At 69.2% G+C, this 114,129-nt stretch carries 99 protein-coding genes (1 of these 99 cut by a window edge); 27 read left to right on the top strand and 72 right to left on the bottom strand.

What is annotated here, in order from left to right; genetic code table 11:
- Positions 1-1,670, top strand: partial view of a valine--tRNA ligase gene (locus LGM56_RS19575; protein ID WP_226206485.1) — the 3' portion only. It extends 1,198 nt beyond the left edge of the window; the window shows 1,670 of its 2,868 coding nt (coding positions 1,199-2,868); its start codon lies beyond the left edge, outside the window; the stop codon is at positions 1,668-1,670.
- 87 nt (positions 1,671-1,757) lie between these two features.
- Positions 1,758-2,642, top strand: a complete 885-nt coding sequence (gene galU, locus LGM56_RS19580) for a UTP--glucose-1-phosphate uridylyltransferase GalU (protein ID WP_089425179.1) — start codon at positions 1,758-1,760, stop codon at positions 2,640-2,642.
- Positions 2,643-2,700: 58 nt separating this feature from the next.
- Here galU and LGM56_RS19585 read toward each other — a convergent pair whose 3' ends face one another.
- The 7 genes from LGM56_RS19585 to LGM56_RS19615 form a co-directional block, all read right to left on the bottom strand.
- Entirely contained in the window at positions 2,701-3,315 is a 615-nt protein-coding gene (locus tag LGM56_RS19585) for a DUF4136 domain-containing protein (RefSeq protein WP_226206487.1), read from the bottom strand.
- A gap of 37 nt (positions 3,316-3,352) precedes the next feature.
- Positions 3,353-5,740: a CHASE2 domain-containing protein gene (locus tag LGM56_RS19590; RefSeq protein WP_226206489.1), complete on the bottom strand. Its 2,388-nt coding sequence runs from the start codon at positions 5,738-5,740 to the stop codon at positions 3,353-3,355.
- Positions 5,741-5,750: 10 nt separating this feature from the next.
- On the bottom strand, positions 5,751-7,112 hold the full coding sequence (locus tag LGM56_RS19595; RefSeq protein WP_226206491.1) for a FecR domain-containing protein: 1,362 nt from the start codon (positions 7,110-7,112) through the stop codon (positions 5,751-5,753).
- Positions 7,109-7,813 (bottom strand): response regulator transcription factor, encoded by a 705-nt coding sequence (locus LGM56_RS19600; protein WP_006490421.1) that lies wholly within the window; start codon positions 7,811-7,813, stop codon positions 7,109-7,111. The genes LGM56_RS19595 and LGM56_RS19600 overlap by 4 nt, the downstream gene beginning before the upstream one ends.
- 266 nt (positions 7,814-8,079) lie before the next feature.
- A complete protein-coding gene (locus tag LGM56_RS19605; protein WP_089494681.1) occupies positions 8,080-8,502 on the bottom strand; it encodes a peptidase in 423 nt (140 codons plus the stop codon).
- Positions 8,503-8,697: 195 nt separating this feature from the next.
- Entirely contained in the window at positions 8,698-8,925 is a 228-nt protein-coding gene (locus tag LGM56_RS19610) for a sulfurtransferase TusA family protein (RefSeq protein ID WP_006402122.1), read from the bottom strand.
- 117 nt (positions 8,926-9,042) lie between these two features.
- On the bottom strand, positions 9,043-9,978 hold the full coding sequence (locus LGM56_RS19615) for a LysR family transcriptional regulator (RefSeq protein WP_089439849.1): 936 nt from the start codon (positions 9,976-9,978) through the stop codon (positions 9,043-9,045).
- A 114-nt stretch (positions 9,979-10,092) separates the two neighbouring features.
- Between LGM56_RS19615 and LGM56_RS19620 the strand changes: the two genes are divergently transcribed.
- The gene (locus LGM56_RS19620; RefSeq protein ID WP_089494680.1) at positions 10,093-11,613 is read left to right on the top strand and encodes a CoA-acylating methylmalonate-semialdehyde dehydrogenase; all 1,521 of its coding nucleotides are present in this window, start codon (positions 10,093-10,095) and stop codon (positions 11,611-11,613) included.
- A 68-nt stretch (positions 11,614-11,681) separates the two neighbouring features.
- Here the strand turns inward: LGM56_RS19620 and LGM56_RS19625 are convergent, their stop codons facing one another.
- The 8 genes from LGM56_RS19625 to LGM56_RS19660 all read right to left on the bottom strand — a co-directional run bounded on the left by LGM56_RS19625 (position 11,682) and on the right by LGM56_RS19660 (position 20,740).
- Positions 11,682-12,566: a MurR/RpiR family transcriptional regulator gene (locus LGM56_RS19625; protein ID WP_089495281.1), complete on the bottom strand. Its 885-nt coding sequence runs from the start codon at positions 12,564-12,566 to the stop codon at positions 11,682-11,684.
- A 290-nt stretch (positions 12,567-12,856) separates the two neighbouring features.
- Complete coding sequence (locus LGM56_RS19630) at positions 12,857-14,029, bottom strand: Gfo/Idh/MocA family protein (RefSeq protein ID WP_226206493.1); 1,173 nt, start codon at positions 14,027-14,029, stop codon at positions 12,857-12,859.
- Between the two features lie 53 nt (positions 14,030-14,082).
- Positions 14,083-15,009, bottom strand: a complete 927-nt coding sequence (locus tag LGM56_RS19635; RefSeq protein ID WP_226206495.1) for a TIM barrel protein — start codon at positions 15,007-15,009, stop codon at positions 14,083-14,085.
- Positions 15,010-15,041: 32 nt separating this feature from the next.
- Positions 15,042-16,055 carry a Gfo/Idh/MocA family protein gene (locus LGM56_RS19640; protein ID WP_089494677.1) on the bottom strand — a complete coding sequence of 338 codons (1,014 nt, stop codon included), beginning with the start codon at positions 16,053-16,055 and terminating at the stop codon, positions 15,042-15,044.
- A gap of 59 nt (positions 16,056-16,114) precedes the next feature.
- On the bottom strand, positions 16,115-17,026 hold the full coding sequence (locus LGM56_RS19645) for a sugar phosphate isomerase/epimerase family protein (protein WP_089439844.1): 912 nt from the start codon (positions 17,024-17,026) through the stop codon (positions 16,115-16,117).
- 83 nt (positions 17,027-17,109) lie between these two features.
- The gene (locus LGM56_RS19650) at positions 17,110-18,135 is read right to left on the bottom strand and encodes an ABC transporter permease (RefSeq protein ID WP_089425167.1); all 1,026 of its coding nucleotides are present in this window, start codon (positions 18,133-18,135) and stop codon (positions 17,110-17,112) included.
- A gap of 26 nt (positions 18,136-18,161) precedes the next feature.
- Positions 18,162-19,745 (bottom strand): sugar ABC transporter ATP-binding protein, encoded by a 1,584-nt coding sequence (locus LGM56_RS19655; protein WP_206148909.1) that lies wholly within the window; start codon positions 19,743-19,745, stop codon positions 18,162-18,164.
- A 68-nt stretch (positions 19,746-19,813) separates the two neighbouring features.
- Positions 19,814-20,740 (bottom strand): sugar ABC transporter substrate-binding protein, encoded by a 927-nt coding sequence (locus tag LGM56_RS19660; protein WP_124575749.1) that lies wholly within the window; start codon positions 20,738-20,740, stop codon positions 19,814-19,816.
- A gap of 317 nt (positions 20,741-21,057) precedes the next feature.
- Here LGM56_RS19660 and LGM56_RS19665 point away from each other — a divergent pair, with 317 nt between their 5' ends.
- The 5 genes from LGM56_RS19665 (at position 21,058) to LGM56_RS19685 (ending at position 27,376) form a co-directional block, all read left to right on the top strand.
- Positions 21,058-23,016 carry a bifunctional 5-dehydro-2-deoxygluconokinase/5-dehydro-2-deoxyphosphogluconate aldolase gene (locus LGM56_RS19665; RefSeq protein WP_226206497.1) on the top strand — a complete coding sequence of 653 codons (1,959 nt, stop codon included), beginning with the start codon at positions 21,058-21,060 and terminating at the stop codon, positions 23,014-23,016.
- 40 nt (positions 23,017-23,056) lie between these two features.
- Positions 23,057-24,940 (top strand): 3D-(3,5/4)-trihydroxycyclohexane-1,2-dione acylhydrolase (decyclizing), encoded by a 1,884-nt coding sequence (gene iolD / locus LGM56_RS19670; RefSeq protein ID WP_226206499.1) that lies wholly within the window; start codon positions 23,057-23,059, stop codon positions 24,938-24,940.
- A gap of 61 nt (positions 24,941-25,001) precedes the next feature.
- Positions 25,002-25,931: a myo-inosose-2 dehydratase gene (gene iolE / locus LGM56_RS19675; RefSeq protein ID WP_226206501.1), complete on the top strand. Its 930-nt coding sequence runs from the start codon at positions 25,002-25,004 to the stop codon at positions 25,929-25,931.
- A 52-nt stretch (positions 25,932-25,983) separates the two neighbouring features.
- A complete protein-coding gene (gene iolB / locus LGM56_RS19680; protein ID WP_226206503.1) occupies positions 25,984-26,799 on the top strand; it encodes a 5-deoxy-glucuronate isomerase in 816 nt (271 codons plus the stop codon).
- Between the two features lie 82 nt (positions 26,800-26,881).
- Positions 26,882-27,376 (top strand): heme-degrading domain-containing protein, encoded by a 495-nt coding sequence (locus LGM56_RS19685; RefSeq protein WP_089494670.1) that lies wholly within the window; start codon positions 26,882-26,884, stop codon positions 27,374-27,376.
- 29 nt (positions 27,377-27,405) lie between these two features.
- Here LGM56_RS19685 and LGM56_RS19690 read toward each other — a convergent pair whose 3' ends face one another.
- The 4 genes from LGM56_RS19690 to LGM56_RS19705 all read right to left on the bottom strand — a co-directional run bounded on the left by LGM56_RS19690 (position 27,406) and on the right by LGM56_RS19705 (position 32,114).
- Positions 27,406-28,857 carry an MFS transporter gene (locus LGM56_RS19690; RefSeq protein WP_226206505.1) on the bottom strand — a complete coding sequence of 484 codons (1,452 nt, stop codon included), beginning with the start codon at positions 28,855-28,857 and terminating at the stop codon, positions 27,406-27,408.
- A 76-nt stretch (positions 28,858-28,933) separates the two neighbouring features.
- A complete protein-coding gene (locus LGM56_RS19695) occupies positions 28,934-29,953 on the bottom strand; it encodes a cyclase family protein (RefSeq protein WP_089494668.1) in 1,020 nt (339 codons plus the stop codon).
- Between the two features lie 56 nt (positions 29,954-30,009).
- On the bottom strand, positions 30,010-31,290 hold the full coding sequence (locus tag LGM56_RS19700) for a CaiB/BaiF CoA transferase family protein (protein WP_226206507.1): 1,281 nt from the start codon (positions 31,288-31,290) through the stop codon (positions 30,010-30,012).
- A 59-nt stretch (positions 31,291-31,349) separates the two neighbouring features.
- Positions 31,350-32,114, bottom strand: coding sequence for an IclR family transcriptional regulator (locus LGM56_RS19705; protein WP_124575758.1), 765 nt, complete (start codon positions 32,112-32,114; stop codon positions 31,350-31,352).
- A gap of 229 nt (positions 32,115-32,343) precedes the next feature.
- Between LGM56_RS19705 and LGM56_RS19710 the strand changes: the two genes are divergently transcribed.
- The 3 genes from LGM56_RS19710 (at position 32,344) to LGM56_RS19720 (ending at position 36,043) form a co-directional block, all read left to right on the top strand.
- Entirely contained in the window at positions 32,344-33,234 is an 891-nt protein-coding gene (locus LGM56_RS19710) for an HpcH/HpaI aldolase/citrate lyase family protein (protein WP_226206509.1), read from the top strand.
- Positions 33,235-33,435: 201 nt separating this feature from the next.
- Positions 33,436-34,518: a porin gene (locus tag LGM56_RS19715; RefSeq protein ID WP_226206511.1), complete on the top strand. Its 1,083-nt coding sequence runs from the start codon at positions 33,436-33,438 to the stop codon at positions 34,516-34,518.
- Positions 34,519-34,552: 34 nt separating this feature from the next.
- Entirely contained in the window at positions 34,553-36,043 is a 1,491-nt protein-coding gene (locus tag LGM56_RS19720; protein ID WP_226206513.1) for an MmgE/PrpD family protein, read from the top strand.
- 33 nt (positions 36,044-36,076) lie between these two features.
- Here the strand turns inward: LGM56_RS19720 and LGM56_RS19725 are convergent, their stop codons facing one another.
- The 16 genes from LGM56_RS19725 to LGM56_RS19800 all read right to left on the bottom strand — a co-directional run bounded on the left by LGM56_RS19725 (position 36,077) and on the right by LGM56_RS19800 (position 52,791).
- Positions 36,077-37,015 carry a LysR family transcriptional regulator gene (locus LGM56_RS19725; RefSeq protein ID WP_089494664.1) on the bottom strand — a complete coding sequence of 313 codons (939 nt, stop codon included), beginning with the start codon at positions 37,013-37,015 and terminating at the stop codon, positions 36,077-36,079.
- A gap of 272 nt (positions 37,016-37,287) precedes the next feature.
- The gene (locus LGM56_RS19730) at positions 37,288-38,307 is read right to left on the bottom strand and encodes a cyclase family protein (RefSeq protein ID WP_089494663.1); all 1,020 of its coding nucleotides are present in this window, start codon (positions 38,305-38,307) and stop codon (positions 37,288-37,290) included.
- Positions 38,304-39,791, bottom strand: a complete 1,488-nt coding sequence (locus LGM56_RS19735; RefSeq protein WP_089494662.1) for an MmgE/PrpD family protein — start codon at positions 39,789-39,791, stop codon at positions 38,304-38,306. The genes LGM56_RS19730 and LGM56_RS19735 overlap by 4 nt, the downstream gene beginning before the upstream one ends.
- The gene (locus tag LGM56_RS19740) at positions 39,788-40,651 is read right to left on the bottom strand and encodes an HpcH/HpaI aldolase/citrate lyase family protein (RefSeq protein WP_089494661.1); all 864 of its coding nucleotides are present in this window, start codon (positions 40,649-40,651) and stop codon (positions 39,788-39,790) included. The genes LGM56_RS19735 and LGM56_RS19740 overlap by 4 nt, the downstream gene beginning before the upstream one ends.
- The gene (locus LGM56_RS19745; RefSeq protein WP_089495278.1) at positions 40,648-41,886 is read right to left on the bottom strand and encodes a CaiB/BaiF CoA transferase family protein; all 1,239 of its coding nucleotides are present in this window, start codon (positions 41,884-41,886) and stop codon (positions 40,648-40,650) included. The genes LGM56_RS19740 and LGM56_RS19745 overlap by 4 nt, the downstream gene beginning before the upstream one ends.
- Positions 41,887-41,988: 102 nt before the next feature.
- The gene (locus LGM56_RS19750; protein WP_089495277.1) at positions 41,989-43,152 is read right to left on the bottom strand and encodes a quinone oxidoreductase family protein; all 1,164 of its coding nucleotides are present in this window, start codon (positions 43,150-43,152) and stop codon (positions 41,989-41,991) included.
- 58 nt (positions 43,153-43,210) lie between these two features.
- The gene (locus LGM56_RS19755) at positions 43,211-43,798 is read right to left on the bottom strand and encodes a hydrolase (RefSeq protein ID WP_175953022.1); all 588 of its coding nucleotides are present in this window, start codon (positions 43,796-43,798) and stop codon (positions 43,211-43,213) included.
- 9 nt (positions 43,799-43,807) lie between these two features.
- Positions 43,808-45,298 (bottom strand): MFS transporter, encoded by a 1,491-nt coding sequence (locus LGM56_RS19760; protein WP_089494659.1) that lies wholly within the window; start codon positions 45,296-45,298, stop codon positions 43,808-43,810.
- A 478-nt stretch (positions 45,299-45,776) separates the two neighbouring features.
- Entirely contained in the window at positions 45,777-46,523 is a 747-nt protein-coding gene (locus tag LGM56_RS19765) for a glucose 1-dehydrogenase (protein ID WP_226206515.1), read from the bottom strand.
- Positions 46,524-46,696: 173 nt separating this feature from the next.
- Complete coding sequence (locus tag LGM56_RS19770) at positions 46,697-47,401, bottom strand: ABC transporter ATP-binding protein (protein WP_226206518.1); 705 nt, start codon at positions 47,399-47,401, stop codon at positions 46,697-46,699.
- The gene (locus tag LGM56_RS19775) at positions 47,398-48,150 is read right to left on the bottom strand and encodes an ABC transporter ATP-binding protein (protein WP_226206521.1); all 753 of its coding nucleotides are present in this window, start codon (positions 48,148-48,150) and stop codon (positions 47,398-47,400) included. Before LGM56_RS19775 ends, LGM56_RS19770 begins: the two co-directional genes overlap by 4 nt.
- Positions 48,147-49,376, bottom strand: a complete 1,230-nt coding sequence (locus LGM56_RS19780; RefSeq protein ID WP_226206523.1) for a branched-chain amino acid ABC transporter permease — start codon at positions 49,374-49,376, stop codon at positions 48,147-48,149. The genes LGM56_RS19775 and LGM56_RS19780 overlap by 4 nt, the downstream gene beginning before the upstream one ends.
- Positions 49,369-50,304, bottom strand: coding sequence for a branched-chain amino acid ABC transporter permease (locus LGM56_RS19785; RefSeq protein ID WP_226206525.1), 936 nt, complete (start codon positions 50,302-50,304; stop codon positions 49,369-49,371). Before LGM56_RS19785 ends, LGM56_RS19780 begins: the two co-directional genes overlap by 8 nt.
- 7 nt (positions 50,305-50,311) lie before the next feature.
- Positions 50,312-50,749 carry an acyl-CoA thioesterase gene (locus LGM56_RS19790; protein ID WP_069249274.1) on the bottom strand — a complete coding sequence of 146 codons (438 nt, stop codon included), beginning with the start codon at positions 50,747-50,749 and terminating at the stop codon, positions 50,312-50,314.
- A 139-nt stretch (positions 50,750-50,888) separates the two neighbouring features.
- Positions 50,889-51,425 (bottom strand): NUDIX domain-containing protein, encoded by a 537-nt coding sequence (locus LGM56_RS19795; protein ID WP_089456050.1) that lies wholly within the window; start codon positions 51,423-51,425, stop codon positions 50,889-50,891.
- Between the two features lie 121 nt (positions 51,426-51,546).
- Positions 51,547-52,791, bottom strand: a complete 1,245-nt coding sequence (locus tag LGM56_RS19800; protein WP_226206527.1) for a YbfB/YjiJ family MFS transporter — start codon at positions 52,789-52,791, stop codon at positions 51,547-51,549.
- Between the two features lie 123 nt (positions 52,792-52,914).
- Here LGM56_RS19800 and LGM56_RS19805 point away from each other — a divergent pair, with 123 nt between their 5' ends.
- On the top strand, positions 52,915-53,829 hold the full coding sequence (locus LGM56_RS19805; protein ID WP_226206529.1) for a LysR family transcriptional regulator: 915 nt from the start codon (positions 52,915-52,917) through the stop codon (positions 53,827-53,829).
- A gap of 129 nt (positions 53,830-53,958) precedes the next feature.
- Here the strand turns inward: LGM56_RS19805 and alaS are convergent, their stop codons facing one another.
- The gene (gene alaS / locus LGM56_RS19810) at positions 53,959-56,583 is read right to left on the bottom strand and encodes an alanine--tRNA ligase (RefSeq protein ID WP_226206531.1); all 2,625 of its coding nucleotides are present in this window, start codon (positions 56,581-56,583) and stop codon (positions 53,959-53,961) included.
- 249 nt (positions 56,584-56,832) lie between these two features.
- Between alaS and LGM56_RS19815 the strand changes: the two genes are divergently transcribed.
- Entirely contained in the window at positions 56,833-58,053 is a 1,221-nt protein-coding gene (locus tag LGM56_RS19815) for a CaiB/BaiF CoA transferase family protein (protein ID WP_226206533.1), read from the top strand.
- An 88-nt stretch (positions 58,054-58,141) separates the two neighbouring features.
- On the opposite strand, the gene LGM56_RS19820 is transcribed toward LGM56_RS19815, so the two are convergent.
- Both LGM56_RS19820 and LGM56_RS19825 read right to left on the bottom strand, forming a co-directional pair.
- Entirely contained in the window at positions 58,142-58,696 is a 555-nt protein-coding gene (locus LGM56_RS19820; RefSeq protein ID WP_226206535.1) for an RBBP9/YdeN family alpha/beta hydrolase, read from the bottom strand.
- Positions 58,697-58,878: 182 nt separating this feature from the next.
- A complete protein-coding gene (locus LGM56_RS19825; protein ID WP_011351716.1) occupies positions 58,879-59,088 on the bottom strand; it encodes an ornithine acetyltransferase in 210 nt (69 codons plus the stop codon).
- 243 nt (positions 59,089-59,331) lie between these two features.
- Here LGM56_RS19825 and LGM56_RS19830 point away from each other — a divergent pair, with 243 nt between their 5' ends.
- A complete protein-coding gene (locus LGM56_RS19830; RefSeq protein ID WP_089425149.1) occupies positions 59,332-61,041 on the top strand; it encodes a glutamine--tRNA ligase/YqeY domain fusion protein in 1,710 nt (569 codons plus the stop codon).
- Between the two features lie 138 nt (positions 61,042-61,179).
- Here the strand turns inward: LGM56_RS19830 and LGM56_RS19835 are convergent, their stop codons facing one another.
- The 3 genes from LGM56_RS19835 to LGM56_RS19845 form a co-directional block, all read right to left on the bottom strand.
- Complete coding sequence (locus LGM56_RS19835; RefSeq protein WP_089494647.1) at positions 61,180-61,650, bottom strand: NUDIX hydrolase; 471 nt, start codon at positions 61,648-61,650, stop codon at positions 61,180-61,182.
- Positions 61,651-61,661: 11 nt separating this feature from the next.
- Positions 61,662-62,048, bottom strand: coding sequence for a hypothetical protein (locus tag LGM56_RS19840; protein WP_226206537.1), 387 nt, complete (start codon positions 62,046-62,048; stop codon positions 61,662-61,664).
- Between the two features lie 124 nt (positions 62,049-62,172).
- On the bottom strand, positions 62,173-63,522 hold the full coding sequence (locus LGM56_RS19845; RefSeq protein ID WP_226206539.1) for a cytochrome-c peroxidase: 1,350 nt from the start codon (positions 63,520-63,522) through the stop codon (positions 62,173-62,175).
- 221 nt (positions 63,523-63,743) lie between these two features.
- On the opposite strand from LGM56_RS19845, the gene LGM56_RS19850 reads away from it, so the two are divergent.
- Positions 63,744-65,330 (top strand): acid phosphatase, encoded by a 1,587-nt coding sequence (locus LGM56_RS19850; RefSeq protein ID WP_226206541.1) that lies wholly within the window; start codon positions 63,744-63,746, stop codon positions 65,328-65,330.
- 113 nt (positions 65,331-65,443) lie between these two features.
- Here LGM56_RS19850 and LGM56_RS19855 read toward each other — a convergent pair whose 3' ends face one another.
- From LGM56_RS19855 to LGM56_RS19880, 6 genes are read right to left on the bottom strand one after another with little or no spacing between them, the layout of a single operon-like run.
- On the bottom strand, positions 65,444-66,988 hold the full coding sequence (locus LGM56_RS19855; protein WP_226206542.1) for an alginate export family protein: 1,545 nt from the start codon (positions 66,986-66,988) through the stop codon (positions 65,444-65,446).
- On the bottom strand, positions 66,985-67,683 hold the full coding sequence (locus LGM56_RS19860) for a YoaK family protein (protein WP_089425142.1): 699 nt from the start codon (positions 67,681-67,683) through the stop codon (positions 66,985-66,987). The genes LGM56_RS19855 and LGM56_RS19860 overlap by 4 nt, the downstream gene beginning before the upstream one ends.
- Positions 67,680-68,594 (bottom strand): VOC family protein, encoded by a 915-nt coding sequence (locus LGM56_RS19865; RefSeq protein ID WP_226206544.1) that lies wholly within the window; start codon positions 68,592-68,594, stop codon positions 67,680-67,682. The genes LGM56_RS19860 and LGM56_RS19865 overlap by 4 nt, the downstream gene beginning before the upstream one ends.
- A 40-nt stretch (positions 68,595-68,634) precedes the next feature.
- Positions 68,635-69,090 (bottom strand): DoxX family protein, encoded by a 456-nt coding sequence (locus LGM56_RS19870; RefSeq protein ID WP_226206546.1) that lies wholly within the window; start codon positions 69,088-69,090, stop codon positions 68,635-68,637.
- Between the two features lies 1 nt (position 69,091).
- Positions 69,092-70,984: an amidohydrolase gene (locus LGM56_RS19875; protein WP_226206549.1), complete on the bottom strand. Its 1,893-nt coding sequence runs from the start codon at positions 70,982-70,984 to the stop codon at positions 69,092-69,094.
- Positions 70,985-71,003: 19 nt separating this feature from the next.
- A complete protein-coding gene (locus tag LGM56_RS19880) occupies positions 71,004-71,171 on the bottom strand; it encodes a DUF1427 family protein (RefSeq protein WP_089456038.1) in 168 nt (55 codons plus the stop codon).
- A gap of 98 nt (positions 71,172-71,269) precedes the next feature.
- On the opposite strand from LGM56_RS19880, the gene LGM56_RS19885 reads away from it, so the two are divergent.
- Positions 71,270-72,193, top strand: a complete 924-nt coding sequence (locus LGM56_RS19885; RefSeq protein ID WP_226206551.1) for a LysR family transcriptional regulator — start codon at positions 71,270-71,272, stop codon at positions 72,191-72,193.
- A gap of 67 nt (positions 72,194-72,260) precedes the next feature.
- Here LGM56_RS19885 and LGM56_RS19890 read toward each other — a convergent pair whose 3' ends face one another.
- Entirely contained in the window at positions 72,261-72,947 is a 687-nt protein-coding gene (locus LGM56_RS19890) for a hydrolase (RefSeq protein ID WP_046545426.1), read from the bottom strand.
- Between the two features lie 288 nt (positions 72,948-73,235).
- Here LGM56_RS19890 and LGM56_RS19895 point away from each other — a divergent pair, with 288 nt between their 5' ends.
- Genes LGM56_RS19895 through LGM56_RS19910 form a run of 4 tightly spaced genes read left to right on the top strand, consistent with a single transcriptional unit; the run spans position 73,236 to position 76,457 of the window.
- Positions 73,236-73,496 carry a XapX domain-containing protein gene (locus LGM56_RS19895; protein ID WP_226206552.1) on the top strand — a complete coding sequence of 87 codons (261 nt, stop codon included), beginning with the start codon at positions 73,236-73,238 and terminating at the stop codon, positions 73,494-73,496.
- A 25-nt stretch (positions 73,497-73,521) separates the two neighbouring features.
- A complete protein-coding gene (locus LGM56_RS19900) occupies positions 73,522-75,102 on the top strand; it encodes a Na+/H+ antiporter (protein ID WP_226206554.1) in 1,581 nt (526 codons plus the stop codon).
- Positions 75,103-75,148: 46 nt separating this feature from the next.
- Positions 75,149-75,541, top strand: coding sequence for an OsmC family protein (locus tag LGM56_RS19905; protein ID WP_226206556.1), 393 nt, complete (start codon positions 75,149-75,151; stop codon positions 75,539-75,541).
- Between the two features lie 31 nt (positions 75,542-75,572).
- Positions 75,573-76,457, top strand: a complete 885-nt coding sequence (locus tag LGM56_RS19910; protein ID WP_226206558.1) for a pirin family protein — start codon at positions 75,573-75,575, stop codon at positions 76,455-76,457.
- A gap of 77 nt (positions 76,458-76,534) precedes the next feature.
- Here the strand turns inward: LGM56_RS19910 and LGM56_RS19915 are convergent, their stop codons facing one another.
- Genes LGM56_RS19915 through bcsB form a run of 9 tightly spaced genes read right to left on the bottom strand, consistent with a single transcriptional unit; the run spans position 76,535 to position 91,222 of the window.
- Entirely contained in the window at positions 76,535-76,732 is a 198-nt protein-coding gene (locus LGM56_RS19915; protein WP_089456034.1) for a hypothetical protein, read from the bottom strand.
- On the bottom strand, positions 76,714-78,270 hold the full coding sequence (bcsG, locus tag LGM56_RS19920) for a cellulose biosynthesis protein BcsG (protein WP_226206560.1): 1,557 nt from the start codon (positions 78,268-78,270) through the stop codon (positions 76,714-76,716). The genes LGM56_RS19915 and bcsG overlap by 19 nt, the downstream gene beginning before the upstream one ends.
- A gap of 27 nt (positions 78,271-78,297) precedes the next feature.
- Positions 78,298-80,835 (bottom strand): UDP-forming cellulose synthase catalytic subunit, encoded by a 2,538-nt coding sequence (gene bcsA, locus LGM56_RS19925; protein WP_226206562.1) that lies wholly within the window; start codon positions 80,833-80,835, stop codon positions 78,298-78,300.
- Positions 80,832-81,611 (bottom strand): cellulose biosynthesis protein BcsQ, encoded by a 780-nt coding sequence (gene bcsQ, locus LGM56_RS19930; protein WP_089494632.1) that lies wholly within the window; start codon positions 81,609-81,611, stop codon positions 80,832-80,834. The genes bcsA and bcsQ overlap by 4 nt, the downstream gene beginning before the upstream one ends.
- Positions 81,608-81,826, bottom strand: coding sequence for a hypothetical protein (locus LGM56_RS19935; protein WP_089439809.1), 219 nt, complete (start codon positions 81,824-81,826; stop codon positions 81,608-81,610). Before LGM56_RS19935 ends, bcsQ begins: the two co-directional genes overlap by 4 nt.
- A complete protein-coding gene (gene bcsE / locus LGM56_RS19940; RefSeq protein ID WP_226206564.1) occupies positions 81,823-83,796 on the bottom strand; it encodes a cellulose biosynthesis protein BcsE in 1,974 nt (657 codons plus the stop codon). Before bcsE ends, LGM56_RS19935 begins: the two co-directional genes overlap by 4 nt.
- Before the next feature lie 11 nt (positions 83,797-83,807).
- On the bottom strand, positions 83,808-87,695 hold the full coding sequence (locus LGM56_RS19945; protein ID WP_226206566.1) for a cellulose synthase subunit BcsC-related outer membrane protein: 3,888 nt from the start codon (positions 87,693-87,695) through the stop codon (positions 83,808-83,810).
- Positions 87,680-88,900 (bottom strand): cellulose synthase complex periplasmic endoglucanase BcsZ, encoded by a 1,221-nt coding sequence (gene bcsZ / locus LGM56_RS19950; protein ID WP_226206568.1) that lies wholly within the window; start codon positions 88,898-88,900, stop codon positions 87,680-87,682. Before bcsZ ends, LGM56_RS19945 begins: the two co-directional genes overlap by 16 nt.
- 3 nt (positions 88,901-88,903) lie before the next feature.
- A complete protein-coding gene (gene bcsB, locus LGM56_RS19955; protein ID WP_226206570.1) occupies positions 88,904-91,222 on the bottom strand; it encodes a cellulose biosynthesis cyclic di-GMP-binding regulatory protein BcsB in 2,319 nt (772 codons plus the stop codon).
- A gap of 480 nt (positions 91,223-91,702) precedes the next feature.
- On the opposite strand from bcsB, the gene LGM56_RS19960 reads away from it, so the two are divergent.
- On the top strand, positions 91,703-92,725 hold the full coding sequence (locus LGM56_RS19960; RefSeq protein ID WP_413226789.1) for a diguanylate cyclase domain-containing protein: 1,023 nt from the start codon (positions 91,703-91,705) through the stop codon (positions 92,723-92,725).
- 40 nt (positions 92,726-92,765) lie between these two features.
- Here the strand turns inward: LGM56_RS19960 and LGM56_RS19965 are convergent, their stop codons facing one another.
- The 4 genes from LGM56_RS19965 to LGM56_RS19980 form a co-directional block, all read right to left on the bottom strand.
- Positions 92,766-93,218: a hypothetical protein gene (locus tag LGM56_RS19965; protein WP_089472586.1), complete on the bottom strand. Its 453-nt coding sequence runs from the start codon at positions 93,216-93,218 to the stop codon at positions 92,766-92,768.
- Positions 93,218-94,630, bottom strand: coding sequence for a phosphatase PAP2/dual specificity phosphatase family protein (locus LGM56_RS19970; protein ID WP_226206572.1), 1,413 nt, complete (start codon positions 94,628-94,630; stop codon positions 93,218-93,220). The genes LGM56_RS19965 and LGM56_RS19970 overlap by 1 nt, the downstream gene beginning before the upstream one ends.
- Positions 94,627-96,396 carry a bifunctional alpha/beta hydrolase/class I SAM-dependent methyltransferase gene (locus tag LGM56_RS19975; RefSeq protein ID WP_226206573.1) on the bottom strand — a complete coding sequence of 590 codons (1,770 nt, stop codon included), beginning with the start codon at positions 96,394-96,396 and terminating at the stop codon, positions 94,627-94,629. Before LGM56_RS19975 ends, LGM56_RS19970 begins: the two co-directional genes overlap by 4 nt.
- A 93-nt stretch (positions 96,397-96,489) precedes the next feature.
- Positions 96,490-97,095 (bottom strand): CDP-alcohol phosphatidyltransferase family protein, encoded by a 606-nt coding sequence (locus LGM56_RS19980; protein ID WP_226206574.1) that lies wholly within the window; start codon positions 97,093-97,095, stop codon positions 96,490-96,492.
- 456 nt (positions 97,096-97,551) lie between these two features.
- On the opposite strand from LGM56_RS19980, the gene LGM56_RS19985 reads away from it, so the two are divergent.
- Both LGM56_RS19985 and LGM56_RS19990 read left to right on the top strand, forming a co-directional pair.
- Positions 97,552-98,184 carry a lysophospholipid acyltransferase family protein gene (locus tag LGM56_RS19985; RefSeq protein WP_124575800.1) on the top strand — a complete coding sequence of 211 codons (633 nt, stop codon included), beginning with the start codon at positions 97,552-97,554 and terminating at the stop codon, positions 98,182-98,184.
- Positions 98,185-98,221: 37 nt separating this feature from the next.
- Entirely contained in the window at positions 98,222-99,151 is a 930-nt protein-coding gene (locus LGM56_RS19990) for a phosphatidate cytidylyltransferase (RefSeq protein WP_226206575.1), read from the top strand.
- 42 nt (positions 99,152-99,193) lie between these two features.
- Here LGM56_RS19990 and LGM56_RS19995 read toward each other — a convergent pair whose 3' ends face one another.
- Positions 99,194-100,018 (bottom strand): topoisomerase IV, encoded by an 825-nt coding sequence (locus tag LGM56_RS19995; protein ID WP_226206576.1) that lies wholly within the window; start codon positions 100,016-100,018, stop codon positions 99,194-99,196.
- Positions 100,019-100,074: 56 nt separating this feature from the next.
- Positions 100,075-100,851: a hypothetical protein gene (locus LGM56_RS20000; protein ID WP_226206577.1), complete on the bottom strand. Its 777-nt coding sequence runs from the start codon at positions 100,849-100,851 to the stop codon at positions 100,075-100,077.
- Between the two features lie 106 nt (positions 100,852-100,957).
- Between LGM56_RS20000 and LGM56_RS20005 the strand changes: the two genes are divergently transcribed.
- Positions 100,958-101,755, top strand: a complete 798-nt coding sequence (locus LGM56_RS20005; protein ID WP_226206578.1) for a response regulator transcription factor — start codon at positions 100,958-100,960, stop codon at positions 101,753-101,755.
- 178 nt (positions 101,756-101,933) lie between these two features.
- Complete coding sequence (locus LGM56_RS20010; RefSeq protein ID WP_226206579.1) at positions 101,934-102,755, top strand: carbon-nitrogen hydrolase family protein; 822 nt, start codon at positions 101,934-101,936, stop codon at positions 102,753-102,755.
- A 30-nt stretch (positions 102,756-102,785) separates the two neighbouring features.
- Here the strand turns inward: LGM56_RS20010 and LGM56_RS20015 are convergent, their stop codons facing one another.
- From LGM56_RS20015 to LGM56_RS20025, 3 genes are read right to left on the bottom strand one after another with little or no spacing between them, the layout of a single operon-like run.
- The gene (locus LGM56_RS20015) at positions 102,786-103,097 is read right to left on the bottom strand and encodes a hypothetical protein (protein ID WP_226206580.1); all 312 of its coding nucleotides are present in this window, start codon (positions 103,095-103,097) and stop codon (positions 102,786-102,788) included.
- Complete coding sequence (locus LGM56_RS20020) at positions 103,097-104,455, bottom strand: acyclic terpene utilization AtuA family protein (RefSeq protein WP_226206581.1); 1,359 nt, start codon at positions 104,453-104,455, stop codon at positions 103,097-103,099. Before LGM56_RS20020 ends, LGM56_RS20015 begins: the two co-directional genes overlap by 1 nt.
- A gap of 40 nt (positions 104,456-104,495) precedes the next feature.
- Positions 104,496-105,794, bottom strand: a complete 1,299-nt coding sequence (locus LGM56_RS20025) for a CitMHS family transporter (RefSeq protein WP_226206582.1) — start codon at positions 105,792-105,794, stop codon at positions 104,496-104,498.
- Positions 105,795-105,891: 97 nt separating this feature from the next.
- On the opposite strand from LGM56_RS20025, the gene LGM56_RS20030 reads away from it, so the two are divergent.
- Entirely contained in the window at positions 105,892-106,788 is an 897-nt protein-coding gene (locus LGM56_RS20030; protein ID WP_226206583.1) for a LysR family transcriptional regulator, read from the top strand.
- 21 nt (positions 106,789-106,809) lie between these two features.
- Here LGM56_RS20030 and LGM56_RS20035 read toward each other — a convergent pair whose 3' ends face one another.
- Together LGM56_RS20035 and LGM56_RS20040 are read right to left on the bottom strand one after the other, a co-directional pair.
- The gene (locus tag LGM56_RS20035) at positions 106,810-107,394 is read right to left on the bottom strand and encodes a flavin reductase family protein (RefSeq protein WP_089472574.1); all 585 of its coding nucleotides are present in this window, start codon (positions 107,392-107,394) and stop codon (positions 106,810-106,812) included.
- Positions 107,395-107,526: 132 nt separating this feature from the next.
- Positions 107,527-107,952 carry a VOC family protein gene (locus tag LGM56_RS20040; RefSeq protein ID WP_011351673.1) on the bottom strand — a complete coding sequence of 142 codons (426 nt, stop codon included), beginning with the start codon at positions 107,950-107,952 and terminating at the stop codon, positions 107,527-107,529.
- A 112-nt stretch (positions 107,953-108,064) separates the two neighbouring features.
- Between LGM56_RS20040 and LGM56_RS20045 the strand changes: the two genes are divergently transcribed.
- A complete protein-coding gene (locus tag LGM56_RS20045) occupies positions 108,065-108,940 on the top strand; it encodes a LysR family transcriptional regulator (RefSeq protein WP_206150130.1) in 876 nt (291 codons plus the stop codon).
- 15 nt (positions 108,941-108,955) lie between these two features.
- Here the strand turns inward: LGM56_RS20045 and LGM56_RS20050 are convergent, their stop codons facing one another.
- Genes LGM56_RS20050 through LGM56_RS20065 form a run of 4 tightly spaced genes read right to left on the bottom strand, consistent with a single transcriptional unit; the run spans position 108,956 to position 113,930 of the window.
- Entirely contained in the window at positions 108,956-109,735 is a 780-nt protein-coding gene (locus LGM56_RS20050; protein WP_226206584.1) for a hypothetical protein, read from the bottom strand.
- A 55-nt stretch (positions 109,736-109,790) separates the two neighbouring features.
- Positions 109,791-112,376 carry a TonB-dependent siderophore receptor gene (locus LGM56_RS20055; RefSeq protein WP_226206585.1) on the bottom strand — a complete coding sequence of 862 codons (2,586 nt, stop codon included), beginning with the start codon at positions 112,374-112,376 and terminating at the stop codon, positions 109,791-109,793.
- A gap of 54 nt (positions 112,377-112,430) precedes the next feature.
- A complete protein-coding gene (locus tag LGM56_RS20060) occupies positions 112,431-113,417 on the bottom strand; it encodes a FecR domain-containing protein (protein WP_226206586.1) in 987 nt (328 codons plus the stop codon).
- Between the two features lie 3 nt (positions 113,418-113,420).
- On the bottom strand, positions 113,421-113,930 hold the full coding sequence (locus LGM56_RS20065) for a sigma-70 family RNA polymerase sigma factor (protein ID WP_089425105.1): 510 nt from the start codon (positions 113,928-113,930) through the stop codon (positions 113,421-113,423).
- Positions 113,931-114,129: the final 199 nt, after the last annotated feature.

A 114,129-nucleotide genomic window follows, 5' to 3' on the forward strand; every position in this document is an offset into this window, starting at 1 on the left:
AAAACTGGACGACCACCTACTACCAGTGGCTCGAGAACATCCAGGACTGGTGCATCTCGCGCCAGCTGTGGTGGGGCCACCAGATTCCCGCGTGGTACGGCGAGAACGGCGAGGTGTTCGTCGCGCGCAACGAGGAAGAAGCGCGCGCGCAGGCTGCCGCGAAGGGTTACACGGGTGCGCTGAAGCGCGACGAAGACGTGCTCGACACGTGGTTCTCGTCGGCGCTCGTGCCGTTCTCGTCGCTCGGCTGGCCGAACGAAACGCCTGAACTGAAGCACTTCCTGCCGTCGTCGGTGCTCGTCACGGGCTTCGACATCATCTTCTTCTGGGTCGCCCGGATGGTGATGATGACCACGCACTTCACGGGCAAGGTGCCGTTCCACACCGTCTACGTGCACGGCCTCGTGCGCGACGCGGAAGGCCAGAAGATGTCGAAGAGCAAGGGCAACACGCTCGACCCGATCGACATCGTCGACGGCATCGACCTCGACACGCTGGTCGCGAAGCGCACGACGGGCCTGATGAACCCGAAGCAGGCCGCGACGATCGAGAAGAAGACGCGCAAGGAATTCCCGGACGGCATCGCCGCGTTCGGCACCGACGCGCTGCGCTTCACGATGGCGTCGATGGCGACGCTCGGCCGCAACGTGAACTTCGACCTCGCGCGCTGCGAAGGCTATCGCAACTTCTGCAACAAGCTGTGGAACGCCACGCGCTTCGTGCTGATGAACTGCGAAGGCCACGACTGCGGCAGCGACAAGCCGGAAGTCTGCGGCGCGGGCGATTGCGGCCCGGGCGGCTACCTCGACTTCTCGGCGGCCGACCGCTGGATCGTGTCGCTGCTGCAACGCACGGAGGCCGACATCGCGAAGGGCTTCGCCGATTACCGCTTCGACAACATCGCCAGCGGCATCTACAAGTTCGTGTGGGACGAGTACTGCGACTGGTATCTCGAACTCGCGAAAGTGCAGATCCAGAACGGCACGCCGGAACAGCAGCGCGCGACGCGCCGCACGCTGCTGCGCGTGCTCGAGACGGTGCTGCGCCTCGCGCATCCGATCATCCCGTTCATCACCGAAGCGCTCTGGCAGAAGGTCGCGCCGCTGGCGGGCCGTTATCCGCAAGGCAAGGCCGAAGGCGAAGCGTCGCTGATGACGCAGGCGTACCCGGTCGCGAACCTGCAGAAGATCGACGAGGTGTCCGAACAGTGGGCGGCCGACCTGAAGGCGATCGTCGACGCGTGCCGCAACCTGCGCGGCGAGATGAACCTGTCGCCGGCCACCAAGGTGCCGCTGCTCGCAGCCGGCGATGCCGAGCGCCTGCGCTCGTTCGCGCCGTACGTCCAGGCGCTCGCGCGCCTGTCGGAGGTGCAGATCCTCGCGGACGAAGCGACGCTCGACAAGGAAGCGCACGGCGCGCCGATCGCGATCGTCGGGCCGAACAAGCTGGTGCTGAAGGTCGAGATCGACGTCGCGGCCGAACGCGAGCGCCTGTCGAAGGAAATCACGCGCCTGACGAACGAGCTCACGAAGTGCAATGCCAAGCTCGGCAACGAGGCGTTCGTCGCGAAAGCGCCGCCGGCCGTGGTCGAACAGGAGCAGAAGCGCGTCGCGGAATTCCAGAGCACGCTGGACAAACTGCGCGCGCAGCTCGATCGGTTGCCTGCGTAACAAAGGGTAAGGTCGTTTGCGTTCACTATAATGGGGACGTGAACATAGACTATCTGACAAGTCGATTACAGGAATAAAGGTTCGATCATGTTGAAAGTTACCAAGGCAGTGTTCCCCGTTGCTGGTCTCGGCACGCGGTTCCTCCCGGCAACGAAAGCGAGCCCCAAGGAAATGCTGCCGGTCGTCGACAAGCCGCTGATCCAGTACGCGGTCGAAGAAGCGATCGCCGCCGGCATCACCGAGATGATCTTCGTCACCGGGCGCAGCAAGCGCGCGATCGAGGACCACTTCGACAAGTCGTACGAGGTCGAGGCCGAACTCGAGGCGCGCGGCAAGGAAAAGCTGCTCGAACTGGTGCGCAGCATCAAGCCGAGCCATGTCGACTGCTTCTACGTGCGCCAGCCGGAAGCGCTCGGCCTCGGTCATGCGGTGCTGTGCGCGGAAAAGCTGGTGGCCGACAACCCGTTCGCGGTGATCCTCGCGGACGACCTGCTCGACGGCAACCCGCCCGTGATGAAACAGATGGTCGACGTGTTCGACCACTATCACAGCTCGGTGATCGGCGTCGAAGAGATCCCGCCGTCGGAGACGAAGTCGTACGGGATCGTCGACGGCAAGGAGTGGGAAGAGTCGATCGTCAAGATGTCGGCGATCGTCGAGAAGCCGGCGCCGGAAGTCGCGCCGTCGAACCTCGGCGTGGTCGGCCGCTACATCCTGAAGCCGCGGATCTTCGAGCACCTGCGTGCGCTGAAGCCCGGCGCGGGCGGCGAGCTGCAGCTCACCGACGCGATCCAGGCGCTGCTCGCCGACGAGCAAGTGCTGGCCTACAAGTACCAGGGCACGCGCTACGACTGCGGCAGCAAGCTCGGCTACCTGAAGGCGACGGTCGAATTCGCGCTGCGCCACGCGGAAGTCGGCGCGGAGTTCGACGCGTACCTGCGCACGCGCGACGGCGCACACCCGGCCGCCTGAACGCGGCAAGGGCAAGGGCCCGCTCCGGCGAGCCCGCCCTCACCTCACCGGCCGACGCTCAGCGCGCTTCGGCCGGCTTCACCGAGACGACGCCCGGCATCCCGCCCGCGTCGTCTTTTTTCGTCTTGACGAGCCAGCCGCCGCCGTCGCCGAACGGCACCTTCGCGAGTGCGCTCTTCACGAGCGCCGGCGCGGCCTGCTGCGTGCCGGGATCGCGATCGCGCAGCGCGGCCGAAACCCGGTAGACGTCGGCGCCCGATTTCGCGTCGACGAAGCGCAACGTCAGCACATGGCGATACACGCGGCCCATGAACGGCAGCGCGAACGGCGCCGGCCCGTCGACCGTCACGCATGCGCTGCTCGCGGCCCCGCACCCGTCGGCGCGCGCCGCGACCGAGGCCGGCTGCGTCGCATACGCGATCGACAGCCGGTAGCGCGCGGCCGCGAGCGGCTTCGCATCGAAGCCGCGGTGCGCGAGTTCGTCACGCACGAGCGTCTCGATCTGCCGGTATTCGGCATCATCGGCCTGCGCGGCCGTCCGCACGAAATCGTAGCCGTGCGCACCGGATGCGAACGCGTTCGGCTGCCCGACCGCACTGACGCCGCTCGTCACGCCGGCGCAACCCGTCAACAGCGACGCCGCCAGCGCGGTCGCTGCCCATTCCTTTCTCATGGCTTTCCCCAAATGCCTGCCGTCGCGCCCGGCCCTGTCAGGCGGACGGCTCGTCGATCGCGGGCAGCGACACCGTCACCGCGGTGCCGACACCCACCTCGCTGTCGACCGACACGCTGCCCCCATGGCGCGTGACGACCGTCTTCACGAATGCCATGCCGAGCCCGGAGCCCGAGATTTCGGGCCGCTCGCCGGCATGGAATCGCTTGAAACGCTCGAACAGATGCCGCTGATCTTCCGGCGCAATGCCGTATCCCTGATCGCGAATCGTACAGAACATCCGTTTCGACGCGTGCTCGACCGCCAGCGTACACGTGATCACGGTATCGGACGGACTGTATTTGACTGCATTGTTCAGCAGGTTCACGAACGCGCGCGTGATCAGCGAGCGGTCCGCGCGCACCCAGCACATCTCGGTGCCGACGTCGGTATCGACGCGAATGTGCTTCGCCTGCGCCTGCGGCCACACCTCGTCGCTCGCATCGATCAGCACGTCGACGAGGCTCGTCACCTCGAGCTGGTACACCTGCGACTCCGCGCGCGCCAGCTGCACGAACTCGTCGGCCAGCGACAGCGCGCGGTGCGCATAGCGCTCGATCCGCGCGAGCAGCCCGCGCATCGCGTCGGTCTCGGCACGGTCACGCTCGATCTCGACGAGCGCGAGAATCGACGACTGCGGCGAGCGCATGTCGTGCGACAGCAAGTGCAGCGCTTCCTCGCGCTGCCGCTCGGCCGCGTGCAGTTCGGTCACGTCGACGAGGCCGGCGATCCAGCCCGTCACGCGGCCCTGCGCGTTCGTACACGCCGCGTAGCGTAGCAGATGGTCGAGCCCGTCACGATCGCGCACCTCGATGCCGCGCGCCATCGCGTCGTGCTCGGCCTCGAGCGTCGGGTCGAGTGCGGCCGGCCAGTGTTCGCGGATCGCCGCGTCGTGTTCGGCGTTGCCGTCGACGGTCTTCATGAAGGTCAGCTCGCCGAGCGCGGTGCGCAGCGGCCGGCCTTCCGGCAGCGGCAGCGACAGGCGCGACCCGTAGCGCTTGGCCGCATGGTTCGCGATCAGCACGGTGCCGGCCAGGTCGGTCACGAAGATCGGCTCGGGCATGCTGTCGAGGCTGTCCCACACGAAGCGCTTCATGTCCTGCACGCGCTGCGCGGCTTGCGCCATCAGCGCCATCTGCCGCTCGAGCACGTCGCCGCCGACGCTGCGCGTGCGCGGCGCCTCGGGCAGCAGGTGCGGCTCGTCGGCGAGCCGCTGCAGCTCGCGGCGCAGATACGACATCGTCATTTCCAGACGCCGCCAGTTCCAGATCGGGTAGACGGCGATCAGCCCGAAGATCGCGGGCGCCGGCGACAGCCAGATGCGCGCCTCGAACAGCAGCGCCATGCTCGCGACGACGGCCAGCGCGGCCAGGCTCAGCGTCAGCAGCAGCGCGCGCCACGGCGACAGCATCAGGAAGCCGCCCAGCAGCACGGCGAGCGGCAGCAGCGACGCGACGAACAGCCCGGCGCGCGACGCCGGCGAGATCGCGCTGCCGGTCGCCAGCATGTCGAGCACGTTGGCATGGATATACACGCCGGCGAGCGGCCCGAACTCGCCGGATACGGGCGTGGCGAAGCGGTCGTACAGCCCCGACGCCGTCACGCCGACGACGACGATCTTGCCGCGCAGCGCGTCGGGTTTCACGCGCCCTTCGAGGACGTCGTCGAACGACAGCGTCGGATACGCGGGCGTGTTGCGGCTGAACGGGATCAGGTAGCGGCCCTCGCTGGTCGCGTCGCGCGACAGGTCGTGCGCATGCGCGCCGGGCGCACCGCCGACCGGATGCAGCTGGCCGCCCAGGATCGCGCGGTAGACGGGCACCATCAGCTGCGGCCAGCGCACGCGGCCGTCGCTTTCGTACAGCGCCACGCTGCGTACGATGCCGTCGCGGTCGACTTCGAGGTTGATGTGGCCAAGCCCGACCGCGCGCGCCGCGAGCGCGGCCACCGGCGGATCGACCGCGCGCGTGCCGTCCGCCTGCTCGGGGCTCAGCAGCACCGGCAGGAAGATCGGCACGTGGGTCATGGCGTCCGCGAACGCGCGATCTTCCGGCGACGGTTCGGTAAACAGCACGTCGTAGACGACGGCGGCCGGCTGCGCGCGCGCCAGCGTGTCGAGCAGCCGTGCATGCACGTCGCGCGACCACGGCCAGCGGCCGAGCGCGGACACGCTCTGGTTGTCGATGTCGACGACGACCACGTCGGGTGACAGCGGCAGGCTGCGCAGCATCAGCAGCCGGTCGTAGATCAGGCCGTCGACGCTCGCCGACAGCCGGCCGAGCGTGCACGCGAGGATCACCGCGATCCCGAGGCAGCCGATCGCGATCCATTCGATCAGGAAACGGCGGCCGAGGTGCCGCCGCGGAGAAACGGAATCGGGTTTCATGCGCCGCGGATCAGCGCGACAGCGTGAACGCGCTGACCGGACTGGTCTTCTCGTAGAACTTGCCGCCCTCGAACTCCTCGACGGTCACGGCCCAGAAATAGTCGCCCGGCGGCAGGTGCGCGACGGTGATCTGGCGCGTATGCAGGCCGACCTGGTCGACGACCGGCGCGCTCAGGTCCTTCGAGCGCGACAGCACGAACCGGTAGCGCGCATTCTTGCCCGACCCGTTCGGCGACCAGCGGAACTCGTAGCCGCCGGCGCCGGGCGACGCGCTTGCGTCGAGCCCCATCACGCGGCGTTCGAACGCGTACGTTCGGGGCCGGCCCTCGAGACCGTTCGCGTCGATCGCGGCGACCCGCACGAAGTAGTTCCCGTTCGGGACGTCGCGGAAAACCGCGCGCGGCGAATCGGTGCGCGTTTCGCGGAACAGGTCGAGCAGCCCGGCGTCGTGCGCGAGTTGCACGCGGTACGCATGCGCGTCGGCGAGCGGCGCGACGTCGAAGGCGACCTCGGGCTCGTCCTGCACCTTGTCGGGATGCGCGAGCGCCGGCGCGGGCAGCAGCTCGACGGGCGCGCCGACCGCGCCGGACGACGTCGCGACGCTGCCGAAATTCGCATGCACGAGCGTCGGATCGGCGGGCTTCCGGCCGCCCGCGACGCCGACGGTGCCGTCGAGCACTTCGACGCGCGTCGACGCATTGCCGACCGCGTCGTAGTTCACGCGAAAGTGCGTGCCGCGCACGCCGGCCACGACCGACGGCGACCGGATCTGGAAGCGGTCGTCGCGTTTCTTCAGATGGGTGACCTCGCTGTCGACCGAGCCGCGCGTGAGTTCGAACTCACGATCGAGCGTGCCGGTCAGCACCGTGCGGCGCAGCGCCTTCAGGTCGAGCTGGCTGTCGGGCGGCAGGCTCATGTGCGTGCCGTCGGCGAGCTCGAGCGTCACGAAGCCGTTCGGGCCCGTGCGCACGCGATCGCCCTCGGCGAGCGTCGCGTCGTTCGCGAGCGGCGCAAATGCATCGCCGGACGCGCGTTCGGCCGTGCCCTGCACCGCGATGACGCGCGCGGTCAGCTTTTCCTTGCGCAGGCGCGCCACCGGCAGCTTCAGCGCGATGCCGGGCTGCAGGTGCTTCGGCGCGGGCACGCCGTTGATCTGTTGCAGCAGTTGCCAGTCGTCCGCGCCCTGCAGATAGCGCGCGGCGACGTCGTACAGCGTGTCGCCCGCCTGCGTGCGGTAGACGACCATCTTGCCCGCCGCCGCGGGCGGCTGGGCCGCCGCATGCTGCGCGGCGAACGCAAACGCGACCGCGCAGGCTGCGCGCCGCGCGACCGTGCGCAGGTTCGCCGTGCGCTGCGTGATTCCCGTGGTCACTCCGGTTCTCCCTGCCCGACCCGTTCGAGCCGGTAGCCGTAGCCGTAGATCGGCGCGAGGCGATAACCGTTTTCGGGCCGCAGCCCGAGCTTGGTGCGCAGCATCGAGATGTGCGTATCCATCGTGCGCGACGGGATGTCGGTCGCCTGCTTCCACACGAGATCGAGAATGTGCGCGCGCGACAGCGGCCGGTCGAGGTGCTGGAACAGCAGCAGCGCGAGTTCGAATTCCTTCTGCGTGAGGCTCACGGCCTTGTCGCCGACGTAGGCCTGCTTCAGGTTCACGTCGAAACGGAATTGATCGAATTCGCGAACGGTGGCCTCGGCGTTGACCGGATACGCGCGACGCAGCAGCGAGCCGATGCGCGCGCGCAGGATCGGGCCCGACACCGGCTTGACCACGTAGTCGTCGGCGCCGGCGTTGAGGATCTGCGTGATCCCCGCCTCGTCGTCACGGCTCGTCATGAAGATGATCGGCAGGCTGTGCTCGGTCTGATTGGCGCGCACCCACTTCAGCACTTCCTCGCCGGACATGTCGGGCACGTTCCAGTCGAGCACCAGCAGATCGAACGTCTCGCGCTGCAGGCGCTTCTTCAGGGCCTTGCCTTCCTTGAACGCGTAGCACGTATGGCCAACGGCCGTCAGCGTTTGACTGACGAAATCCGTCTGGGCCGGATCGTCATCCAGTACAGCAATTCTCATAGCACCCCGCAAATCGAAATCGATTCGTCCTGTTCAGCTCCCCGCCCCACCCGGCCGCGCAGCACGTGCGCGGCTTCCGGATACCGGCCGGCGGGCCGTCGTTCGCCGCTCGCGTCACCTGCGCAAACCGGCGACCCCGGCAAATATCTCAAAAACGGGGCACGGACGAACCGGCGATTTCATCATAGTAGTATGAAATTCGCCAATAAATTGCGCGGACTACCGTCTTTTCTTCGAATAATCCTTCCTGCCGCGCAATCGAGCGTCTAATCGGCGCCCGCGATGCCCGCCACCGGCTCGGCGACGTCGTCGGCCGGTACGCGATGCGACAGCGGCTCCGGACGCGCCGGTTTTACAAGCATCCGCTGCAGCTGGCCGCGCACGCGCTCCCACGCGGCGGCCGCGTAGTCCGGCTGGCTCGCCGCCCACGCCTGCGCCAGATCGAACACGCGCTCGATCGTCGCACCGCAGTAGGTCAGGCCCGAGCCGTCGTCCTGCGCGGCATCGCGCAGGCGTTCGTCGAGCCACTCGGCCAGCCACGGCATCTCGGCCGCGGCGGAATCAGCGTAGGCCTCCAGCGCGGCACGCGCGTGGCGATCCTGTTGCGGGTCGAGCTCGATACGGCTCAGTCCCGATACGCTGCGTTCCGCTCCGGACGGACTTCGAATGGTCCCTGGTCTGAAGGACATGTCCTCTCCCCGTTGTACGACGGTAGCATCAGGCATGGCCCCCGTGCCCGCCGTACGACGTACCGTGGCCGGCGCATCCGCTGGGAGCGGACGACCGGCCGGGTCAGTATACGCAGCCGATCACGCAGCGAGGTTTAAGAATTGTCAGAAAAGTGTGACCGGCGCCAGGCGCTGCCGGCACCGCGATATGGGCCGTCAGCGGCGGCGCATCAGGAACACGAAGGTCTTGTCCTGCGTCGTCGATTCGACGATCTCGTTGCCCGTCTGCTTCGCGAACGCGGCGAAATCGCGCTGCGAGCCGGGATCGGTCGCGAGCACCTTGAGGATCTGCCCGCTTTCCATATCGGCGAGCGCTTTCTTGGCACGCAGGATCGGCAACGGGCAATTGAGCCCGCGCGCGTCCACTTCCTTGTGAATCTGCATCGGCTGTCGACCTTCGAATGACGCGCCATTCAAGGCGCGGAGAGAAGCCGTGATTTTACCGCAGCGCCGCCGCGCCTGCCCGGGCCGCCAGCAGCCCGACGCCCGCGGACACCGGGCTCAGGTGCCCGAAAAGCCGCCCGCGAGCCGTTCGCGCAGGTGCCGCACGAGCGCGCGCACCGCGCTCGGCACGACCGGGCTGTACGGACGGATCGCGAAGATGTGGTCGCCGAACGCGCCCGACGGCCGCCAGCCGTCGAGCAGCGCGACCAGCCGGCCGGCGTCGAGATCGCGCTGCGCGCTGAAATCCGGCAGCAGCGCGATGCCGAGCCCGCCGAGCGCGGCCTCGCGCATCGCCTCGCTGTTGTTCGCCGCGAAGCTGCCGCGCACCGGCACGCTCACGCGCTCGCGCCGCCGGCCGTGCGGCTCGAAGCTCCAGGCGGCCGGCTCGTTGTCGCGCAGGTAGCACAGGCAGCTGTGCTCGACGAGTTCGCTCGGGTGCCGCGGCGCGCCGCGCGCGTCGAGATAGTCGCGGCTCGCGACGAGCAGCGAGCGCGTGTCGCACAGCTTCCACGCAACGTGGGTCTGCGGCGCGGTGGTCGTATGGCGGATCGCGAGGTCGAAACCCTCCTGCGTCAGCGAATGCAGCCGGTCCGACAGGTCGAGCTCGATCTGCACGCCCGGATGCTGCCGCAGGAAATCGGGCAGGTGCGGCACGACCTGCTGGCGCCCGAGCGCGACCGGCACCGTCAGGCGCAGCAGGCCGCGCGGCTCGCCGGCCAGGTCCTTCACGCGCGCGAAGTGCTGCCCGATCGACTCGAACGCATCGCGCGTGCTGTCGACGAGCGTCTGGCCCGCGTCGGTGAGCCGCACGCTGCGCGTCGTGCGCCGCACGAGCGGCACGCCGGCCGCCTTTTCGAGATCGGCGATGCGCTGGCTCATCGCGGCCTTGCTGATGCCGAGCCGCTGCGCGGCGGCCGTGAAACTGCCGGCCGCGGCCAGCACCGTCAGCGAATGGATATGCGGCCAGAGCGCCTGGACATTTTGCTGATTCATCCGGCGATTATTCAGAATTCTGAACAGTGAATCAAGCTGCGCGGCCTTCTCCCGCCCTGCCCGTTTGCCTAGACTGGGTGCTGTCCACCCTCACCCGATCCCCCAGGAGACACGATGAATCCGGTTCCCGCGTACACCTCCGACGCCGACGTCGGCCACTATGTCGACGGCGCGCCCGTCGCCGGCCGCAGCGGCCGCTTCCAGGACGTCCTCAACCCGGCGCTCGGCCGCGCGGTGCGCCGCGTGGCGCTCGCCGGCAACGACGAAGTCGAGCAGGCCGTCGCGTCCGCCCACGCCGCGTTCCCGGACTGGGCCGCGACGCCGCCGATCCGCCGCGCGCGCGTGCTGCACCGCTTCCTGCAACTGATGAACGAGCACCGCGACACCCTCGCGGCGATCATCACGGCCGAGCACGGCAAGGTGTTCTCCGATGCGCAAGGCGAAGTCGCCCGCGGCATCGACATCATCGAATTCGCGTGCGGCGTGCCGCAACTGCTGAAGGGCGACTTCACCGACCAGGTCAGCACCGGCATCGACAACTGGACGATGCGCCAGCCGCTCGGCGTCGTCGCGGGCATCACGCCGTTCAACTTCCCGTGCATGGTGCCGTGCTGGATGTTCCCGGTCGCGATCGCGACGGGCAACACGTTCGTGCTGAAGCCGAGCGAGCGCGACCCGTCGGCGGCCCTGTTCATCGCCGACCTGCTCACGCAGGCAGGTCTCCCGGCCGGCGTGTTCAACGTCGTGCAGGGCGACAAGGGCGCGGTCGACGCGCTGCTCGACCACCCCGACGTGCAGGCCGTCAGCTTCGTCGGCTCGACGCCGATCGCGGCCTACGTGCAGCAGCGCGCCGTGCAATCCGGCAAGCGCGTGCAGGCGCTCGGCGGCGCGAAGAACCACCTCGTCGTGATGCCCGACGCGAACCTCGAGCAGGCCGTCGACGCGCTGATCGGCGCCGCGTACGGCTCGGCCGGCGAACGCTGCATGGCGATCAGCGTCGCGGTGCTGGTGGGCGACATCGCGGACCAGATCGTGCCGCTGGTGGCCGAGCGCGCGCGCAAGCTGGTGATCGGCGACGGCATGTCGCCGGAAGTCGAGATGGGTCCGATCGTCACCGGCGAAGCACTCAAGCGCATCGAAGGCTATATCGAGCAAGGCGTGAACGAAGGCGCGCAACTGGTCGTCGACGGCCGCGGGCTGCGTGTGCCGGGCCGCGAGGCCGGCTTCTTCACCGGCGGCACGCTGTTCGATCACGTGACGCCCGACATGCGCATCTACAAGGAAGAAATCTTCGGGCCCGTGCTCGGCTGCGTGCGCGTGAAGGATTTCGGCGAAGCGGTCGACCTGATCAACGCGCATGAATTCGGCAACGGCGTGTCGTGCTTCACGAGCGATGGCGGCATCGCGCGCGAGTTCGCGCGGCGCATCCAGGTCGGGATGGTCGGCATCAACGTGCCGATTCCAGTGCCGATGGCGTGGCATGGCTTCGGCGGCTGGAAGAAGAGCCTGTTCGGCGACATGCACGCGTACGGCGAGGAAGGCGTGCGCTTCTACACGCGCCAGAAGTCGGTGATGCAGCGCTGGTCGTCGAGCATCGGCAAGGGCGCCGAATTCGCGATGCCGACCGCGAAGTAACCGCCTGACGGTACACCGCCCGCTGCGCTGTCGCGCGGGCGGCACACCAGCAACACCGGCAGGAGGCGTCAGCCGGCCTGCGTGCCGTGCGCGCCGTCGGCGGTCGGCAGGTACGACAGTTCGAGCCGGTACGCGAGCGCGACGAACAGGCTCTGCGCAAGGCCCATCGTGGCCGTCAACGCGCGGAAGCCGAACGTCGCGCTGTCCTGCACCATCAGCGTCACCTCGGCCTCCCGCGCCAGCGGGCTCATCCGGCTGTCGGTGATCGCGATCAGCCGCGCGCCGCGCTGCACGGCCTGCTGCGCGACCTGCACGGTTTCCTCCGCATACGGCATGAACGAGATGACGATCATCACGTCGCCCTCGCGCACCGAACGGATCTGCCCGAGATGCATGCTGCCGAGCGCGCTGAACAGCCCGATTCGCTTGTCGGTGTGCTGCAGCGCATAGTCGAGATAGACCGCAATCGGAAACGCGCGCCGCGAGCCCGCGATCCAGATCGCCTGCGTCTCGGCGAGCAAGTCGACGGCCTGCGCGAGCGCCTGCGAATCGAGCGTCTGCCGCAGCTGCTGCATCCCGGCGATGCTGCCCTTGATGAATTCGTCGGCGATCTGCTCGGGCTGCAGGCTCGACGAGCCCGCTTCGATCACGTCACGTAGCCGCAGGTTGTACGCGCGCCCCGGCGCGATCTGCTGTGCGAGCCCTTCGCGGAACAGCTTCTGCATCTCGGAGAAGCCGGAAAAGCCGAAGTGCTTCGCGAAGCGCACGACGGCCGACGGCTGGACGCCGCACGCTTCCGCGAGCGACTGGATGCCCTCCAGGCCAAGCTGGTCCCGATGCGTTTCCACGTGGCGCGCAATCACCTTCAGGCGATTGCTGAGACCGTCGTATTCCTGCGTCAGGTGCTGCAGGAACTGCTCGACGGTGGCGGGAGGTTTCTCGGATGAACTCATCGGATAGCGCGAAGTTGACGGCCCCGACGTGCGCGCGATGTTGACGAACGCGGCCCGGGGCTCACCTGGATACATGCATGAAGGGCGAATTTAATCACGTTTGCGGCACGGCCCGCGCCGCGTACTCGCTCCCACGCGCTCGATCATCACTTGCCTACGCTCCACGGCAACACTGGAAGCGATTGTCCAACGCGCTCGCGGCGTCGTAAAGATTAGGGTGTCTACCAACGCCGGCCGACGGCGCAAAGCCTTGCGCGACGGGCGCGCGGCGGCCGGCCCATGCCGCCGGTTCAACGATAGTCGACCCACACGCCGCCCGCATCGGCGGAGCGCACGCAGTTCTCGACCCAGCGCACGCCTTCCACGCCCGCATGGACGTCCGGATAGCGGATGTTCTTCAGTGCCGCGACGTCGCCGCGGTCGGCCGCATCCATCGCGAGCGCGAAGCGCGCATACAGATTCGACCAGGCCTCGAACAGCCCTTCCGGATGCCCGGCGCCGATGCGATCCTCGCGCAATGCATGCGGATGCAGATAACCCATCCCACGATCGAGCACCTGCGCCGGCTGCCCCTGCACTTCGTAGCGCAGCTGGTTCGGATGCTCGTCCCACCACTCGACGCTCGCCTTCGAGCCGATCACGCGCACCTTCTGGCCGTGCATCGAGCCCGCGTTTACCGCGCTCGACCACACGTAGCCGACCGCACCCGTGTCGTATTCCATGATCGTGAACGCGTTGTCTTCCAGCGGCGTGCGGCTCTTCACGAAGCTCTGCCGCGAACACATCAGGCGCCGGATCTTCAGCTCGGGCGCCATCACCTCGGAGATGTACAGCGGATGCGTGCCGATGTCGCCGAGCACGTAGCTCGGGCCCGCGAACTTCGGGTCGACGCGCCAGCGCGCGGCCGCGCTCGCGGCCTCGACACCCTCGCTGTGGAACCCGTGCGCGAACTGCATCTGCACGATGCGGATCTCGCCGAGATCGCCGCGCGCGATCATCTCGCGCGCCTGCTCGATCATCTGGTGTCCGGAATAACCGTACGCGACGCCGACGATCCGGTTCTTCTCGACCGACAGCCGCTGCAGCGCCTCGGCCTCCTCGGTCGTGAAGCACAGCGGCTTCTCGCAGACCACGTGCAGCCCCGCGTTCAGCGCCGCGCGGCAGATCTCGAAGTGCGTATTGTTCGGCGTCGCGATCGATACCGCGCGAATGCCGTCCGGGCGGCGCGCCTCGGCGTCGAACATCGTCGCGTAGTCGGGATAGCAGCGCTCGGCCGCGACGCCGAGCTTCACGCCGAACTGGCGGCCGCGTTCGGGATCGATGTCGAACGCGCCCGCGACCAGCTGGAAGCTGCCGTCGCGCAGCGCGGCCGACCGGTGGCTGTAGCCGATCTGGCTGCCGAGGCCGCCGCCGACCATGCCCCAGCGAATCGAATGTCCAAGCAGAATCTGTCCGTCAATCATGATGAGGGTGTTCCTGGTCCGTGTTCAGTTCAGAGGGTGCGTGGTGCGGCGGATCACGCGAAGCCGGCCGATGCGAGAAACGCGCGGCTCGCGGCGACGTCGCGCAGGCTCGTGCCGGCATTGCGCGGGTCGCGCTCCTGCTCGATCGTGATGTATCCCGCGTAGCCGATGTCGTCGAGCGCCTGCCGGATCGACCGGTAGTCAAGCACGCCGGTGCCGATCGGGCACATCACGCCGCGCGCGCAGGCGGCGAAGAACGCGATGTGCTCGCCCATCACCGCGTCGTACACGGCCGCGTCGATGTCCTTGAAATGCACGTAGTCGAGGCGCGCCGCATGGCGGCGCAGCCAGGCTTCCGGATCCATGCCCGAGTAGTACAGGTGGCCCGTGTCGAGACAGAGGCCGGCCGTGTCGGCCGGAACGTCGGCGACGATCCGGTCGATCTCGTCCGCGAACTCGATGTAGCCGCCCGCATGCGGATGGATCACCGTGCGCACGCCGAATTCGTCGCGCGCGATCGTCGCAATCTGCCGGATGTGGTCGACCATCGCCGCCCAGCGTTCGTCCGACAGCCGCGGCGCGCGCTCGCCGTGGCCCGCCGCGTAGTCGCGTTCGGCGTGGCCCCAGTCCATCACGACGAGGTACGGCGCCGCGTAGCGCTGGCCGTCCTGCGTGGGCAGCTTCGGCAGCCGCGTGATCAGCGCGCAGATCTCGCGCGTCTGGCGCAACAGGTTCGGCAGGTTCTCCGGCGACACCAGATCGTCGAAGATCGTGCCGGCGGTGATGCTCAGGCGCTGCCGCTCGAGCTCCGCGCTCACCACGTCGAGTTCGAGCGGGATGTAGCCGTACGGCCCGAGCTCGATGCCCGAGTAGCCGGCCTCGGCGGCTTCGGCAAGCACCTGCCGCCAGGGCGGCAGGTGCGGGTTCTTCACGTCGTCGACACCCCAGCAGCACGGTGCGCAACCCATCTTCATCGTCATGTCGGTCAGTCCGGCAGGTAGGCGGCTGCGGTTCAGCCGCGATAGAACGCAGGGCGTTCGGCCATCGCGATCGGCTCGACCGCCCCGCTCTTTTGCGCACGCACGCAGGCGTCGGCCGCGACCGCCGCCGCGTAGCCGTCCCACGCCGACGGCCCGGTGAGCGCATGCGCGCGCACGCCGTCGATGAACGCCTGCAGCTCGACGTCGTACGACGCGATGAAGCGCTCCTTCCAGTCGGTCATGATCTCGACCGACTGCCGCGCCGCATGCTTGAGCCCCACGGCCGGTGGATCGGGCAGCTTCGCGATGCCCTGCTCGCCCACCACCTCGCACTGGATGTCGTAGCCGTACTGGCAGTTCACGAAGATCTCGACGTCGATGCGCACGCCGCTCGCGGTTTCCAGCAGCACGATCTGCGGATCGGCGAGATGCGCGGACGCATGGCGCGTCTTCCTCGGATAGACGACTTGCGTGCTCACGTAGTCCTCGCCGAGCAGCCAGCGCAGCACGTCGAGCTCGTGGATCAGCGTGTCGGTGATCGCCATGTCGGTCGTGTAGCGCTCGCCGACCGACTGGTTGCGGTGCGCGCAATGCAGCATCAGCGGCGCGCCGATCTCGCCGCTGTCGATCACGCGCTTCAGCGCGCGATAGCCTTCGTCGTACGGCCGCATGAAGCCGACCTGCACGAGCCGCTTGCCGTGCGCGACTTCGGCTTCGACGATCCGCATGCAGCCTTCGGCGGTCACGGCGAGCGGCTTCTCGCAGAACACCGGCTTGCCGTGCGCGATCGCGTCGAGCACGAACGCTTCATGCGTCGGCCCCCACGACGTGACGAGCACGGCCTGCACGTCGGCGGCGGCGACCACCTCGTGGCCGTCGCCGTAGATCTCCGCGTCGAGCCCATACTTCGCCACCGCGTCGCGCGCCTGCCGCGGATCGATGTCGTTGACGGCCACGACGCGCGCGCCGGACAGCGTGCGGGTCAGTCTGCGAATATGGTCCTGGCCGATCGCACCGCAGCCGATCACGCCGATTTGCAAGGTCATCTAACAGTCTCCAGTCGTTCATTGGCGGTGCGGCACGCGCCGCACCGGTCAGTCATCCGTCAGCGCGCGGTACGATCGAAATGACGATCGACGTAGCGCTGGATCGTGTCGCGCATGTAGCGCGACGATGCTTCCGCGCGGTCCTCCCACGCGAACACGCACGACGACATCACGCCGTCGAAGCCTGCCGCGCCGAGCGCGCGAAAGAACACGTCCCAGTCGATCTCGCCCTGCCCGATGTCGAGATGCTGGTGCACGCGGATCTGGTTCGAGCCCGGCGGGTTCACGATGTAGCGCAGCTGGCTGCTCTTGCGATGGTCGAAGGTGTCGGCCACGCGCACGTGCGCGAGGATCGGCGCGGCCTGCGCGATCATCGCGGCCATGTCGTCGCCGTAGTAGAACGTGTGCGGCGCGATGTACGACAGCTTCAGCGACGGCGAGCCGAGGTTCGTGACGATGTCGATCGCCGGCTGCAGCTGCTCGATCCAGTCCTCCGGATGCGGCTCGACCGACAGCACGATGCGTTCGCGCTCGAGGATCGGCAGCAACTCGTCCATCGACCGGAACCACGCGGCTTCGCACAACTCCTTCGGGTTCGCGCCCGGCCGTTCGCCGACCGAGCGCTCGGGCGATGCGCCGCGCCCGAACTCCGACACCATCAGCGCACACTCCATCTCGACCGCCACCTCGATCGCCTTCTTCCAGCAGCGCACCGCCCATTGCCGCTCGTCCTCGAACGGGCTCGCCCAGCGATACATCGGCTGCAGCGACGCAAGGCCGACGCCGCTCGCGCGCATCGCCTGCCGGAACGCGGCCATCCGCTCGCGCGTCGCGCGCGGCATCACCCACCAGTCGAGAAAGTCGCTGCGCGGCGACAGCTCGATCTGGTCGTAGCCGAGCTCGGCCACCGCGTGCGGCAGGCGGTCGAGCGGCAGGTGGCGAATCATGTAAGGGTCCAGCGCGATCTTCATCGAATATCCTCGACGATGGCGGGTAGCGGGTGCCGGACGCAGGCGGCGGCACGTGCCGCACCCGCCCGGCGATGCACGAAGGGTCAGCGGCGCTTCTTCTTGTTGCGGTACTGGTCGGCGATCACGGCCGCGACGATGATCGCGCCCTTGACCATCTCCTGGTAATACGCGTCGATGCGGATGAACGTGAAGCCCGACGTCATCACGCCGAGGATCAGCACGCCGATCACGGTGCCCGTCACGCGGCCGAGGCCACCCGACAGCGACGTGCCGCCGATCACGACCGCCGCGATCGCATCGAGCTCGTACATCACGCCCATGCCCGACTGGCCGGAGATCGCGCGCGCGGCCGTCACGGTGCCGGCGATCCCGCTCAGCAGACCCGCGATCGCGTAGACGAAGATCAGGTGGCGCGTGACGTTGATGCCCGATACGACCGCCGCATGACGGTTCGCGCCGATCGCATACGTGTACTTGCCGAAGCGCGTATAGCGCAGCACGACGTGGAAGATCGCGGCGATCACGAGAAAGATGATCACCGGGTTGGCACCGGCGCCGATGGCGGCGAACTGATCGGTCAGCATCGACACCGGCATCCCGTTGGTGAACCACTTCGCGAAGCCGCGCGCGGCGACCATCGTGCCGAGCGTCGCGATGAACGGCGGGATGCCCGTCATCGCGATCAGCGAGCCGTTCAGCAGGCCGACCAGCAGCCCGACGCACACGCCGGCGAGCACGGGCCAGATGATCGGCAGGTCGGTCAGGTGCGGAAACACCGCGCGCGGGAAGTCGGACACCTGCGCGAGACTGGCCGACACGACCGCCGCGGCGGCCACGACCGAGCCCGAGGAGAGGTCGATCCCGCTGGTGATGATCACGAGGTTCACGCCGACCGCGATGATGCCGATCACGGCCATCTGCAGCACGATGATCTCGAGCCGCTCGGTGTTGAACAGGAAGCTCTGGCCGACGACGATCCAGCCGACGATCTCGAAGAACAGGCTGATGCCGACGAGCACGAGGAAGATGCTCAGCTCGGGCGGCCACTTCGTGTGCCGCGTCTTGAGGGTCATGGTCTGCGCATCCGCGACCGGGTTCAGGTTGCCCATTGCTTTGTCTCCAATCTTGGTTCGGCTCAGCGCGACGCGAGATCCATGATGCGGACCTGGTCGGCGTCCTTGCGATCGACGATGCCGGTCATGCGCCCTTCGTGCATCACCATCACGCGATCGCTCATTCCCAGCACTTCCGGCATCTCCGACGAGATCATCAGCACCGCGACGCCCTTGCCGGCGAGCGCGCTGACGAGCCGGTGGATCTCGGCCTTCGCGCCGACGTCGATGCCGCGCGTCGGTTCGTCGAGGATCAGGATGCGCGGCTGCGTGAGCAGCCACCGGCCGATCAGCACCTTCTGCTGGTTGCCGCCTGACAGGTTCTGGATTTCCTCGTGCAACCCGGGCGACTTCACGCGCAGCATGCGGCTCATTGCCTCGCAGTCGCGCTTCAGCTGCGCCTGCCGCACGAAGTTGAACTTCACGTAGCGGTGGCTGAGCACCGCCGCTTCCATGTTCGCGAGCAGGTCGAGATTCAAGAAGCAGCCGGTGTCCTTGCGGTCTTCGGTGAGGAAGGCCATCCCGTGCTTCATCGCCTGCGCGGGCGTCGTGATGCGCACCGGCTTGCCGTCGATGCGGATCTCGCCCGACGTGGCCGGCACGACGCCGAACAGCGCCTCCGCGACGTTCGAGCGCCCCGAGCCGACGAGGCCGGCCACGCCGAGGATCTCGCCCGCGCGCAGCTCGAAGCTCACGTCGCGGAACACGCCGTCGACGCCGAGGTTCCGCACCGACAGCACGACGTCGCCGATCGGCACCTCTTCCTTCGGGAACATCTGCGTGATCTCTCGCCCGACCATCATGCGGATGATGTCGTCGCGCGTGACGTCGCTCGATGCATGCGTGCCGATGTACTTGCCGTCGCGGAACACCGAGAACTCGTCGGCGATCTCGAACAGCTCGTTCATCTTGTGCGTGATGTAGACGATGCCCTTGCCCTGCTCGCGCAGCTGGCGAATGATCCGGAACAGGTGCGTGACTTCCTTGTCGGTCAGCGCGGAAGTCGGCTCGTCCATGATCAGCACGTCGGAGTCGAACGACACGGCCTTCGCGATCTCGACCATCTGGCGGCTCGCGACCGTCAGCGTGCGCACGTCGGTTTCCGGGTCGATGTCGATCGACAGCCGCTCGAACAGCTCGGCCGTCTGGCGGCGCAGCGCGGCGTGATCGATCAGGCCAAAACGGTTCTTCGGTTCGCGGCGGATCCAGATGTTCTCCGCGACCGTCATGTACGGCATCAGGTTGAGTTCCTGGTGAATCATCGCGATGCCGCGGTCGAGCGCGTCGAGCGGGCCGTTCAGCACGACCGGCTCGCCGTTGATCAGGATCTCGCCCTGGTCGGGCGTGTAGACGCCGGCAATGATCTTCATCAGCGTCGACTTGCCCGCGCCGTTCTCGCCCATCAGTGCGTGGACGGTGCCGCGGCGCACGCGGAACTGCACGCCGTCGAGCGCGACGACGCCGGGAAAGGACTTGCCGACACCGCGCACCTCGAGCACGCAGTCGGCCGCGGAAGAAGCCGGCGGGGCCGACGCGCCGGTCGAGCCGGACGAAGCGGCCCGCGCATCGTCGCCGGCCATCGGGCGTGCGACTCTGGCTGTAAACATGGACGTTCCTCGACAAGTCGTGCGCGAACCCGGTCGTGCCGGGCCCGCGCCATTCAACGGATCACCGGTCAGTGCTTCGCGTACTGGGCCATGTTCTCGGGCGTCACAAGCTCGAACGGCACGTTCACGTAGCGGTCGACGGGCTGTTTCTTCGCGAGCTTGAGCGCGGCCGCGACGGCCTGCTGCCCCTGCCCGGATGCATTCTGGTACACCGACACCTTCAGCTCGCCGCTCTTCATCGACGCGAGGCCGTCCGGCGTCGCGTCGATGCCGGCGACGATCGTCTTCGGCGTCAGCTTGCGCGCGGCCTTCAGCGCGTTGATCGCGCCGATCGCCATCTCGTCGTTGTTGGAGATGATCGCGTCGAACTTCGTGCCGGAGCTGAGCCAGTTCATCGTGATGTCCTGGCCCTGCGTACGGCTCCACTTGCCTTCGCGCTTGTCGACGATCTTCATGCCCGCGCAATCCTTCGTCGCGATCACGTCCTCGATGTCTTTCGTGCGGGCGCGCGCCGATTCGTTGGACAACTCGCCCATCAGCACGAGGAGGTCGCCCTTGCCGCCGAGCAGCTTGCACACCTGGCGCGCCTGCAGCGTGCCCGACTGCTTCTCGTCGGACGCAACCACCGCGACGCCCGCCGGCAGCTTGTCGAAATCGACCGGCTTGCGGTTCACGTACACGAGCGGGATCTTCGCGGCCGTCACCATCTTGGTGATCTTCGGCGTCGCGTCGGTATCGACCGCGTTCACGATGATCGCGTCGACCTTCTGCGCGATCATGTTCTGGACCTGGCTCAACTGCTTGCCGACGTCGTTGCCGCCGTCCTCGATCTGCACCGTCGCGCCGTCCTTCTTCGCCGAATCGGCGATGCTGTTGCGCAGGATGGTCAGGAACGTGTCGTCGAACGACGCCATCGTCACGCCGATCTTCTCGGCATGCGCGAGCGGCGCAGCCAGGATCGCGGCGGCCGCGACGGCCATCAGCTTGGTCTTCATGATCAATCTGTCTCCTCATCTCCGGGGGGCGGAAGACGGCGCGTTGCGCGCCGCCGGGCCGAGTCCGATCGAATCCGATACGGACTGAAGCATCCGGATGAAACTGTAGATCACTTCCTCGAAAATTTGGAAATTTATTTCTACGTGATTTCACCTAGGGAACTGGATTTCCAAAAAGTCTAGACTCCGTTCCGTAGCCCGATTCCTTGCGGCAGGCAGTCCCGCGTCGTGCCCCACACGGTGCGAATCGTCGCCCGAGGTTCGGTCCCCTAATCCGCCGGCATCGCCGACCGCCGGCCGCGAGCGTGACACGTGATATGAGCCTGCTGACCTTTCCGAGTGACCGCCCCATCGATCTCGCCTGCCTCGGCCGCGTGGCCGTGGATCTCTATGCGCAGCAGTACGGCAGCCGCCTGGAAGATGCGCGCAGTTTCCAGATGTATCTCGGCGGCTCGTCCGGCAACGTCGCGTTCGGCGTGGCCCGGCTCGGGCTGAAGACCGCGATGATCTCGCGCGTCGGCGACGAGCAGATGGGCCGCTTCCTGCGCGAGACGCTCGAGCGCGAAGGCTGCGACACGAGCCAGCTGCAGACCGACCGCGAGCGCCTCACCGCGCTGGTGCTGCTCGGGCTGAAGGACCGCGACACGTTCCCGCTGCTGTTCGTGCGCGAGAACTGCGCGGACATGGCCGTGCGCGCCGACGAGATCAGCGAGGACTTCATCGCCGGCTGCCGCGCGCTCGCGATCACCGGCACGCACCTGTCGACGCCGGGCACGCGCGAGGCGTCGCTGACCGCGCTCGGCTATGCGCGCCGCCATGGCGTCGTGCGGATTCTCGACATCGACTACCGGCCGGTGCTGTGGGGACTGACCGCGCGCGGCGCGGGCGAAAACCGCTACGTGCCGGACGCGCAGGTGACGCGGCAGTTGCAGCAGGTGCTCGGCGAATTCGACCTGCTGGTCGGCACCGAAGAGGAATTCCTGATCGCCGGCGGCGTGCCGCACGACGTGATCGGCTCGTTGCAGGCGGTGCGCAAGATCACGAACGCGACGCTGGTCGTCAAGCGCGGCGCGCTCGGCTGCTGCGTGATCGAAGGCGACGTTCCAGCCCGCATCGACGATGCGCCGACCTATCTCGGCGAACGCGTCGAAGTGCTCAACGTGCTCGGCGCGGGCGATGCGTTCCTGTCGGGTCTGCTGTCGGGGCTGCTGCGCGGCCGCGACTGGGCCGAGTCGACGCGCATCGCGAACGCGTGCGGCGCGATCGTCGTGTCGCGCCATGCATGCTCCGCCGCGATGCCGACGCCGGCCGAGCTGGCACACTGGTTCGACGGCAGCCGCAATCCGGTGGTCGACGCCGACCACACGCTCGCGCATCTGCATCGCGTGACGGTGCCGCGCCGCGAATGGGACGACCTGTGCGTGATGGCGTTCGACCATCGCAGCCAGTTCTATGAACTCGCGGTGCAGGCCGGCGCGGACGAAGCGCGGATCAAGACCTTGAAGCGCCTGCTCGTGCGCGCGGTCGAACAGGTCGAGCGCGATCGTCAGATCGAAGGCCACGTGGGCGTGCTGATCGACGGCGGCGGCTACGGCAGCGACGCGCTGGCGTCGGCCACCGGACGCGGCTGGTGGGTCGGCCGCCCGGTCGAGCTGCCGGGCTCGCGGCCGCTGCGTTTCGACGAAACGCGCTCGGTCGGCTCGTCGCTCACGCACTGGCCGACCGAACAGGTCGTGAAGTGCCTCGTGCACTATCACCCGGACGACCCGGTCGACCTGCGCGTCGAACAGGAGCAGCGCGTGCTGGAGCTGTGGGAAGCCACGCGCGCCAGCGGCAACGAACTGCTGCTGGAAATGATTCCGCCGCGCGCGGTCACGCCGGCCGGCACCGAGGACGACGCGGTGCTGCGCACGATCGCGCGCTTCTACAACCTCGGCGTGAAGCCCGAATGGTGGAAGCTCACGCCGCTCACCGCCGACGGCTGGACGCGGCTCGCCGCACTGATCGCCGAGCGCGACCCGCACTGCCGGGGCGCGGTGATCCTCGGGCTGAACCAGCCGCTGCAATACCTGGTCGACAGCTTCCGCTCGGCGACCAACCCGGTCGTCAAGGGCTTCATGGTCGGGCGCACGCTGTGGGCGGATGCGTCGCTGAACTGGTTCGCCGGCCGGATCGACGACCAGGCGCTGATCGACGAAGTCGCCGGCAACTTCGCGCAACTGGTCGACGCGTGGCTCGGCCGCCGTGCCGCGGCCGCCCGCGCCGCCGCGGCCTGACGCGACACCCGCGATGACCCTTTCCTCTTCACCGACCGACATGACCTCTACCGTGAGACTGACCGTCAGCCAGGCGCTCGTGCGCTACCTGGCCGCCCTGCGCGCCGAAGTCGTCCAGCCCGACGGCCGCACCGAGATCCTGCCGTACTGCGGCGGCGTGTTCGCGATCTTCGGCCACGGCAACGTGGCCGGGCTCGGCGAGGCGCTGCACGCGGAAAAAGACCGCCTGCCGACCTTCCGCGCGCACAACGAGCAAGGGATGGCCAATGCGGCCGTCGCGTTCGCGAAGGCGAACTTCCGCCAGCGGATGATGGCCGCGACGTCGAGCATCGGCCCCGGCGCGACCAACATGCTGACGTCGGCCGCGCTCGCGCACGTCGGCCGGCTGCCGCTGTTGCTGCTGCCCGGCGACGTGTTCGTGTCGCGGCTGCCCGACCCCGTGCTGCAGCAGGTCGAGGATTTCGAACAGGGCGACGTCAGCGCGAACGACTGCTTCCGGCCGGTGACGCGCTACTTCGACCGGATCACGTCGCCCGAGCAACTGCTCGTCGCGCTGCCGCGCGCGATCCAGGTGATGACCGACCCCGCGCAGTGCGGCCCCGTGTGCCTCGCGTTGCCGCAGGACGTGCAGACCTTCGCATACGACTGGCCCGAGGATTTCTTCGCGCCGCCGGTGATCCGGATGCGCCGGCCGCCGGCCGACGCGCTCGAACTCGCCGATGCGCTCGACGTGCTGAAGGCCGCGAAGAAGCCGCTGATCGTCGCGGGCGGCGGCGTGCTGTACAGCCAGGCGTGGGATGCGCTGCGCGCGTTCGCCGATACGCATGGCGTGCCGGTCGCCGAATCGCAGGCCGGCAAGGGCAGCCTCGCGTGGGACCATCCGCTGAATCTCGGGTCGATCGGCGTGACGGGCTCGCCAGCCGCGAATCGCGCGGCCGCGCAGGCCGACGTGGTGTTCGCGGTCGGCACGCGGCTGCAGGATTTCACGACCGGCTCGCATGCGCTCTACGGCCATGCGACGCTCTTGAGCCTGAACGTGCAGCCGTTCGACGCAGGCAAGAAACGCGGCCGTCAACTGGTGGCCGATGCGCGCACGGGCCTCGGCCAGCTGTCGGCCGCGCTGGCCGGCTGGCAAGCCGATCCGGCGTGGACCGCCAGCAACCGCGACCAGGCCACCGCCTGGAACGCGCGCGTGACCGAGCTCACGACCCGCATTCCGAAGGACACGCTGCCGTACGACGCGGAAGTGATCGGCGCGGTGCGCGACTCCGCAGCGGACGCGGGCCGCGACAGCGCGCGCGACGACCTCGTCGTGTGCGCGGCCGGCACGCTGCCGGCCGAGCTGCACAAGCTGTGGCGCAGCGGCGTGCCGGGCAACTACCACATGGACTACGCGTACTCGTGCATGGGCTACGAGGTCGCGGGCGGCCTCGGCGCGAAGCTCGCGCGGCCCGGACGCGAAGTGATCGTGATCGTCGGCGACGGCTCGTACATGATGCTCAACGCGGAACTCGCGACGTCGGTGATGCTCGGCCGCAAGCTCATCGTCGTGATCCTCGACAACCGCGGCTACGGCTGCATCGAGCGGCTGCAACTGAATTGCGGCGGCGCGAGCTTCAACAACATGCTCGACGACTGCGTGCCGGAGGGCGGCGAGCACTCGACGATCGACTTCGCGATGCATGCGCGCGCGATGGGCGCCGAAGCCGTGCACGTGCGCGACATCGGCGAGCTGCGCAGCGAAATGAAGCGCGCCCGCGCGGCGACGAAGAGCCAGGTGCTCGTGATCGACACCACGCACCGCCGCACGACCGACGACGGCGGCGCATGGTGGGAAGTCGCGGTGCCGCAAGTATCCGAACGCGCCGGCGTCGATGCAGCGCACCGCGCGTATCTCGATGCGAAGACCCGGCAGCGGCGCTGATGGCACGCACGACCCACGATCCCTCCCCGCGAAAAACACATTCGAACCAAGGAAGCACGTCATGAGCTGGAACGTCCGCATCGGTATCAATCCCCTGTCGTGGATGAACGACGACCTGCCGTCGCTCGGCGGCGAGACGCCGCTCGAAACGGCACTGACGGAAGGCGCCGAAATCGGCTATGCGGGCTTCGAGCTCGGCAACAAGTTTCCGAAGACCGGCCCCGAGCTGAAGGCGAAGCTCGCCGAGTTCGGGCTCGTGTGCGTGTCGGGCTGGTATTCGGGCTTCCTCGCCGAGGTCGAGCCGGGCATGAGCGATGACGATGCGGTCGCCGCCGAGATCGAGCGCTGCCGCGCGCACCTGACGAAGCTGCAGTACAACGACGTGAAGGTTGTCGTGTACGGCGAATGCGCGGGCACGATCCAGGGCAACATCGACACGCCGGTCGCGAAGCGCCCGCGCTTCGTCGACGACGCAGCCTGGCGACGCTACGCGGCGCGCCTCGACGCGTTCGGCGCGCACCTGCTCGACACGTACGGCATCAAGCTTGCGTACCATCACCACATGGGCGCGTACGTCGAGTCGCCCGACGATGTCGACCGGCTGATGGCGCTCACCGACCCGTCGAAAGTGTTCCTGCTGTTCGACACCGGCCACGCGTATTTCGGCGGCGCGGCCGACCCGGTCACGCTGCTGAAGAAGCATGTGTCGCGCGTGGTTCACGTCCATTGCAAGGACGTGCGGCCGCAGGTCGTCACGCAGGCGCGCAACGACGGCTGGAGCTTCCTGAACGGCGTGATCAACGGCACCTTCACCGTGCCGGGCGACGGCGCGCTCGACTACGAGGCGACGCTCCGTACGCTGAAGGACGCCGGCTACGAAGGCTGGCTCGTCGTCGAGGCCGAGCAGGATCCGGCCGTCGCGCCGAGCTATGCGTATGCGAAGAAGGGTTACGAATCGCTGCGCGCGATCGTCGACCGGTTGAGCGCGTGAACGTATGAACGCGTGAACGCATGAGCCCTACCCTGTTGCGGAGCCCCACCCCATGACGATTTCTCCCCTGCTGATCAAGGCCGCGGCCGACCGCGAGATCTGCAACGTCACGCCCGAATCGGCCGGCTGGAAGCACGTCGGCTTCCGTGCGCTGCGCCTGAAGGCCGGCGACACCGAAACGCTCGACACCGGCGCGCGCGAGCTGTGCGTCGTCGTGCTCACCGGCACGGTGCGTGCGGAGGTCGACGGTGCCACCTACGACGCGCTCGGCAAGCGCGACAGCGTGTTCGAGGACGTGTCGCCGGACGCGCTGTACGTGCCGGGCGGCAAGACGGTCAAGCTGGTCGCGACGCGCGATGCGGAAGTCGCGCTGTGCACCGCGCCGTACGCGAGCGGCGACAAGCGCGTGCAACGCCTCGACGGCGAGCGGATGCGCCGCTCGGTACGCGGGCAAGGCACCAACACGCGCTACGTGTGCGACATCCTGATGGGTGACAACCCGGCGGCCGACCGGCTGCTCGTGGTCGAGGTCGTCACGCCGGCCAGCCATTCGAGCAGCTATCCGCCGCACAAGCACGACCGCGACGCGGCACCGGAAGAAACGTCGCTGGAGGAAACCTACTACCACCGGATCGATCCGCCGCAAGGCTTCGCGTTCCAGCGCGTGTACACGGACGACCGCAGCCTCGACGAAGCGTGCGCGGTCGAGGACCACGACGTCGTGATGGTGCCGCGCGGCTACCACCCGGTGGTCGCGCCGCACGGCTACAACCTGTACTACCTGAACGTGATGGCCGGGCCGAGCCGCGCGTGGGCGTTCAAGAACGATCCCGCGCACGAGTGGATGCTCGACGCCCCGAAGCGCTGATGGAAAGACGGGCCCGCGCGCGGCCCGCGACGATGCGACGCCCGGCACGCGCACCCAGCGCCGGCGACGCCACGGAGCCGCCATGGTGACGACCCTCTTTCGCCTCGAACCCCATCCCTTCGACGACGACGCGTCGAACCCGGCGCTGCCGCGCTTCGATGCGGCCGTCGCCCGCCGGATGGGTGAAATCGCTGTCAACCTTGCGTCGCGCCGCGGGCTGCCGATCGCGGTGAGCATCGTCGGCGAGCAGGCGCCGCTGTTCTACTGCGCGCTCGACGGCAGCGACGCCGGCGACAGCGACGCGATCCGCCGGCGGCAGAACACGGTGTTGCGCTTCGGCCTCAGTTCGCTCGCGGTCGGCGAGCGGTTTCGCCGCGCCGGCTGGTCGCTGCAGTCGCAGGGGCTGTCGGATCACGACTATGCGCTCGACGGCGGCGGCGTGCCGCTGCGGATCGCCGGAGCCGGCATCGTCGGCGCGATGACGATCGCGGGGCTCGACTCCGAGCACAATCACGCGCTCGTCGTCGAGAGCCTGCAGTGGCACGTCGGCGCGAACGCGCTTGCGATGAGCACGTAGCCGCCGTTGCGCCATCACGCCGCCAGCCGTCACGAACGGCGCGGCGGCAACACGTCGAGCGAGCGCCCCGGCCGTTGCGCGACGGCGGCGTCGGCCGCCTCGTCCGGGATATCGTCGAGCGACCGGTTGTTGGTCCGCGGCCCGAACGCGCCGATCGACAGCATCACGATCAGCATGCTGCCGCCGATCAGCGCGAACACCGCCGACACGCCCGCGCGCTCGAGCAGCAGCACGACGATGAAACTGCTGACGGCCCCGGTCAGTCGGCCGATCGAATGCACGAAGCCGAGCGCGCGCCCGCGGATCGCGGTCGGAAACAGTTCCGACTGGTACGCGGTGCCGTTGCTCGCGAGCACCGTGCTCGACAGCGTGACGAGCAGGCCGAATGCAATCACGAACGGCGCTTGCGCCGACATCGCGAACGCACTGCCGAACAGCGCGACGCCGAACGCCGACGCGACGATCAGCCACTTCCGCTCGATCCGGTCCGCGATCAGGCCGGCGACGAGCGGCGACACCGGATAGGCGAACGCGATCACGAACGCATAGCCGAGACTCTTCGCGACGGTTGCGCCCTGGGCGGCGAGCAGCGTCGGCAGCCATTGGCTGAAGCCGAAAAAGCCGATGCTCAGGAATCCGTTGAATGCAATCAGCATCGCGGTGCGACCGCGGTATCGCGCCCCCCACATCGACGGCGCACCCGGCGCAAGTGGCGTGGCGGCAGCCGGTAGCCGGACCGCGGGCAGCGGCCGGCCGGATTCGCGCTCCACCACCTGCTCGAGTTGCCGCACGATGCGTTCGGCCTCGGCTTGCCGGCCCACGCCGACGAGCCAGCGCGGCGACTCCGGCAAGCGCGACTGCAGCCACCAGACGACCACCGCCCCGCTTCCGCCGAGCAGCACGACCCAGCGCCATCCGGACCAGCCGAGCGGATCGTGCGGCACCCAGAGCCACGACACGAGCGCCAGCACCGGCATGGCCAGGTAGCCGACGGCGAAGCAGACGGCGAACGCCCGGCCCCGTACCGCCTTCGGCACCAGCTCGGTCAGGAACGCGCCGATCGTGATCAGCTCCGCGCCGACGCCGCAGCCTGCGACGAAGCGGCACACGAGCACGCCGAGCGCGCCCGACTGCACGCACATCATCAGGCTCGCCGCGGTATAGAGCAGCAGCGCACCGGTGAACAGCGCGCGGCGCCCGTAGCGGTCCGCCAGGCGCGACACGAACATTTCGCCGATGAACAGCCCGATGAACGTCGCCGCGCCGAGCGCGCCCTGGTCCGACATGCCGAGCACGCCGCGCGCGCCGGTGTGAAAGATGCCGTCGCGAATCAGCCCGGGCGGCAGATAGGTCATCTGGAACAGGTCGTAGACCTCGAAAAAGCCGCCGACGCTCAGGCACAGCACGAGCTTCCAGATACCGGCTGTCGCGGGCAGGCGATCGATGCGCGCGGCGAGCGATGCCGCAAGGGTGTCAGACATGGCGTGTCCTCGGTGGTCGCCCGCGCGGCGCGCGGGACGGCGGTGATGGCGCGGCGCCGGCCGCGCGGCGTGGCAATCACACGGTGGCAACCGGATTGACCGGCGAGCCGACGAGCCCGCGCAGATGCAGCGGCGGCGCGGTCAGCAGGAAGCGGCTGCGGTGATGTGCGTGCAGCCAGTCCGCGAGCGGCGTCAGGTGCCACAGTTCGCCGAGATGGATGCCGAGCTTGAACAGGCACAGCTCGTGCAGCGGCATCAGCGCACCTGGTTGAGCGAACGGCTGCGCGTCGCGCGGGCGCTCCTCGACCGCGTGGTTGTCGGCCGCGAGCGCCGCGAGCCCCGACGCGTCGATCCAGTTCAGCAGGCGCGCGTCGGCACCATCCAGCACGCAGCAGGCGTGCGGCGCACCGGTCTCGCCGCGCGCGGCCGCTTCCAGCAGACGGTCGGCGAAGCCCGTATGCACGCATACGATATCGCCGCGCTCGACGCTCACGTCATCCGCGCGCAGCACCGCCATCCAGTCGTCGAAGCCGACCTTGCGCCGCGCGTCGCCGAAGTGACGGCGCAGGTCGACCATCACGCCGCGCCCCTGCACGCCCGTCCGTGCCATCACCTCGATGCCGAGCGCCCGTGCGCCGCCTTCCGGCGCACCGGCCTCCGGCACGCGGATATGCTCGCCCATCCGGTAGCCGTTGTAGAACACCCGGGTCTTTTCACCGTCGCCCGCCGGATCGAACAGCGAGCCGACGTGCGACAGCGCGTCCCATTGCGTCGAGAACTGCGAATGCATGCAGAACGCGTCGTCGCACACGACATCGGTTGCATTCGCAACCTGTTCGTCCGCGCGATAGCCGAAGTAAGGCTTGTCGCCCGCCAGCGCCGGCATGATCGCCGGCGGACGCCGCCGTGCGTTCAGTCCGCCGCCGCGCGGCACGTCGAGCGGCAGGCTCAGCGAAAAAACGCGGCCTTCGCGCACTTCCGCGACGCCGCGCAGCACGGCGTCGGGCGTCAGCCAGTTCAGGCGCCCTTTCTGGTCGTCCGGGCCGAAATCGCCCCAGTTCGAGCCGGGCGGCCGATGGGTCCAACGCGGATTCATGGTGTCTCCTCCATGCAATGTCCGGTGCATCCGGTTTCCGTCGTTGCGCGCTCCGCTTACCGCGAACGGATCACGCCCAGCGCAGCGAGCCGCGCGTACTCGAGCTCGCCGAGCAGCGGCTCGAGGATCTCGCGGTTGTGTTCGCCGAGCGCGGGCGCGGGCCGGCGGAACGCGCCGGGCGTGCCCGACAGGCGCGGCGTGACGTTGTGCATCGGCAGGCTGCCGACGTCGTCGTCGGGCAGCTCGACCAGCGCCTCCCGCTCGATCACGTAGCGATCCGCGACGATCTGCGCGATGTCCTGGATCGGCCCGACCGTCACGCCCGCTTCCTCGAAGAAGGCCAGATTGGCGTCGAGATCGCGTGCGGCAATGAATTCGCCGACGATCGCGTCGAGCGCCTCCGCATGCCGCACGCGCAGCACGTTGGTGGCATAGCGCGGATCGTCCACCAGGTCCGCGCGGCCGATCGCGCGGAACAACCGTTCGGCCATCGCCTGCGTCGAACTCGACAGGCACAGCCATTTGCCGTCGCGGGTGCGATACGCATTGCGCGGCGCGGTGTTCGTCGAGCGGCTGCCGGTGCGCGGCTTGATCTCGCCGGTCATCACGTAGTTCGCCGCGGCCGGCCCGAGAATCGACAGCAGCGGCTCGAACAACGACACGTCGATCACCTGCCCCGCCGCATGCTGCGTCCCGCGCGCATGCAGCGCGACCAGCACGGCGAGCGCACCGGACATCCCGGCCGTCATGTCGGCAAGAAACATCGGCGGAAGGACCGGCTCGCGATCGGCGAACCCGTTGATCGCGGCGAAGCCCGCATAGCCTTCGGCGAGCGTGCCGAAGCCCGGCTTGTGGCGATACGGGCCGGTCTGCCCCCAGCCGGAAATCCGCGCGATCACCAGTTCCGGCCGGATCGCGAGCAGGTCGTCGGGCCCGAGCCCCATCCGCTCCGCGACGCCCGGCTTGAAGCTCTCGACGAACACGTCCGCGTCGCGCACCAGCCGGCGCACGATGTCGACGCCCTGCGGCGAACGCAGATCGACGCACACGCTGCGCTTGTTGCGTCCGTACACCTTCCAGTTCGTGCTGATTCCGCCCGCGCCGACCGCGCGCAGCGTATCCCCGCGCTCGCTTTCGACCTTCACGACGTCCGCGCCGAAGTCGGCGAGCTGCACGCTCAGCATGTTGCCGGCCATCAATCGCGACAGGTCGACCACGCGCACGCCGGACAGCGGCCCGCCCGCGCCTGCGTCGAACGATTTCTGACGGATCGGACCGGTGGGCGCGCGACGATGCGCGCCGGCCGCACGGGCGGCCTGCGTGTCGGGTACGGACATGACTGTCTCCTGGTAGGTGTCTGTCGGTGGGTCAGGGATGCGCGCGCCGCGCGCCTGCGCTATTCGAGCAGCGCGCCAAGCTGGTCGGCCGCCGGGAACGGCGCACCCGTCGCGGGCAGGTCGCCGCCGAGCGCATGCGTCAGCTCGGCAGCGGCGGCCTGCACGTACGGCAGGTAATCGGCCAGCACTTTCTTGTTGAAGCGATAGCGCGGCACGCCGAGCGAGATCGCCCCGCTCAGCACGCGGCCGACGCCGAACGCCGGACATGCGATCGCCGCGCTCTCCGGATCGCGCTCGGCAATCGACACCGTGTAGCCCTGCTCGGCCGTCTTCTCGTACTCGCCGCCGCGCGTGCCGGAAAACGCGAGCAGCACGCGCCCGGCCGCGCCGACGTCGAGTGGAAAACGGTCGCCTTCGCGCAGATGCGTGCGCACCGCGCGCTGGGCCTGGATGCGGAACAGGCAGACGCGCTGGTCGCCCTCGCGCACGTAGAACGCGGCGGTTTCGCCGGTCTGCGCCGACAGCGTCGACAGGATCGGCATCACGTGCTCGCGCAGCTGGAACGACTCGCGGTACATCACGCCGAGCTGGAAGACGGCCGGCCCCAGCACGTAGCGCCCGTCGGGCAGACGCTTGATGAAGCGGAACTGTTCGAGCGATTCGAACATCCGCAGCAGCGTGCTCATGTTGAGCCCGGTCGCGTCGCTGACCTGCGCGAGCATCAGCCCGCCGGGTGCGCCGGAGAAAGCGAGAAGCGCGGTCAGCGCGCGATTGACCGCGGCCACGCCGCCTTCCGCCGGATTGTTCGTCTCCACCTTGCTCATGTCCGCCTCACGCTGTGCCGGGCGACCGGCGACCCGCCTCGCCCAGGATCATAAAAATGAAAGTCGCTTTCATTATACGCAGGGAGCCGATGACATCAACATGATTTCGCATGGCACAGATCGTTCATCTTCTTTCAATTCCCGTTATTTATAGGCGTTAACGATAATCTTGACGAATGCGCCAATCAGTCACAAAAATGAAAGTGACTTTTATTTTATGAGAACGACGATGAATTCTGCTTCCCAACCGGTCTGGCGCTCGCTCCTCTACGTCCCCGCCCACGTCCCCCGTTTCGTCGCAAAAGCCGCGACCAGCGCAGCCGATGCGCTGATCCTCGACCTCGAGGACAGCGTCCCGTTCGCATGCAAGCCCGACGCCCGCGCCGGCCTCGCCGACGCCGTGCCGATGCTGCGCGGCGCCGGTTGCGACGTGCTGGTCCGCGCCAACGGCCCGCTCGACCTGCTGGTGCCGGACCTGCGTGCGGCCGTGCGGGCCGGCGTGCACGGCGTCGTGCTGCCGAAGGTGCGTGGCGGCTCGCACGTCGAGGCGATCGACGAACTGCTGGGCACGCTCGAGGACGAAGCCGGTGCCGCGCCCGGCAGCACGCGTATCGTCGCGATCATCGAAACGCCGCGCGCGTTCCAGGCGATGGACCGAATCGCGCGCGCGTCGCCGCGCGTCGTCGCGATGATGCTCGGCGGCGGCGACTTCGCGCTGAACTGCGAAAGCGGCACCGGCGCCGACGTGCTGCGGGTGCCGAAGCAGTTGCTGATCATCGCCGCGCGAGCGGCCGGCATCCTGCCGCTCGGCCTGGTCGACGGTCTCGACGAACTGCGCGATCTCGATGCGTTCGAGCGCATCGCCCACGCGTCCGCGGCATTCGGCTATGCGGGCGCCACCTGCATCCATCCGCTGCAGGTCGATGCGCTGAACCGCGCGTTCCGCCCCGACGACGATGCGGTGCGCGACGCACGCGCCGTGCTCGCCGCCTACGACGACGCGCGTGCCAACGGCCGCGGCGCATTGCGCATCGACGGCCGGATGGTCGACGCCGCCGGCGTCGCCCAGGCGGCACGCGTGCTCGCGCGCGACGCCGCCGTACGCACGCGCGCACGCTGACCCGCGCGACGAGCCTGCGATGCGCCCGTCCCCCCGCGCGATCCCGCAGCCTGGCCTCGCCCGCGTACGTCGCCCGGCGCGCGCGAGCGGCCCGGCGCGGCACGCCCCGTTCGCCGTCCGCCCCGGATAGCGCTGCGGCGGTGCGCCTCTCGACCCGCGCGGCGCATGAAGAACAACAACCCCAAACAAGGAGACAGCCCCATGGGCAAGCGAATGTCCGCATTGTGCGGACTGGGCCTCGTATCGGCCGGCGCCTGCGCGCAAACCAGCCTCACGCTGTATGACGTCGCCGACGTCTACACCGAATTCCTCACCGGGCAGGCCGCGCCGGACGGCAAATCATCGGCATCGCTCGTGCGGATGGCGTCGGGCGGCAAGAGCGGTTCGCGCTGGGGCCTGAAGGGCGTCGAGGATCTCGGCGGCGGCTGGCAGGCGGCGTTTCGCGTCGAAAGCAGCATCAACCTGACCAACGGCACCGGTGCCGGCTCGGGCGGCTTCGACCGCTCCGCGTGGGTCGCACTGCAGCACGACCGCTGGGGCGCGCTGCGGCTCGGCCGCCAGTACACGACGCTGTTCGACATCATGGAGCGCTATTCGCCGACGGGCGCCTATTCGACGCTGTACGAGCCGGACGGCGCGATCGTCGGCATCAACTATCGCGAGAACAACGTCGTCAAATATCTGGCGAAGCTCGGCGCGCTGACGCTCGAAACCCACTACGCACTCGGCGGCACGGCGGGCGCGTTCCAGTCGAACGCCGCGTACGGCGCGGGCTTCGACTATGCCGGCGACGCGTTCTCGTTCGCCGCGGCGTTCGACGACGTCCACACCCCGCAGCCCGGCGGCTTCGCGCATTTCCGCCGCTACGCCGCTTCCGCGCTCGTGCCGCTCGGCCGCGCCCAACTGCTGGCCGGTGTCGAACACGCGCGCAGCGACATCGCCGCGCCGTCGGTCGTGACGCATTTCACGTTCTGGTGGGCCGGCGTCCGCTACGCCGTCACCGATTTCCTGCAGGTGATCGGCGCGGTCTATTACGAACACATCCGTGCGCGGAATCCTGCCCATGCACCCGCGCCGGCGTCGCGTCCCGTCAATCCGCAACAGGTCACGTTGCAGTTGAACTACTTCGTGTCGAAGACGGTGACGCTGTACCTGGCGGGCGGCTACGCGCATCGCGCCGCGCTCGATTTCGACAACGACAACTACAGCTTCCTGCACTACTCGCTCGCCGCCGATCGCTCGGGCAGCGCGGGCGTCGCGCTCGGCCTGCGCAAGGCGTTCTGACATCGCCGCCCCCCAACTTTCGGAGTCCAGAACCATGAACCGCCGCCACTTCCTTTCCGCCCTGACCGGCGCTGCGTTGACGCTGCCCGTGATGCGCGCCCGCGCCGACGCGTCACCTGCCGCCAGCGGCACCGTGCGTGCCGACCTGCGCGACACCGACCGGCCCGAACTCGCGCGGCAGCTCGCCGACTACGCAGCCGGGCTGCGGTATCGCGACCTCGACGCCGCGACCGTCGAGACGATCAAGGCGCATCTGATCGACGCACTCGGCTGCGCGATCGCCGCGTACGACGAGCCGCCCGTGCGCATCGCGCGCAATGCGGCGCTCGCCTCGCCCGGCGGCGTCGCGACCGTGATCGGGACGGACCGGCGCACGAACCCCGATCTCGCCGCATTCGCCACCGGCACGGCGCTGCGCTACTTCGATTTCAACGATGCGTATGCCGGCAAGGAGACCGGCCATCCAAGCGACAACGTCGCCGCGTGCCTCGCGGTCGCCGAAGCGCAGCACGCCACTGGCCGCGACCTGATCCTGTCGATCGCGATCGCGTACGAAATCGCGTGCCGGCTGATGGACGCCGCCGCCATCAGCCCGCGCGGCTGGGACCACACCTGCTACAGCCTGCCCGCCGTCGCGCTCGCCACGGGGAAACTGATGCGCCTGAGCGCGCCGCAACTCGTGCAGGCGGTCAACCTGTCGATCAACAGCCATCTCGCGCTGAACCAGACACGGGTGCAGCAGTTGTCCAACTGGAAGGCGCTCGCCGACGCGGACGCGGCGCGCAACGCGGTGTTTTCGACCGAACTCGCCCGCGCCGGTCTCACCGGCCCCGCGCCGATCTTCGAGGGGGCGGCCGGGTTCTTCGAGCGGGTATCCGGGCCGTTCACGCTCGATACGGGCGAATTCGGCGGGCGCGGCGGCACGTTCCGGATCGGCCGATGCTTCGTGAAGCTCTATCCCGCGCAAGGGCTCACGCAAACGGCGATTCCGGCCGCGCTCGCGGTCGCCGCCCAGGTCGGCGACCTGCGGCGCATCCGCCGCATCGAGATCCACACGACCGAAGTCGGCTACGTGACGGCCGGCCGCGATCCGGAGAAATGGGCGCCGTCGACCCACGAGACCGCCGATCACAGCCTGCCTTACATCGTCGCGCGGGCGATGCTCGACGGCGACATCACGACCCGAAGCTATGCGAGCGCCGCGCTGCGCGATCCGGCCTTGCGCGCGCTGATCGGAGCCATCACGGTCAGTGCCGATCCGGCGCTGACGGCCCGCTATCCCGCGCATGCGCCGAATCGCGTGACGGCCGTGTGCGACGACGGCGCGATTCATGCAAAGCAGGTGGACGACCTGCCGGGGTCGCCGACGCGACCGATGCAGCGCGACGACTACGAAGCGAAGTTCATGAAGAATTGCCGGCCGCACTGGAGCGCGGCACGGACACGTGCCGCGCTCGATTATCTGTGGCGGCTCGACGAACAGCCCGACGTCGCGACGCTGCCACCGCTGCTCGTCATGGGCTGACCCGTGCACGTCCGGCACCACGCGGCTTCACGCTCAGCCGACGCTGAACGCGTCCGCCGCGACGTCGTCCTCGAGCGACTCCGCGACCGCGATGATCATGCGACGCATCCAGCCGTGCGCGTTGCTCGCATCGTACCGGTGATGCCAGTACAGCGACCACGTGACCGGCTCCATCGCGAGCGGCAGTTCGCGGATCACGAGGCGCGGATCGCCGAGGCTCAGCGCGTGCCGCTCCGACATGATCACCGCGTACGGCAGCGCATCGAGCATGTTCGGCACGACGAGCCAGTGCGGCACGTTGAGCACGATGCGGCGTTTGCAGCCCATGTTCGCGAGCAGGTTGTCGATCAGGCTGTGGTCGACCGGGTTGATCGATACGTTGAGGAAGTCGAGCGCGAGGAACCGTTCGAGCGTCAGCGGCTTGTCCGCGTCGGGATGGTTGCGGCTCAGCATGCAGACCAGCCGGTCGTGAAACACGGTTTCCGACGACAGCGTGCCGGAATGCTCGAGGCCCGCGCTGATCGCCATGTCGAGCCGCCCTGCCTCAAGCGCTTCGGCCGTCTTGGCCGCGCTCGGATGCACGACGTCCAGGCTGATATTCGGCGCCGCCGTGCGCATGCGCCGCAGCAATGCGGGCAGCAGAAGCAATTCGGTCAGATCCGACATGCGGACCGTGAAATGACGTTCCGATGTAAAAGGATGGAATTGATAATCCGATTCAAACAATTCTTCGATTTGTTGCATGATTTTCCGGACCGGCGAGATCAGCGCCTGCGCGCGCGGGGTCAGTTCCAGCCCTGTCGCGCCGCGCGCGAGGATCTCGTCGTTGAACAGATACCGCAGGCGCGACAGCGCATTGCTGACGGCCGGCTGCGTCAGGCCGACCTTCAGGCCGGCCCGTGTCACCTGTTTCTCGGTCAGCAGTGCATCGAGTATGACCAGCAGGTTCAGGTCGATCGAACGTAGATTCATGATTGTGACCATCCACTAAACGGGTTAATCGCCCTCCCCGGCTCGCGATTATCGCAATGGGGAATTCCCCTGATATTTAGTGCAATAAACGAGAATAGTCCAATCTTGACGTTTCAATATTTTTTATATACCTGCCGCCATTGATTCGGTTTTTGATTTAAATGACTCGTTTTCCAGGAATTTTTCTGAAAAACGAGTCAATCGAAATCAGCCATCGATGGTGGAAACGGTTCGCTCCGGCCATCGTGCACGAGCCGCTGCCTGCCCGCGTATCAGACCGTCGCGACCGGATTCACCGGCGCACCGACCAGGCCCCGTATATGCAGCGGGGGCGCGGTCAGCAGGAACCGGTTGCGCCGATGCGCACGCAACCAGTTCGCGAGCGGCGTCAGATGCCACAGCTCGCCGAGGTGGATGCCGAGCTTGAACAGGCACAGCTCGTGCAGCGGCATCAGCGCACCCGGCTGCGCGAGCGGCTGCGCCTGCTGCGGCCGTTCCTCGATCGCATGGTTGTCGGCCACGAGCGCGGCGAGCCGCGACTCGTCGATCCACTGCAGCAGGCGGGCGTCGCTGCTGTCCAGCACGCACGCACTCGCGACGGTCGCGGGCGACCCGCTTTCGTCGTTCAGCAGCAGATCGGCGAAACCGGTGTGAATGCAGACGATGTCGCCCTGCTCGACACGCACGTCGTCTTCTTCCATCACGCGCATCAACTGCGCGTAGCCGACTTTCGTGCGGGCATCGCCGAAGTGATGCCGCAGGTCGATCAGCACGCCGCGCCCCTGCACGCCGGTCCGTGCCATCACCTCGATGCCGAGTGCGCGCGCGCCGCCGGTGGCGTCGCCTTCCTGCGGCACCCGCAGATGCTCGCCCATCCGGAAGCCGTTGTAGAACACGATCTCGGGCACGCCGTCGCCGTCCGCATCGAATACGCCGCCGACATGCGCGAGACCGTCCCATTGCGTCGAGAACTGCGAATGCATGCAGAAGGAATCGTCGCAGACCACGTCGGTTGCGTTTGCAACCTGTTCATCCGCGCGATAACCGAAGTACGGCTTGCCGCCCAGCAACGCCGGCATGATCGCCGGCGGCCGGCGGCGCGCGTTCAGGCCGCCGCCGCGCGGCACGTCGAGCGGCAGGCTCAGCGAGAACGACAGGCCTTCGCGCACCTCGGCGACGCCCTGCCGCACGTTGTCCGGGGTCAGCCAGTTCAGCCGCCCTTTCTGGTCGTCCGGACCGAAATCGCCCCAGTTCGAGCCGGGCGGCCGCTTGTTCCAGCGGGGTGTGCTCAAGATGGATCTCCTCCTTCCAGGTTCGCATGCGCGCCGGACGTCAACGCCGCCAGCCCGTCGAGCGGTGCGTCGTCGGCGAGCGCCTGCACCGCGTCGCGCAGTTCGAGCGCGCGAGGCAGGCCGATCGTCGAGCTCGCCGCGAGCACGAACTTCGCGACGAGTTCCTGTTCGGTCAGCGGCCGCGCATTGGTGCCCTTGCTCGACTCGACGCGCGCCTCGAGCACCTGTCCGTCGCGCCGTTCCACCCGCAGCACGGCGGGCAGGAAATGCGGGAACCGCTCGTCGCACCACGGATCGCCGACGCAACGCACCTTCGCGGCCAGCGCACGGCGCGCGGGATCCCGCACGAGCTTGTCGTCGAAATCGTCGAACCAGACCCCGAGGCCGCCGCCGCCGAGCAGCGCGGCCGCGACGGTGTACGGCCCCGAGAACGCCGCCGCGTACCCGTCCGGCGGGTTGGCCTTCAGCGCGGCGGGCTCGCCGATCGTGCGCAGCGTCGACGTCGCGACCCGCAGCTCGGCGGACACCACGTCGTCGGCCGTCACGCCCTGCGCCTTCAACTGCAATGCCGCGTCGATGCCCGGATGCGTGAAGTGGTTGCACGGATACGGCTTGAAGATGATCCGGCTCGTCTCCCAGTCGACACCGAGTTCGCGCAGCACCGCGTCGACGTCGGCCAGCTCGCCGCACCACGCGCGGAAGAAGCCGAAGCGGCCTTCGAGCGCGGTCGGCGGCGCGGTCACGCCCGCGCTCGCCAGTTCCGCCGCGCTCACGCCCGCATGCGCAGCCCAGCCGCAGTGGATCCGCTTCACGGAGCCGCCGGTGCGATTGGCTTCGAGCAGGCCCGCGCCCATGCTCGCGGCAATGCCGAGCGCGGCGGCGATTTGCGCGGCGTCGAGCCCGAGCAGCATCGCCGCGGCCGCGGCGGCGCCGACCGTCCCGCAGATCGACGTCGCATGCTGGCCGCGCTCGAAGAACACCGAATTGCCGATCTGCGGGTTGTAGGCGGCCACGCCCAGCCGGATGCAGATCTCGGTGCCGACCGTGATCGCATCGAGCAACGCCGTGCCCGATGCGCCGCTCGCCTGTGCGGCGGCAAGCGCGGCCGGAATCACCGACGCGCTCGGATGCAGCACCGACAGCATGTGCGAGTCGTCGAAATCCATCGCGTGCGCAAGCGTGCCGTTGACGAGCGCGGCGCTCGCGGCGGGCAGCCGGTCGGGCGCGCCGATCACGGTCGCGGGGCCGTTGCCGGCCCAGCGCCGCGCGACCTGCAGCACGGACTGTGCGACCGGTTCGTCGTGCGCGATCAGGCTGTTGCCGACCAGGTCGAGCACGCGCGCGGCGGCCTCGACGCGCAGCGTGCGGTCGAGCCCATCGTTGCGCACCGCCGCCGCGAAGCGACCGAGCGCGCCGACGATGCCGTCCGGACTCACGGGCCCGGCGGCCGCGGCCGGTGCGGAAAGCGTGTCGGGCGCGTTCATGCCGGTGCTCCGTCGCGCCGGAGATGGGTCGCCAGCGCGAGCGTCACGCGCGCGTTCGCGATCAGTGGCGGCGCCACCACGCGGCCGTCGGGCAGCACGAACACCGACGATTCGCCGTCCGCCGCAGCGACGGCCTCCAGCACCCGCTCGGCCGCGCGAATGTCTTCGTCCGACGGCGTGAACACCGCGTTGATGACCGGAATCTGCGAAGGATGAATCGCGAAGCGGCCGACGAACCCCATCGATTTCGCGCGCAACGTCGACTCCTTCAGACCGTCGAGATCGTTCAGCGTGTGATAAACCGTCTGAATCGGCCCGTTCAGCCCGGCCGCGCGCGACACCACCACGCAGCGCGCGCGACACACTTCGAGCGTGAAGTTGTCGACGCCGATCCGCAGGTCGGCGCGCAGGTCGCTTTCGCCGAGCCCGATCCGCTCCAGCCGCGGCGACGCGGTCGCGAGCTGGTAGGCCGTCTCCACGCCATACGCCGATTCGATCAGGATCTGGATCCCCGCGTCGCTGCCGAGCGCATCGAGCCAGCCCGCGACTTCCTGGATATGCGCGGGAAAATCGCACTTCGGCAGGCGCAGCGCCTGCAGCGCGGGCAGTGCGATCGCCTCGACGTCGTCGCGGCACCATGGACTCCCGATCGGGTTGACGCGCACGTAGGTCGGCTTCGGCGGGCGGCCCGCGAGGATCGCGGCGGCGGCCTTGCGGGCGTCGATCTTGTGGCTCGCCGGCACGGCGTCCTCGAGATCCAGCACGATCGCATCGGCGTCGCTCGCGTAGGCCTTCTCGACCACCTGCGTCTTGTGCGCAGGCACGTACAGATAGCTGCGGCAGGTTGCGCTCTGTTTCAAATCACACCTCGTTCGGTCAAATCGGCCAGGTCCTGCGGTTCCAGTCCCAATGCGCCGAATACTTCATCGTTGTGCGCGCCGCGCGACGGCCCGCCCCAGCGGATCGCGCCGGGGGTGTCGGACAGCCGGAACGGCACGTTGTGCGTGCGGAACGCGCCCAGTTCGGCGTCGGCCACCGAGACGACCGAGCCGAGCGCCGCATACTGCGGATCGTCGAGCACGTCGGCCACGTCGTAGATCGGTGCGACAGCCGCCTCCGCGCGTTCGAACTCATCGAGCACCTCGGCGCGCGTGCGCTGCCCGATCCAGCCGCCCACCGCCGCGTCCAGCTCGTCCGCATGCTTCGCGCGCTCGACGCCGTTCGCGAACCACGGCTGGTCGATCAGGTCGGCGCGGCCGACGAGCCGCATCACGCGCTCGGCGATGCTGTGCGCCGACGTCGACAGCGCGACCCACTTGCCATCCGACGTCCGATACACGCCGCGCGGCGAATTGTTCGGCGAGCGGTTGCCGGTGCGCTCGGGCACGCGCCCCGTCTGGTCGTAGCTCGCGACCTGCGCGCCCATCGCCGCGAGCATCGTCTCGATGATCGCGAGATCGACCACCTGCCCGCGTCCCGTGCGATCGCGCGCCTTCAGCGCCGTCATGATCGCGAACGCGGCGGTCAGCCCCGCCACCGTGTCCGCCAGCGGAAACGACGGCAACAGCGGCGGCCCGTCCGCCTCGCCGGTCGCCGCCGCCAGCCCGCTCATCGCCTCCGCGAGCGTGCCGAAGCCGGGGCGGCGGGCATACGGGCCGAACTGGCCGAAGCCCGTCACCCGCACGAGCACGAGCCGCGGATTGATCGCGGACAGCACGTCGTAGCCGAGCCCCCAGCGCTCCAGCGTGCCGGGCCGGAAATTCTCGACCACCACGTCGGCCTGCGCCGCCAGCTCGCGGAAGATCCGCTGGCCGTCGGCCGTGCCGAGATTCAGCGTGACCGCGCGCTTGTTGCGCGCGACCACTTTCCACCACAACGGGACGTCATCGCGGCGCGCGCCGTACTTGCGCGCCGGATCGCCCGTCGGATGCTCCACCTTGATCACGTCGGCACCGTAGTCGGCGAGCATCGTCGCCGCGAGCGGGCCGGCGAACAGCGTCGCGGCGTCGATCACGCGAATGCCGCCGAGCGGCGCGCGGCTGGCGCTGTCCGACGCCGTGTCGGCGTCGACTTCCCCGGTTTCCACAGAGGCCATGGCCTTCTCCTGCAAGATGGATTGCACGGCGCGCCATGCGCCGCCATCGTCTGCATGACTAATCATCGTGCGACGAGGCAGGCACGGCGCGCGACCCGCGGCTTAGACCGCGTTGATCCGATAGATCGGGAAATACGTCTCGATCTTCCCGTTCAGGTAATCGGACGCCAGCTTCGGCACGTCGTCGAAATCGAAGATCTCGGTCGGTTCCTGGCCGATCCAGCCGGTCGACTCCTGGAAGTCGCGGATCGTGATGCTGTCGTCGTAACGCCACGCATGCGTGTGGATGTGCAGGCGGCGGTTGATGCACTCCGTCGCGCGCAGGTTCCACAGGCGCATCCCGGTTTTCCAGCCGACGGTTGCGACGATGCCGGTGCGGCCCGTCACGCGCATCGTCGCGCGATACAGTGCGCCGCCGAGATTGTCGAGGAAGATCGAGACGCCGCGGCCGCCGCTCAGCTCGGCGATCGTGTCGGCGAACACGCGCTCCGACTCCCGGTAGCGTGCCTGATATTCCGGATCGGCCCGGTAGCGCGCCTCGTCATACGCGAGATCCGGAAACTTGCGGCGGTCGACCGGCGTGATGCCGAGCTTCGCGAGTTCCTCGAGCCGGCGATCGTTGCTCGCCGTCATCGCGACGCGAAAGCCCTCGCGCTTCGCCAGCTGCAGCTCGGCAAGCGTCGTGCCGCCGCCCCAGCCGAACACCAGGTTGTCGGCCGGATCGACGTCCGGCAGTTGCGAACGCCAGCACGCCGACGCGACCTTCCAGTTGTCCCATGCGGTGAAGTAGCGGCCGTAGGTCGCCCATTGCAGCAGCGAGTGGCGGCTGTCGGTCGGCACCGGCACCAGGTTGTCGGCGCGCATCTTGGTGCGCTGCGCCATCACGCCGATCGTGCCCGGCGCGTCGTACGCGTAGACGAGTTCGGCGAACCCGTATTCGTCGCGCTTGCCGAACGGCATCACCATGCAGATCTCGCCGTCCTTCAGCGCACTGACCGCGCTGCCGCGCTCGAGCACGCGCACCAGCGCGCCGTTGCCCAGCACGATCTTGTCCTCGCGGCGCTGGCGGCAGATATCGACCGGGTTGCGCGACAGCGCGTGGTCGAGGTTCGCTTCCCACGATCCGTACAGCGGCTCGACGAGCACCTCGTCGGCTTCGAGACTGGAAAATTCAAAGGTTTCGCGGCGCAGCTCGCCCGCGACGGGCGGCTGCTGTCGGGTCGGTTCCGGTCCCGCGTAGAGAACCCATGCATCGGTCTTGATCATCGTCATTCCTCGGTAAGCGATTGATGTTTGCAACAGCGCGCCGAACGATTCGCCGGCTTCAGCGCGATTGGGCCTGCTCGAGTGCCGCCTCCACGTCTGCCGCCGCGGCGACCTGCCCGAGCTTCGGGAAGATCTGGGTCAGCGCGAACGTCTGCGCATCGGCCGACGAGGTGCTGACCGCGTCGCTCACGATGACGACGTTGTAGTTGTTTTCGTATGCCTGGCGCGCTGTCGATTCGACGCCGATGTTGGTCGCGATCCCCGTCAGCACGATGTCGGTGATGCCGCGGCGGCGCAGCTGCACGTCCAGGTCGGTGCCGGTGAACGCGCCCCACTGATGCTTCGTCACGACGATGTCGGACGGCTGCACGCCGAGCGCCGGCGCGAACGCGCTCCATTCGGGATCGAGATTCGGCGGCGACGACGGCGCATCCGTCTTCACCTTCAGCGCGACGCCGCCGTCAGGAAGGTAGCTCGTGTGCACGTAGATCACGGGCAGCCCCAGCGCGCGGAAAGCCGCCGCCAGCTCGACCGTCTTCGCGACCACCTGCGCACCGGTATAGGGCGTGACCGGCAGCGAGACGATGCCGTTCTGCAGATCGATGGCGACGAGCGCGGCGGTGCGATTGAGCGTCGGAATGGACATGTAAAACCCTCACTTTTGTTGTGGAACGGAAGAAACGGCGGCGTCGAGGTGCCGGCTCGATACGGCATTGAGCAACAGCACCACACTGATGACCGCCAGGACGACGGCAAGCTCGCGCAGGCCGTGATCGCTCGCCGGATGACCGAGCGCGAGACCGACGAGCGCGAACGACAGGCTGCCGCCGACGTACTGCGCGGTGCGGTACAGCCCCGAGGCCGTGCCGATCCGGTCGTGCGGCGTGCTCTGGTAGAGCGTGGCCTGGTTGCCGAGATTGTTGAAACCATTAGGAATACCGAACACGATGGACAGCAGGACGATCGCCGCGATCGGCAGACTGCTCGTCATCAGGCTCATCACGACGCTGCCGATGCAGAGCATCGCGGAACCGATGACCAGCACCGGGCGCGGGCCGTGACGGTGCACGATGCGGGTCGCGAGCATCGTCGTGACCGTGCCGATACCGGCGACCGGCAGCATCACGAGGCCGGCATCGGCGGCCGACAGCCCCCGCGCCTCCTGCAGCCACATCGGCAGCGCGTAGAAGATCGCGTAGAACACCGCATAGGTGCCGACGCAGCGCAGGTACGTGCCGAGCAGCGGACGGTTGTCCGCCAGCATGCGAATATCGATCAGCGGCGCCGCGGCCTGGCGCTCGCGGTGGATCAGGAGCGGCACCAGCACCAGCGTCGCGGCCAGCAGCAGCCAGTCGGGTTCGCGTGTCACCGATTGCAGGAACAGCAGCAGGCTCGCGAGTGTCAGCACGAACAGCACGACGCCCGGCAAGTCCAGCTCCTTCAGCGTGTCGCGTGCGTGCGCGCCGCGACGCACGGGGTCGGCCGGGATCCACAGCCACGCGAACAGGAAGGCGGCCAGCACGATCGGCACGTTGATCCAGAAGATCGCGCGCCAGCCGGCGAACTGCACGAGCGCGCCGCCGAGCGGCGGGCCGAACGCCACGGCCACCTGTGCCGCGATCGAGATCGCGCCGAGGCCGCCCGTCGGCGTCGCGCCGTTCGCGTGCCGCTGCGACCACGCACGAATCATCGCCATGCCGGCCGGATAGGCGGCGGACGTGCCGATGCCGAGCGCGACGCGCGAGGCGATCAGCCAGCCGAGCGTCGGCGCGAACGGCGCGAGCGACGACGCGACCAGCACGATCGCGAGGCCGATACAGAAGATCCGCTTCGCCCCGAAGCGATCGGCGAGTCGCCCCATCGTCGGCTGGCCGGCGGCCGTCGCCAGATAGAGACCCGACACGAGCCACAGCGTATCGATGCGCGCCTGCGCGGCGCCGTGCGGCGCGAATGCCTGCTGGATGCTCACGAGCGCGACCGCGATCATCGACGAGTTCAGCGCGTTGAGCAGCGTGCCGAGCACGATCGGACCGACCAGCTTCGCCGGCAGGCGCAGACCTGCGTTGCGTCGGTCGTCGCCGCCTTCGGGCGGACCACCGGCGGTCGGACGTGCCGCGTGCCCGGATCGATCGTGAGTCGTTTTCATGGCGCCTTCGCGTGGTGAATGTGCATCGGTCGATGAATGTCGAACGTGCGTTCACCATACCGCTCGGCGCGCCGCGGATGAAATGAATTGTTGCGATGCACACATTCGCAACTTGAATGGGTGGCATGCGCGGCGCGCACCGGACCGGCACCCGTCGATACGGCGGCGATGCACGAGAAACGCCCGTCAGCCTTGCGCGGCGGGCAGTCGAGGAGCATTCGGGGGGATGACTTCAGTCACGCGCGGCAGGCGGCATGCACCGTTGCCACGCACGTCGCATGACAGTTTTATGCCGCGGTGCGATGCGGGATCAGAGGGTGGCCTCTAGGAATCGTGTCCGTGCCGCATTCGTCCATCGAATGTCGTGGATCGCACGGCAACCGGCGGCCCGCAGCGCGATCTGCCGAAGCAAGCTCGACGCGGCGTCCGCCGGATTTCACCACTTCAACACGCGTGCCGTCGGCGCGGCACGATCCGGTCAGTTCAACCCGCCGCTCACGACGACGTGCTCGCCGGTCATCCAGCGCGCATCGTCCGATGCGAGGAACACGGCGACCAACGCGATGTCGTCCGGCTCGCCGAGGCGGCCGAGCGGCGTCTGGCCGAGCACCTGCGCTTCGAGATCGGAACCGATGATGCCCGCGCTGTGCGTGCCCTCGGTCACGATCATCCCCGGGTTGATCGCGTTCACGCGAATCTTGCGCGGGCCGAGTTCGAGCGCGAGCACGCCGGTGATCGCGTCGACCGCGCCCTTGGTGCCGCTGTAGACCGCGCTCGCGGGCGGCGTGATGCTGGTCACCACCGAACTGATGTTGATGATGCTCGCGCCTTCGCCGAGATGCTTGACCGCTGCCTGCGTGGTCAGCAGCACGCCGAACACGTTCGTGTCGAACTGCCGGCGGTAGTGCTCTTCGGTGATCGCTTCGATCGGCGCGAATTCGTACACGCCGGAATTGTTGACGAGCACGTCCAGACGCCCGTACGTGTCGATCGCCGTATCGACGATGCGCTGCGCGTCGGCTGCCTTCGACACGTCGCCGCCGACCGCGACCGCGCGGCCACCGGCTTCGACGATCGCGCTGACGACTGCGTCGGCGCCCGCCTTGCTGCTCGCGTAGTTGACGACCACCGACGCGCCTTCCGCGGCCAGTGCCTTCGCGATCGCCGCGCCGATGCCCTTCGAACCGCCCGTGACGATCGCTACCTTGTTTGCCAGCTTGCTCATGATCTCATTCCTCAGTCCAAGACTTTCGATGGAGGGTGCCGGTTGCCGCGTCGTTGCTCGTTGCGTCGATGTGCGACCGGTATGGCTGGCAATTTACTGTGCGGTGCGGCGACGATAAAGCGGCTCGACACGAATTGACTGGCAGCGTTTTCCGAACAATCGCTCGCGCGCCGTCAGCCGGCGCTCAGCCATGCGTTCGCGACCTCGCCGCCCAGGCCGTCGAGCGCACCGTCGTAGACGATCCGTCCACGCCCCATGACCGCGACGCGCCGCGCGAGCCGCGGCGCGAACTGCAGCCGCTGCTCGATCAGCACGATCGCGACGCCGTCGGCCTGCAGCGCGGCAAGGCATGCGCCGACTTCGTCGACGGCCAGCGGCGCGAGCCCTTCGGCCGGTTCGTCGACGATCAGCACGCGCGGTTGGCCGGCCAGCGCCCGTACCAGCGCGAGCACCTGCTGCTCGCCGCCCGACAGCCGCCCCGCTTTCACGTCCGCGCGCGCGGCCAGCAACGGAAAGCGCTCGAACAGCCGTTCGAGCGCCGCGCGTTCGGCCGCGCCGCTGGCGCCGCGCAGCCCGAGCCGCAGGTTGTCGCGTACCGTCAGCAGCGGAAACACGTCGCGGCTTTCGGCGACGTAAGCCACGCCACGCCGCGCGATCTCGAATGTGCGTGCCCCCACGCATTCGGCGCCGCCGATGCGCACCGAGCCGGCCGTGCGCACGAGCCCCATCACGGCCTTCGCGAGCGTCGAGCGTCCCGAGCCGTTGCGGCCGAGCAGCGCGAGCGTCTCGCCCGGCGCCAGCGCGAGATCGACGCCGTCGAGCACGGGTTGCAGCCCGTACCACGCGCGCAGATCGCGAATGTCGAGCAACGCGCTCATGGGCCGCCCTCGCCCAGATAGGCGGCCCGCACGGCCGGATCGGTGCGGATCGCATCGGGCGCGCCGGTCGCGACCACCGTGCCGCGCACGAGCACCGTGATGCGTTCGGCGAAACCGAACACCGCATCCATGTCGTGTTCGATCAGCAGGACCGTGCGCCCCTGCGTGGTCGCGCGAATCAGCGCGATCATCCGCGCTGCCTGCGCGCGGCTCATCCCGGCCGTCGGCTCGTCGAGCAGCAGCGTGCGCGCGCCGCTCGCGAGTGCGATCCCGAGATCGAGCGCACGCTGTTCCGCATAGCTCAGTTCGCCGGCCAGCGTGTCGCGGTGTGCATCGAGGCCGATGTCGTGCAGCACGCGAGCGGCCGCGAGATCGACCGACGCCGCTTCGCGCAGCCGGTTCCACCAGCGCCGCCGCTCAGCCGGCGCATGCAGCGCCGCGCAGCGCAGGTTGTCGAACACGGTCAGTCGCGCGAACGCGCTCGTCTGCTGGAAACTGCGACCGATGCCGAGCCGGCTCGCGACGACCGGCCCGCGCCCGCGCAGCTCGACGCCGTGCAGCACGACGCGCCCGCGCGTGGGCCGCACCGCACCGGCGATCACGCCGAACAGCGTCGACTTGCCCGCGCCGTTCGGCCCGATCAGCGCGTGACGCTCGCCGGCCGCGATGCTCAGTTCGACGCCGTCGAGCACCGTCTGCGCGCCGAAGCGCTGCACCACGCCGTGAAGCGCGATCGCGTTGCCGTTCATCGCCCTTCCTCCCGCTGGCCGGCCTGCCGGCCCGGCGCGAGCCGCGCGCGCCAGCCCCACAGCAGCGTGCCGATGCCGAACGCCGAGCCCGCGACGGCCCAGCCGGCCGGCGTATCGGCGTCGATGCGCCAGGCGCCGAATGCAAAGCCCGCGCCGTCGTCCTGCGCGAAACGCCACGCGTAGCCGAGCTCGGCCGCGCAGACGACAGCGACGCCCCAGAACACGCACGCGCCGACCGCGCACAGCATGCGCCACCGCTCGGCCGCCGGCGCGCCGCGCCGCAATGCCTGCGCGAGCGCTGGCACGATCCCGGCGATCCCGCGCGGCGCGGCCACGACGACCGCGACGAACAGCACGCCGAGATACAGCGCCCACGCGCGCGACACGCCCGCGACGACGAGGCTCAGCACCGTGAGGACGGCCGCACCGGCCGCCGGCCCGAAGAACGCGCCGGTGCCGCCGATCACCGCGGCGATCAGCACGGTCGCCGAGCGCGCCATCGATACGCTGTCGGGCGTCGCGATCTCGACGTCGATCAGCGTCAGCGTGCCGGCGACGCCGGCGAAGAACGATGCGCAGGTGACCATCGCGAGCCGCACGCGGCGCGGATCGGACCCGAGCGCGGCAACGCGCACCGGGTTGTCGCGCACCGCATTCGCGAGCCGCGCGAGCGGCGTGCGTGTCAGCGCGTGCATCGCCCACGCCGACGCGAGGCACCACGCGGCGATCACCGCATACGCCTGGACCGGTGCGCCGAAATGCCAGCCGCCCCACGGTGTGCCGCTCGCGCGGTCGATCGGCACGCCGCCGATCCCGCCGAACCAGGCCGGCACGCTCCACGCGGCGGCCGCGACGCATTCGCCGAGCCCGAGCGTGATCATCGCGAACGCGGTGCCCGAGCGGCGCGTCGCGAGCAGCCCGGCGGCGAAGCCGAAAGCGGCGCCGGCCACGCCGCCGACGAGTGGCAACAGCGGCAGCGGGCCGCCAAAGTGGTTGAACCAGTGCGCGGCCGCGAACGCGCCGAGGCCCGCGAACGCCGCGTGCCCGAACGACAGCAGCCCGGTCGTGCCGAGCTGCAGGTTGTACGACAGGGCGAGCACGACGAGCGCGGCCGTCTGCGCGAGATAGCCGAGCACCGCGCCATGCGGCCACAGCCACGCGGGCAGCACGACGCATGCGGCGAATAGGGACCAGCGCATGACGCCGGCGAGCATGCGGTTACGCATCGGCACGCTCGCCGAACAGCCCGCGCGGCCGCGCGACCAGCACCGCGACGAGCAGCAGGTACGGCACCAGCGGCGCCAGCTGCGCGATCGACACCGCGGCCACGCTGTCGGGCAGCGCGATGCCGGCCCATTCCGTGAGGTCGCGCAGCGACGTGTCGCTCGCGGCCGCGAAGGTCTGCGCGAAGCCGACCGCGAGCGATGCCGCGAACGCGCCGCCGAGCGAGCCGAGCCCGCCGATCACGACGACCGCGAACACGACCGACCCGACCGTTTCGGCCAGCGCGGGTTCGATCACCGCGAGCGGTGCGCCGATCACGCCGGCCAGCGCCGCGAGCGCGGTGCCCGCGCCGAACAGCGCCGTCATCACGCGCGGCACGTCGTAGCCGAGCGCCTCGACGGCCGCACGGTGCGTGAGCGCCGCGCGCACGACGAGCCCGATGCGCGACGCGCGCAGCAGCGCGCCGAGCGCGACCAGCATCGCCGTGGACATCCCCATCATGAACAGCCGGTAGCGCGGCAGCGCGAGGCCGAATACGGTCACGGGCGCGCCGTCGAACAGCGCCGGCACGGGCGCCGGCAACGGCGCGAGGCCCCACACGAGTTTCGCGCCCTCGCCGATCAGGTACGCGAGGCCGAAGGTCAGCAGCAGTTCGCTCGTATGGCCGCGCGCCTGCACGCGGCGCAGCAGCACGCGTTCGCAGCCGGCGCCGAGCAGCCCGACCGCGAGCGGCGCAAGCACCAGCGCGGGCCAGAAACCCGCGCCGGCCGCGATGCTGTAGCCGACGTACGCGCCGAGCATGTAGAAGCTCGCATGCGCGAAATTGAGCACGCCCTGCACGCTGAAGATCAGCGTGAGGCCGGCCGACAGCATGAACAGCAGCAAGCCGTAGCTGAGGCCGTTGAAGGCCTGGAGCACGAACGCGTGCACCGCGCCGTCAGGCCGCGAGCGGCTCGAGCGCGGCGCGCAGCGCGTCGGGCAGCGGCACCGGCCGGCGCGTGCCGCGATCGACGTACACGTGCACGAAGTGCCCCTGCGCGGCGGGCGTGGCTTCGCCCTGCGCGAACAGCCCGACCTCGTAGCGCACGCTCGACGTGCCGAGCTTCACGACCCGCAATCCTGCATCGACCGACTGCGGGAACACGAGCGGCGCGAAGTAGTTGCACTGCGTCTCGACCACGAGGCCGATCGTCTGGCCGTGCTCGACGTCGAGCACGCCGGCGCGGATCAGGTATTCGTTCACGACCGTGTCGAAGTAGCTGTAGTAGACGACGTTGTTCACGTGCCCGTAGACGTCGTTGTCCATCCAGCGGGTCGTGATCGGCAGGAAGTGGCGATAGGCGTCGCGCGGACGCGGTTGCGGCTTGTCGGACATGGCGATGGCGGTCAGGACGAGGGAAGCGAGGTGGACGACGCGCGGCGGCCGCGGGACACGGCGCACCGGCAAGAAGCGGAACGCCGCGCCGCGATCGCGCGCGGCACGGCGGAGGCAACGCGGCTGACGGGCCGGCCCGTCACTGCCCCGGCCGGTCGACGAACTCGAAGTCGAGGCCGCGCGCCCGCATCCAGTCGGCGAGCGCGACGCCCGTGCCGGCGCGCCACGGGCGCAGCAGCGGCGGATCGACGAGCTTGTATTCGAGCAATTCCGGCGACAGCGCGACCGTGCCCGACGCCCGCACGTGGTACGCGATGATCAGCTCGTTCTTGCGGATGAATTCGTAGACGCCGACCAGCGACACGTGCTCGGCCTTCAGCGCCGTTTCCTCGAACACCTCGCGCGCGATGCCGTCCTCGGGCGTCTCGCCGTTCTCGAGGAAGCCGGTGATCAGCGCGAACATGCCTTCGGGCCAGGCCGCGTTGCGCGCGAGCAGGATCTTGCCGTCGAGCTCGACGATCGCCGCGACGACGGGCAGCGGGTTGTTCCAGTGCACATAGCCGCAGCTGTCGTCGGGGCACGCCTGGCGAATGCGGCCGCCTTCATGGTCGGGATCGGCGCGCTCGGTGAGCGGGCTCGCGCAGCGCGGGCAAAAGCGGTAATCGGCGGTGGTCATCGATGGGGATCTGGCAGGCGCCGGACGGCCGCCTGCCGGCTGCCCGCGCACCCGCTCGGCGCGGGAAAGGCTTCATTCTAGCGAGTTTGCCCGTGCCGCAGACGATCCGGCCCCGCCGACATCAGGGTTGCCGGCGCCCGCGCGCGGCGGTCGCCGCGAAACCGGCGGCGCCCAGCAGCAGCGCGGCCACCGCGACCCACAGCGCGGGGGAAAACGACCCGAAGCGCGCGGCCAGCGGCGCCGCGACGAGCGGGCCGAGAATCTGCCCGACCCCGTACGACGCGGTCGCATAGCCCATCAGCCCGGCAGCCCGTTCGCCGTGCAGACGCCGCGCCTCGCGCATCGCGAACAGCGTGATCGCGGTGAACGGCAGGCCGAGCAGCGCGCTGCCGACCGAGAAGCCGGCCGCGTTCGGCCACACGATCCCGGCGGCAATGCCGAGCGCCTGCGTCGCGCAACCGGCCGCCAGCAGCAGCCGGTTGTCCCAGTGCCCGGGCAGCCGCGCGGCGGTGATCGCGCCGACGATCAGCGCCGCGCCGAACATCGGCCAGAACAGGTCGGGCCACGGCGAGCCGGCCGGCAGCGCCGCGCGCGCGATCACCGGCAGGAACGTCGCGGTGATGATGTAGCCGAAGCCCGGCATCCCGTACAGCACGACGAGCCATGCGGCGTCCGCGCGATGGCGGCGCTGGTGCGTGTGGTGCGACGCGGTTGCGGCGGCCGCCTGCGGTGCGGCGCCGCCCGACGGCACGGCTTGCGCCGGGGTGGCCGCAAACGTGCGCCAGATCACGACCGACAGCACCGCGGACAGCGCGGCAAAACCGAGCCAGCCCGACGCCGCGCGCTGGCCGGCCCGCGCGCTGCCGATCAGCCCCGTCACGACGATGCCGACGCCGGGCCCCGCGTAGATCACCCCGCTCCACTCGGGCGCGTGCAGGTCGGCCAGCCGGCGCAGCCCCCATTGCGACACGAACACGAACGTCCATGCGCTGACGACGCCCGCGACGAAGCGCACCGCGAGCCACACCGGCAGCAGGTGGCCGACACCCATCGCGGCGGTAAGCAGCACGGTGGCCACGAGCCCGACGCGCACCATGCGCGCGGGCGCCACCCGCAGCGCCGCGCAACTGACCGCACCGACGAAGTAGCCCGCGTAGTTCGCCGACGCGAGCCAGCCGCCGGCCTTCAGGCCAATCGAGCCGTCCGCGAGCATCAGCGGCAACAAGGGCGTGAACGCGAAGCGGCCGACGCCGAGCACGACCGCGAGGCCGACCATGCAGGCCAGCGCGGCCGCGCGGGCGCGGCGGTCGGCATCATCGACGAAAGGCGCGCCGGCGGCGGCGGTCGGGGCATCGGAGCGGGACATGGCGGCAAGGACCGGCGTTCAATGCGCCGGCCGGATCGGAAATCGGAATGCTTCCATCCTAGCTTGACCAAACGTTCTCGAAAAATGAATAATTGAGAATCCAATCATCGCTCGGAGAGAATCATGGACCTGGCGGCGCTGGCGATTTTCCGGGCCGTGGTGCGCGAGAACGGCGTGACGCGCGCGGCGGCCAAGCTCAATCGCGTGCAGTCGAACGTCACGACGCGCATCAAGCAGCTCGAGGAGGAACTCGGCGCGGCGCTGTTCGTGCGCGACGGCCGCCGGCTCGTGCTGACGCCGGCCGGGCATACGCTGCTGCCGTATGCGGAGCGCCTGCTTGCGCTCGCCGACGAGGCGCGCGACGCCATACGCGAGGACACGCCGCGCGGGCGGCTGCGGCTCGGCACGATGGAGAGCACGGCCGCGAGCCGCCTGCCGACCGTGCTCGCGCGCTATCACCACGCGTGGCCCGACGTGTCGCTCGAGCTGCTGACGGGCACGACGGGCTGGCTGATCGACCGCGTGCGCGACTTCGAGATCGACGCCGCGCTGTTCGCCCGCCCGCCCGCGCCGGAGACGCTCCCCGATACGTTCGAGACGGTACCGGTCTTCCGCGAGGACCTGGTGCTGCTCACGCCGCGCGGCCACCCGCCGGTACGCACGCCGCGCGACGTGATCCTGCCGACGCTGATCGCGTTCGAGCGCGGCTGCACGTATCGCAAGTACGTCGAGCAGTGGTACGCGGGGCACGGCGTCAAGCCGGCGCGCGTGCTCGAACTCGGGTCGTATCACGCGATCGTCGCGTGCGTCGCGGCGGGTGCCGGCATCGCGGTCGCGCCGCGTTCGGTGCTCGACCTGCAGCCCGAGACCGGCACCATCACCGCGCACGTGATCCCCGAACTGGAAGGCATCGATACGCTGCTCGCGTGGCGCCAGGGGTATGCGTCGGCCGCGTTGGCCGCGTTGCGCGATGCGCTCACCGACGCCGCACGGCAGGCGGATGGTGCGGCGAAGCCGCCGGTCACCGTGCCGGCCTGAATCGTCGTGCGGCGGCCGGCACGCATCGTTCCGGCGTACCAACAAAAAGACCCGACCGGCCCATGCCGATCGGGTCTTTCTTGATTCAAACGATGCCGTAACGAGACGGCATCGCATCGGTCGCGACGATCAGAGCCGCTCTTCGACCCAGCCCTTCACGCCGGCCAGCGCGCCCGGCAGGTTCGCCGGCTCGGTGCCGCCTGCCTGCGCCATGTCCGGACGGCCGCCGCCCTTGCCGCCAACCTGCTGCGCGACGAAGTTCACGAGCTCGCCGGCCTTGACCTTCTTGCTCGCGTCGGGCGTGACACCCGCGATCAGGCTGACCTTGCCGCCTTCGACGGCGGCCAGCACGATCGCCGCGCTCTTCAGCTTGTCCTTCAGCTTGTCGACCGTTTCGCGCAGCGTCTTCGCATCGGCGCCGTCGAGCGTCGCGGCCAGCACGAACACGCCGCCGATTTCGACCGCCTGCTGCGCGAGCTCGTCGCCCTGGCTCGACGCGAGCTTCGACTTCAGCGCGCCCAGCTCCTTCTCGAGCGACTTCACCTGGTCCTGCACCTGCGCGATCCGCTGCGTGAGCTCCGACGGCTGCGCCTTCAGCGCGGCCGCGGCTTCGTTCACGCGCGCGTCGAGTTCCTGCACGTAGCGCACCGCGTTATCGCCGGTGATCGCCTCGACGCGGCGGATGCCGGCCGCGACGCCGCCTTCGACGACGATCTTGAACAAGCCGATGTCGCCGGTGCGATGCACGTGCGTACCGCCGCACAGTTCGCGCGAGAAGCCGAGGTCGAGCACGCGCACTTCATCGCCGTACTTCTCGCCGAACAGCGCCATCGCGCCGCCCTTCACCGCTTCGTCGTACGGCATCACGCGCACGATGCCCGGCGCGTTCGCGAGGATTTCGTTGTTGACGATCTGCTCGACGCGACGGATTTCGTCGTCGGTCATCGGCGCGTTGTGCGCGAAGTCGAAACGGGTCTTTTCCGCGTCGACCAGCGAACCCTTCTGCTGCACGTGCGCGCCGAGCACTTCGCGCAGCGCCTTGTGCATCAGGTGGGTGGCCGAGTGGTTGCGCTGCGTGCGGGCGCGGCGATGCGCGTCGATTTCCGCGCGCAGCACGTCGCCGACCTTCAGCGTGCCCTGCTCCAGCGTGCCGTGGTGGCCGATCACGTCGGCCTGCACCTTCAGCGTGTCGGCCACCGCGAAGCGCGTCGCGGCGTTCGCGAGCACGCCCTGGTCGCCGACCTGGCCGCCCGATTCCGCGTAGAACGGCGTGTGGTCGAGCACGACGACCGCGTCCTGGCCCGTCTTCACTTCGTTGACCGACGAACCGTCGACGTACAGCGCGACGACCTTCGCGTCGTCGAACGCGATTTCTTCATAGCCGTGGAAGGTAGTCTTCGCGCCCGTGTATTCGAGGCCCTGCGCGGCCTTGAACTTGCCGGCCGCACGCGCCTGCTCGCGCTGGCGCGCCATCGCGTCGTCGAATGCCGGCTCGTCGACCGTCATCCCGCGCTCGCGGCACACGTCGGCCGTGAGGTCGAGCGGGAAGCCGTAGGTGTCGTGCAGCTTGAACGCGAGCTCGCCGTCGAGCACCTTGCCGCCTTTCGCCTCGACGTCGGCCAGCGCGGCTTCGAGGATCGACATGCCGTGCTCGATCGTCTCGAAGAAGCGCTCTTCCTCCTGGCGCAGCACGTCGGTCACGCGCTGTTCGGCTTCCTTCAGTTCCGGATACGCGACGCCCATCTCGGCGACGAGGTCGGCCACCAGCTTGTGGAAGAACGAGCCCTTGCGGCCGAGCTTGTAGCCGTGGCGGATCGCGCGGCGCACGATCCGGCGCAGCACGTAGCCGCGGCCTTCGTTGCCGGGAATCACGCCGTCGACGATCAGGAACGAGCATGCGCGGATGTGATCGGCGATCACCTTCAGCGAGTTGTTCGTGAGGTCGCTGATTTCGGTCACGCGCGCGGCGGCCTTGATCAGGTTCTGGAACAGGTCGATTTCGTAGTTGCTGTGCACGTGCTGCAGCACCGCGGCGAGACGCTCGAGGCCCATGCCGGTGTCGACCGACTGCTTCGGCAGGCGCGTCATGTTGCCCTGCGCATCGCGGTTGAACTGCATGAACACGAGGTTCCAGATCTCGATGTAGCGGTCGCCGTCTTCTTCAGGCGATCCCGGCGGGCCGCCCCACACGTCCGGGCCGTGGTCGTAGAAGATTTCGGTACACGGGCCGCACGGGCCGGTGTCGCCCATCGTCCAGAAGTTGTCCGACGCGTAGCGCGCGCCCTTGTTGTCGCCGATGCGGATGATGCGCTCGGTCGGCACGCCGACTTCCTTCGCCCAGATGTCGTACGCCTCGTCGTCTTCCTGGTAGACCGTGACCCACAGCTTCTCCTTCGGCAGCTGGTAGACCGTGGTCAGCAGTTCCCACGCGAACTTGATCGCGTCGTGCTTGAAGTAGTCGCCGAACGAGAAGTTGCCGAGCATCTCGAAGAACGTGTGGTGGCGCGCCGTGTAGCCGACGTTCTCGAGGTCGTTGTGCTTGCCCCCCGCGCGCACGCTGCGCTGCGCCGTCGTGGCGCGCGAGTACGGACGCGGGTCCGTGCCGAGGAACACGTCCTTGAACTGGACCATGCCCGAGTTCGTGAACATCAGCGTGGGGTCGTTACCGGGCACGAGGCTCGACGAGCGGACGATCGTGTGGCCCTTCGATTCGAAGAATTTGAGGAATTTCTCGCGGATTTCGGCAGCTTTCATGGCGTGCGGGGACAGTCTGGCAAAGACGGCTTCAAACGCCGGCGCCCTTGTCGGGGCGCGCGGCGGCATGGATTCGGAAACGATCGATTATACGGGATCGGGGCCGGCTTCCGGGCAAAGCGCCGGAAAGCGGCTCGGCCCTCCCGCCGGGCCGGGTGGGCCACTCGCGCAGCCGATTCGCCTTAAGATGCTTGGCATGCCAACCGGCCTTGCCCGACCAGGCGAGCCATGAAAGGAGACGATTCGACGATGGGTGCCCTGAGCCATATCCGCGTGCTGGACCTCACCCGCGTGCTCGCGGGCCCGTGGTGCGCGCAGACGCTTGCCGATTTCGGCGCGGACGTGATCAAGGTCGAGCGCCCGCGCGCCGGCGACGACACGCGCCACTGGGGGCCGCCGTACCTGAAGGACGCGGACGGCGCGGATACCGCCGAGGCCGCGTACTACCTCGCGGCGAACCGCAACAAGCGCTCGGTGACGGTCGACATCGCGACGCCCGAGGGCCAGCAGATCGTGCGCGAGCTCGCCGCGCAGAGCGACGTCGTGCTCGAGAACTACAAGGTCGGCCAGCTGAAGAAATACGGGCTCGACTACGACGCGCTGCGCGCGGTGAAGCCCGACCTCGTCTACTGCTCGGTCACCGGGTTCGGCCAGACCGGCCCGTACGCGCACCGCGCGGGCTACGACTTCATCATCCAGGGCATCGGCGGCTTCATGAGCATCACCGGCGAGCGCGACGGCGCGCCGGGCGGCGGCCCGCAGAAAGCCGGCGTCGCGATCGCCGACCTCGCGACCGGCCTCTACTCGACGGTCGCGGTGCTCGCCGCGCTCGCGCACCGCGACCGGACCGGCGAAGGCCAGTACATCGACATGGCGCTGCTCGACGTGCAGGTCGCGCTGCTCGCGAACATGAACACCAACTTCCTCGCGAGCGGCAAGCCGCCGGTGCGCTGGGGCAACGCGCATCCGAACATCGTGCCGTACCAGACGTTCCAGACCCGCGACGGGTGGATCATCGTCGCGGTCGGCAACGACGGGCAGTTCCGCAAGTTCGTCGAGGCCGGCGGCCGGCCCGAGCTGGCGGACGACGAGCGGTTCGCGACGAACCCGTCGCGCGTGCGCCACCGCGACACGCTGGTGCCGATCCTCGCGGAGATGGTGAAGGCGCGCGACAAGGCCGACTGGATCGGTGCGCTCGAAGCGGCCGGCGTGCCGTGCGGCCCGATCAACGATCTCGACGAGGTGTTCGACAACGAGCAGGTGGTCGCGCGCGGGATGCAGGTGTCGCTGCCGCACCCGTGCGGCGCGGACGCGAAGCTCGTGCGCAATCCGATCCGGATGAGCGCGACGCCGCCCGAAGCACGCACGGCCCCGCCGCTGCTCGGCGCGCAGACCGACGACGTGCTGCGCGACATGCTCGGCTACGACGACACGAAGATCGCCGCGCTGCGGGCGAAACAGGCGATCTGAACGCGGTGGGTGGTGCGGGTGCGGGTGCGGACGGCCGGCGTGGCAGCGGCCTCAACCGCCGCCTTGCCCCGCGCGATCAATCGAGCGGTCAATCGTGACGGGCGAGCGCGTCGAGCCAGCCGCGCGCCTCGGGCCAGTCGCCGAGCCCGCTGTCCGCGTTGATGTGGCCGCGCGGGCCGATGTCGTGGAAGGCGCTGCCCCATGCATTCGCGCAGTTTCGGGCGAACGCGAGCGAGCCATACGGATCGTCGCTGCTGGCGACGACGCAGGTCGGAAACGGCAGCCGTTCATACGGCACGGGCCCGAAGCCGTGCGCGTCGGCCGGAAACGCGGGACCGTCGGGATCGGGCAGCGCGACGAGCAGCGCGCCGCGCACTTTCGCGAGCGCGGCCGGGCGCGCATAGCGCGTCGCCCACCACGCGGTGGTCAGCGTACCGAGGCTGTGGCCGGCAAGCAGCACCGGCCCGCGCGCGGCCTCAACCGCGCGATCGAGCGCGCGACACCAGCCGTTGCGGAACGCGCGGTCCCAGTCGGGCATCGCGACGCGCGAGAAGCGTGCATCGGCACGCTCCCAGCGGCTCTGCCAGTGAAGCGGGCCCGAATTGGCGTAGCCCGGCAGGACGAGAACGGGGAATCGGCTCATGGAAAGTGCGTCGACGAGTGAAATCGTTATATGGCGTCGGCGCAGTGTCGCACACCCGTTCCTCCCTGATGCTGCCTGTCTGATACCGGAAGGATGTGCGTGGGGTCGGGACGCGCTGAGCGCAGCGTCGCGACCGGACGTCAAGCCGCCGTTTTGCAGGCGGCTCGCGTCATGTCTGTCGGTCAGCGCACGTTCGCGCCGACGATACCGCCTGCCGCTGCGCCGGCGACCGTGCCGAGCGGGCCGCCCGTGACCAGGTAGCCGAGCGCGCCGCCCGCGGCTGCGCCGATACCGGCATTGCGCTGCGTATGCGTCATGGCGCACGCGCCGAGTTGCGACAGGGCCGCGACGATCACGGCGGTACGAACGATAAACGTGGTCTTCTTCATCATGATTTTTTTGTCCTCCCGCCGCGCGGCATCCCGAACGGCGGCATTGATTTGGTGAAGCCATCATAGGCAACGCCAAACGGCCCGGGCAATCCGATTTACGTCGTGTTACAGCCGACACAATATCGAGATAATCGGTCGAAACCCGCCCCCGTCATGCCGCAAGCCGCGCGGGACGGACCCCGGTCAGGTAGAATCACGGGATTAAACCGGCGCGACGCGCCGACACAACCTGACGCCATCCGCATGAGCACCGAACGCAACGACGCCCCCGCGGCTTCCAATTTCATCCGCAACATCATCGACGACGACAACCGCACCGGCAAATGGGGCGGCCGCGTCGAGACGCGCTTTCCGCCCGAGCCGAACGGCTATCTGCACATCGGCCATGCCAAGAGCATCTGCCTGAACTTCAGCGTCGCGCGCGACTACGGTGGCGTGTGCCACCTGCGCTTCGACGATACGAACCCGGAAAAGGAAAGCGTCGAGTACGTCGACTCGATCGTCGACGCGGTGCGCTGGCTCGGCTTCGACTGGCGCAAGGACGCGGTCGATCACCAGTACTTCGCGAGCGACTACTACGACAAGCTGTACGAGTTCGCCGAGTTGCTGATCCAGCGCGGCAAGGCCTATGTCGACAGCCAGAGCGCCGATGAAATGCGCGCGAACCGCGGCTCGCTGACGGAAGGCGGCAAGCCGTCGCCGTTCCGCGATCGCACGCCGGCAGAAAACCTCGACCTGTTCCGCCGCATGAAGGCCGGCGAGTTCAAGGAAGGCGAGCACGTGCTGCGCGCGAAGATCGACATGGCTTCGCCGAACATGAACATGCGCGACCCGGTGATCTACCGGATCCGCTACGCGCACCACTACCGCACCGGCGACGCATGGTGCGTGTACCCGATGTACGACTACACGCACTGCATCTCGGATGCGCTCGAAGGCATCACGCATTCGCTGTGCACGCTCGAATTCGAGGATCACCGCCCGCTGTACGACTGGGTGCTGAACGAACTCGCGGAAGCCGGCATGTTCACGCGCCCGCTGCCGCAACAGATCGAATTCTCGCGACTGAACCTCACGTACGCGATCACCAGCAAGCGCAAGCTGCTGCAGCTCGTGACCGAGGGCCACGTCGACGGCTGGGACGACCCGCGGATGCCGACGATCGTCGGCGTGCGCCGCCGCGGCTTCACGCCGGAGAGCATCCACCTGTTCTGCGAGCGGATCGGCGTGACGAAGATCGACTCGTGGATCGACATGAGCATCTTCGAAGGCGCGCTGCGCGACGACCTCGACGACAAGGCAGCGCGTACCGTCGCCGTGCTCGATCCGCTGAAGCTCGTGATCGACAACTATCCGGAAGATCTCGAGGAAGCATGCACGGCGCCCGTGCACCCGCACCACCCGGATCGCGGCGTGCGCACGTTCCCGATCTCGCGCGAGCTGTGGATCGAGCGCGAGGACTTCGTCGAGAACCCGCCGAAGGGCTATTTCCGCCTGTTCCCGGGCAACAAGGTGCGCCTGCGCTACGGCTACGTGATCGAATGTACGGGCTTCGACAAGGACGCCGACGGCAACGTGACGGCCGTGCACTGCAACTACTTCCCGGACAGCAAGTCGGGCACCGAAGGCGCGAACACGTACAAGGTCAAGGGCAACATCCACTGGGTCAGCGCGAAGCATGCGCAGCCGGCCGAAGTACGGATCTACGACCGCCTGTTCAAGGAGCCGCATCCGGACGCGGGCGGCGCGAACTTCCTCGAGGCGCTGAATCCCGACTCGAAGAAGATCGTGCAGGCCTACATCGAACCGGGCAACGACGACATCGCACCGGAAACGCGCCTGCAGTTCGAGCGTCACGGCTACTTCGTCGCCGATCGGGTCGATTCGAAGCCGGGCAAGCCGGTGTTCAACCGGATCGTCGGGCTGCGCGACAGCTGGGGCAAGCCGGCTTGACGGCATGCTTCGCACGCGGCTCGCGGCTTCGCAAGCCGCCGCCGCGTGAACATAAAAAAACCGGCTCCAGGGCCGGTTTTTTGTTGCGTGCCTTGAAGCGAAGCCCGGTCACGGAGCAGCGGAAGCCGCCGCGCCCGTTCACCCACCCATCAATCGCCGATGCAAATCCGCGAGCGACAGCTTCGTGCGAAACAGCCGCGCGAGGCTGCGGCTCGCATACGCGTCGATGTCGGCGGGCACGGTCCAGCGATACGCATCCATCTCGGGGATCATCGAGCCGTCGCGACGGCTCGGAAACAGCGACGTGCACGTACAGTGCGCGAGATCGACTTCGTCGTCGGCCACGCGCACCGCGAACAGGTGCAGATCCTTGTCGTGCCGGTACGCGAAGCGGCCAAGATCGAGCAGCCGCTCGGCGCCGATCACGATGCCGGTTTCCTCGAGCAGTTCACGCAGTGCCGCGTCGGCCGGCGTCTCGCCCGGCTCGCCCTGCCCCTTCGGGATGTCCCAGTGCGTGGTATCGGTCGCGTGCGCGAGGAACACGCGGCCGGCCGCATCGAGGATCACGACGCCGCACGACACCGTGCGCGGCGCGGCGCCCCGCTTCATCACGCGCGTGCTCAGCGCTTCTGCAGCTGCCACTTGCCCGCGGCCGTCTTGCAATAGACGGGCTTGAGCGTCATCGTCTGGCCCTTCGCGGTGATCTCGGTCGCGATTTCGCGGCAGGTCTTGCCGTCCGTCTCGGTCGTGGTCGGCGTGAGCTTCGCGTCGATCTGCGTGCCGCGGCCGCTGCTCTGCCACGTCGTGGTTTCGCCGTCCTTGCCTTCGTCGCGCACCTGCACGACCGCCTTGGACAGCGATGCGCGGTCGGTCTTGCTGAAGTAGCTGATCGGCGTGTCGTTCAGGAAGTTCAGGTTGTTCTGCGCATGGGCGGGCAGCATCGCGGCTGCGCACGCGGCGCCGGCCAGCACGCGCGTGACGATGGAAAGGGATGCACGCATCGACATGTTTTTTCTCCTTGGATGTTCGATCGAACGGCGCGGTGCATGCCGGCGAACCGGGGGCCGGCCATCCGGCACGCACCACGCCCGTCAGCGAGCGAGCATAGCATGCGTGCTGTAATGAATGCCTCTACGGCTTGGCCGGCGCGGCCGTTTGCTGATATCCGTCAGTCAGCGTGCCGAGGAACGCGATCACGTCCTTGATCTCGGCCGCGTTCAGCGCCGGCTGGTCGCCGCGCTTGCGGTCGAACGGCGGCTCGCGGTTGATGTTCGGCCAGTAGCGCTTCGGCAGATCGTCGTAGATCTGCACCTTGCCGTGCACGACCGGATAGAACTTCTCCGGGTGGATGTCGCGTTCGACGTAGAAGCGCATCACGTCCTCGAGCGAGTGATACACGCCGTTGTGGAAAAACGTCTTGCGCAGCGCGACGTTGCGCAGCGACGGCGTGCGGAACAGCCCGCAGAATTCGTCGCGGCCCTTCAGGTCGGTACGCTCGGGGCCGCAGGCGCCGAGATCGTGGAAACGCGGGTCGTGATTGACGGGCAGCGCACGGTTGCGCGGCACCGCGATCGCGATCAGCCCGAAATCGCTGAACTGCGGCGGGCCACCTTCGAGCGTGCGCTGGCTGATGTGGCAGCTCGCGCAGTTGCCCTTCTTCTCGTCGTTGAACAGCTGCAGCCCGCGCAACTCCGCGGGCGTGAGCTGCGCATGGCCGGCCAGGTACGCGTCGTACTTGCTCGTGTACGGATCGAACAGCGCCGGCTGCTGCTGGAACGCGTCGAGCGCGCGCAGCACCGCGTCGAAGGTCGCCTGGTCGTCGCCGAGCACCTGGTCGCCGAACGCCTTGCGGAACGCGTCCGCATAAGGTGCGGCGCGAACCGCCTTCGCGACCCTCGCCGGCGAGCTGCTCATCTCGAATGGCGACGTGAGCGGAATGCGCGCCTGCGCGTCGCGGGTATCGACACGACCGTCCCAGGTGAGCCCGCCAGTCGGACCCGCGTCGATGCTTTCGTCACCTTCGTCCGGCGAATCGTGGAAGTGCTCGCTGAACGGCGGAATGCCGCGCAGGTACTTCAACGACGGCACCGCGCGAAAGCCCGTGCGGTGCATGTCGTCGCCGCCGAGCTGCACCGACAGCGCGTTCGGCGGCCCGAACGCATGCTCGGCGCTATGGCACGACGCGCAGGCGAGCTTGCCGGAGCCCGACAGCGACGGATCGAAGAACAATTGCTTGCCGAGCGCCGTCATCTGCTTGACGCCCTCGAATACCTGCGCGCGCGTCTGCGGCTGGCTGGCCGGCGCCACCGCGGGCGCGGCCGGGGCTGCTTGCGCCGCCGGCACGACGGACGCGGCCGGCGTATTCGCGCCGGGCCGCGCATCGCAACCGGCGAGCGCCGCGAGCCCGGCGGCCAGCGCCAGCGCGGCCGCGGCAGGGGTCAACGATCGCGCGAACGCGCGGGGTTTCAGAAGGCTGGGCATCGTCGTTCTTCTTGTAGCGGTGGGCAATCGGCCGGAGCTTATGTCAGTTCCATGACCGTTGCATGACGTTCCACCGACAGTCAATTGAAAGCAGCCCTACACCCGCCTGTCAAATCGGTTCCAGATAATGCGCGCAACCGGTCGGTGCCTCGCAATGCCCGCGCCGGCCGTACCTCAACCCGGTTCCCACACGCGACAAACGACGAAAGAGAGAACATCGCATGAAGAAGCACGCCTGGATTCGCTATACGCCGATCGCCCTCGCGGCCGCGCTCAGCCTGACCGCCTGCGGCGGCGACGATGTCACGCAGCAAGGCCTGTCGGCCGTCAAGAACGTGGTCGTGATCTACGCGGAAAACCGCAGCTTCGACAACCTGTATGGCAACTTCCCCGGCGCGAACGGCCTGCAGAACGCCACGGCCGCGAACTCGGTGCAAAAGGATCGCGACGGCTCGACGATGGCGACGCTGCCGAAGATCTGGGGCGGCCTGACCGCGACCGGCATCACGCCGGCGGTGACCGAGGCGATGACGGCGAACCTGCCGAACACGCCGTTCGCGATCGACGATCCGAAAGGCTTCAACCAGTCGATGAGCATCGCGACGCGCGACATCGTGCACCGCTTCTACCAGGACCAGATGCAGATCAACGGCGGCAAGAACGACATGTATGCCGCGTGGACCGATGCGGGCGGCCTGACGATGGGCCACTACACCGCCGACCCGTCGAAGCTGCCGCTGTGGAAGGTCGCGCAGCAGTACGTGCTCGCCGACAACTTCTTCATGGGTGCGTTCGGCGGCTCGTTCCTGAACCACCAGTACCTGATCTGCGCGTGCGCGCCGTTCTATGCCAACGCGGACAAGAGCCCGGCGGCCGGCAAGATCGCAGTCCTGAACGCCGACGGCAAGTCGCTGAAGGTCGCCGCGAACTCGCCGGCCTCGGCGCTGAGCGGGCCGCCGAAGTTCGTCAACGACGGCGCGCTGACGCCTGACTTCTACGGCATCAACACGATGCAGCCGGCGTACCAGCCGAGCGGCAACAAGGCGGCCACGGGCGGCGATCCGCTGCTCGCCGACCCGGCCAATCCGTCGACGATGCCGCCGCAGACGGCGACCAACATCGGCGACCTGATGACCAACGCGGGCGTGTCGTGGGCGTGGTACAGCGGCGCGTGGGGCCAGGCGCTGCAGGCGAGCCAGAACGGCACGTCGAACGTGATCTACGGTGCCGATCTGTCGACGCCGAACTTCCAGCCGCACCACCAGCCGTTCAACTACTTCGCGAACCAGGCGCCGGGCACCGCGAGCCGCGCGCAGCACCTGCTCGACGGCGGCGCGAACGGCGCCGAGTTCATCAAGGCGATCGATGCGGGCACGCTGCCGCAGGTCACGTTCTACAAGCCGCAGGGCAACCTGAACGAGCACCCGGGCTACACCGACGTCACGTCCGGCGACCAGCACATCGCCGACGTGATCGCGCACCTGCAGGCAAGCCCGCAGTGGAAGAACATGGTCGTGGTCGTCACGTACGACGAAAACGGCGGCTTCTGGGATCATGCCGCGCCGCCGAATGCCGACCGCTGGGGCCCGGGCACCCGCATTCCGGCGCTGATCGTGTCGCCGTACGCGAAGAAGGGCTTCGTCGACCATACGCAATACGACACGGGCTCGATCCTGCGCTTCATCACGCGCCGCTTCTCGCTGCCGCGCCTCGCGGGCCTGCAACAGCGCGACGACGCGCTGAAGGCCAACGGCGCGCAGCCGATGGGCGACCTGACGAACGCGCTGCAACTGTCGCCGAACCTGTAACGGCATCGCCGTCACCGCGAACGGGCCGGCCACGCCGCCGCCCCGGACGAACGAAGGGCAGCCCCACGGGGCTGCCCTTTTTCACGTCGCGTGCGGGTGGCTGCGCGCCGCCGTCACCACCCATACTTCAGCTCGACGCCGACATAGTCGGCGTTGTGCCCGCCCGCCTGGCGGATCGCATCGCCAACCTGGAAATGCACGGCCTCGATCGCACCGATGAGGTTCGCGGCAATCGTCCAGTCCGCGCGCAGCTGCACGTACATCCCGGTCCACAACCCGCCCTTGCCCGCCGTGCCCGGCACCGGGATGTTCGGCTGCTGATAGACGGCGTCGCCGGTCGTCTCGCGCCACTGGAAGCCGAGCGCACCGAGCAGCGACAGGTTCGCCGACGGCTTCAGCGTCACGGACGGCTTCACGTGAATCAGGTTCGCATAGCTCGTATAGCCGGCCAGCGTGAAGTAATAGCCGTTCGGAAACAGCGGGTTGAAGGTGCTCACGCGGCCATCGTGCGGATGCCGGTCGCCCGACGCCGCGTCGACCTGCAGCGCGATGCGCGGCGACCACGGCGCGTCGAGCTTGTAGCCGGCGATCGACCCGACGGCCCACGCCCCGATCGTCGCGTTGCCGACCGTGCCGGTCTGCAGCATCGTTTCGAGGTCCCAGTCGAAGCGCCCCAGCGTGCCCGTGTAGCGCACGTCCCACACGTCGCGATGCTCGGGACCGCTCGCGTCGAGGAACCGCGCGTTGTTGCGGTTGTAGCGCGACCAATAGCCGGACAGGTCGCCCGGCCCGACCGACTGCCGCTCGACGCGCACGCCGCTGAACGTGAGATCGCGATTCGACACGTCGTCGAAATCGGACGCGTTGCGGTTCTGCACCGGCTGCGTCGCATAGCCGATGAAGCGCCACTTCTGGTACTCGTAGACGGCCCAGACCGCATCGAACGCCTGCCGTACGTTCGGGCCGTCGCGCGTGGCGATGAAACGCTGCAAGTCGAACGCCATCTCCTGCCGGCCGACGCGGAACTTGAACGTGCCGCCGCCGAGCGCGCCCGTGTAGGTCGCGAACGCCTGCTCGAGATCGAGCGGATTTTTGTCGACCGGCGACACCGTGTTCTTGCCGAACGCGCGGGCGTCCTGCAACTGCACGAAGAACTGCCAGTGCTGGCCGAGATGCGCATCGGCATGCACTTCGATGCGCTGGATCAGGTACGTATCCGATTGCGCTGAACCGATGCCGAACAGCGGCGCGTCATTGGTCTCGAGACGCTCGCGCAGGTTCACGCCGAGCGACAGATAGGAGGACGGATCGTTGCCGAGCGGAAGGTATTTCAAGCCGTCGAGGGGTACGCGCGGCACGCACGGATTCGCGAGCACCGACCAGTCTTCCTGCCAGCGGTTGAACAGCACCACGGGGCGCTTGGCCGTGCAGGTCGATGCGGCAGCGGCGGTTGGCGTTGCCGATGTCGTTGGCGTTGCCGTTGCCGATGACGCGGCCGGCGCCGGCTCCTGCGCCGGCGTGGAAGCCGGCGTCGATGCCGCCGCCGTTTGCGCGCATGCCGCGTCGGCGCCCGCGAACAGCAGCCCCACGACGATCGACACGCGCGCGGCACGCGCCGCGTGCCGGCCGTGATGTCCCCTCCCTCCCCGCTCGATCATGCGCGCTCCTGTGTGGTCGTACCCGCCGTTTGTGCCGCGCACAGGGCAAGCGTCGCGAGCGCGCCGACCGGTGCGAGCAGCGCGAAGAACCCGACGAAGCGGAACCCGAGCGCGCCGCATGCGGCACCGAGCGCGAACGCCACGATCGCCGGCAGCATCTTGCCGAAGCGCGCCCGCGCCGCCGCGCGCGCGGCCTCGGCCGTGCCGGCGGACAGCATGTCGACGACGTCGAGGATCGCCTGCGTCACGTTGCCGGTCATCACCGTGTTCGGCACGCCGCCGGCGCGCGCAATCACGCGCGGATGCGCGTTCTGCACGCCCATCGCGAACGTGCCGACGATGCCGGCCACGAGCGCCGGCAGGCTGTCGGGCTGCGTGACGGGCGTCGCCCATACGCCGGCCGCGCAGAAGCCGAGCAGCAGCACGGCCTGCACCGCATGCAGCGTGCGCGTGCCCTGCCAGGCGGGCCGCCCGGACATCGACCGCGCGATCAGGCTGCTCGCGATCACGCCGCAGACGAACGCGGGAAACACGCTGAGCTTCAGCACGACACCCTGGCCGAAGCCCGCGATGCCCGCGCCGATCAGCACGAAGTTGCCGGTCACGTGCGCGGTGAACAGCCCGAACAGCGCGACGAAGCTCAGCGTGTCGACGAAGCCGGCCACCGCGGCAAGGATCGTATCCTCGTGCTTCATCGCGCCGCGCTCGCGTGGATTTCGGCGACGTAGCCACCCGGGAACTGCACGAGCGCCGCGTCACGGCCGTCCGACGTGAACGGCGGCACGAGCACGGTCACGCCGGCTGCCTTGGCTTTCTCCAGCGTCGCGGCGAGATCGTGCACTTCGTAACCGGTCATCTCGCGGCCGAACGGGTAAGGCAGGTGGCCGTCGGTCACGAGCACGGTCATCTTGCCGAAGCCCGATTCGATGCGGATGCGGCGATACGTGTCGTTCGGCCGGCCGATCTCGATGCCCGACGCCTTGAGGGTGTCGGATACCACCTTGCCGTTCGAGAACTTCACGAAATCGTGCACCAGCTTGCGCACGCTTTCCGGCGACACGTACACGCGGTTCTCGGGCACCGTCTCCAGCGTGTCGTAGCGCGGCGCTTCGGTATGCCAATAGAGCTGCATGTTCAGGCCACCGGTCCAGCGGATGATCGCGTCGCGGCCGATCGGATCGGGGAACGTGTCGACGATCACGTCTGCACCGTGCGCGCGCGCCGTCTTCATCGCGACGTCCATGTCGGTGACGAGATAACCGGTGCGCTCCGCGCAGAACGGATACGGGATCGGCGTCTTGAAGCCGAACACCGAGATCGTGCCGACCGGCGTGAGCACGAGCTGCGACATCGTCTGGCTCGGCGTGGGCGTGACCTGGAACACGCCCTGCTTCGACTTCTTGCCGCCGAACGTCGCGACGAAGCTGTCGGTGAAGCGGTCGAAGTCTTCCGGCGCCACGCACACGTGTGTCGTGTCGTATTGCGGACCCACGGCCAGCACCGGCACCGGCGCGGGCGGCACCGGCGGTTTCGCGAACGTCGCCGGCGCCGCGACGCAGCCGGCCGCGATCGTCAGCGCGCACAGTGCGGATCGAATGGTCATCATGATCAGGTTTCCTTGTTGTGTCATCGAATAGTGCAATCGGTCACGCGCGGACATCGCCGTCCACGCGCTTCGCATCGGCGAGCACGGTCGCGAGCACGAGTGCGGCGATCAGCCCGAGATGCTCGAAAAAGCTGTTGAGCGCCATGAAATGCTCGGCGCCCGTACGGTTCCAGAAATCGTTGGCCACCCCCATCGCGACCAGCGTCAGCATACCGAGGCTGCCCGCGCCGAGCCACGTGAAGCGGCCCAGCACGATGCACAGCGAGCCGGCGATCTCGACTGCGATCGCGAGCGCCGCCCACAGCGCGGCCGGCTGCAGCCCGAAATGCGCCTGCTCGGCGACCGCGCCATGGAAGTCCAGCGCCTTCGCGATACCGCCGATCAGGTACGCGGACACCAGCGCCAGCCGCGCGAGCGGCAGGACCCACGGCTGCGCGAGCAGCGCGCGGACCCACGCCGGGTTGCCGGCGCCGACGTGTTGGGTCGGGGTCGCCATGTCAGACCGCCCAGCACGAACAGCCGAACGCGCCCCAGAAGCCCTTCGCGTCCGACGTCGGCAACGCGCGGCTCCACGCGTTCGCGTGTGCATGGCCGTGCAGGCCGCACGCGCTTGCGCAACCGCACATCGCCGCGGCCGCCGCGGCCCGCTGCAGCGGCGCGCCGTTGCGCTGCGTCGCGCCCCAGCCGCCGTAGCCGCCGTACTCGCGCACCGGCGACCAGTCGGGCATCGCGGGCGGAATCGGCGCATCGTGCGACGCGAACGGCCCCGCGCCCCACACGATCCGGCCGCCGACCACCGTCAGCAGTGCAGTCGTATCGACGATATCGTCCTCCGCGCACGTGAAGAAATCGCGATCCGGGACCATCAGGTCGGCGAGCTGGCCCACCGCGATGCGCCCTTTCTTGCCTTCCTCGTTCGAGAACCACGTCACATACTCGGTCCACATGCGCAGCGCGGTCTCGCGATCGAGCAGGTTGCGCTGCGGATACATCCGCATCCCGCCGACCGTCTTGCCCGTCACCAGCCACGCGAGCGACACCCACGGGTTGTACGACGCGACCCGCGTCGCGTCGGTGCCGGCCGACACCTTGAGCCCCTTCTCGAGCATCTTCGCGACCGGCGGCGTCGCCTCGGCCGCCTGCGCGCCGTAACGCTCGACGAAGTATTCGCCCTGGTACGCCATCCGGTGCTGCACCGCGATGCCGCCGCCGAGCGCGGCGATGCGGTCCATCGAGCGTTCCGAGATCGTTTCCGCGTGATCGAAGAACCAGTTCAGCCCGTCGAGCGGGATGTCCTCGTTGACCTTCTCGAACACGTCGAGCGCGCGGCTGATCGTTTCGTCGTAGGTCGCATGCATGCGCCACGGCCAGCGGTTCTGCGCAAGCACGCGCACGACGCCTTCGAGATCGTCCTCCATCTGCGCCGGCAAGTCGGGGCGCGCGACGCGGAAATCCTCGAAATCGGCCGCCGAAAACACCAGCATCTCGCCCGCGCCGTTGTGGCGGAAGTAGTCGGTGCCATCGTGGTACTTGACGCTCTTCGTCCAGTTCACGAAGTCTTCCTTCTCCGCGTTCGGCTTCTGCGTGAACAGGTTGTACGCGATCCGCACCGTCATCTCGCCCGCGTCGTGCAGCTTGCGGATCACCTCGTAGTCGTCGGGATAATTCTGCGATCCGCCGCCCGCGTCGATCACGCCCGTCACGCCAAGACGATTGAGTTCGCGCATGAAGTGGCGCGTCGAGTTGTACTGGTACTCGAACGGCAGCTTCGGGCCTTTTGCGAGCGTCGCGTAGAGGATCGTCGCGTTCGGGTTCGCGAGCAGCAGGCCGGTCGGGTTGCCCGCGGCGTCGCGCAGGATCGTGCCGCCCGGCGGCTCGGGCGTGTCCTTCGTGTAGCCCACCACGCGCAACGCGGCCGCGTTCAGCAGCGCGCGGTCGTACAGGTGCAGGATGAACACGGGCGTATCGGGCGCGACCGCATTGAGTTCGTCGATCGTCGGCAGGCGCTTCTCGGCGAACTGGTGTTCGGTGAAGCCGCCGACCACGCGCACCCATTGCGGCGCAGGCGTGATCGCGACCTGGTGCTTCAGCATCTCCATCGCGACCGCGAGCGAACGCACGCCATCCCAGCGCAGCTCGAGGTTGTAGTTCAGGCCGCCGCGAATCACGTGCGTATGGTTGTCGATCAGGCCAGGCAGCACGCTGCGGCAATCGAGATCGACGACCTTCGTCGCGCGGCCTGCGAGCGGCATCACGTCCGCTTCGGCGCCGACCGCGACGAAGCGGCCGTCCTTGATCGCCACGGCGGTGGCGACGGGGTTCGCACGATCGAGCGTCGTGATGCGCCCGTTGTGCAGGATCAGATCCGGTTGATTATCAGTTGAGCTCATTAATATGTCCTCGATGCGGTCAGAAGCCGAGCCAGTGACGGATGGAGCCGATGGCCTGCGAGCCGATCAGCATGCCGGCCAGACCGATCAGCGCAATGAGTGGCGGCGCTGGCGAACGCACCTTGATCACGCTGTATACGACGCCGACCAGTACGCCGGCCGACAGCGACCATAGATAAGATTCCATAACGATTTTTCTCCCTGACCGGATTAGAATGAGTCGCTTCGCGCCGGCCGCATGCTGCGCGCCGTATCCACTTCGCTTCCCTGCCACTCTTTCCGACCATGCAACACCTTCCTGATCTCGAAGCCTGGGCCATCTTTGCGCGCGTCGCGGAGACGGGCTCGTTCGCGAAAGCCGCCGACCTGCTCGGCGTCACGCAGCCGACGGTGTCGAAAGCCATCGCGCGCCTCGAAAGGCGCCTTGGCGCGATGCTGCTGTACCGCACGTCGCGCAAGCTGTCGCTCACGCCGACCGGCGAACTGCTGCGCGACCGCGCGATCCGGCTGCTCGCCGATGCGGAACTGATCGAGAGCGAAGCGTCCGCGCAGGCGCTCGAACCGCATGGCCTCGTGCGCGTGAATGCGCCGATGTCGTTCGGGGTGCGCCACCTGTCGCCGGTGCTGCCCGCGTTTCTCGAGCGCTATCCGCGCGTCGACATCGACCTCGTGCTCTCCGATCACATCGTCGACATCGTGTCCGGCGGCTTCGACGTCGCGATCCGCATCGCCGAGCTGAGCGATTCGTCGCTGCGCTCGCGCCGTCTGTGCGCGGTGCGCCGCCCGCTCGTCGCGTCGCCGGCGTATCTGGACCGTCATGGCCGGCCCATGCATCCGCGCGACATCGAGAAGCACGTGTGCCTCACCTACACCAACCTGCCGACACCCGAGCACTGGCGCTTTCGCCAACCGAACTCGGGCGACGACTTCGGCGTGAACGTGCACGGACGCATCCGCACCAACAACGCCGACGTGATCGTCCCCTCGCTCATCGCCGGTCATGGCCTTGCCCTTCAGCCGGAGTTCCTGGTGTGGGAAGCCATGCAGAGCGGCGAGCTCGAGGAAGTGATGGCGGACTGGAAGATCGCCGACATCAACGTCAACCTCGTCACGCCGCCCGGCATGCTGCGCGCCGCGCGCGTGACGGTGCTGCTCGACTTCCTGGCGGAACACTTCGCGCACGCGCCGTGGGCACTGCCGGCAGCCTGAGCGGGCGACGGCCGGCGACAGCAGATCGCCGCGGCCGACCGTTGCCACGATCGCGGCCGGTCGCCCGTTACTTCGCCGGTACGGCCGGGATCGACTCGTGCGGCGTCGCGGTACGCTGCGCGGCCTTGTGAACCATCGTGTATGCGTAGTCGACGCCCATCCCGTACGCGCCCGAGTGCTCCTTCACGACCGCCATCACCGCGTCGTACGTGTCGCGACGCGCCCAGTCGCGCTGCCACTCGAGAATGACCTGCTGCCAGGTCACGGGCACAGCGCCGGCCTGCACCATCCGCTGCATCGCGAAATCGTGCGCGGCCTGCGACGTGCCGCCCGATGCGTCGGCCACCATGTAGATCTCGTAACCGCCTTCGAGCATCGCGCACAGCGCGAACGTCGTATTGCAGACTTCGGTCCACAGACCCGACACGATCACCTTCTTGCGGCCGTTCGCGGCCAGTGCGTCGCGCACCTTCTGGTCGTCCCACGAGTTCATCGACGTGCGTTCGAGCGTCTTCTGGTTCGGGAAGACGTCGAGCAGTTCGGGATAGGTATGACCGGAGAACGCCTCGGTCTCGACCGTCGTGATCGTGGTCGGGATATTGAACGCCTTCGCAGCCTTCGCAAGACCGACGACGTTGTTCTTCAGCGTCTGGCGATCGATCGACTGCACACCGAACGCCATCTGCGGCTGCTGGTCGATGAAGATCAGCTGGCTGTTCTGCGGAGTAAGTACTTCAAGCTTCGGGTTGCTCATGGCGTGATCATCCTTGGAACGGAAAAGGGGAATCTTTCCTCGCCGCGAACGCGGGAGGATTCGAGTTGGGTACGACGCTTGATCTGCTTCGTCCGTCTCGATTCATTAAAACCGCAATCCTCTGACGCGAACACCCAAAAAATGGAATCACTCGGATTCCAGAATAGGTGGTCGCCCAAGGGCAATCCGCCCTTTTTTTCTTCACGTAAACCCGATACGCTTCGAGAGACCTCGACGATGCACTCGTCGCCATCCGTCGTTCGATCACGAGACCACGAGACGCCCATCATGAAAGCCTATGTCCTGTCGCTGCTCGCCGGCATCCTCGCCGGCGCCATCTACGGCACGATCGGCGTGAATTCGCCGGCGCCGCCGATCATCGCGCTCACCGGCCTGCTCGGCATGCTCGCCGGCGAACAGATCCTGCCGGTCGCGCGGCGCATGCTCGCGGGCCACCGGCTGAACACCGCATGGCGCGACGCGAAGTGCAGCCAGCACATGTTCGGCGCGCTGCCCGGCGGCGCCACGAACGACCGCAAGCCGTCGTGACGCAATCGTTCAGCACCGGCCACGCATGACCAACGTCGAACTGTTTCATTACCTGCTGCTGTTGATCTGCGGTGCCGGCGCGCTCACGTGGCTCGCCGAACGGATCTCGATTCCACCGGCCGTCGTGCTGCTGCTCGGCGGCTGTGTCGTCGCGGTCTTCGGCAAGCGCGTGCCCGACATGGACCCGGCGCTGCTGCTCGCGGCCGTGCTGCCGCCGCTGCTGATGTCGAGCGGGTTCTACACCGCGTGGAAGGAATTCCGGCAGGAGCTTGCGTCGATCGCGTCGCTCGCGCTCGGCGCGGTGGTGTTCACGACCGTCGCGGTCGCGTTCGCGGTGCATGCGGTGAACCCCGCGCTGCCATGGGCCGCGTGCTTCACGCTCGGCGCGATCGTGTCGCCGCCCGATGCGGTCGCCGCGAAGGCGGTCCTGCAGCGCCACCCGCTGCCCGCGCGGCTCGTCGCGGTGCTCGAAGGCGAAAGTCTCGTCAACGATGCGTCGGGCCTGCTGCTGTACCAGATGGCCGTGTCGGCCGCGCTCGCCGTGTCGATCACGGCCGCGAGCGCCACCGGCCTGTTCTTCTCGCTCACGCTGATCGGCATCGCGGTCGGCCTCGCGTGCGGCCATGCGATGAGCTGGGTGCTGCCGCGCCTGCGCGACCCGATGCTCGGCATCGTCGTGACCTTCGCGATGGCATGGGGCAGCTACGGGATCGCGGAAGCCGTCGACGGCTCGGGCGTACTGTCGGTCGTCACCTGCGGCCTCGTGCTCGGCGTGCGCCAGCATCGCGTGTTCGACGCCGACATGCGGATCAAGGCGAAAGCGACCTGGGAAGCGATCGTGTTCGTGCTCGACGCGCTCGTGTTCATCCTGATCGGCCTCGCGCTGCATGCGATCCTCGCGCGCGTGAACCACGAAGGCGCGGTGCTGATGGCCGGCCTGCGCGTCGCGTTGCCCGCCACCGCCGCCGCGATCGCCGCGCGCATCGTGTGGGTGTTCGTCGCGATGTGGCTGCCGGGCCGCCTGCGCGCGCCGCGCGCCGGCCACGCACCGTGGTCGTGGCGCGAAGCCGTCGTCCTCGGCTGGTCGGGCATGCGCGGCGTCGTGAGCCTCGCGGCCGCGATCGCGCTGCCCGCCAACTTCCCGGGCCGCGACCTGATCCTGTTCAGCACGTTCCTGCTGATCATCGCCACGCTCGTCGTGCAGGGCGGGACGCTTGCGCCGCTGATCCGCGTGCTGAAGCTGCGCCCGGCCGCGCGGCACACGATGTCCGAGCATGCGGTGCGCGCCCATGCGTTCGGCGCGGCGCTCGCCGAACTCGACGCGCTCGAACAGCGCGGCTCGACCCTCGAGCGGCCGTCGCTCGACCGCCTGCTCGCCGAATACCGGAACCGCGTCACCTTCAACGAACGCGCGCATCGCCACGGTGCCGAGCCGGCCAACGTGCGCTCGCGCATGCTGCGCGTCGAACTCGACCTCGTCGGCGTGTCGCGCCGCGCGCTGCTCGACCTGCATCGCGACGGCAAGGTCGACGACGCCGTGCTGCACCGGATCGAATCGGAACTCGATTTCGAGGAACTGCGGCTGCAGCGGCTGCTCGAACCGTGACGCCCGGCCCGGCCGCCGGCCTCCCCTTTTTTCACATGGAACTGCAATGAGCGAACTGTCCGTCGAAGCGAGCATCGGCTCGGTCGATTACCTCGTCCACTTCAGCGATGGCGTCCACCAGTGGCGCGCCGACGAACCGGCGTCGCTCGGCGGCGGCGATGCGGCGCCCGCGCCCGTCACGCTGCTGCTGTCGAGCCTCGGCGCGTGCACCGCGATCACGCTGAAAATGTACGCGCAGCGCAAGGGCTGGCCGCTCACCGAAGTGCACGTGAAGCTCGCGCACGAATCGGGCAGCGCGGGCAGCACGATCGTGCGCCGCATCACGCTCGAAGGCGACCTGTCCGGCGAACAGCGCGAACGGCTGCTGCAGATCGCGAACGCGTGCCCGGTGCACAAGATCCTCACGCATCCGATCGCCATCGACACGGCGATCGCCTGACGCGCCCCGCCTCGACTACCAGAGCCCCACCATGTCCGCCTCGATCAAGACCCTGCTCACGCCGCGCGAAAGCGACATCGGCAACCTCGTCGTGCGCCGCGTGCTGCCCGCGCGCGCCGCCCGCCTCGTCGGCCCGTTCATCTTCTTCGACGAGATGGGGCCGGCCGTGCTGCCGGCCGGCCGCGGCATCGACGTGCTGCCGCATCCGCACATCGGCCTCGCGACCGTCACCTACCTGTTCGACGGTTCGCTGATGCACCACGACAGCCTCGGCTTCCGGCAGAAAATCGTGCCGGGCGACGTGAACTGGATGACCGCCGGCCGCGGCATCGTGCATTCGGAGCGTTCGCCCGACGAAGACCGGCCGCGCGATCAGCCGGTCCACGGAATCCAGACCTGGGTCGCACTGCCGGTCGAGCATGAAGACACCGCGCCCGCGTTCGTCCATCATGCGGCCGACACGCTGCCGTCGTTCACGCGCGACGGTGCGAGCGTGCGCGTGATCGCGGGTACCGCGTTCGGGCTCACGTCGCCGGTCGCCGTGTTCTCGCCCACGCTCTATGCGTACGCGCAATTCACGGCAAACGGCACGCTGGCGCTCGATGCCGAACATGAGGAACGCGGCGTGTACCTCGTTGACGGCGACCTCTCGATCGACGGCACGCCGCTCGCCGCCGCGACGATGGCCGTGCTCGAACCGGGTGCGACCGTGACGCTCGCGAGCACGAACGGCGCCCGCGTGATGCTGCTCGGCGGTGCGCATCTGCCGGGCGAGCGGTTCATCGAATGGAATTTCGTGTCGAGCGCACGTGCGAAGATCGATGCAGCCCGTGCGGCGTGGGCCGACCAGACCTTCGGCAAGGTGCCGGGCGAAGAACACGAGTGGACGCGCCAGCCGGAACGCAAGGCGCAGTAAGATCACAACGCGCGGCAAGCGGGTTCGCCCGCAGGCAGGCCAAGCGACGGCCGGCACACATGCCGGCCGTCGTACGTTTACCGCTTCAACCCCATCAGCTTCGCGAGCGTCGGCCACCGGTCGAGCGACTCGATGAACGCGCGGCGCGCCTGCTCGTCGACGTAACGCTCGGGATCGAGCGCGGGCAGATGCCGCGCGAGGCCGAGCACGTCGTTCGGTTGCGACAGGCGCGCATCGTCGCTGTCGGCGGGGAGCATTACTGTTCGTCGATCCATACGCCATCCGGAGTTTTCACCGAGTAGCCCGCGGCCGTCTGCATCGTCACCGTGCCCTCGTTCTCGCCCACCATCCGCGTGCGCGGCAGGTCGGCCGCGTACTGTGCGAGCGTCGTGCCCGGCTTGAACGGGCTGTTCGACACGAGGTTCGACAGCAGTTGCGCGAGCGCGAGGAAGCTGGTCGGCTGGTCGATCACGGTCGTCGCGCCGTGGTTGCCGGTAAAGCCGACGAGCCGCACGCCGACCGGCCCGTGCACGATGCGCGGCGTCGGGATCTCGCGCAGGCCCGCGACCTGGTACTTGTCGCCGCGCAGCGCAGCGCCGTGCTCGGGCACGAACACGATCACCGCGCGGCGGCCCGATTGCGCGATCAGGTCGGCCAGGTGATCGAAGTCGTCCATCAGCTTCGTCACGCGCTGCGGATACGAGTCGATGCTCGTCAGCGCACTGCCGACGACGCGGTTGCCGTCGTGCAGGCTGATCGTGTTGTAGTACAGCGCGACCGGGCCCGGCACCGACGCGCGCTGCGCGTACCAGTTCGCGAGCGTCGCGTAGTCGCTCTTGATCTCCGAGCCGTCGAACGCGTGCATCGCGACCGGCGCGGCCGCGTTCGACACGGGCGGCGCGTCGGGCACGCCGATGTTGTCGTGGATCACCTGCAGGAAGTTGTCGAAGTGGCCGTCGTGGTTCAGCAGCGACTGCACCTTGTAGCCCGCGCTCGCCAGTTGCGAGAACAGGTAGCACTGCTGCGGCGCCGGCTTGTACAGATCGGCGTGAGCCTCCTGCCCGCAGCTCGCGCGCAGCACGCGGATCGCGGCCGGGCCGCTGTAGCTCGCGGCCGTGCTGAAGTTATTGAACAGGTAGTCGAAGTGACTCAGCATCGGGTGGTTGCGTACCTTCGCGGCATCGAGGTCGTCCCACGACAGCGAGCAGATGTGCAGCACGATCACGTCGAACTGCGCGGATGGATCGTTGCCGAGGTGGCCGAACGCGACCTGCCGCTGCGATTCCTGCGTGCGAAACGTCGCGAGCGCGGCGTTGTGATCCTCCGGCTGGCCGGCGAGCGTCGTGCCCGTGGCGCTCGCCTGCTGCGGAAGCGGTGCGACGACGCGCGCCATCAGCCCGCTGCCGGCCTGCCACAACGGCATCACGACCAGCACGGCCAGCACGAACGTCGCGACGCGCAGCCAGCGATTGACGATGAAGTAGACGATCAGCGCGCCGGCCACCGTCAGCAACAGCACCGGCGGCAGCAGGCGCGGCAGCAGCTCCATCCAGTACTCGAGGCGGAACGTGCTCACTTCGCGCGCGGCTTCGGCGAGCCGGGCGAGCGGCGGTGCATGCATCTCGCGTGCGAGCAGCGGCACCGCGATCGCGATCGCCACGACCTGCCGGACGATGCGCCACGCGCGCCGCCGGATCGGTGCGCTCGCCGCGAGCGCCACCGCGAACGCGAGGTTCGCGAGCCAGAACGGCTGCAGGTGCCCGGTCGCGAACAGCGCGAACTTCAGGATGAAATACAGATTCCAGAACGTCATCTAACCCACTCCATGATGAGCGCCGCGTCAGTCGCGCGCCCGATCGAGTTTCGGCGCCAGCATGGCCAGCAGGCCGCGCGCCGCACCCTTCCACATCCGTACGTTGCCGTCCAGGCCGATCCGCAACACTTCCTTCAGCCCGCCGAGCGGGGTGTCGACCCGCTGGCCTTCGTGCCAGTCGAGCCACGCGTCCGCGCGGCCGAACGTGCATTGCACGAGCTGGCGCTCCTGTTCGAGCGTGAGTTCGTCGAAGCTCACGCCGACATGAGTCGGCGTCACGCGGCTCACGCGCACCGGGAACGGGAACGGCCGGTCGCCGCGCGTCACGCACACCGTCAGCGTGTCGCCGACGGCGAGCGAGAGCCCCGGCACCGCTTCGAGGCCGAGGCCGCCGGTCGAGTAGTCGCTCGTGAAGCACGCGGCCGTCGAGCCGTCGGCGAGCAGCAGCATGGCCGGCACACGCATCGCGATCCGGTGCGTGACGCGCACCTGCTTGGTCTCGCGCGCCACGGCCAGCGCCGCGCCGAGCATCGCGAGGTTGTACACGGTCCAGCCGAGCGTGATCAGGATCGTCGACGCCTCGTCGCCCTGGTCGGCCACGAGCCGCCACAGGCCGGCGAGGATCGCGAGCACGTTCATCCCGAACAGCACCAGATACGGCTTCGACGTCGACCAGTCGACGTAGCCTTCGTCGATCTTGCCGCCCTTGTCGGTCACGTTGAACTTGCCGTGCTTCGGGCTGAAGAACGCGACGGTGGTCGGCAGCGCGATGTACCACGCAAGCACCGATTCGTAGACCTCGGCCCAGAACGAATGGCGGTAGCGCCCCTGCATCCGCGAGTTCGCGACGTTCGCGAGCACGAGATACGGGATCACGTAGCTCGCGAGCGCGAGCGCCGACGCGTTGATGAAGTACAGGTGGAAGAACAGGTACGCGAGCGGGATCGTCAGGAACACCAGCCGCGGAATCCCGTAGAAGAAGTGCAGCATCGCGTTGCCGTAGCAGATCCGCTGGATGAGGCCGAGCCCGCGCCCGAGGAACGGGTTGTCGATGCGGAAGATCTGCGCCATCCCGCGCGCCCAGCGCGTGCGCTGCTTCACGTGGCCCGCGAGGCTTTCGGTCGCGAGGCCGGCCGCCTGCACGGTCGGCAGGTATGCCGACGTATAGCCGCGCCGGTGCAGCTTGAGCGCCGTGTGCGCATCCTCGGTCACGGTCTCGACCGCGACGCCGCCCACCTCTTCCAGCGCGCTGCGCTTGAGCACCGCGCACGAGCCGCAGAAGAACGTCGCGTTCCACAGGTCATTGCCCGACTGCACGAGGCCGTAGAACAGGTTGCCCTCGTTCGGGATCTCGCGGAACGTGCCGAGGTTGCGCTCGAACGGATCGGGCGAGAAGAAATGGTGCGGCGTCTGCACGAGCGCGCACTTCGGGTCGCGCAGGAACACCCCCATCGTCGTCTGCAGGAACGAGCGCGTCGGCACGTGATCGCAGTCGAAGATCGCGATGTATTCGCCCTGCGTCTTCGGCAGCGCGCGGTTGATGTTGCCGGCCTTCGCGTGGCGGTTGTCGTCGCGCGTCACGTAGTCGATGCCCGCCTCGCGCGCGAACGCCTCGAATTCGGGACGCTTGCCGTCGTCGAGCAGATACACGCGCAGCTTGGCCGTCGGCCAGTCGATGCTCTGCGCGGCGAAGACGGTCGGTTTCACGACCGACAGCGGCTCGTTGTAGGTCGGGATGTAGATGTCGACGGTCGGCCAGGTGTCGGGATCGTCGGGCAGCGGCACGATCGGCCGGTCGAGCGGCCAGGCGGTCTGCACGAAGCCGAGCAGCAGGATCATCCACGTATAGGCTTCCGCGCCGTACAGCAGATAGCCGGCGACGGCCTCGACCGGGCTGCGGAAATCGAGCGTCTGCGTGGTGCGCCACCACATGTAGCGCACCGTCGCGAGCAGGGCGAGCGACGCGAGCGCGAGCGTCGGCAGATGGCCCGGCAGGCGGCGCAGCGCGAGCGCCAGCACCGCGACGATCGCGAAGAACGCGAACTGCGCGCCCGGCATCAGCGGCGACATCCCGGCCGCGGCCCACAGCAGCGCGCCGGCCACCAGCAGCAGCGGCGCGAGCCAGCGGTGTCGGCCGACGCCGTTCGCGCGCGCATCGAGCCAGCCGCCCCAGCGCACCCACGGCAGGCGCGCGAGCAGCGCGTCGATGCGCCGGCCGACCGCGCGCCCGGCCAGATAGACGGGCACGACATACTTGTCGAACCACGCGAGTGGATCGCGCGCGGGCCGGCTGTCCGCCGCACGCGGCGCCCGCACGATCGCGCGCCACAGCCATTCGCGCGGGCTGAGCGGCTGCAGCACGCCCCACTCCTGCGCGAGCCGAAGGGACGCGACGCGCACCCAGCGGCGCACGTGATCGGGCCGGCCCGGCGGCGGCGCGTGGAAGAGCAGCCGCACGATCCAGTCGACCCGCGTGCGCTGCGCCGGCAAACCGATGCCGCGTGCGAGCCAGTCGGCCGCACGACGGCCGAGCGCACGCAGGCGCAGCGCGAAGCCCGCGTTCATCGCGCCGCTCCGCGGCGACCGGCGGCGCCCGCCGCCAGCCACGTATCGACCCAGTTCGCGACGCCGTTCAGGTCGTGCGACGCCTGCGAATACGGCGCATCGTCGAAGATCCAGCTGCCGCGCGCGAGCGCTTCGGGCACGGCCGCATCGACGTGGATGCGCTGCTCGAGCATCGACGCCGGCCCCGCGACCGCGCGCAGCATGCCGAGCGCGTCGCGCTGCATGTCGCGCGCCGGATTCAGCCGGTTCACGACGATCTGCAGTTCGCCGCCGCCGGCCCGCAGCGCACCGAGCCGCGCGGCCGTCGTCGCGCACGCGGTCGGCTCGGGCGGCACGACGACGAGCGTCAGGTCCGCGCAGCGAATCGCCTGCTCGGTCTGCGTCGACGGATAGCGCGCGGTGTCGATCAGCACGACGCCGTCGGCCGGCAGCGCAATCTCGTCGAGCGCGCGCGACAGCCACGCGGGATCGGCCGCGAGCCGCGCATCGCACGCGGCGGCGCCGGCCGCGTCGACCTGCCCGTACGGGACGAACAGCACGCCGTCGGCGTTACGCCACGTATGGGCATGCCATGGCTCGCCGCCGCCGAGCAGGCTCTGCGCGAGGCCATGCTCGGCCAGCGAATCGAGGCCGAGCGTCGCGCCCATCAGGTTCTGTGCATCGAATTCGACGGCGACGACCGGCCGGCCGCGACGCGCGAGCAGCACCGCGAGCGCGGCCGTGAGCGTCGTGCGGCCCGCGCCGCCCGTCGTCGACGCAATGGCGATCGTCCTCATCGGGCCGCCTCGCCGCTATGCTCGCCGCGCGCCGCATCGGGCAGCAGCCGCCCGCGCAGCGCGACGGGCACGAGTTCGCACGGCACCGCGTCGCGCCGGTCGATACCGCGCGGCGCATGAAAACCGCGGCCGATGCCGAGGTGCTGCGCGACGATCCACACCGGCACCGCGATCACGATGCCGACGATGAAACCGATGACGATTTCGGCAATCATGCGACTCCCTCCTTGCGCAGCGGCATCGCGCTGCGGACGGCGCTGCGCTTGCGCGCGGCGGGAATGACGGGCTCCGGCGCCGAGGCACCGACAGCCGCGGCCGCCGGTGTCGCACCGATCGCCTCGAGCGCGACGATCGTATCGATTGCGTCGATCGCGCCGCTCACTTCGCTCGCGTCGGGCAACGCCGCGCCGGGGTCGGTGCGAACGGACGGTTGGCGCGTCGCGCCCGCCGGCGGTGTGGCCGCGAACAGGTCACTGTAGTCGGCGATCGGCGCGCGCCGGTTCTCCGCCTTCAGCGCATTGAGCTCGGTGTCGATGCTGCCGTGGCCGAGGCATACGACGCGATCGGACAGCGTGTCGACCGGCACGTCGAAGATGCGCGCGAGCGCGTCCTCCGCATCGGCCGGTTCGCACGCGAACAGGAACACGTACAGGTGCGCGGCATCGGCCGTCACGACGTCGCCCGCGCGGCGCGGCTTGCAATGGCGCAGCGCGTCGACGTGCGACACGCCCGGCAGCAGCGTGATCTTCGCGAGCGTGTGCGGCAGCGCGAGCACGGCGCCGCGATCGAGCACCGCGCGAATCCGCAGGCAGAACGCGCCAACCGGCAGGTAGCCGAGCACCGAATCGCCGAGCGCGGCCGCGAGCGCCGCGCGATAGTCGGCCGCGACGGGCCGCGCATAGAGCTGGCCGCGCAACGCGTGCACGGCGGCCTGCATCCGCGAGACCGGCAGGTCGCGCGCGACGACGCGGCTCGCGCCGACGCTCAGCACGAGCATCTCGAACTGCTGGCGCAGCACTTCGCCGCGCTCGACGACCGCGATCTTCAGCGCACCGCCGCACTGGCGGCGCAGCGCGTGCACGTCCGCGCACAACGCTTCGAGCTGCGCATGCGAGCGGAACACGAGCACCGCGGTGGCGGCCTGCGCATGCGCGCAGGCGGCGACGACGGCCGCGTTGTCCTCGACGATCTCCCAGCCGTCCGGCACGCGGTTCGTGCCTTCGAGCACCGCGCGGCTGACGACGACACGATCCTCGTCGCTCGCGAGCTTCATCCGGTGCGCGGGCTCGGTCGCGCCGCCGTCGACGTGCGCCGACAGCCGGCCACCCGGCGCGAAGCGCAGCGGCCGCACTTCGCCGGCCGCGAGCGTGTCGCCCGCCCGCCAGAAATCGACGACCCACAGCAGCTCGCCGTGCGTGCGCTGCAACTGCGCGACGCCCGAGCAGATACCGTGGAAACCGCTGCGCGGCGTGCGATCCGCATCGCGCACGAGCGGCGCATCGTCGGTGCGCAGGGCGCCGCCCGCACGGGTCGCTTCGGGATCGAGCAGCAGCACCAGCGCGATCCGGCGCGTGCGGCACCAGTCGGCGAGTGCGTGCGCCTCGTCGGCGAGCGCGATCGGGTCGTCCCAGCTGAACCAGCGCTGCGCGCCTTCGACGAAATACAGCGAGCGCGCGCGAAAGCCGTAGCGCTTCAGCGCGCGCAGGCCGCCGGTCAGCCGTGCGAACGGGCCCGGTGCCGCGCGGCGCGGGGCGTCCGCGGTTGCGCCGGCGCCAGTGCCGGTGTGGTCACCGTTGGCCGGCTCGGCCGCGGGCGGCATCGCCAGCACGTTCAGGTTGCGCGGCCAGCCGGCCGGCTGCGCGCCGCCTGCAAAGCCGCGCGCCTGCATCTGGTCGGCGACGTGCGCCGCGTCGCGTGCGAGCACGACCGTCACGTCGCGCGTGCGTGCCTGTCGCGCGCTCTCCCACACGAGCGCGTCGCAGGCCGGCGTGCCGCCGGCCGCGTAGATCGCGTACAGGCCGCCGGCTTCCAGTTGCGTCCACGCATCGGGCAAGCCGTCGATCGCGAGCCGGCTCACCGTGCCGGCGCGGCCGCCGGCCGGCCCCACGTGCAGCAGCGCGCGCAGGCGATCCACCAGGCCGGTGGCGCCGAGCGCGGAGCGGGTGGCATCGAGTTCCGTATTCACGGCGCGTTCCCCTAGTAATCCGAATAAAGCCGCACCGGCGTCGGCGTGACGAGCCAGCTGCGTTGTGCGCGCGCGTCGAACGCATAGCGCAGGTACACGAGCGCCGAACTCGGCGCGTAGTCGTGCGACCGGTCGACCTTCAACTGCGCGCCCACGCTCAGGTGCGGGTTCACGCGGTACTCGACGATCCCGTTGATCCCGTACGAGAACGACACGCCGCGCGTCGAGCTGCCCGTGTACACGAAGCCGGCCGCCACCTGCGCGGCCCGCTGGTCCGACGACATCGGGTAATACAGCGAATCCTTCTCGTAGCTGTTCGAGATCCCGCCCGTGACGGTCAGGTCCCACGACAGCGCATCGTGCCGCCCCGCCCATTCGATCGGCACGCCGAGCGACAGGTAGCGTTGCGGGCTGTAGTAGCCACCCTGCCCGTACGTGTAGTAGCGCAGGTTCTCCGCGTAGTGCCATGCGTTGCCGACGAGCCCGGTGCTGAGCTTCATCGTCGCGCGCTCGTACACGGGCACCGTGAAGCCGGTGCGCAGCGTGACTTCCGCGTTGCGTTCGACGTTGCGGCCGGACAGCACGCCCGCGCCGAGTTCCGCGAACAGGTTCGTGCGGCCGACGTCGACCGACGCGCGCACGGTCACGCCATCGCGGCGCACGCCGCCCCAGACCGCGCCCGTCCACGGGTCGCGCATCCCCGAGTACGACAGCACGCTGCTCGTTTCCGGCCGCCGCGACGCATTCACCGAGAAGCTGGCCGGGCCGGCGTCGAAGCGATAGCGCACGCCGCCGACCAGGTAATGCACGGGGAAACCGAGCGGCGACGTGCCGAGATCGAAGCGCCATGCGTCCGTCAGGTAGCCGGCGCCGAGCGCGACGCCGGTGGCCGTCTGGTGCAGCGAACCCGGCGGATTCGCGATCGATGCGGGGGTCAGCGCGTTCTGCGCCTTGAGCGCCGCGTAGCTGCCGAACGTGCTGAGCGAATACGCGTTCGGGTTGCTCGTGTCGAGCGTGCCCGGGTCGAGATGCACGGTGTCGATCTGCGCGAACACGTGCCCGTCGTAGCGGATCGGCACCTGCATGTAGATCGGCACCTGCTGCGCGCGATACGACGAGATGCCTTCGTCGCCCGACTTGTAGGCGGGCGTCCAGCCGGTTTCGATCTCGGGATTGCGCCGCTGCTGGAGATCCGCGAACGCGGCCTGCGCGGGCGTCAGCCCGTCACGGCCCGGGCTCACGCCCGTCGTGCGCTCCTGCGACTGCGACATCCGGTACAGCGACGCCGCATCGTCATAGCGCCCCTGCGCCTCGGCCACGCGGCCGGCCGCGATCGTCACGTCCGGGCGCGACGGATACGCGGCATGCAGCCGGTCGGTCACCTGCCCGGCTTCGTCCGGACGGCGCAGCGCATTCAGGCGGCGCACGGCCGACAGTTGCGTGTCGACGTCGTCGTCCGGCGTGCGGGCCAGCACCGCCTGCACGCGTGCAAGCGCCGCGGCCCGATTGCCGCTGTCCTCGTCGATGCGGGCCAGCGCGAGCTGCGTATCCGCATCGTCCGGCGTGCGCGCGACGGCCGGCGCAAGCGCGGCGCGCGCCGCATCGTAATGGCCTTGCGCACGTTCGAGATCGGCCAGTTCGAGCGCATAACGCTTGTCCGCGCGGCCGGCCGGGCTCGCGCGATCGAGCAGCTTGCGCGCCTGCGCGTAATCCTGCTGCGCGATCGCGTCGTCCGTCTGCCGCAGCACGAGCCGCAGCGACTGGTCCTCGATCCGCGCCGTCTGTGCGGGCGTCAGCGACGGTTCGCGGCGCAGCGTGTCGAGCCATGCGGCGAGCGCGTCGTCGCGCCCCGCGCTGCCGAGCAGGTCGCCGTAGCGCAGCCGCACGTCCGCGTCGGCGTCGGCGTCGCGCGGGTGCGCGGCGATCCAGTCGTGCAACGGTGCGAGCCCGCGGTCGGGTTCGCCCGCGTCGATCCATTGCGCGCCGATCGCGGCGAGCATGTCGGGATCGTCCGGCGCACTCGCCCGCGCCTGTGCGAGCGACGCGGCAAACGCCGTGCGGTCACCGCGCGCGAGCGCGCCGCGTGCGTCGGCCAGCGCGCGTTGCGCATCGAGCTTGCGCGCAAGCGCGCGCATCCCGTCCGAACGGTGCGCGTCGTCGACCGGCGCGAGCGCGGCCTGCGCGCCCGCGACGTCGTCGAGCGAATTGCGGTACAGCGCGGTCGCGTAGCGCATCTCGGGGGTCGCGCTCTGCGCCAGCCCGTCGTCCATCACCGTGCGGCCGAGCTGCGGCAGCCCCATGTCGCGATAGAGGCGCGCGAGCGCGAAGCGCGTCCACGGCGCGTCGGGCGCCGCGCGCACGGCCGCCTCGTAACGCTGCGCGGCGGGCCCGCGTTCGCCCTTGTCCGCCAGCGCGCGCGCCTGGTTCGCGAGGAGGTCGGCACGCAGGCCGTCGAGCGCGCGTCGATCGTCACGGCCCGTCACGCGGCCTTGCAGCGCATCGAGCAGCGGGCCGATCTGGTCCGCGCGGCCGGTGTTCTCGTACAGCGTGGCCGTGCCGCGCACGGCCGCGAGGTCCGGCGAACGTGCGGCCAGCAACTCGCGCAGCAACGGCTCCGCGCGTGCCCAGTCGCGCTGCGCGAGCAACGCGTCGGCAAGCTGCAGCTTCGCATCCGGGCTGTCCGGCTGCATCGCGAGTGCCGCGCGTGCGGCGCGCGCCTCGTCCTGCGGACGGCCTGCCGCGGCCGCCGCGCGGCCCTGCGCGAGCAGCCCCCAGAACTGCGCGGTGCGTGCGAGGCCCTGCCATTTGCCGCGCTGGTCGGTCGACAGCGTCGCGGCACGCGCGAACAACGTGCGCGCTTCGTCGTGCCGCCCTTCGCGCAGGCGCAGCAGGCCGAGCCCGCCGACCGCGTCGGCGTCGTCCGCCCGCGTCCGCGCGGCACGCGTGAGCAGCGGATCGGCGCCGGCCAGGTCGCCGCGCGCGAGCGCCTGCAGGCCGCGCTGCTGCGCGATGTAGTCGGGATTGCGTTCGAGCTGGCGCTGTGCGTCGCGCTGGCGATCCAGTTCCGCGACGCGATCGACGAATTCGGTATCGTCCGGCACGAGCACGAGATACGCATGCAGTGCATCGAGATACGCGGGATCGCTGCCGGCCGACTGCAGCACGCGCCGCCACAGCGCCATCGCCTCCGTATGGTCGGCGTCGGCGCGCTTCGCGAGCGCCCAGGCGATCCGGTTCGCCTCCGGCCGCGTGTCGGCACGCTGGTTCAAGAGCCGCGCGAGCGCCATCGTCGCGCTCGTGTCCTGCGGATCGGCCGCGACCGCGCGGCGCAGCGCGGCGATCGCCGGCTCGCGTCCGCCCGGCGCATTCGACACGATCTGGTAATACTCGGCGCCGAGCGCACCCGACGGCGCGCCGTTCGGAAACAGCGCGACGATCCGCCGGGCCGCTTCGTCCGCGCGGCCGCTGCGCGCGAGCAGGCGAATCTGTGCCATCTCGCCGCGCCCGCTCGTCGCGACGCGATATTCGTCAGCCACCCGCCGCGTGGCGGGCGCATTCGGCGACTGCGCCTGCAAGCGCGCGAGCGACGCCTGCGCGCCTTTCGCATCGCCGAGCCGCAGCAGCACGCGCACTTGTTCAGCCAGCAGCTCGGGATCGCCCGGCGCGATCAGCAGCCCCTTGCGCAGCGCGTCGCGCGCGAGGTCGTCGCGATGCTTGACGCCCCACATCCGCGCGGTGTCGAGCTGACGCTGCGCGTCGGCGGACGCGGCAGTCGCCGGCGCTGCGGGGTTCGCCAGCGGCGCGTGCGCGGCGGTGCCCGGTGCCGCCGCGCACACCGACGACGCGAGCCACGCGAATCCCGCGACGTGCGGCGCGGCGCGCTTCAGCGGGCGGCGCACGAGCGGCCTCCCCAGCGGGTGTCGAGCGTGCCGTCCGCGCCGAACCGGTAGCGCCCGTCGCGCCAGCCGAGCCCGAACAGCGTCAGCACGCTCGTGTAGTAACCGGGCGGCGACTGGCGCGCGAGCGTATCGACACGCGCTGCCTGGGCATCGGCCAGCGCGCGCTGGCCGCGCGCGTCCAGGAACGGCACGGCCGCCGCCGAGAAGCCGCCGTTGCCGTCGTTCGGCCCGGCGACGCCGGTCGTCGTGTCGACCTTCTCCGGCGGCGCGCCATGCGCGGCGATATGGTCGGCGAACGGCGCAAAACGCGCGAGCATCGGCGCGGCGAGCGGATCGGCGCGATCGAGCATGCCGGCCCACAGATACACGCGGATCGCGTTGTACGCGCTCTCCGCCTGCGTGTCGCGATCGGGCCCGAAACCCGTGCCCGCGCGATACAGCGCCCAGTCGGGCGAGAAGCCTTTCGGTGCGGTGTCGAGCAGCACGCGGCCGGTGCTGGCGGCGAGCGCGGCCCAGCGCTTGTCGTCGGGCAGGCGCGCGCCGAGCGCACGGATCACCTGCGGCGGCGAATAGCTCGGGTTCACGCGCCACTGGCCGTCGGCGAGCTTGAACCCAGTCGGCCCGGGCAGCAGCGTGAGGCCGAGGCCCGGCACGGTCGCCGTCTCGACGTCGAGCACGCGCTTCGCGAGCAGCGCGCCGCGCGCCGTGTAGCTGCGTTCGTGCCACAGCCGCCCGGCCTCGACGAGCGCATACGCGATCCACAGGTCGGCGTCCGACGCCGCGTTCGCGTCGAGCACGCGCCACGCGCCGTCGGGCGCGCGGCCCCACAGCCACGCGGGCAGGTGCGCGCTCAGGTCGCCCTGCGCGAGATTGTTCTCGGTCCATGCGAGGATCGTGTCGAACATGCGCCGGTCGTTCGCGACCAGCGCGAAGAAAAGTCCATACGCCTGCCCCTCCGATACCGTGCGTGAATCAGCCGAGCCGACGTCGATCACGCGGCCGTCGGCCGAGATGAAATCGCGCTTGAACGCGTCCCAGCGCGGCCACGCCGCACTGCAGCCCGCGTCGGCCGCACCGGCTCCCGCGGCCTGCGCGCGCGTGGCCATCCCGGCCGCCGCGCACGTCATCGCCACCGCCAGCGCGAGACCCGCGCCGACGCGCCGCGCCGGCCGCGTTGCCCGTCGCTTCGCCATTGCCCGCGCCATCCGTTACATCCCCCGTCGACGCGCGGCGATTCGCTGCAGCACGCTGAACACGCCGAGCGCGAGCAGCAGCCCCGCCACGACGCCGACCGCGCCCAGCACGACCGGATGCCGCGCCGCCTGCGTCCACACCCGCGCATACCACGGCACGAACCCGACCACGTAGGGCTCGCCGACGCGCAGGCTGTCGACCTGCCCCGGCCGCACCAGCGCCAGGTCGCCCTGCAGCTGCGACACGAGCCCGGCGTTCTCGAACACGTCGAGCAGATCGCCGAGGCGCGGCTGGTCGGTCGCCGTCAGCGCGACGACGCTGCGCCCGCGGCTGCCCGGCAGCTCGAACCCGGCGAGCGCCGCGAGCGAGCCCGTCTGCTCGATGTGCGCGCCGCCTTCGGTCAGGCCGACGCCGTTGCGCCAGCGCTCCTTCACCGAGAAGGCGACGCGAGCGGCGCCTGCGCCGCCCGCGCTGCCCTGCTCGCCGATCACGAGCGGCAGCGCCGAGCGCCAGTGCGCGAGCAGCGGCGACGCGGGCGAGCCGTCGATCACGAGGAGATCCTTGCTGCCCGACAGCGCGGCGACGTCGCCGGGCCGCGCGACCTGCACGCGCAGCGCCGGGAAGCCGGTCCATTCGCCCATGTGGCCGAGCATCGTCAGGTAGGCCTCGAGTTCCTGCGGCGACGGCCGGTCAGGCATCACGACGGCCGTCTGCGACAGGTCGGCGAAGCGCGTGAACGGGAAGCCGCTGTTCGCGAAGAACGCGAGGTTCGGCAACTGCGCGTAATGGACGAAATGCGAGAAGTCGATCGTCGAATCGGGATCGATCGCCGCACGCTGCGGCTCGGTCGCCGTGCTCGAGCACAGGCCCGTCTTCTGCGAGTCGAGCGTGAAGCGGAACTGCAGCTGGTTGCCGCTGCCGACCCGGAACGCCGGGATGTCGACGTCGCTCGTCACGCGCCCTTCCGGCACCGACAGCAACGGCAGCTGCATGCGGCCGTGCGCGTCCTCGGCATGGGCCGGCCCGAGCCGGTACGACTTCACGAGCTGGTCGTTGATCTCGACGGCGAGCGTCGAGTTGTCCTGCACCGTCGGCGCCGTATAGCGGTAGCGCAGCGTGATCGGCACGCCCGCGCCGTTCCACGAATGCAGGTCGGACGGCACGCGCAGGTTCAGGCGAATGGCGTCGGGCGACGTGCCGCGCACTTCCAGCTCGCGCGTATCGGAGACGAGCTCGCGGAACGGGATCGGCCGGTTCACCGGCAGCCAGCGCGGCGCGTCGTACGGTTTGCGCGGCGCGCCGAGATCGACGTGCGCGACCGTCGCCGACGGCCCCGACAGCGCCGCGCGGCCCAGCACGAGCGTCGCGACCGCATCGTCGACCTCGGCCGCCGTGCGGCCCGTGACGACGAGCAGCTTGCGCCCCAGCGCGGCCGGGTTGTCGGCCACCGCGAGCAGCGGGCCGCTGATCGACGGCAGCGCGAGGCCGGCCGGCAGCGTCGCGGCCGTGCCGATCACGACCGCCTGGTCGTCGGCCGGCAACCCGGTCGACACCGGGAAGCGCGCATGCCGATAGTCGGCCAGCGCGCCGAACCACGACGCGAGCACGCCCGCGCTGCGCAGCGTCGCCGAATCGGGCGACGCCGGCAGCACGAACGGCAGCCGCACGCGGCCGTTGTCGCGCCGGTCGAAGAACGGCGCCGGCAGCAGCGCGAGATCGTTCGGCAAACGAACCGGCGATTCGTTGAGGATCAGCTCGCTTTTCGGGCTCACGTCGGCCCACAGCGCCGAGTTGGCCGGATCCTCGCAATGGTCGAGCGTGTAGTGCGCGATCAGGCGCAGGCCGATCTGGTTGAAATCCGAGAAGTAGCGCGGATCGATCGGGATCTCTTGCGTGACCGTGCGGCCCGCCTGCGCGGCGTCGAACGGAACGGTCGCGATGACCTCGCCGTTCACCGACACCTTCAGGTGCGACATCGGGAACACCAGCGACGGCGAATACGCGTAGGTCAGGCGCAGCCGCGCGCCGGTGACCACGCGGTCGAGCCGCACGCCCGCATTGATCGTGCGTGCGTCGTCGGCGCCGCGCAGGCGCAGCGGATCGAACGCGCCGAGCGACGCGAACGGCAGGCGCACCGTCGTCACCGGCAGCCCGGCCGCGGTCGCGCTGACCGCCGCGGGCGCGGCCGCGAGCACCGGCGCCGGCGCAGCGCCGGACGCGGCCGCAACTGGCACGACCGGCACGGCCGGCATCGGCGCGGCCGACAGCGCGGCGGCATGAAAAGCGCCGGCCATCGCGGCCGAGAGGACGAGCAGCGACACGGCCGGCTTCATGCGGCACTCCGTTTCATCAGGATCATCCGGTCGTCCGTCGCATCGCAATCGATGCACGCAAAGCAGCTATGCCCGTGAGTGAACATCCCCACTGCTTCCCTCATATGTATCCAACTGGCCTGATTCATTTATCGAAACGATGCGGCGATTTCTTTAATCGCGCGGCATCGTGCTACGCGCGCCTGGCACCGGCACACGCCCATTCGTCACACTATCTCAAAAACAGGGCAAAACTCACCCCGATTCGCGACATTGAAGCGAAAAAACCTCAATCCGGTCGGAAATGCTGCGCGAGAGGGATGAATGGTAAGAATTGCGCCGTTGTCGCCCGGCAGGTCAAACGGCATACTGCCGGCGCGGATCGGCTGGCCGGCGGCGATCCGTTGCAGACCGCCCGGCCTGAACGCGCGGCCGCGAGGCGGCGCGTATGCTACCGCAATCCGACGCCGCCGGATGTGCTTTCTTTCACGGAAAACGGACTTGAATCAAATCGTCGACACTGCCACCCCGTCCCCCGATACGCTGCTGCGCATCATCACCGTGCAGACCGAGATCGCGAAGCTCGGCCTCGATCTCGGCAGCGTGATGGCCTATGTAACCGAGCAGGTGCCGCAGCTCACCGGCGCGAGCGCCGCCGCGGTCGAATTCGCCGAGGGCGACGACATGGTGTACCGCGCCGCGTCGGGCACGGCCGCCGGGATGCTCGGCCTGCGGTTGCGGCGCTCGGGCAGCCTGTCGGGCCTGTGCGTGCAGCAAGGCGCGTTGCTGCACTGCATCGATTCGGAAACCGACCCGCGCGTCGATCGCGACGCCTGCCGGCGGGTCGGCCTGCGCTCGATGCTCGTGATGCCGCTCACCCATGCCGACACGACCGTCGGCGTGCTGAAAGTGATGTCGCCGGAAGTCGACGGCTTTTCGCCAGCCGACGCGGCCACGCTGCGGCTGACGGCCGACCTGATCGCCGCCGCGATGTTCCACGCGGCGCGCAACGAGGCGAACGAACTGTACCTGCGCGCGACGCACGACGCGCTCACGGGCCTGCCCAACCGCGCGCTGTTCTACGACCGCCTGCGGCAGTCGATGCACACGACGCTGCGCGCGAACGGCCGGCTCGGCATCCTCAACATCGACATGGACGGGCTGAAGCCGATCAACGACGGGTTCGGCCATCGCGCGGGCGACGCGGCGCTGCGCGAGATCGCCACGCGGATGCAGGGGGCGGTGCGGCGCTCGGACACGGTCGCGCGCATCGGCGGCGACGAATTCGCGGTGATCCTGCCGAACATCGGCAATCGCGACGATGCGCATGCGCAAAGCACGCGGCTCGCGCGCCAGGTCGGCGAACCGTTCGAATTCGAGGGGCGCCCGATGCGGCTCGGCGTCAGCGTCGGGATCGCGCTGCTGCCCGACGACGGCACCGACATGAACGCGCTGATCGAGCATGCGGACCAGGCGATGTATGAAGTGAAACGCACGCGGTCGCAGCGGGTCGCTCACGCGTAACGCGGCTCGACCAGCCGGCGGCGGCTGCCTTGCACGGGCGCTAGCCGATCTGCGGCACGGCGATCGCGAGCCCGACCACGAGCCACTGGACGATCGCGACGAGCACACCGGCCCGGCACAGCCCGACCGCACCGCGCACGCGTGCGTCGAGTGCGCGTCCGGCCTTCGACGCATCGATCCAGCCGAGATCGGCGAGGGCGCGGTCGAGCGCCGCGAGGCCGTCGTCGACCGATCCGTCGCCCGCGGCCGCACGCGCGAGCGCGGCGAACAGCCGGCGGTCGATCTCGATGCGCACCGCGTACCACAGCGCCGCGATCCCCGACCCGGTGCTGACCACCGCCAGCAGCACACGGGCGATCGTCGCCGGCGCCCAGCCCGACGCGATCCACCAGCCGGCGCCGGCCGCGGCCAGCGCGGCCGCGATCGCCCACGCGCCCGCATCGAGCGCGCCGCGCGCGGCGGCAATCCTGAATGGCGCGGACGGGTCGCGCATCACGCGCCTCCCGCGCCGCGACGGCGGTCGATCCACTGCTGCAGCACGGCCACGCCGTCGTCCGACCACACCGCGTGCGGCCGTACCGCGCGCACGGCGGCCAGCGCGTCGCGCGCATCGCCGAGCCCGCGTCGCGCCGCCAGCCACGCGGCCGCGCACAGCACGCTGCGCCCGTAGCCGAGCGCGCAGCAGACCAGCACGTCGCGCCCTTCCCCATGCAGGCGTTCGAGCGCCGCGACGGCCTGCGCGAGTTGCCCGGCCGTCGGCGCGACGAGATCGAGCTGCGGCACGGTCGCATACGCGAGCGACGCATCCACCGACGCCCAGCGCGGCATTTCGGCGGTCAGGTCGACCAGCGCCGTGAAGCCGTGGCGACGCACATCGCGTGTCGTCGGTGTGCGCCCGATCGACACGCGCTCGTCGATCCGCACCGGCGCCGGCTGGCGGAACGTCCACAGCCGCGAATTGACGAATGCGCCGGCGATCGTCGGCGCGAGCAGCCAGCGCATGACGACCGGGAACCGCCCGAGCGCGTCCTTCTGGAACGCGCCGGGCGCGCCGCGCCGGTAGATCCACGCGACACAGGCGAGCGCCAGCGCGACCCACCCTGCCGCCAGCGCCCAGCCGGGCGCGCGCGGCACGCACCCGAGCGCCACGAGCGCGAGCGCCGCCGCGCCGAGCGCATAGCGGCGCGCGAGCGCACGGCCGGCCGCGCCCGGCGACGCATCGGCGCCCGGCAGCCGGCCCGCGGCATCGCGCAGCGGAAACAGGAACAGCGCGAGACAGCCGACGGCCGCCCCGGTCGGCACGTCGATCGCGTGATGCTGGTAGGTGGTCAGCACCGACACGCCGATCGCCGCGAACCACAGGTGCAGCACGCCGCGCGCGAGCGTGCCGCGCAGGTGCTTCGCATACACGGCCCACAGCACGACGAGCAACCCGATGTGCAGCGACGGCGCCTGGTTGAACGGCTTGTCGAAGCCCATCAGCAGCGTGAACAGCGCACCGGCCACGCCGCCCGCGTCGGGCCGCTCGAACCCGAAGCGCAGCGGCCACGCGATGAAGCACGCGACCGAGATCAGCTGCACGGTCAACAGCCGCTTCACGTGATCGAGCAGGTCGGCGCGGCGCGTCCAGAAAAAGAACGACAGCGCATACAGCAGGTCGATCGACCAGTACGGCACGATCGTCCACGGCACGAACGGGATCGCGTGCTCCCAGCCGAACGCGAAGGTCGGCACCGCCGCGCGGCGCGCGGCGAGCCAGTTCGCGAAGCCGTAGGTCGAGAAGAACACGGCCCCCATCACCGCGAGCCAGCCGAAACGCAGCGCGAACGACGCGTCGCGCGCGCCGGCGCCGGCCGCCGAGGCCGGTTCGGCGAGGTCGCTCGCGCCGCCGCCGAGCGCGCTCATGACGCGTCGACCCGCTGCGCGAGGCTGACCGTGAAGATGCCCATTTCGTCGATCCGCTGGTCGAGCTTGCGGAAGCCCGCGCGCGCGACGAGCTCGTCCATCTCGGCCTGCGAGCGGCGGCGCATCACCCAGGTCGCTTCGCCGCGGTGATTGTTCAGCGCACGGGCGATGAACTCGAGCTGCGGATGCCACGGCTGCCCCGTATAGACGAGATAGCCGCCCGGCGGAACGGCCTGCGCGAGCCCGCGCAGCGAGCGCTCGATCAGCGCGTTCTCGCCGAACAGCTCGTAGAGGCCCGACACGATCGCGAGCGTCGGACGCGGCTCGAGGGTCGCGAGCGACGCCTCGTCGAACGCATCGCCGCGCTCGAAGCGCGCGATCGACTCGAGGCCGCGCTGCGCGATCAGCACGCGCCCGGCCTCGACGTTCGGCGGGCTGTAGTCGCGCAGCGTGATGTCGTCGGGCGCCGCGCCGTCGCGCTCGGCGGCCGACGCGATCGCGTCGAGCACGTAGCGCCCGTGCCCGGCCGCGATGTCGACGATCCGCACCGGTGCGCCGTGGCCGCGCAGGCGGCCGATCGCCGCGCCGATCAGCTCCTGCAGATGCACCTTGCGCTGGCGGATGCCGACCCAGCCCGGCGAATCGAGATAGGTGCGGTCGATCAGCGCGCCGACGCCGAGCCGCCCTTGCGCGCGGTTGCGGTACACGTAGTCGAGCGTCGAGCCCGAATCGAAGCCGAGCCGCAGCCCGAGCGCGATGCCGTCCGACAGCGCGCCGCCGGCCTTCAGGCCGGCGCGCGTGAGCGCCCAGTACGCCCGCGCGAACGCATTCGCGGGCGGCCGGCCGAGCGCCGCGTATTCGTCGTGGAACGCGCCGCGCCGGTCGGCGTCGGCAAGCGACACGCGCGGGCTCGGCGCATCGAATTCGCGCAGCACGAATGCTCGCAGCGGGGCGAGCGCCTGCGCGCGGTCGCGTTCACCGAGCGTGTCGTGATAGAAGCCCGGCAGCACGATGCGCTCCTTGCGCGCGGCGCCGAGGCGTTCGAAGAAGCGGTCCTGCGGGCCGCGATGCACGACCCAGTCGGCGCCGGAGATCAGCAGTTGCGTCGGCACGGTGATCGCGGCCGCGTCGGCGACGATCCGCTGCGCGGTGTCGTGCAGGTCGAGCAGCATGTTGACCGCGATCGGCCGCGTGATCAGCGGATCGGACGCATAGCTCGCGATCCGCTCGGGATCGTGCGTGAGGAATTTCGGCTTCACGTAGCTGTTCACGTAGAACAGCCCGCGCAGCTTGTGCATCAGCCGCAGGCCCGGCCGCGCGAACGGCACGTAGAGCTTGATGTGGAACGCCGGCGACGCGACGACGAGCGCGCGGATCGGCGGCGCATAATCGTGCGCCCAGGTGGCCGCGAGCACCGCGCCGACGCTCTGGCCGACCACCGCCATGTCCTCGATCGCGATGCCGTGCGTGTCGCGGATATGTTCGACGAAGGTCTGCAGGTCACGCACCGACGCGGCCGCGCTCGGGCTGTAGCCGCGCGCGCCGGGCGAGCGGCCGTGGCCGCGCGCATCCCATGCGAAAAATGCGAAATCGGGCAGGTAGAGCTCGTCGACCAGGTGCGCGACACGCGCCGAGTGTTCGTGGCCGCGATGCAGCAACACGATGGCGCCGCGGCAGCGCGGGCCCGTGGCGGGCCAGTGACGATAGAACAGCGTTTCGCCGTCGTGCGAGATGAAGTCGGCCTCGCGGGCCATGCGTGCGCTCATGCGTTTTTCTCTCGTTTCGTTATTCGAATCCTGGTGCGCCGCCCTCCGGCGCCCGATACCGCAACTGCGTTGACGACTGTTTCAACCGCCCTTTCAACCGCCCTTTTCCGCGATGCCGGCCTGCACGCGCCGCACCACGGTCACGATCGACAGCACGATCAGCAGCCGCCACAGCCATGCTGCAACGCCGCCGACCGGAAAGCCGAGCCCGATCCACAGCGCGAACGCCCCGAGCGCGAGCGCACGGTCGCTCTTGCCGAACGGGCCGTCGTAGCGGCGGCTCACGCCGACCAGCGGACCGATCAGCCCCGCGCATTCGACGATCACCGCCGTCAGCGCGAACAGCCAGACGTCTGCCGGAGCGAACGCGGAAATCGCGAGAAACGGCAGCACCAGCGCGACATCCGACACGACGTCGCCGAGCTCGTTCAGGTAGGCGCCGAGCGTGCTCTTCTGGCCGTGCTCGCGCGCGAGCATCCCGTCGATCGCATTGAGCGCCATCCGTGCGAACAGCCACAGCGGGATCAGCAGGAACAGCGCGCGGGCAAACACGCTGAGCCCGGCGAGCGCGCCGACGACGATCGAGCCGCCGGCCGCGAACAGCGTGACCTGGTTGGCCGTGACACCACGTTCGGCGAGCGAGTTCGCGAACGGGCGCAGGGTGTTCTGGAATTTGGGTTTGAGTGCGTAGAGGCTCATCGTTTTATTTGCGCGGCACAGTCGGATACATTTCCCGCCGCCATGCCCCGGGCGGCGAAACGGCCTTGGACGGCCTTCCATGGACGGCCCTAATCGTCGCCGAGCGGCCCCGATGCGTCAAGCGCGCGCCCGGCCCGCACGCGCGGCGCCAATCTGGCGTTTTTGACGGAAACTCGCGATAATCCGCTGGCCCGATCGCGGCGAGATCCATTCGAACTGCAAACGGGCACGCGTGCAACAGCCGATTATCACGCCGCCGACCGGCGCATTCGCCGCGACGCAACCGCGTGTGACGGCGAATCGTCCGATTATCGCGGACCTGCGACAGGCAGCCACGAATTTGAAAAAATTTAAACAAGGGCCGTCCGGCGCGCATCCTGCCGCACCGGCATTCCGGGGTCCCGCCCGCCGCTCACGCGCAGCGGGCCATGCAGGCACGCAGGAGGCGCAGCGCCGATGAACATCCTCAACGTTTGGCAGCGCGATTTCCTGCTGTCCATCGTGCGGCTCGTGGCCGGTGCGTATCCGGTCTGGCATCAGGCGCCGCCGTCTCCGACGCAGAAGATCTACTTCTCGAACCACACGAGCCACATCGACACGCTCGCGATCCTCGCCGCGCTGCCGCGCAACGTGCGCGCGGTCGTGCGGCCGGTCGCCGCGCGCGACTACTGGGACAGCAGCGACATGAAGCGTCACATCGCGCAGAAGCTGCTGAACGTCGTGCTGATCGACCGCCACCGCGAATCCGGCGGCGACCCGCTCGATCCGGTGCGCGAGGCGCTCAAGCAGGGCCATTCGATCATCATCTTCCCGGAAGGCACGCGCGGCGCCGAGATCCTGCCGCAGCCGTTCAAGAGCGGGCTGTTCCACCTCGCGACCGAGTTTCCGGACGTCGCGCTCGCGCCCGTCTATCTCGAGAACCTGCAGCGGATCATGCCGAAGGGCGCGATCTGGCCGGTGCCGCTGATCTGCAAGGTGCACTTCGGTGCGAACGAACAGCGCGGCGCCGACGAGGACAAGCCGACTTTCCTCGCCCGCATGCGCGACGCGGTCGTCGCGCTCGCACCGCCGCAGCGGCCGGCCGGCTGAACGCGGCGCCCTCTTCTCCCCTTTCCGGATATCGATAATGCGAACCATTTTCTGGGAACTGGTCGCGGGCGTCACGGGCGTGCTCGTCGTCGCGACCGTGATCGGCGCGATCCTCGGCGCACGCAGCGGCGGCACGAGCGCGACCATCGTCAACCTGAACCAGCGCATCCGTGCGTGGTGGGCGATGATCGCGATCATGGCCATCGCGATCGGCCTCGGCAACAACATCACCTATCTCGTGTTCGCGGTGCTGTCCTACCTGACGCTGCGCGAATTCATCACGCTCACGCCCACCACGCCGAGCGACCACACGACGCTGTTCATCGCGTTCTTCGTCGCGATCCCCGTGCAATACCTGCTGCTCGGGATCAACTGGTACGGGATGTATTCGATCTTCGTGCCCGTGCACCTGTTCTTCGCGATGTCGCTCGTGTCGGCGCTCACGCAGGACACGCGCGACTTCCTGAGCCGCAACGCGAAGATCAACTGGGCGCTGATGGTGTGCGTGTACGGGCTGAGCCATGCGCCGGCCGTGCTGATCCTCGACATTCCGCACTACGCGGGGCAGAACGCGCTGCTGCTGTTCTTCTTCCTGTTCGTCGTGCAGATCAGCGACGTGCTGCAGTACGTGGTCGGCAAGCTGTTCGGCAAGCGCAAGATCGCACCGCAGCTGTCGCCGTCGAAGACGGTCGAGGGGTTCATCGGCGGCGGCCTGCTGGCCACGCTGTGCGGCGCATCGCTGTATCGCGTGACGCCGTTCAGCTTCGGGTCGGCGTTCGGCATCTCGCTCGCGATCGTGATCGCGGGCTTCGTCGGCGGCCTCGTGCTGTCGGCCGTCAAGCGCTCGCTCGGCACCAAGGACTGGGGCTCGATGATCGCGGGCCACGGCGGGATGCTCGATCGCGTCGACTCGATCTGCTTCGCCGCGCCGGTGTTCTTCCACCTCGTGCGGTATCTGTACGTGTAATGCGCGGGCGGCGCCACGCCGCCCGTTCCTGCGCGCGATGGATCAGTACCCTTCGCGCAATGCCTTCGGCACGACGTAGCGGCCACGCGCCGCGTCGAACTTCACCGTATGGCGCGCGCGGATCGTCTTGTCGCCGCGCGTGCCCGTTTCCGTGACCGTCAACGGATAGACGTCGCCGGCACCGGTCAGGTCCGGCGCGATCTCGAAGCGGCGTTCCTCGCAGCGCGCCCGCGCGTTCGCACATTCGGTCGACTCCGCGTTGTCGAGCGCCTCGTCGATGCGTGCCGCCGCCAGCACCAGTGCATTGCCGACCGGCAGCCAGATCGCGCGGAAGCGTTGCGAATAGCCTTGCCGCGTGTCGCTTTCGCCGATGACGAACCCGAACAGATGCGGCCCGAGCCGCTCGATACGCACCGTGCCCGGCTCGCCGCGCCCGCCCGACGCGATCTCCGTTTTCTTCATGACCGGCTCGAGCGTCTTGCCGTCCGCCGCCGGTTTCAGCACGTACAGGTCGATCGTGCCGGTCGTCGCGTCCGTATCCATGCCAGGCATCCCGTTCTGCACGGCCGCCTCGGTCTCGCCGCACATCGCGAGCAACGTGCGCGGGCCCTCCGCGGTCGCGACGCGCAGCGAGCCGCATGGTACATAGACAAGATCGCCGCCGTCCGCCTGCCAGCCCTTGCGGTCCGCGCGCCAGCTGCCGTATGTGTCGTGGATGAAGGTCTTCAACAGACGATCAGGCTGGACCGGCTCGGCCGCATGGACGGGCCACATCGCGGAAAGCGCGGTGAGCACCGCGAGCGCGCCAGGCGCGGCGAGCGAAGCCGCGAACGGCTTCAGACGTGTGTTCCGGGGCGGGACTGTCATGACGTGGTTCGTTCTGGTCGAAAAGAAGTGTAGCGAATGGTGGCGGGCCTTCCCGATCACGGTTGCCGTGGTGCGATGCCGGTGCCGTCCGGCTTCAGCCGCGCGGTTGGCACCCACCCTTCGGCGGTGACGCGCGTGCGCGGATTCAGGTAGACGACCGACGTGAAACGGCCATAGTCGGCACGCGCATCGACGTGGTCGTGCTCGACGATGAACCGCCCGTCGATCCGGCACGTGTCGTCCGGCGCGGAATAGAACGGCAGGCGCCCCTTGCCGGTGACGACGCGCCCGGCATCGCTGCCCATCACGTAATCGCCCTGCACCTGCGCGCGGCGGTTCAGCGCATCGCAATCGACGGCGTCGCGCACGGGTGTAGCCGGTGCGGCCGGTGCAACCGGCGCAACGCACGCCGACACGAAACGCGACAACGCGCGCCGGTCGATCTTCAGCACGTCCGGCCGGTCGGGATCGCGCGTGACGTCGAGTGCCCGCATCGCCTGCGTATCGAGCGTGACCCAGCCGATCGTCGCGTCGCGATTCGGCGTGCCCGGATGATCCGGCATCGTGAACAGCCTGACGCGGTAGACGTTGCCGTCACGCTCGTCCACGTCGGCATGAATGTCACGCCGGCTCATCTCGGTCTGCCGCAATGCCGGTACGATCAACCGGGTCAGTTGCTCATTGCACGACGCCGGCGGCATGGCGGCGGCCGTTTGCACGGCCATCGCGCCCAGGCATGCCATCGCAGCAGGCACGGCGACAGCCGCCGCGAACCGGCGGCGGCATCCGGCCTCGCCATTCGCGCCGGCCGGCGTTACGATCTCGTTCTTCACCCAGGCTCCGTTCGATGCGTGCGGGGATCGGCCCGCGAGCCCGTAGCGTACACGCACGGCGCGGCACCGCAAGCGCGCATCGCACCTGCCCGACATGGACCCACGCATGAACCTCACGTTGCAGGACGTCGCCTGGCACCGCTCGGTCGGGCGGCTCATCGAGTCGCTCGACCAGCCGGGCTTCTGGCTGGCGCTGATCCGGCTGATCGAGGAATACGTCGCGGTCGACAGCTGGGTCGCGCTGACGTTCGGCGACGGCCGCCCGCAGGTGTTCGCCGAATGCCCGTACGAAGGCGGCGGCCCCGACCCGCTGTTCCGCGACTACGTGCAGGGCCTGTACCAGCTCGACCCGTTCTACATCGCGAACCGCGACGCGCCGAAGAGCGGCCTGTTCCGGCTGTCCGACGTCGCGCCTGAATGCTTCCGCGATACCGAGTACTACACGCTCTATTTCACGCACAACGTCGTCGAGGACGAGGTGCAGTTCAACGTCGTGCTCGACGATGCGCGCACGCTGTGCCTGTCGCTCGGCAGCAAGCGGCGCTTCAGCCCCGAGCAGGTGGCGCTGCTCGACCTGATCCGGCCATGGGTGGCCGGGCTGATGCGGCAGCGGCTCGCGTTCGAGCCGGCCGCCGTCGAAGCCGCGGTGCCGCCGCGGGCCGGCAACCATGCGCAGGACGGCTTCGAGCGCGCGATGGCGCGGCTCGGCACGCCGCTCACCGCGCGCGAACTCGACGTGATCCGGCTGATCCTGAGCGGGCGCTCGAACAAGGAAGTCGCGAACAAGCTGGCGATCTCCGCCGAAACGGTCAAGGTCCATCGCCGCAACATCTACGGGAAGCTCGCCATCAACTCGCAATCGGAGCTGTTTTCGCTGTTCCTGAACGCGCAAGCCCGCACCTGACACGCATCGCGGGTCGCGCGTGCCGGTGCTCGCCGGCACCGGCGGCGTCACGGATCAATACCCCCGACGGGTTAACGCGCCGGCGGGATGGGCAATCCGCCGCTTCGGCGCATACTGGGGCCTCCCTACCCACCCTTCCGGCGCCACCGGCGACGGGCCCCTGCATACCGACATCGCCATGAAACTGAAGCTCGATATCGTCCAGCTCGCCGGTCGCGACGGCGACACGCCCTACAACCTGCAACGCACGCTCGACGCGATCGCCACCTGCGCACCGGGCACCGACATCGTGATGTTTCCTGAAGCGCAGCTCACCGGCTTCCTCGATTCGTCGAATCTCGCGGAATGCGCCGAGCCGCTCGACGGCCCGAGCGTCGGCGCGGTCATGGCAGCCGCTCGCGCACGCGAGGTGGCGGTCGTGGTCGGGCTGATCGAGAACGACGGCGGCCGCTTCTACAACACGACCGTCTTCGTCACGCCGGACGGCATCGCGCTGCGCTATCGCAAGACGCATCTGTGGGTGAGCGAGCACGGCGTCGTGCTGCCCGGCGACCGTTACGCGACGATCGAATGGCGCGGCGTGCGGATCGGCCTGCTGATCTGCTACGACAACGAATTCCCCGAAACCGGCCGCGCGCTCGCCGCGCTCGGCGCCGAGCTGATCCTCATCACCGACGGCAACATGGAGCCGTACCGCCCCGTCCACCGCACGTCGGCCACGGCGCGGGCGATGGAGAACCAGGTGTTCGCGGTGGTCGCCAACCGCGTCGGCGGCAGCGCGCACGACGTCGTGTTCGCGGGCGGCAGCCTCGCGGCCGATCCGTTCGGTAACCTGATCTTCGAGGCGGGCAATACCGAATCGCGTCATGCGGTCGAACTCGATTTCGACCAGCTCGCCGCGTCGCGCGCGGTCTACGACTATCGCCGCGATCAGCGCCTGCACATCGCCGGCGAACACATCGAGCACGCCAACGGCCTGCGCGAACTGCTGATTCCGTAAGCGCCTGCCCGCCTCCGGCGGCGACATCCGTCACGCCGGGGCGGGCACCTCGATCGCCAGCAGCGCCGAACTGACCGACTTGCCGTGCGCGTCGAGCGCGAGCGAGCGCGTGACGCCGCCGCCGAGCGCATCGCGCAGCACGAAATTGAATGCGCCGAGCGCCGGCAGTTCATAGCGCACGACGTCGCCGTGCACGATGCCCGCGAGCCACGCCTTCACGGCGTCGGCATCCAGATGCGTGCGCAGGTGATCGTAGTGACGCGGATCGTGGCAGATCACCGACAGGTTCAACGTATTGCCCTTGTCGCCGGTGCGCGCATGCGCGAGTTCACGCAGTTGCATCATGCCTCCACGAATGAAAACGACGGCGTCACGGCCGCGCGCGGCAGCAGCACCGACTGCACCGCGATCACCTCGCGCGTCGACTTGAACGCGCCGCCGCCGCCGGCCGGCCCGTTCGTATAGAGCGTCTCGACTTCGTTGCCGATGCGCGCCGCTTCGGCGGCGCTCGCCGCACGGCCGGCCACCCGCACGCGCACCTCGGTCGGCTCGCCGCGCACGGCCGGCGTCGCGTCGCCGTACAGCGAATCGACACCGATCAGGTCGAAGCGCAACTCGGTCGCGCCGACGCCGGTCATCGCCAACCGCTCGCGAACGATCTCGAGCGCGAGACGTGCGCGTTCGAGCGCACCGGGGCCGCCGTACGAGATCTGCCCTTCACCGATCCAGCCGTCGACGTAAGCCACCGATACCTTCAGCGTATCGGGCCGCGCGGTGCCGCGCCCGCCCGTCACGCGCACGCGATCGGTCGCCTCCTCGGCCACGGTGACCTGCGTGAAATCCGCGACGACATCGGGCTGCAGATAGCGCGCCGGGTCGTGAATCTCGTAGAGCAGCTGTTCCTTGCAGGTCGCCGCGCTCACGCGGCCGCCCGCGTGCGGCACCTTGGTGATCACGACCGAGCCGTCCGCCGCGACTTCGCCGATCGGAAACCCGAGGCGCGCGAGGTTCGGCACGTCCTTGTAGCCGGGATCGGCGAAATAGCCGCCGGTCACCTGCCCCGCGCATTCGAGCAGGTGGCCGACGACCGTCGCGGCGCCAAGCGTGTCCCAGTCATCCATCCGCCAGCCGAACGCGTGAATCAGCGGCGCGGCGAACAGCGACGGATCGGCGACGCGCCCGGTCAGCACGACGTCCGCGCCGGCCGCGAGCGCATCGACGATCGGCGCGGCGCCGAGGTACGCGTTCGCGGACACGATGCGGTCGCGATACGCGGCGACGTCGTCGCCCGATTCCTCGAAGCGGAATGCGCCGCGCAGCACGACGTCAAGCACGTCGTCGCCCTCGACCGCCGCGACCTTCAGCTTCGCGAAACCCAGCGATTGCGCGATTTGCGCGGTGCACCGGGCGGCCGCACGCGGATTCGCGGCGCCCATGTTCGACACGATGCGCACGCCCTTTGGTGCTGCGACCGGCAGCACCGCTTGCATCCGCGCGTCGAGCAGCGGGTCGTAGCCGAGTGCCGGGTCCTGGCGCCGCGCCTGCTGCGCGATCGCGATCGTGCGCTCGGCCAGGCATTCGAAGACGAGATAGTCGAGCTGCCCGTGTTCGGCCAGTTCGACCGCGGGCTCGATCCGGTCGCCCGAGTAGCCGGCGCCCGCGCCGATGCGCACGCGCCGTTCAGGTTGCTTTGCTGTCATGTCCTTACCGTCGTCCGGCGGCGGTCACCGCCGGGAAAGATCAAAAGATGCCCAGCGCGACGCACGCGATCGTCATCACGATCGAGGCGCCGAACAGCAGCGGGAACGTGAATTTCTGGTGCTCGGCCAGCTCGATGCCGCACAGGCCGACGACGAGGAAGGTCGCGGGCGTCAGCGGGCTGACCGGGAACCCGGTCGTCATCTGGCCGAGCAGCGCAGCCTGCCCGACCTGCACGGCCGGCACGCCGAGCTGGCCGGCCACCTCCGCGATCACGGGCAGCACGCCGAAGTAGAACGAATCGGGATCGAACAGCATGCTGAGCGGCATCGACGCGAGGCCGAGCACCACCGGAATGTGGCCGGCCATCGACGGCGGCACGAAGCCGACCGCCGCCTGCGCCATCGCCTTCAGCATTCCGCTGCCCTGCATGATCCCCGTGAACACACCGGCCGCGAGCAGGATGCCGGCCATCATCAGCGCGGCGCGCGCATGCGCGTCGATGCGCTTTCTCTGCATGTCGACGTCCGGGTAGTTCACCATCAGCGCGATGCACAGCCCGACCATGAACATGATCGCGGGCGGAATCTTCTCGCCCATCACGACCATCGTGCCGAGCACGACGAGCGTCAGCACGAGGTTGAACCAGAACAGTTGCGGCCGGCGCAGCGCCTGCTCGTCGGGCGTCAGCTCGCGCTTCGGCAGCGGAATCGACGCATCGTCGCGCGACAGGCCGAGCCGCTTCTCCTCGCGCCGCCCGAGCCAGTATGCGACGCCGAACACGAACACGAGCCCGATCGCCTGCACCGGGATCAGCGGATTGAACAGCGCCGACACCGGCAGGTGCAGCGACGCCGACGCGCGGATCATCGGCCCCGTCCACGGCAGGAAGTTGATGCCCGCGGCCATCGACACCGCGGCGGCCAGCACGCGCCGGTCCATCTTCAGCCGGTCGTACAGCGGCAGCACGGCCGGAATCGTCACGAGGAAGCAGACGGCGCCCGAGCCGTCGAGGTGAATCAGCAGCGCGAGCAGCGTCGTACCCATCACGATGCGCGTGGGCCGCGTGCCGACCGCGCGCAGGATGCGGTCGATGATCGGGTCGAGCGTGCCGGCGTCGGTGATCGTCCCGAAATAGAGGATCGCGAACACGAACATCCCGACGACGGGCGCGAGCCCCTTCAGCCCGTCGATGACGAACTTGCTGGTGTGCAGCCCGAAGCCGCCGATCAGCGACGCGGCGATCGGCACGATGATCAGCGCGACGAGCGGCGACATCCGCTTCGACAGAATCGCGGCCAGCAGCACGACGATCGTGCCCAGCCCGAGTAACGGCAGCATCCGTGTCTCCTACCTTGTCTTTTGTTGGAGACGAGCGTAAGGTCGGCGCAGCGATAGCACAATTGAAATGATTTGATCGCAGCAATCACGAACCGTTATGGATCTGAATCTTCGCGACATTCGCGCGTTCGTCACCGTCGCGCAGGCCGGCAACTTCACGCGTGCGGCCGCGCGCCTGCACCTGTCGCAGCCGGCGCTGACCGTGCAGATCCGCCGGCTCGAGGAGATCGTCGGCGCGCGCCTCTTTGACCGCAACAGCCGCAGCGTCGCGCTCACGCAGACCGGGCGCGAGCTGCTGCCGCTGCTGCAACGCTCGCTCGACGACATGGAGCGCGTGCTGCGCGACGCGCGTGCGCTCGGCGAAGGCACGAGCGGCACGGTGCGGCTCGCGTGCCTGCCGACCTTCGCGTCCAGCGTGCTGCCCGAGCTGATCCAGTCGTTCCGGCGCGAGGTGCCGCTTGCGGGCTTCGAGATCCGCGACGGCGTCGCGAGCCTCGTCACCGCGCTCGTGCGCAACGAGGAAGCCGATCTCGGCTTGACGGGCGGCGACACGTTCGATGCGTCGCTGGAGGTGCTGTATGCGGGCGCCGACCGGCTCGTCGCCGTGTGCCCGAAGGATCATCCGCTCGCGCGCAAGCGCCGCTTGACCACTGCAGACGTCGCGGCCGTGCCGCTCGTGCTCACCGCACGAGGCACGAGCGTGCGCAGCGTCGTCGATGCCGCGCTGGACGCGGCCGGCTGCACGCCCGCCATCGCGTGCGAGCCGACCTACATGATGACGGCCGTCGCGATGGTGCGCGGCGGCCTCGGCGTGACGATCCTGCCCGCAACCGCGCGCGAGGTGCGCGCCGAGCCCGAGCTGGTCGCGAAGCCGATCGACGACCCTGCGTTCGTGCGGCCGATCGCGCTCGTCACGAAGCGCGGCCGCACGCTGCCGCGCGTCGCGCAGGCGTTCGCAGAAACCATGCTGACGGAATTGAACAAGCGCGCATGAACCGCGCGCCCGGATCGGTGCTTACTTCGCGTCCGGATCGACGTGCAGCGATTCGCCGATCGCATAGAAATTGCCGCCCGCGATGTAGTGCAGGCTGCGCAGCGCCGGATCGGCCGATTCGAAATACCAGTGGCCGTCGCGGAACACGCGCGTGTCGGACCACGCCGCGACCACCTCGCCGATGAACAGGTCGTAGGTCTGCTGGTTGTGCGGCTCCGGAATCAGCTTGCACGCGAGCCAGCCCGAACAGCCGGCGACGAACGGCAGGTCGTGGCCTTCGACGTCGAACAGCGTGACGCCCGCTTCGCGCAGCTTGTCGGGCCGCTCCGCGAGACTGTGGCTGCCGACCGCATGCGTGAGCCGCAGCTGCGCGGCGGTCGGCACCTGGATCACGAACGTGCCGCTGCGCTCGACGAGCTCGCGCGTCTTCGCGGTCTTGTCGAGCACGACCGTCAGCTTCGGCGGCAGGAAGTCCAGCGCGCACGCCCAGGCGGCGGCCATCACATTGTCGACGCCAGCGTGGCGGGCCGACACGAGCACGGTCGGGCCGTGGTTGAGGAGACGGTAGGCCTTCTTCAGCTCCACCGGAGCGATGTGACTGTCCATACGGGTTCCTTGGAGAACGGCTCGCACGGACGGATGCCGTGCGGCGCGGCGCCGGCCGGTGCGCAGGCGCGCAGCCGGGCCGGAGGCCGCATTCTCGCACCCAATGTCGATCGGTGCTGACCGCGCCGCCGGTCACTTCGCGAACAACTGGCCGATGTCGCGGAACGCCTTGAATTCGAGCGCGTTGCCGCACGGGTCGAACAGGAACATCGTCGCCTGTTCGCCGACCTGCCCCTGGAACCGCACATACGGCTCGATCACGAAGGTCACGCCGAACGACTTCAGCCGCTCGGCCAGCGCTTCCCAGCTCGGCCAGTCGAGCACGATCCCGAAATGCGGCACCGGCACGTCGTGACCGTCCACCGCGTTCGTATGCGCGCCTTCCTGCGACGCGGTCTTCGGATGTTCGTGGATCACGAGCTGGTGCCCGTAGAAGTCGAAGTCGACCCACTGCGCGCTCGAGCGCCCTTCTGCCAGCCCGAACACACGGCCGTAGAAATCGCGCGCGGCCGGCAGGTCGTAGACGGGAATCGCCAGGTGAAACGGGGAAAGACTCATGGTGGCCTCGTGATGGAACGCTCGCGTGGCGCGAGGACGGCACCATGGTAGTCAAGGTCAAGCAGAAATTAAATCAATATATAGTTGCGTCATTCACAAACAGAATTGATCAATGATCCGCGAACTGAAAACCCTCGTCGCCGTCGCCCGGGAAGGCACGTTCGCCGCGGCCGGCAACCGTATCGGGCTCACGCAGGCGGCCGTGAGCGCGCAGATGCAGCGGCTCGAAGCGGAGCTCGGCTTCGCGCTGTTCGACCGGCAAGGCCGCTCGGCGCGGCTCAACGAGATGGGTCATCACGTGCTCGACCAGGCGCAGGCGCTGATCGGCCTGTACGAGAACCTGAGCTCGACGTCGCCCGGCTCGCCGGCCGCCGTGCGCGTGACGATCGGCGCGATCGCGTCGGTGCAGAGCGCGCTGCTGCCGGCCGCGCTCGCCGATTTCCATCGCCGCCATCCCGCGTGCCGCACGCGCGTGATCCCGGGGCTGTCGATCGAACTGGTCAACCGGGTCGATGCGGGCGAGATCGACATGGCCGCGATCATCCGGCCGCCGTTTTCGCTGCAGAGCGACCTGCACTGGACGACCCTCGTGCAGGAACCGTTCCGGCTGATCGTGCCGCGCAGCGTGAAGGGCAAGGACTGGGCCGAGCTGCTCGCGCGCGAGCCGTTCGTGCGCTACGACCGCGCGTCGTTCGGCGGCCGCCAGGTCGACCGCTTCCTGAGGAAGATGCATATCGCGGTGCGCGACACGTGTGAGCTCGACGAGCTCGACGCGATCGTCAAGCTGGTCGAGAACGGCGTCGGCGTCGCAATCGTCCCGCAGACCGCCGTGTATCGCCGCTGGCCGGCCGGCGTACGCGCGATCGACCTCGGGCATCACACGTTCCACCGCGACATCGGGCTCGTGCATCGCGCGCGGCGCACGATGTCGGAGCCGGCGCAGAAGCTCGCGCAACTGATCGAAGCGGCGGCACGGCAGCCGGCCTAGCACCGATGCTGACGATCAGCGCCGCCCGGCCGCCCAGTCGACGGCCGCGTCGAACAGCGCGACACCGGCCGGCGACAGGTTCACGAACGTGTCGTTGTCGAGGAAGAACATCACGCGACGCGCGGGCGCGAGCGCTTCGTAATCCATCGTCGCGCCCTTCTCGTACGCGAAGATCGCGGCCTTGTCGGGCTGGCCATACACGGTCGCGATCGTGATCGCGCCGAGCCCCGGCTTGCCCCAGCTCATCGGCGCCTGCTTGCCGTACACGTTCGTCGCGCCGGCCGGCAGCCCGGCCGCGATCGGGTGCGGCGCATTGACGAGCCACAGGTAGCGCTCCTTGCCCGTTTCGCCGAAGTCGACGTCGTGGCGCTTGCCCGTCATCGCGAAATCGTCGAGCAGGTCGTTTTCCCAGGTCACGAGCGGCTTGTCGAGCGTGCGCCAGCCGGGCCGCACGTTCTTCGACGACACCGTCGACGAAATCACGACCAGGTCGGCATCGCGCGCCGCATCGGGCGTCGACGACTCGTCGATCAGGCGCACCGCGTAGCCGCGCTCGCCGAGATGCTGGCTGATGCGTTCGTCGACCTTCAGGTTCGGGCCGCGCAACTGCACGAGCATCGCGACGCGCGTGACGGCCTGCGGCGCATCGGCCGCCCACGCGGGGGCGGCCACCCCCGCGCCGAGGCCCAGGCCCGCGCCGATCGCGAGCACCGAGCCCGCGATCGTGCGCAAGGCGCGACGCCGCGCGCTCGCGGCCACGGCGCGCTCGGCGCCGGTCTTCATGTTCCGGTTCATCTGGATCTTCTCCGAAGCCGCGCGCCGCCATGACGGCCGCGCGGCGATTGCGTGGTCAGAACTGCAGCGTGGTGAGCAGCGACATCTGTCGCGCATCGCCGATCGCGACGAAGTAACGGTTTGCACTCGACGGGTAGTACGTGCGATTGAAGAGGTTCTTCACGTTGAGCTGGAACGACAGCTTCTGCTTGCCGATCCGCGTGTCGTACGTGGCGAATGCATCGGCGAGCACGTACGACGGCAGCGTGAAGCTGTTCGCCGAATCGCCGGGCCGCGCGCCGACGTAGCGCACGTCCGCGCCGATGCGCAGGTCGTCGCCGCCGGCCACCGTGCCGAAGTCGTAGACGGCCGCGAGCGACGCGGTGTGGCGCGCGACGTTCCACAGCTGGTTGCCCGCGTACAGCGGATCCTCGGTCGTCTTCGCGTCGATGTACGCATAGCTCGCAATCACGTTCACGCGCTCGCCGAGCTTGCCCGACACGTCGAGCTCGATCCCGCGCGAACGCGCCTTGCCCGACGTGCGCCAGTCGGTCAGCTTGGTCGCGTCGTTGTACTGCGACACGAGCACGTTCTTCTTGTCGATGTTGAAGAGCGCGAGCGTGCCCGTCATCCCGCCCGGCAGGTCGAGCTTGCCGCCCACTTCCCACGCGGTCGCTTCCTCGGGCGGCGTCGCGCCGTCGATGATGTAGCCCGTCATCGGCGCGATCGACGACGACGGCTTCAGCGATTGCGAATAGCTGCCGTACAGCGAGAACGTGTCGGTCCACTTGTAGACGACACCCGCGCGCGGCAGCCACTTCGAGCCGCTGAGATCGGTGTTCGCGACGAACGGCCGCCCGCGCCCCGCGACCTGGTTGTACGTGATGTAGCGCAACCCGCCCGACACGATCCACTTGTCGGTCAGGTGGATCGTGTCCTGCACGAACGCGGACGCATCGTGCAGCGTGTCGGTCTGGTCGCTGTCGCTCGCCGACACCGTGCTCGACGGCGGCAGCAGCCCGTAGACGGGGTTGAGATAGTTGAACGGCGTCTTCACGGCCTGCCGCAGCATGTCCTTGCGGTAAATGCGGCGGTATTCGGTATCGAAGCCGACCTGCACGTCGTGCTGCATCCCGCCCAGCATCAGCTTGCCGTTCACGTAGCCGATCCCGTAGCTGTCGGTGCTGAGCGAGCCGTGCGTCGCGTCGTTGCTGCGCGTCATCGTGCCCTTCACCGGATCGACACCGGTCGTGCGCAACTGGTTCGCGTCGTAGGTCTCGCGGTTGTAGCTGTAGCCGAAATGCGCGCTCCAGTCGGCGTTGAACTGGTGATCGACGCTCACCTGCGCGAGGTGCGATTCGCCGTCCATGTTGTTGAACGGCTCGTCGATGCGCCGCCGCGCGGGAATGTCGAGCGGCGCGTTGGTGCGCGGATCGAGCGCGGTGCCGCGATCGAACGGCGAATGGAATGTGCGGTACTGGTAGGACACCGCGACCTGCGTATCACGGCCGTACCACGCGAGCGACGGCGCGACGAAGGTCTGCCGGTATTCGCCGAAGTTGCGCCAGTACTGCTCGTTCGACTGGTCGACGATCAGCCGGTACGCGAGCCGCGAATCGCCGACCGGCCCGGTCGAGTCGAAGGTCGCGCTGCCGCCGTTCTTGCCGTGCCCGAACGTCGACGCGCCCAGCGAAATCGCGTTGTAGCGCTTGAGCTGCGGCTGCTTGGTGACGACGTTGACCACGCCGCCCGGGTCCATCAGCCCGTACAGCAGCGAGGTCGGGCCCTTCAGCACCTCGACGCTGTCGACCGCCGCGTTGAACGCGCGCCCCTGCACGAGCGGCATCCCGTTCTGCATGATCGAGCCGTCGCGGTTGCCGCCGAAGCCGCGCTTCATGATCGTGTCCTGCGTGCCCGCGAGCGTGTTGCCCTGCGTGATGCCGCTGACGTTGCCGAGCGCGTCGTCCAGGTTGCGCGGGCGCTGGTCGCGCAGCACCTGCGCGGGCACGATGTTGACGGCCTGCGCGGTGTCGAGCAGCGGGATCTCGGACCGCAGCACGCCCGCTTCCTTCGGCGCGCGATAGCTTTCGGCACGCAGCGCGCGGGTGCGTACATTGATCGCGGGCAACTCCGCGCCCGCCGCGACGCCGGCCGCCGCGGGCCGTGCGACCGAACCGTCCGCGCGCTTGAGCGTGTAACCGCCGCCCGATTGCCGCAACGCGACGAGCCCCGTGCCCGCGAGCAGGCGGTCGAGCGCGCCGTCGACGTCGAAGCGCCCCTGCACGCCGCCGCTCGTCAGGCCGGCGGTCAGCTCCGCCGGAAACGCGAGCAGGATCCCCGCGTCGCGGCCGAACCGGTTCAGCGCCGCTTCGAGCGGCCCGGCCGGAATGTCGAACGCACGGCGCGCCGCGCGCTGCGCGGCCGGCGCCGCATCGGTGTCGGTGTCGGCCAGCGCGGGCAGCGGCAACAGCGCCGACACCAGGACGGCGCCGGCCACCCGGCGCGCGAGGCGACCCGGCGCGGCGGATGCGGCGGATGCGGCCGGGTGCGATGCGCGCGGCAGAGGTCGGGCAGGCGCCGGACGGCGCCGATACGTGAGACGGATGGAAACCATGATCGGGAGGTCGGTGGACGATGGGCCAGTGCTGCTTTCATTACCCATGTCACGCGAACATCGAGAAACAGCTCAGGTCAGCGGAAAATTTTTTCGACGGGCTCACGAACGGGCCGGTACGACCGTCGCCCAGTAGCGCGTCAAGTAGTGAACGTCGATCGGCAGCGTCGCCTTCAACGTGTCGAGCACGCGCGCGGGATCGTCGAGCGGATAGGTGCCCGACACGCGCAGGTCGGCCACGGCCGCGTCGCAGCGCAGACTGCCGCGGCGGTAGCGGTCGAGTTCGGCGACGAGGTCGGCCAGCCGCATGCGCGATGCGACGAGCATGCCGCCCGTCCACGCGGACGCATACGCATCGAGCGGCGCCGGCGCGTCGATCGTGTCGCGCGTGAAATCCGCGCCCTCTCCGGCCGCGATCACGCGCACGTCGGCCGTCGCATCGTCGGGCTGCACGCGCACGGCCCCGGCGAACACCTCGACGCGGGTCGCGCCGTCGCGCTGCCGCACCGCGAAGCGCGTGCCGAGCGGCCGCAGTTCGCCCTGTGCCGTCGCGACGACCAGCGGCCGCGCGGGCACGCGATCGTCATGGCCGCTCGTCACCATGATCGTGCCGCGCAACAGGCGCAGGCCGCGCGTCGTATCGTCGAAGCGCACGTCGAGCGCCGTGTCGGTATCGAGGACGACGACCGTGCGATCCGCGAGCGTCACCGTGCGCCGCTCGCCGACCGCCGTGCGCAGGTCCGCCGGCCAGATCGCCGCGCGCCGCGCGGGTTCGGCCATCCATGCGGCACCGCCCGCGCACAGCAGCACGGCCAGCGCCTTCACGGCCGCGCGACGGCGGCCCGCCCGCGGCGGCAGCAGCGCCGCCTGCGCGGCCTGCGGGTCGAGCCCGGCCGCCAGCCCGCCGAACCTGCGCTGCATCGTTTCGATATGACGCCATGCCGCGTCGTGCGCCGGATCCTCGGCGCGCCAGCGCTCGAGCGCGGCGTCGAACGCTTCGTCGGTGCGGCCGGCCTGCCGGTCGACCCACCATTCCACCGCGCGCCGCGCCACCTGCGGCGGCACCGCCGGCGCTCCCGGGGCGGCCATCGGTCAGGCCGCCATCGCGAAGAAGCACTGCGTGCCGGCCTTCACGAGATAGCGTTTCACCGTCGCCAGCGACACGCCGAGTTCGCGCGCGATCTCGGCCTGCGTGAGCCCGTCGAGCTGCGCGAGCAGGAACGCCCGCTTCGCCGCGAGCGGCAAGCCGTCGAGCAGCCGGTCGATTTCAAGCAGGGTCTCGAGCACGACGGCCCGCTCCTCCGGCGACGGCGCATGCGCTTCGGGGCGCAGCGCGAGCGCATCGAGATACGCGCGCTCGATCTGTTCGCGCCGCCAGTGATTGCTCAGCACGCGCTGCGCGACCGTCGTCAGGAATGCGCGCGGCTCGTCGGCGCCGATCGGCTCGTCGCGCGCAAGCAGGCGCATGAACGTGTCGTGCGCGAGATCGGCCGCGCGGTGCGCGCAACCGAGCTTCCGGCTCAACCAGCCGCGCAGCCACGCGTGGTGGCCGGTGTAGAGGGCGTCGATTTCTCGATGGAGAGACAGCTTGTCAGCAGACATGGCCGGGTTCCGGGAGGCGCAGGCGTCAACGATTTTGTAAATGAGAATGATTATTATATACAAAACCAGACCGGCGACCGGCGTTTCGGTGCGCGGGGGTGGCTGCGCTGCGGCGGGCAGCGCGACGCCGTCGGTCACGCCGGCGTGACACGCGCACGACGTTCCACACTCGCAGCGCCCATGATGACGAATCGGTCAC

It is taken from the genome of Burkholderia sp. AU38729 (assembly GCF_020419725.1).
Lineage (GTDB): Bacteria > Pseudomonadota > Gammaproteobacteria > Burkholderiales > Burkholderiaceae > Burkholderia.

What these genes read in the sequence shown, in the direction of transcription:
- galU (WP_089425179.1), top strand. Translation starts at nt 1,758, where the DNA reads ATGTTGAAAGTTACCAAGGCAGTGTTCCCCGTTGCTGGTCTCGGCACG.
- LGM56_RS19585 (WP_226206487.1), bottom strand. Translation starts at nt 3,315, where the DNA reads ATGAGAAAGGAATGGGCAGCGACCGCGCTGGCGGCGTCGCTGTTGACG.
- LGM56_RS19590 (WP_226206489.1), bottom strand. Translation starts at nt 5,740, where the DNA reads ATGAAACCCGATTCCGTTTCTCCGCGGCGGCACCTCGGCCGCCGTTTC.
- LGM56_RS19600 (WP_006490421.1), bottom strand. Translation starts at nt 7,813, where the DNA reads ATGAGAATTGCTGTACTGGATGACGATCCGGCCCAGACGGATTTCGTC.
- LGM56_RS19605 (WP_089494681.1), bottom strand. Translation starts at nt 8,502, where the DNA reads ATGTCCTTCAGACCAGGGACCATTCGAAGTCCGTCCGGAGCGGAACGC.
- LGM56_RS19610 (WP_006402122.1), bottom strand. Translation starts at nt 8,925, where the DNA reads ATGCAGATTCACAAGGAAGTGGACGCGCGCGGGCTCAATTGCCCGTTG.
- LGM56_RS19615 (WP_089439849.1), bottom strand. Translation starts at nt 9,978, where the DNA reads ATGAATCAGCAAAATGTCCAGGCGCTCTGGCCGCATATCCATTCGCTG.
- LGM56_RS19620 (WP_089494680.1), top strand. Translation starts at nt 10,093, where the DNA reads ATGAATCCGGTTCCCGCGTACACCTCCGACGCCGACGTCGGCCACTAT.
- LGM56_RS19625 (WP_089495281.1), bottom strand. Translation starts at nt 12,566, where the DNA reads ATGAGTTCATCCGAGAAACCTCCCGCCACCGTCGAGCAGTTCCTGCAG.
- LGM56_RS19630 (WP_226206493.1), bottom strand. Translation starts at nt 14,029, where the DNA reads ATGATTGACGGACAGATTCTGCTTGGACATTCGATTCGCTGGGGCATG.
- LGM56_RS19635 (WP_226206495.1), bottom strand. Translation starts at nt 15,009, where the DNA reads ATGACGATGAAGATGGGTTGCGCACCGTGCTGCTGGGGTGTCGACGAC.
- LGM56_RS19640 (WP_089494677.1), bottom strand. Translation starts at nt 16,055, where the DNA reads ATGACCTTGCAAATCGGCGTGATCGGCTGCGGTGCGATCGGCCAGGAC.
- LGM56_RS19645 (WP_089439844.1), bottom strand. Translation starts at nt 17,026, where the DNA reads ATGAAGATCGCGCTGGACCCTTACATGATTCGCCACCTGCCGCTCGAC.
- LGM56_RS19650 (WP_089425167.1), bottom strand. Translation starts at nt 18,135, where the DNA reads ATGGGCAACCTGAACCCGGTCGCGGATGCGCAGACCATGACCCTCAAG.
- LGM56_RS19655 (WP_206148909.1), bottom strand. Translation starts at nt 19,745, where the DNA reads ATGTTTACAGCCAGAGTCGCACGCCCGATGGCCGGCGACGATGCGCGG.
- LGM56_RS19660 (WP_124575749.1), bottom strand. Translation starts at nt 20,740, where the DNA reads ATGAAGACCAAGCTGATGGCCGTCGCGGCCGCCGCGATCCTGGCTGCG.
- LGM56_RS19665 (WP_226206497.1), top strand. Translation starts at nt 21,058, where the DNA reads ATGAGCCTGCTGACCTTTCCGAGTGACCGCCCCATCGATCTCGCCTGC.
- iolD (WP_226206499.1), top strand. Translation starts at nt 23,057, where the DNA reads ATGACCTCTACCGTGAGACTGACCGTCAGCCAGGCGCTCGTGCGCTAC.
- iolE (WP_226206501.1), top strand. Translation starts at nt 25,002, where the DNA reads ATGAGCTGGAACGTCCGCATCGGTATCAATCCCCTGTCGTGGATGAAC.
- iolB (WP_226206503.1), top strand. Translation starts at nt 25,984, where the DNA reads ATGACGATTTCTCCCCTGCTGATCAAGGCCGCGGCCGACCGCGAGATC.
- LGM56_RS19685 (WP_089494670.1), top strand. Translation starts at nt 26,882, where the DNA reads ATGGTGACGACCCTCTTTCGCCTCGAACCCCATCCCTTCGACGACGAC.
- LGM56_RS19690 (WP_226206505.1), bottom strand. Translation starts at nt 28,857, where the DNA reads ATGTCTGACACCCTTGCGGCATCGCTCGCCGCGCGCATCGATCGCCTG.
- LGM56_RS19695 (WP_089494668.1), bottom strand. Translation starts at nt 29,953, where the DNA reads ATGAATCCGCGTTGGACCCATCGGCCGCCCGGCTCGAACTGGGGCGAT.
- LGM56_RS19700 (WP_226206507.1), bottom strand. Translation starts at nt 31,290, where the DNA reads ATGTCCGTACCCGACACGCAGGCCGCCCGTGCGGCCGGCGCGCATCGT.
- LGM56_RS19705 (WP_124575758.1), bottom strand. Translation starts at nt 32,114, where the DNA reads ATGAGCAAGGTGGAGACGAACAATCCGGCGGAAGGCGGCGTGGCCGCG.
- LGM56_RS19710 (WP_226206509.1), top strand. Translation starts at nt 32,344, where the DNA reads ATGAATTCTGCTTCCCAACCGGTCTGGCGCTCGCTCCTCTACGTCCCC.
- LGM56_RS19715 (WP_226206511.1), top strand. Translation starts at nt 33,436, where the DNA reads ATGGGCAAGCGAATGTCCGCATTGTGCGGACTGGGCCTCGTATCGGCC.
- LGM56_RS19720 (WP_226206513.1), top strand. Translation starts at nt 34,553, where the DNA reads ATGAACCGCCGCCACTTCCTTTCCGCCCTGACCGGCGCTGCGTTGACG.
- LGM56_RS19725 (WP_089494664.1), bottom strand. Translation starts at nt 37,015, where the DNA reads ATGAATCTACGTTCGATCGACCTGAACCTGCTGGTCATACTCGATGCA.
- LGM56_RS19735 (WP_089494662.1), bottom strand. Translation starts at nt 39,791, where the DNA reads ATGAACGCGCCCGACACGCTTTCCGCACCGGCCGCGGCCGCCGGGCCC.
- LGM56_RS19745 (WP_089495278.1), bottom strand. Translation starts at nt 41,886, where the DNA reads ATGGCCTCTGTGGAAACCGGGGAAGTCGACGCCGACACGGCGTCGGAC.
- LGM56_RS19750 (WP_089495277.1), bottom strand. Translation starts at nt 43,152, where the DNA reads ATGATCAAGACCGATGCATGGGTTCTCTACGCGGGACCGGAACCGACC.
- LGM56_RS19755 (WP_175953022.1), bottom strand. Translation starts at nt 43,798, where the DNA reads ATGTCCATTCCGACGCTCAATCGCACCGCCGCGCTCGTCGCCATCGAT.
- LGM56_RS19760 (WP_089494659.1), bottom strand. Translation starts at nt 45,298, where the DNA reads ATGAAAACGACTCACGATCGATCCGGGCACGCGGCACGTCCGACCGCC.
- LGM56_RS19765 (WP_226206515.1), bottom strand. Translation starts at nt 46,523, where the DNA reads ATGAGCAAGCTGGCAAACAAGGTAGCGATCGTCACGGGCGGTTCGAAG.
- LGM56_RS19770 (WP_226206518.1), bottom strand. Translation starts at nt 47,401, where the DNA reads ATGAGCGCGTTGCTCGACATTCGCGATCTGCGCGCGTGGTACGGGCTG.
- LGM56_RS19775 (WP_226206521.1), bottom strand. Translation starts at nt 48,150, where the DNA reads ATGAACGGCAACGCGATCGCGCTTCACGGCGTGGTGCAGCGCTTCGGC.
- LGM56_RS19780 (WP_226206523.1), bottom strand. Translation starts at nt 49,376, where the DNA reads ATGCGTAACCGCATGCTCGCCGGCGTCATGCGCTGGTCCCTATTCGCC.
- LGM56_RS19790 (WP_069249274.1), bottom strand. Translation starts at nt 50,749, where the DNA reads ATGTCCGACAAGCCGCAACCGCGTCCGCGCGACGCCTATCGCCACTTC.
- LGM56_RS19795 (WP_089456050.1), bottom strand. Translation starts at nt 51,425, where the DNA reads ATGACCACCGCCGATTACCGCTTTTGCCCGCGCTGCGCGAGCCCGCTC.
- LGM56_RS19800 (WP_226206527.1), bottom strand. Translation starts at nt 52,791, where the DNA reads ATGTCCCGCTCCGATGCCCCGACCGCCGCCGCCGGCGCGCCTTTCGTC.
- LGM56_RS19805 (WP_226206529.1), top strand. Translation starts at nt 52,915, where the DNA reads ATGGACCTGGCGGCGCTGGCGATTTTCCGGGCCGTGGTGCGCGAGAAC.
- alaS (WP_226206531.1), bottom strand. Translation starts at nt 56,583, where the DNA reads ATGAAAGCTGCCGAAATCCGCGAGAAATTCCTCAAATTCTTCGAATCG.
- LGM56_RS19815 (WP_226206533.1), top strand. Translation starts at nt 56,833, where the DNA reads ATGGGTGCCCTGAGCCATATCCGCGTGCTGGACCTCACCCGCGTGCTC.
- LGM56_RS19820 (WP_226206535.1), bottom strand. Translation starts at nt 58,696, where the DNA reads ATGAGCCGATTCCCCGTTCTCGTCCTGCCGGGCTACGCCAATTCGGGC.
- LGM56_RS19825 (WP_011351716.1), bottom strand. Translation starts at nt 59,088, where the DNA reads ATGATGAAGAAGACCACGTTTATCGTTCGTACCGCCGTGATCGTCGCG.
- LGM56_RS19830 (WP_089425149.1), top strand. Translation starts at nt 59,332, where the DNA reads ATGAGCACCGAACGCAACGACGCCCCCGCGGCTTCCAATTTCATCCGC.
- LGM56_RS19835 (WP_089494647.1), bottom strand. Translation starts at nt 61,650, where the DNA reads ATGAAGCGGGGCGCCGCGCCGCGCACGGTGTCGTGCGGCGTCGTGATC.
- LGM56_RS19840 (WP_226206537.1), bottom strand. Translation starts at nt 62,048, where the DNA reads ATGTCGATGCGTGCATCCCTTTCCATCGTCACGCGCGTGCTGGCCGGC.
- LGM56_RS19845 (WP_226206539.1), bottom strand. Translation starts at nt 63,522, where the DNA reads ATGCCCAGCCTTCTGAAACCCCGCGCGTTCGCGCGATCGTTGACCCCT.
- LGM56_RS19850 (WP_226206541.1), top strand. Translation starts at nt 63,744, where the DNA reads ATGAAGAAGCACGCCTGGATTCGCTATACGCCGATCGCCCTCGCGGCC.
- LGM56_RS19855 (WP_226206542.1), bottom strand. Translation starts at nt 66,988, where the DNA reads ATGATCGAGCGGGGAGGGAGGGGACATCACGGCCGGCACGCGGCGCGT.
- LGM56_RS19860 (WP_089425142.1), bottom strand. Translation starts at nt 67,683, where the DNA reads ATGAAGCACGAGGATACGATCCTTGCCGCGGTGGCCGGCTTCGTCGAC.
- LGM56_RS19865 (WP_226206544.1), bottom strand. Translation starts at nt 68,594, where the DNA reads ATGATGACCATTCGATCCGCACTGTGCGCGCTGACGATCGCGGCCGGC.
- LGM56_RS19870 (WP_226206546.1), bottom strand. Translation starts at nt 69,090, where the DNA reads ATGGCGACCCCGACCCAACACGTCGGCGCCGGCAACCCGGCGTGGGTC.
- LGM56_RS19875 (WP_226206549.1), bottom strand. Translation starts at nt 70,984, where the DNA reads ATGAGCTCAACTGATAATCAACCGGATCTGATCCTGCACAACGGGCGC.
- LGM56_RS19880 (WP_089456038.1), bottom strand. Translation starts at nt 71,171, where the DNA reads ATGGAATCTTATCTATGGTCGCTGTCGGCCGGCGTACTGGTCGGCGTC.
- LGM56_RS19885 (WP_226206551.1), top strand. Translation starts at nt 71,270, where the DNA reads ATGCAACACCTTCCTGATCTCGAAGCCTGGGCCATCTTTGCGCGCGTC.
- LGM56_RS19890 (WP_046545426.1), bottom strand. Translation starts at nt 72,947, where the DNA reads ATGAGCAACCCGAAGCTTGAAGTACTTACTCCGCAGAACAGCCAGCTG.
- LGM56_RS19895 (WP_226206552.1), top strand. Translation starts at nt 73,236, where the DNA reads ATGAAAGCCTATGTCCTGTCGCTGCTCGCCGGCATCCTCGCCGGCGCC.
- LGM56_RS19900 (WP_226206554.1), top strand. Translation starts at nt 73,522, where the DNA reads ATGACCAACGTCGAACTGTTTCATTACCTGCTGCTGTTGATCTGCGGT.
- LGM56_RS19905 (WP_226206556.1), top strand. Translation starts at nt 75,149, where the DNA reads ATGAGCGAACTGTCCGTCGAAGCGAGCATCGGCTCGGTCGATTACCTC.
- LGM56_RS19910 (WP_226206558.1), top strand. Translation starts at nt 75,573, where the DNA reads ATGTCCGCCTCGATCAAGACCCTGCTCACGCCGCGCGAAAGCGACATC.
- LGM56_RS19915 (WP_089456034.1), bottom strand. Translation starts at nt 76,732, where the DNA reads ATGGATCGACGAACAGTAATGCTCCCCGCCGACAGCGACGATGCGCGC.
- bcsG (WP_226206560.1), bottom strand. Translation starts at nt 78,270, where the DNA reads ATGACGTTCTGGAATCTGTATTTCATCCTGAAGTTCGCGCTGTTCGCG.
- bcsA (WP_226206562.1), bottom strand. Translation starts at nt 80,835, where the DNA reads ATGAACGCGGGCTTCGCGCTGCGCCTGCGTGCGCTCGGCCGTCGTGCG.
- bcsQ (WP_089494632.1), bottom strand. Translation starts at nt 81,611, where the DNA reads ATGAGGACGATCGCCATTGCGTCGACGACGGGCGGCGCGGGCCGCACG.
- LGM56_RS19935 (WP_089439809.1), bottom strand. Translation starts at nt 81,826, where the DNA reads ATGATTGCCGAAATCGTCATCGGTTTCATCGTCGGCATCGTGATCGCG.
- bcsZ (WP_226206568.1), bottom strand. Translation starts at nt 88,900, where the DNA reads ATGGCGCGGGCAATGGCGAAGCGACGGGCAACGCGGCCGGCGCGGCGC.
- bcsB (WP_226206570.1), bottom strand. Translation starts at nt 91,222, where the DNA reads ATGAAGCCGGCCGTGTCGCTGCTCGTCCTCTCGGCCGCGATGGCCGGC.
- LGM56_RS19965 (WP_089472586.1), bottom strand. Translation starts at nt 93,218, where the DNA reads ATGCGCGACCCGTCCGCGCCATTCAGGATTGCCGCCGCGCGCGGCGCG.
- LGM56_RS19970 (WP_226206572.1), bottom strand. Translation starts at nt 94,630, where the DNA reads ATGAGCGCGCTCGGCGGCGGCGCGAGCGACCTCGCCGAACCGGCCTCG.
- LGM56_RS19975 (WP_226206573.1), bottom strand. Translation starts at nt 96,396, where the DNA reads ATGAGCGCACGCATGGCCCGCGAGGCCGACTTCATCTCGCACGACGGC.
- LGM56_RS19980 (WP_226206574.1), bottom strand. Translation starts at nt 97,095, where the DNA reads ATGAGCCTCTACGCACTCAAACCCAAATTCCAGAACACCCTGCGCCCG.
- LGM56_RS19985 (WP_124575800.1), top strand. Translation starts at nt 97,552, where the DNA reads ATGAACATCCTCAACGTTTGGCAGCGCGATTTCCTGCTGTCCATCGTG.
- LGM56_RS19990 (WP_226206575.1), top strand. Translation starts at nt 98,222, where the DNA reads ATGCGAACCATTTTCTGGGAACTGGTCGCGGGCGTCACGGGCGTGCTC.
- LGM56_RS19995 (WP_226206576.1), bottom strand. Translation starts at nt 100,018, where the DNA reads ATGACAGTCCCGCCCCGGAACACACGTCTGAAGCCGTTCGCGGCTTCG.
- LGM56_RS20005 (WP_226206578.1), top strand. Translation starts at nt 100,958, where the DNA reads ATGAACCTCACGTTGCAGGACGTCGCCTGGCACCGCTCGGTCGGGCGG.
- LGM56_RS20010 (WP_226206579.1), top strand. Translation starts at nt 101,934, where the DNA reads ATGAAACTGAAGCTCGATATCGTCCAGCTCGCCGGTCGCGACGGCGAC.
- LGM56_RS20015 (WP_226206580.1), bottom strand. Translation starts at nt 103,097, where the DNA reads ATGCAACTGCGTGAACTCGCGCATGCGCGCACCGGCGACAAGGGCAAT.
- LGM56_RS20020 (WP_226206581.1), bottom strand. Translation starts at nt 104,455, where the DNA reads ATGACAGCAAAGCAACCTGAACGGCGCGTGCGCATCGGCGCGGGCGCC.
- LGM56_RS20025 (WP_226206582.1), bottom strand. Translation starts at nt 105,794, where the DNA reads ATGCTGCCGTTACTCGGGCTGGGCACGATCGTCGTGCTGCTGGCCGCG.
- LGM56_RS20030 (WP_226206583.1), top strand. Translation starts at nt 105,892, where the DNA reads ATGGATCTGAATCTTCGCGACATTCGCGCGTTCGTCACCGTCGCGCAG.
- LGM56_RS20035 (WP_089472574.1), bottom strand. Translation starts at nt 107,394, where the DNA reads ATGGACAGTCACATCGCTCCGGTGGAGCTGAAGAAGGCCTACCGTCTC.
- LGM56_RS20040 (WP_011351673.1), bottom strand. Translation starts at nt 107,952, where the DNA reads ATGAGTCTTTCCCCGTTTCACCTGGCGATTCCCGTCTACGACCTGCCG.
- LGM56_RS20045 (WP_206150130.1), top strand. Translation starts at nt 108,065, where the DNA reads ATGATCCGCGAACTGAAAACCCTCGTCGCCGTCGCCCGGGAAGGCACG.
- LGM56_RS20050 (WP_226206584.1), bottom strand. Translation starts at nt 109,735, where the DNA reads ATGAACCGGAACATGAAGACCGGCGCCGAGCGCGCCGTGGCCGCGAGC.
- LGM56_RS20055 (WP_226206585.1), bottom strand. Translation starts at nt 112,376, where the DNA reads ATGGGTAATGAAAGCAGCACTGGCCCATCGTCCACCGACCTCCCGATC.
- LGM56_RS20060 (WP_226206586.1), bottom strand. Translation starts at nt 113,417, where the DNA reads ATGGCCGCCCCGGGAGCGCCGGCGGTGCCGCCGCAGGTGGCGCGGCGC.
- LGM56_RS20065 (WP_089425105.1), bottom strand. Translation starts at nt 113,930, where the DNA reads ATGTCTGCTGACAAGCTGTCTCTCCATCGAGAAATCGACGCCCTCTAC.